The organism is Metabacillus idriensis, assembly GCF_050483325.1.
GTDB lineage: Bacteria > Bacillota > Bacilli > Bacillales > Bacillaceae > Bacillus_P > Bacillus_P idriensis_A.
The window spans coordinates 1-115,343 of the sequence record NZ_JBCMYF010000030.1 but is presented as its reverse complement, the minus strand read 5'-3'; the positions used below and the strand labels follow the sequence as shown (position 1 = coordinate 115,343).

Sequence of the window (115,343 nt, the reverse complement as noted above, 5' to 3'; positions counted from 1 at the left end):
TTTCTCATATGTCATCTCCAATTACTATTTCTATCAAATATCGGTCATGCTTATTCAACAATCCTGCAATGTTCCTCAATATGAAAAGGCAATCACACTAAAATTTGTATGCTGTTTTTTTGCTAAGGTTCAATCCATCAAAGAGAGAGAATAAATCTTCATTTAGTTTGATTTATTTCCAATTAGACAGGTATTAACCGGGTCTACTGCATTAGAGAAGATATCAGAATGAAATGCAACAAATTGCAAACGCGTCTCATTGCAATCTCTAAATAATATAGTCCAATTGTCGTTTTCAATCTTTACTAATTTTGTATTTTGTTGAATTATTTTTTGACCCAAAAGCGTACCGAATATTGAGGGATCGTCAATGCAGAACGGTAAGTGTATTTCCATTTGATTAATTCGTGTATGATTTTCTTCCGATACAACATCTCTTCTTTTTTGTAATTCTACTTTTACCTTCCAAGGTGTAGAGATAAAAGTTCTCCGTACATCTTCATTAACTTTCAAACCCAAATTTTTAGCTCTTTCAATAATCTGATCATAGTCTGTTGAATCCACTAAAAATCCAATATGATCAAAAATGTCTCTATTACCATAACCAAATGTAATATTTGTTTGCCCTTTTACCATTTCAATAATTCTAAACTTTATAGCTTTCTGCCTAAAATCGCTCCATTGTAAAGGAGGGTTGTATGCTTCAAATTTTTCATTATTCCTACCGACTCTTAAAGTCACCTTAAAATCTAATTTACCGTAAAACTTTTCCATCTCTTCCACTTTATCTGTCCACCAGTGATAATGAAATAAATACATTAATATCTCCTCTCAATAATTAATTCTTTTACATTCTTATCTATTAATTACAGCTTACGTGTTCTAAAAACTAATGGCTTCAGTGGTTTGGATGAATTACTATACTACTTTAGATGTATAGAGGGATTTAGCATATCACTTGTTAAATGAAAATTGCAGCAATTGCCACTGATTGTTGAACAAGCACTACTTCAACATTTTTAATGGAGTATCATCGAAAGGGAATTCTTTTCCTTTAATTTTTCTTTTCAATTCTTCTATTAAATGAATAGCTATTGCCAAATTAGATAGGAATGAGTAGCCCTTGACCTTGGAAATTATCAGGTTACATGTACCCATCCAGGGACTAAAATAACATCGTAGTATTGATAAATTTTATCAACCAGAAAGTAAGTTTCATGGTGCATAAAGCATTTTCAACTCAATCTAGATCATATAGAAATATTAGTATTTTGAAAAACAAATTTGTTTGATAGTAACAGAAATGAATGTTATTACAATAAATTTACCTCAAATCAATGAGAACTTAACAAATCCCTGTTACTTTGGTATAAGTGCTTAGGCACTGTTAATAAAATAATCAAAGTGAGGGATAACAACTATGAATAAATTAAAGAAAAAGATGGGACTAACTCTCGCTGCTGTTCTCACTGCAACTGCATTAACTACTGCATATGTGACGACAGAATCCTCAGCTGCACCATCAGAAGATGTAAACGTCATAAAAAATGATGAACCTACTTCAGATCGGATTGATCAATTGAAAGAGATAGCCATGCATTTTTACTGGCATGGAGGAGATATTCAAAAAGCAGAAAAAGAAATATTTAAGGGTATAACGCTCAAAGGTAAATTTGATGTTGTGGAAAACGCATTTAAAGAAGCTACAATTATTGATCCCCATAATAATCATTTAAAGATTTCACTTGCATCCACACAAATCATACAGAAAAAAATACCAGAGGCTCTCCAAACTTACAAGCAGGTACTAAATTTAGATCCTAACCATTTTAATGCGAATTTACTCTATGGAATCTATTCAAAAGTTAATGGTGACGAAAAATCCTATAAAACTTCAATTACTAATCTAAGACAAATCGATACATCAAGAACAAAAGAATATCTCCAAAAGTTTGAAACTACAGAAAAAATAATCGATACAAAATTAAACACTGCAGTTCCAGAACAGTTACCTCAAAAAGACCATGCGATTATTATCCTAGGATATGCTCTTGCGGATGATGGTACGATGAAACAAACACTGATTGATCGTTTAAAAACTGGTCTTGAAGTTGCAAAAAAATACCCTAACTCTAAAATAATCGTTTCAGGTGGAGTACCAAAACAGGGAGTAACTGAAGCGGATGCCATGAGCAAATGGTTAATCTCACAGGGAATCGAAAAAGAAAGAATCATCCTTGAAAATAAATCAACTGACACCGTTGAAAACGGACTATTCTCAACAGCCCTACTAGAAAAAGAGGGGTTAAAAGATGTCACACTTGTAACAAGTGCAAGCCACATGAGAAGAGCTTTGACTGTATTTAAAGAAGCGAGCGTCCTTGAAGATAAAATGAACGGAAAGAATAGTCAAAGAGACTTTACGAATATGGTTCAACTTGATTATCCATCAATTGAGGAAGCACAGAAGGTCACGAAAGACGAGTCGATGGTTATCTACCGTGACCTCATCAGAACTTCAGGAATCTGGCAATATCCTGAAATGCAAAGGTAAATGTATTTTTTATATCACATTATTAAAGGGAGTTGCCTAATTTTCTTGGGCACCCCTTTTTAATTGAATATTACAGACGCAATAAATTGACAGTAAATAGCCTGAGTTTAATGTCCAGCAAGCTACTACGCTTCAATTGACCAGGTGTTGATCTTCCTTCCCATTCTAGAATTTGAATAATTTGGCTCACACTTCGGTTTGGAAATTCACGTCTAAGAAGTATCGCTTATTCTAGAAGATGAGAAGGGATGGCTTCGCTACCTAACAAATGATATTAATGTTTAGAATATAGTATATTTTGTAGAGTGACAATAAAGTGTTTAAATTAATTGTTACAATTACAATAATATAGATTAAAACTTTCTCCTTGAAGACGGCCTTGCTAAAGCCAGCCCAAAAAAGAGGTCCATCTGTGACCAGAAAGGTTTTTCCTGACAAATTAAAAAGAGGTGATTTCACCTCTTTTCTTTGTTCGTTTCTTCATCAAAACTTATAACCAAATCAAACCATCATAACCGGTTGTTTTTGACTTTTTATAATCTGTATAAACCGTGGTTATTAAGGGTATAAAACAAGAAAATTGTCCGTTGACAAGACAGTACCTACATTAGTGTAATGAAAGTCCCTACACGTACCCCTCCCATTCAACTTTGCTTTTTCCCACTCTTTAAATAAAACGAGCCTGACTATTAATCAAGCTCGCCATTTGCTGAATTTCAATCAACTACCAGTTGATATGTTTTTCCGTTTGTTGGGGGTCATTTTCGTTCAAGTACTTTTGCAACTCTGGCAGATCGTCAGTATTGATAAGATCCACGCTAGATTTTAAGAGCTCGTCCCATATGGCTTTTCGGTTAGGGAGTGGCAAATCTGGTGTTGCCCAAAAACGGACGATCTGCCCGTTTTTATGTGCCGTTGTAACTATGTTGTTCAACTTCTCGCGCTCATTCTGCGGCATCTCGCCGTACCCCTGCCAAGTGAAATGCTTTGTCCAATTGTCGCTGATAACTGGCATGAAATTGTTGGAGACATCAGAACCGAGGTCGCTCATCCGGCCATCATAAGAGGCAAAGCGTACGCGCTGGTTTTCCATTAGTTCACGCGGGCGGTTGCCAGAAATTATTACGGTAACGTTGTTCGGCTTAACTCCATTATCCGTAAACTTTGTCAGCACTTTATTGTACTTTTTTAGCTGTTCATGAATGGCGAGATATGTTGCTTCATCTTCAGATTTGATATCAATCCATAGAAGAAAATCCTGGTCATATCCTTTATAAATTGTCCCTTTATTATTTTTGATACGTTCACTCAATGGTTTTAGGTATAGAGATTCCAGCGTACGTCCGGGTTTTACATCAATTTGATCATGAGCTACAAGCAACTCACCATCTTCGAGCCACACATCGGCTTCTACAGAGGTAAATCCATGATCAAGGGCATCAAATAGTGGACGGTCATGCTCATAATCGTTATGGGCGTGCGCTTTTGCTAGCGGCACTACAGTCGATTTCCCAGAATAATCTTCTTCTCGTTCGTCAGCTCCTGCAGGAACAGCGGGAAGAATCACTCCAATCAAAAACATAGCAATTATTAATACTGTAATGTTTCTCAAACTAAATCCTCTCCTTTTTTATTATGTTAAAATCTCTTCTTTTACTTCCTCACTTAATGTTTTACCTAATACTTTTAAAGAATTAGCACTTACATGGTCATATGCATCAAGAGCATGTACTTCAATTTCATATGTTGTATTAGGCTTTAAACCATCTATCGACAGGGATAATGGATTAGGTACTGGATCTTTGTAGAATTCCGAAAAGGCAAGAAATTGCTTGGCTGCTTCTCCTGTATCTGCGTTCCTTGCCACTACTTTATAGTCGTGAACTAAAAGAGTATCTTTTGCCTGAGTAAACATAATCGTTAAAGCAGTAGCCGTGGTATTTTCATGAACGATAGAAAGCATTGAATCTTTCGTAAAGAAAGGTGCCTTTTTGTCTCTGTCTTCTGTATATTTAAAGGTTTTCTTTTGCGCTGGATAGCTGATTTCAAATGGTTCCCCGGTCCAATCATTGTTATGAATATCGCGTCGCTTAACCATCACTTTATTGTTATAAACCTCTACAATCAGAGCCTGGTTGAGGATATCGGCGTCTTCAGGCACTTCCCCTTGGATCCTTCCATCATCAAGCCACATATAGGCACCTGTAGAAGTCCCTATAGAAGTAAAATCTTTTTGATGAATGATTCGAGGATTATCTAATGGATAATGGGTGTGACCGGAAAACGCAATAACTTGCGGATATTCTTTCAACGTATCATAAAAGAGGTCTCTATTTTTAGCGAAGCCCCATTGGCTTCCATAGATCGTCCCTGTGATGGGATAATGATGGAAAACAAAAATCGGTTTTTTCGAATCATCTGCTTTTGCTTGCTTTAACTGTTTACCTAACCATTCAATTTGCTTTACCGAAAAGGTTTCATCATCTGCACCATCTTCGCAACCAAGAACAATAAAATGATAACCTTGGATTGTCCTATGATAGTAAATCGATTCCATTCCCGTATTTTCTAGAAAACGTTTTTGAGAATCAGCTATCGATAATCCGTTATAGTATTCGTGATTTCCGATTGCAAGCAAAGAAACGGCACGTGATTTTTTTTTCGCATTATAAGCAGTCATAAACTTATCGTATTCTAGTGATAATCCATATTCTGTTAAATCTCCAACAACCACAAATGCATCTTGCTTAGGAGCCACTTGATTCAATTGTTCCATAGTAGAGACAAACTTTTCTAGGTTTTTATCATTGTGATCTACTACATGTATATCACTGATAACTGGAAAAACTAAATTGGGTTTACCGTGATGACCGCTATATTTTGATTCAGCCTCTACATTAAGGCCAGTTAGTGAGTTTACTAGAGATAAACCTAGAGTAGCCCCAGCAATCTTTGTTGTACCTTCCAGAAAGCTGCGTCGATTTATTGCCTTTTCAAAGAAATTATTTGATTGGTTGTTTTTCAATGTCTCTACTCCCTGTTCACAAGTAATTTTCTATATATTTTTTTGTAAATTTCAGTAAAAAGTCTAGCTCATGACGCAACTGAAGATCTTTTTCATGCAGAAAGGCTTTCGGTCTTCAGTAATTTTTTTCTATAGACAAAGGATGACAAATTGATGCTAATTTCATAGATTAAGACAAGCGGTACCAATACCAGTATGTCAGAAATTAAATCTGGAGGTGTAATTAACACAGACGTTATGAGTATAACAAAATATGCAATTTTCCTAGATTTCTTTAACATCTGTGGATTTAATATTCCTATAGCGGTTAAGAATAGAATGACAACAGGCAGTTCAAACAATATTCCAAAAGGAACGGTTAAGCTAATCAGAAAACTAAAGTACTTTTCGGACGTATAAAATTGCTGAAAACCTTCTCCTGCTAATTCTTGCATGAATGATAGAACAATAGGAAAAACAAGAAAATAGCCAAAGGAAATTCCTAGAATAAATAATAAAAATAGTGCTGGAATCAGCATAAAGGTTGCTTTTCTTTCATGCTCTTGAAGCGCAGGCAAAACAAATCGCCAAACATGGTATGCCGCTAAAGGGATGGTAAGAGCAATCGAACAGACGGCTGATATCTTGAAATAAATCCATAAAACATCTCCTGGTCCAAGTAAGGCGAGCTTAAATTCTAAGTCTTTACCCAGCCAACTATAAATTCGCTCCACAAAAGCAAACGACAAAGCGAAAAAGACCAAAAAACTTCCTAGAATATAGATAATTCTTTTTCTCAATTCTTCTAGGTGTTCTGTTAATGCAACTTCCGGATCTCTCATGTTTTTCACCTCTTTAATGAAAAAGAAAAGAGAAAAGAATCTCATTTTCTCTTTTCAATAATTAAAATTTTTCGTCTTCCTTTTTAGAGTCTGAAGATACTAAATCCTTTGTCGCATTTTTAAATTCTTTTAAGGTGTTACCGAAAGCACGTCCAACTTCAGGCAGTTTTGATGGACCAAAAATAATAAGTGCAATGACTAAAATAAGAATCAGCCCTGGGATACCGATGTTTTGTATCATTTCATTTTCGCTCCTTATCTTTAAAAAAATTAATCTTATCGAACTGAAACGCCTTCCCTGACATAGGAGATTTAGCCTTCCTTATAAACAAGTTTAATGAGGCTAGTATTGAGCTTATCTGGGGTGAATTAGGCGCATACACTTTTCTTTTTAAAATCCTGTAATAACAACAACAGCTGGTCGTGGCATTTTGTCATCGCTGCGATGCGGCCATTTGCTTGTAGGGTATGCAAGGTCTTCTGTTTCTTCACCTGGATGCTGGATAGAAAGGAATAGAGCTTTCTCATCAGGAGTAAAACAAGGCCCGGTTAATTCTGCCTCAACTGGGGCAGAAGCAAATTGGAAAGCTTCTCCTTCGTTTTTCCCTTCAGTAGGGATTACAAATAAACCGTTATTGCCGAATGGCTCCCAAATTTTTGTGTTAACACTTCCGCTTGAAATATCTGTAACTGTCCATAGGTTTCCATCTTCGTCGAATAACAGGTTATCTGGTGCACTAAATCCGCTTTGAATACCTCCAGCTGCAAAGATGGCAAACTGGAATTCCATTGACCCGTGATCGTTATCTTTTTCAAAGAAACGAGTAATATGACCATGAAAGTTCCCATGATTACTGTTATTTGTATGTGCAATAAAGATTGAACCATCAAACGGACTGATTTCTAAGTCTTCTGGGCGATCTGTAGGTGTTCCGCCTAAAAGGAGGGCTGCATCGTGGCAGTTTACAAGAACATCTGCCTGTGTTTGGAATTTTTCAAGCAGTTCAGCGTTCCCTTTAGCTGCTTTTTGAACTGCTTCAATCGTTAGAGCTACCCATCTTCCTTCTCCAAAATTAGCTGCATAAAGAGTTCCTTCTTCTAATAGTTTCGAATTTTCCTTTCCATTTTTTTGATTATATTTATTTTTACTAATAAATTTATAGACACAGGCATCTCTTTTATCATCGCCCATGTACACAACAACTCGGTTATCTTTTGAAAGACCCATGCATGTATTTTCATGATTAAAGCGGCCTAAAGCTGTGTGCTTGCGAACTTGATAGGCAGGATCAAATGGATCCACTTCGATTACCCAACCATAGTGTGTTTCGTCTAAGTTTGCCGATTCGGATGTGGATTCATAGTTTTCTTCACAGGATAAAACCGTGTTCCAAAGTGTCTTTCCGCCAGAACAGTTGGCAAATGTACCTTGAACTATTTCTGCTCCGTTAACAGCTTTTGATCCTTTTGCAGGTCCGGTTAAAGCGAAAGGAGTTAGTCCTGTTACGCGGCGGGCATATTCAGATGCCGTATCCATTTTCCATCCATTTCTGTCTTTATATACTTCGATAATCGAACCGCCTTGATTATAAAGCATCGTTTTTATCTGTTCGGAGTTGTATCCGCCCTTAATTGTTTGACCGAAAACAAACAAGTCTGAGATATATTCATGATTTACCCATAACAATCCTCGGTTCTTTTCATCTTCATATGGAAAATAAAGAGTAAAATCGTTATTGTATCCGAATGTATCTCCTTTTTGATTAATCTTGTCGCCATATGCAGCAATAACATCATATTTATAGCCCTTTGGAAGAACAAGATCATCCTTTTTTGTTGGTTCGATTGGCTGGAATTTTAATGGTCCTCTTTTTGGCCTTTTATATTCTGGATAGTGAAAAGGAGCTTTTGATTCAGCAGTTTTTACTAATCCATCAAGTCCTGTACTTGCTGCTGCTAGTGCAACAGTGCCAGTTCCTAGGTAAGTTAAAAATTTTTTTCGGTTCAATACTGGGGACATTTATTAGCACCTCTTTCTGTTAGTTATGCAAATCAAATGATAGAGAAAAATAATTAAGCTACATTTAAGGAATTGTAAAGATTTCTATTTTATTATTTTAAGGAATATAATCCTAGAATTAATCTAATAAGAAAGTTCCCATCTACTTATAATTCTCCCGAATTTTACAAAAATAATTTAAATTAAGGGTATAAATACGGGGTTATATAGTCACTTTTGATGGATTATTTAAGTTGAGAAACCTTTTAAAATGTAAAATCATTAAGTATTTTGTAAGATTTCTTGTCGAAATTTAAGGAAAGGTATTCTTCTTAAAGTTTATATATGATTTAAGTAAATTCTATTCTGCTCTTATTCTATTTGTGTTAACAATATGTCTGTACTGGATAATACACATCTAAGGAGTGGGAATATTGGAATTCAGGATTCTGTTAATGAGAGAAGCTGAAAAAGGATGAAGGAGACGAGGAAGAAAAACGAAGATGTGGAGAAAATGATCCATAACTTCTGCTCTAATCATTCAATAAATAAAGATTGCTGTCAGAAATGTCCGCTGGATAGGAATTTAGTAGAGAATATGATTAATAGAAATGAGAAGTTTGTTAGAAAGGGTATGGTAAACACACTTCTGAGGTAATAGTAACATCCAGTTGATAAACATTTTACTGCCTGAATAACTTAAAAACTTTTATAAATCAATACTTACAAATGAGGAGAATGGATGATGAAAAAAGTAATTTTTGCACTAGCTGCCGCTCTAACTATTGGAACTGTAACAACAGCGTTTGCATACCCTGATGCGCTGAATTCCGGTAAAGAAGGTGAACAGCTTGCAGGAAAATTCCAACAACTAACTCGCAATAATGTTTGGGAACAGAAAGAAAAAGTTGATCTGCAATTTAACACATATCATCCACAAGGAATGACGAAAGTCGGAGACTTGTACTACATGTCTTCTGTAGAAATCATTGAAAAAACGGTAAAATACGAACAGCCTCGTGATGGTTACGACCGCACACCTGGTAAAGGAATCGGTCATCTATTTGTATTTACCAAAGAAGGAAAGCTCTTAAAGGATATTAAGCTTGGTGAAGGTAATATATACCATCCTGGAGGAATCGCATATGATGGTAAGTCAATTTGGATATCAGTTGCTGAGTACCGCCCAAATAGCAAGTCAATCATTTATAAAGTAAATCCAGAAACGATGAATACCCAGGAAGTGTTCCGCACGAATGACCACATTGGAGGAATACTTCGTGATGGAAAACAAGGACCTCTAAAGGCTGTAAGCTGGGGTTCAAGAACGTTTTATGAGTTTAATGAAAAAGGAAAAGTGCTCCGTAAATCAAATAATTCTAGCCACTTTATTGATTATCAGGACTGCGAGAATGCAGGAAAAGACAACATGATATGCAGTGGTATAACTGAATTGCCACAGCAAGGAAGTTCCCATGCTAAATATGAATTGGGCGGACTAGCCTTATTGGATATAAAAACAATGGAAATGGTCCACGAACTGCCTATTACTCTATTTTCTGACAAGGGACATGTTGTAACACGCAATCCAGTATTTCTTGAAAATAAAAAACAGGGTTTAATAATGTACACTGTACCGGATGATGATCAATCCTCTATGCTAGTGTATGAAACAATTGTCAGTAAAAAATAAACTATAATAGGTAGAATACCTGCAAATGCAATTGAATATCCAAAAGGAAGACTTGTTGACACGGTTAAAAGCAAATAAAGAAGCAGTGTTAAGAGCTTACATCTCATGCAAGCTCTTAACACTGCTTCTAATAGGTCACATTAATAAAAAATCTTATTAAGCATCTTTGATAATTGGTTTTGGATCATTTAAATCATCCGTTTGTTATATACATTAGTGTTTCGGGAAATATATATGAGTTTGTCTATATCTAACTAAATTTGTTCAAATGTTTTATTTAACATTTTACTTATATCCTTCAATAAATTAAGTATATTTTTACCATTTGTGTATAAAAAATCATATGTTTTATGTAAAAATAAGGATTATTATTAGTTCTAAGATACAAATAGGAGAATCTAAAGATTCTCCAATAGTAACTATTTAGTCTAAAATTAGGTTCTATGTATATAGGATTAGCCTTCCAAAGAATAGACCGATCCTAATGACCGTATCTGCAACAGTCATTACGCTATCACTACTTATTTTCTCGTATAGTGCAGATACAGTAACGTTAAGTATACAAGATATTGTAGTCATCGGAGGGATGGTAACATCAATCTTAAACAGCTGTAACACCTTTCCGATTATTTATAAAAACTTTCATAAAAGATCAGCAACAACGGTCATTGGCTAGTACAATGAAAAGAGTGTTATCTAAATACTTTAAACAGACAACAAGCCATCATCAATATGAATTGATGATGGCTTGTTTATTACAGTTCTCTATAAGCACTTCGGTTTTTTTGAGGTAACGATCTTACAAACCTAATTTTTGGTGTTTAACCAACGATTTCGTCCTCAGGTTTGATGCCATGCACCAGGATTTTTACCTTCCACGTACTGTTTCAAAATGTACATGAGAGCACCCCAAGTAGTATTAATCATTGCATATGGAACATCAATTGATTGAAATCCTGAATGGTTGAAATTCACAACGGTCGCTCCGTTATCATTAACAGTAAGTTCGAATCGGATTTTTGTGCCTTTCCATGCTGGCATATCATGCTGAGCTGACCATTCTACTAGCTTGTCTTTTTCGAGTCGGTCGATATGCATGAGGAAGACTGCTTGGCGATTGTAAAATCCGAATTCAGCGATGGTTCCTTCCTGTGGTTCAGCTTTCGCATCAGTAGTCCACCAGCCTTTAAATCCTTCAGTTGTCGTGATTGCATTGTATACTTCTTCGGTAGTTGCGTTAATCGTTATTTGATGTGGCATGTTTACCATCTAGTACACTCCCTCTTTTTCAATGAATATCTTTTTTTTAATTACTCCGATATGTTTGGAATCAAGACAAGGCATTATTTAAGCTCTGAAATAATCGCCTTTCCAATCTTTTATCTCTTTTTTAATATCATTTGGGCTTAAATTTTCCAATACTGCTTTTTTGCAAAGGGCAACGAATTCGGCGTCACTTGCAAAACGCAGTGCAATAATTTGATGAAGTGTTATCTTTGAATCCAACGGTTGTCCTGTTAACACATAGTGACGAAAATTTTCTTCCGCTCTGATTGCTCTGTCTTGAGCTTTTAATGGGTAATTTCTGATTACAAAAAAGTTAATTGTAATGATATACACAAATGTAAGCAACATAAGAATAACAGGAAGGGTAATTCCCTCACTTATAACGTAAAAGATGTTTGCTACTAACATAGCCAATAATATTACAGGTAAAAAATAATGAAACGGCGGATGGTATCTGCGGTGATTAGCGTAATTTTGTTCTGACATGATAATCCTCCATATAGAATCGATAAATTTTTTTAAATCCATCTATTCATTTAAAGATATATTTTCTAAAGCTTCCTTCCAATGAACTTGTCCATCCATGGTTATGATTGTTAGCAGCTTCTTCACTTGGAAGATCGGTATGCGTAACAACTACTTCCGTGGAGTCACCTTGTTCCAAAAATTCTATGGTTACGGTTGTTGATGGGAATTCTTCACCATCGTTTACCCATTTCCAAGTGAACACTAATTTTTCATTTTTGACGATCTCAACATAATGACCGGCTAATTTGTGAATTCCTCCGTCTGGAGAGTGCATATTGAACTTATAGGTTCCGTTTACTTCTACGTTCATCTCTTCAATCGTCGTTCTAAACGCTTCTGGGCCCCACCATTTTTCAAGCTCTTCCGGTTTCGTCCAAGCATTGAATACTCTTTCTCTTTTCACAGGATACGTATGGTTTAACTTCAGTGTAAAATCATGTGTGCTATTCATGGTTATCATGTTTCGTTTCCTCCCTCTTCTTTTTCACTTTCCAATAGATATTTTTCTAAGCTTGTTAACTGAGAATTCCAGAACGAGCTTAAGTCGTTAAGCCACTTCATAGCAAAATCAATTCCTTTAGGCTCCAAATGATAATATTTGTATTTACCCACCTTTCTAAATGAGACTAGTCCCGCATTTTCAAGGACCTTAAGATGCTTAATGAATGCCGGAAGTGACATATCAAACGGCTCTGCCATCTTCTTAACGGTTTTCTCACTTTTAGACAGCTCTTTGATGATCGCTCTTCTCGTCGGGTCTGATAATACTGAAAATATTTGGCTAAGATCATTTTCTGATTTATAGTTAACCATATGGTTTACTATAAAATAAAAAAAATAGAAAGTCAATGTAGTAAAAAAATTAAAAATGACTTTTCCTATTTTCGGAGTAACAAAGATTTGTTAATAACACATAGTGCTAACATAAATCTATTGTAAAGAAACACCATTAACTTCACTGTTTTGAGAATCTTCCTTTCTATTGGGAAAGTAGTCATTTCCTGAGCCGTTAAGAATTGTTAGAAGGAAAAGATACCTTCAATATAACTATAATAAAGAGGTCAAAGAATGATATAAATCGGATGCTCTTTCTTTAAAGGAGTGTTTTTTAATTGATACTAATGAATTCTCTTTAGGATTATAAAACGTAAAAGACATAGAGAACTGTATATAGATTAGTAATCGAAAAAGCACCGGAATAGCATTGCTTTTCCCAATATTATGGTATGAAATTAAACGAAGCTTTCTTTAGCAATCGCCCCCGATAATTGAAAAACTTTTCTTATAAAAGACAAGGAGTATTAAATATGGATATTAAATTTGCTCTCCATGTTTTTCTATCTTCACTCGTTTAAATTACGTTGTCTAATGAAATTCTTAATCACGGAAATGATACCGATAATGAAATAGATTATTCCATTACACACGATGACTATACCTATGAAAGCAGCTCCAAAAGCTGCTCCTACACCGTCTCCACCCATACTGTGGTCAACCTTTACAAAAACAGATCCCGATATAAAAGCAATTATTGGTCCTAGAATTCCAATAATTAAACCAGACCCCCATAAAGGCATTTTTTCTTTCTTGTATAAAGTTATAGCTAAGATATTTAAAACTAATAGACTCAAGAATACTACGCTCAAAATTGATCCATCGCCACTCATATTATCATCTCCCTTCAGATATTTTCAGGATAAACCCTTCTTCAAGTAGGCTTATTGCTAGATTCCATAAGCTGCCCCTTCAAAACCTCAAATATTTACATATCCAATATAAAACATCCCAAGTGCTATACAAATTATTAAAACACTTGGTAATAGTCTTAAAAATAAAGAAACGTTCCTCTTTTTGAGCCACCAAGTAAGCAATATTGCTATTGAGCCAGGTACAGCCGCAATAAGGAAAGGTAATCCCCACATCATATTTATGTCTCCCATTAACGAAGTATTAGTTCTAATTTAATAAGGACAAACTTCAATTCTTTATTTCATTAAAGCGCCCGATTGCTGAAGATCCTTATGAAGAAAAGTACCCTTTACTTTAGTACAACCTTTCACAATCTGTAGTCTTTCTTCATTTAAACATAGTTCTCTCTAATTCGGTTTATATCTACTTTAGGTGGAAAGCCAAACATTCGGGAATATTCTCGACTGAATTGCGATTGACTTTCGTACCCCACCTTGAATGCGACATCAGCTACATCTGTTGACTCTGCTAATAACAAGCGCCTAGCTTCCTGCAATCTCAGTTGTTTTTGAAACTGAATGGGACTCATTGCCGTTACCTCTTTAAAATGTCGGTGTAGCGATGAAACACTCATACTCGCTATTTCGGCAAGCTTTTCAATTCGAAAAGACTCTTCATAATTATTGATGATATGGTCTATAACCTCTCTTATTCTAGAGGTATTGCTACCTTCTAATGCCATTTGTTCAAGCGCTTCGCCATGTGGACCTTGTAAAATCCAATAGATAATTTCTTTCTTAAATAATGGAGCAAGAACGGGGATATGCTTCTGATTTTCTAATAAAAAAGCTAGTCTTAGTACTGCATCCAACAAAGAAGGTTCTACTTCGCTAACAAACATAGCTAGTTTAGTGTTCTTTCCCTGTCCAAATTGAATATCTGTTTCATTTAATACTTCTAAAACTTGGCTCGGTGTAAATTCAAGTTTGAGAGCTAGATAGGGAGATTTTGTTGAGGCTTTGATCACTTGTCCTGTAACTGGCAAGTCAACGGATGCCACAACATAATTACCAGGACCGTACAAAAAGCGTTCCTCTCCCAATAATATCTCCTTCTCTCCTTGGAGGATCATGCAAAAAGACGGCTCGTTAACTCTAGAAATGGGTTCAGTAATAATGGATTCACGGATGAGAAATAAAGATGGAATAGGCGTAGGGTGAACACCGTCCTGTTTTGAAAAGCACTCAATAAGATTAGCAAGTTCATATTGCTGTTTATTGGTTTTCTCAGACATAACTTATTCTCCTTTTTCTTCATCTTCGGTTTATTATATCTAATATTCATTGAATGAGTAAGAGGTCTTGAGAGGATTAGGCAAAAACTTGATAGTAATGTGATAAAGGTTTCTTTATTATTTATGACATAATTAACTGTAAATAGTCCACGATAAACGTGGCAAATAAACAAAAGAGAGGAACAATCAAATGGAGTATGTGAAACTTGGTAATACAGGCTTAGACGTATCTCGATTTTGTCTTGGATGTATGGGTTTTGGCGACGCTAACAAATGGCTTCACCAATGGGTACTGAACGAAGAGGACTCTCGTCCCGTAATAAAAAAAGCCCTAGAGTTAGGGATTAATTTTTTTGATACAGCAAATGTGTACTCACTTGGTACAAGCGAGGAATATCTTGGACGAGCTTTGAAAGATTATGCGCATCGAGATGAAGTTATAATAGCAACTAAAGTACACGGACAAATGCATGAAGGTCCAAACGGATCTGGTCTTTCCCGAAAAGCAATTATGAGTGAAATCGATAAAAGTCTTAAGAGGTTGGAAACAGATTATGTAGACCTTTATATCATCCATCGCTGGGATTACAATACCCCTATTGAAGAGACAATGGAAGCCTTGCATGAAGTAGTGAAGTCAGGAAAAGCTAGATACATTGGTGCATCTGCGATGTTCGCTTGGCAGTTCCAGAAGGCATTACATGTTGCAGAAAAAAATGGTTGGACGAAGTTCGTGTCTATGCAGAATCACTTAAACCTAATCTACCGTGAAGAGGAACGAGAAATGTTACCGCTTTGTAAGGATGAGAAAATTGGTGTCACTCCATATAGCCCTCTTGCTTCAGGGAGACTAACACGGGACTGGTCGGTAAACACACATCGTTCTGAGACCGATCAAATTCAAAAATCAAAATACGATGCGACTGCCGATGCCGACCGATTAGTAGTTGAACGAGTAGCATCTATTGCAGAAAAACACGGTGTTCCTCGCACACACATTGCACTTGCTTGGTTATTACAGAAAGAGACAGTAACAGCTCCAATTATCGGGGCAACGAAAATATCACATCTTGAGGATGCTGTAGGTGCTTTATCAGTAAAGCTTTCACCTGAAGAGATTGCATTCTTTGAAGAGCCATATGTACCGCATCGAATAGTAGGTCATAGTTAATTTCGATATATTTAGAACAAAACCCAATTCTACATGGTAGGTAGATTGGTTTTTTTACAAGAAGATTTAGTCATACCAAAGGAGGAAAGCGATTTGGAACGCCTATGGACGAAGTCATTTATCCTTATGGTTATAGGGATGTTTTTCTTATTCACTGCATTTTATATGCTGTATCCAACTCTACCACTGTTTATTAAAGAGAGAGGTGGAAGTGAATCTCAAATAGGTCTAGCAATGGGAGCATTTATGCTGTCTTCTGTTATTTTTCGACCATTTGTTGGCGGACTCCTAGACCGTTTTGGTAGACGTCCCTTTATCATCTGGGGACTCCTATTCTTTGCTGTCGCCATGTACATGTACAATTGGATTGGCGGAATTGTGGTTTTAATGGCACTAAGAATCCTGCACGGGATGACCTGGGCCGTCTCTACGACCGCCATCATCACCGCGGTTACAGATTTGATTCCGTCCACCCGTCGCGGAGAGGGTATGGGATGGTCTGGGATGGCTATGACGTTAGCTATGGCAATCGGTCCCATGTTCGGTCTATGGGTTACTCAAAATTTGTCGTACCATTCTCTATTTCTAATTGCAGTTATCCTAACAGCCTTAGCACTAGTCTTAACGTTCGGTTCAAAAACGACTTTTACGCCTCAAACCGATAAAAGGAAAATTGAACTGTTCGAAAAAGCAGTCTTTCCCGTTACGGTATCCGTCTTTTTGCTGTTTATTGCTTATGGTGGTATTACTAGCTTTATACCACTGTTTGCCGACTCAATTAAGGTTAATTCAGGGACATTCTTTTTGGTTTATGCAGCCACCCTTGTCCTAATCCGCCCCCTTGCTGGGAAACTTTCCGACAGATATGGTGAGGCGTTTGTGATAATACCTGCAATGGTGATTACCATTTCTTCTTTAATTGTTTTGAGCCTCTCAACCAATTTATTCGGAGTGATCATTTCGGCCGTTATGTATGGTATTGGTTTCGGTTCCGCACAACCTGCTCTTCAAGCAGCAACCATCCGTCTTGTTAGCCTAGAACGTACAGGTGTAGCCAATGCTTCTTTTTCTACTGGTGCCGACCTTGGAATTGGATTAGGTGCGATCATGTTAGGTTGGATTTCCCAATACTCAAGTTATCAAGTATTGTTCACGGCTAGTGCAGTGTCAGTCTTGTTTTCATTACTAATGTTCACTTTTTTTGTGAAACGTACATTGAAAACAAACGAGCTTGACCCTCGAAACTCTGGCTCTCTGTCATCTAAGACAGGTTAACGTAGCCTATATTAGTCGTATTCAGTTGTTCGCCATTTAATATGTATTCTTGAGGTATCCATCATATAATTAAGAAAAAGGCCGATTTCCCATTTCTATATAACATAAATCGAGAAAGCCACTGCACAAATAATTGCTACGCCCCACAGTACTTTCCAAGCCACGGTGAACTGTGAATGCCGACGAAAAGGGTCACGCTTTTCTGGTCGAACCCAGAACCTCCAAATAGTGTTGATTGTACATAATGCCTAGGATGTTACCAAAGGGATCGACCACGGAAGCAGTGATGAACCCCTCGCCGCGCTCTGTGGGTGCCTCGTACTCTTTCGCACCCATAGACAGCAACTTCTTGAAAGTTGCTGTTACATCGTCGACGTGCCAGTACACTACAGCACCGGCCGGGCCGGTCGCTGAACCATCGGGCGCGTAGCTGCTATCGATCAGGCCCAATTCGTGCTGGTAATCGCCGAGGCGAAACTCGGCATATCCTGGACGTTCGAAGTATGGTTCAATGCCCAATAGCTCGGCGTACCACTTCTTTGCTGCTGCTAGATCATCTGTCCAAAAACTAACTGTGGTTAGTCCTCGTAATGTCTGTGAGTCGCTCATAATCGATTTCCTCCTTAATGTTGAGTAGTATGTCTTAATACTCAACTAAATAACATCTTCTGCTTATCTTCGATTTACTTACGATTAATACCTTCTCTTATTCAAGAAAATAACCCTTTTCATGCAAAACAAATGGCCCTTTTTATGCAAAACAAGCGCGCATCCTTATTCTGGAAATTCACCTGTTTGTTGAAGACCTTCTGTAGCATCCACGCTACAAGGATATTCCAGAAAAGCCCCCGATTGCTGAAAAGGAATTAACTGTCTTGTTTAATGATTTTACATAGGTAACCGACGATGTATTCTCTTCTAGTCAATTCTTGGAAGTCCTGGTTCTCGGACAATTCATCTAATCCTTTTGAAATCAAATTCCAAAGTTCTGTGTTTTCATATTCTTTATATGGATGCTCCATAAGATTAAAAGGCGATCCCTATGCTGCAATCGCCCTCGTTTGTTTAAGACTCGAATTCAAGATAAAAACATCTTTCATAAAGGATATAAAGAGAATGGATCAGTTCATTTTTCTATCGTTCATCACTTCAGCTAATTGTTGAGAGTTTAAATCTTTTTCCTTACGAAGTTTATCGATAATGTTGTCATAGTCTTCTTCACTTCGGTTTTGACTCAATTTATAGGCTGCTTGAACTTTTAGCACTTTTACTTTAAATCCAATAATGCCTTTAGTTTGATCTTTGGTTTTTGGAGAGAACTTCTCCCATAACGCTGCATTTTCACGGTGTTGTTCATACTTTTGCAATAGAGCCTTCAGGTCTTCATGCAATTCTTGTTCACTCATAATACTAGCCGTTCCATATACATGGACTGCCTGATAATTCCATGTGGGCACATTTTCAGACTTGTACCACGAGGATGAAATATAAGCATGAGGGCCTTGATACATCACAAGAACAGGATCATCGCCGAAAGTTTTCCACTGTGGATTGGCAGAAGCGAAATGTCCAGTGAGATAATAGTCATCCCCTTGTTTATGTAACTCCAAAGGTAAATGAGTCGCTATAGGTTTTCCTTCTTCTGTCGTTACGATCGTTCCAAAAGAGTTTCTCTGAATGAAGTCTTTGATTTCAACGAAGTCTGTGACTTTAAAATGCTTTGGAATATACATGCTCATTCACCTCGTTAATTATTATTGGAGTCTTTTAACCATTATTAAGTCCGTTTGTTCTTCGTCCCCCATATAAAAAGAGTGCGCTCCCGTTTGAACAAAACCCAAATTCTTATAGAAAGAAATGGCATTTTCATTTTTTTCCCATACGCCCAGCCAGATTTTCTTTTTATTCTGTTCCATAGCAACATCCATAGCTTTATTGAACAGGTACTTACCAAGTCCATTCTTTTGAAATTTATTAATAATATAAATCCGTTCGATCTCTAGGGAGTCATCATCCATTTCTTCAGACTGGGCATCCCCAGTATTAACCTTTAAATATCCAGCGATCTCCTCATTTATAGAAACAAAAAAGAAATGCGATGAAGGATTAGATAACTCATTTTCCACCTGCTTTATGTTAAAAGCTGCTTCCAAGTAAGCCTTCATATTTTCTGGAGAATTCTGATCCTCAAACGTCTCCTTAAATGTTTCGTAACCTAGTTCCTGAAGTTTTCGTGAATCTCCCACTGTACATTTGGTCATCTTAATATTCATTTAAACCTTTCGCTCCTCTCTATATTCAATAACTTCTCTTGTTTCCTTTTTTAACAAATTCCCAGTCTTTTTCTATATTTCTCCTTACTCTTTGAAGAAGGTCGAAAAGGCTTTCTATTCCTTCTTCGGATAACCCCTCTAAGGCGACGGTATTGGAATGGTCATTTTCTCTTTTAATAAAAGGAAAAATCTTTTTTCCTTTCCCGGTTGGGTAAAGCCTTTTAATTTTTTTGTTATGTTCGTCTTCTTTCTTCACAATAAAGCCATTCATTTCAAGTTTCTTAATTGAACGGGCTGCAGTGGTACGATCAACTTTTATTAGCTCAGCTACTTTCTCTTGAATGATGCCCGGACTTTCACAGATTCTCACAAGATATAGATACTGTCCTCTTGTGAGGTCATATTCTTTGAATTCTATATTACTTATTGAATCTAACGCCCTCGCTATTATTCCAATTTCACGTAGGATTTCCTTCATATTGACCCCCTAGCATTTTTATTGCAAATGCAACATTTATTATCGTATACTTAATCTAACTTAATTTTGTTGTATTTGCAACAAAAAAGATAGAGAGGTAGATTAATGTGAAACTTTTCTTTTATGTATTAGGAATCTTGCTATTAACTCTCGGCATTTCTTTCACGATACAATCTGATCTTGGGACTTCCCCTTTTGACGCCCTTTTGGTAGGACTGACTATCCACGTGGGTTTTACGGTAGGTACTTGGGAAATAATCATTGCTTTGATATTAATAGGCTGTAATTCGCTTTTAAAAAGACAAAAACCAGAAGTTTTGGGGTTGTTAACAGCATTTATAACGGGGATTAGTATCGATGTGTGGCTCTTTTTATTAGAAACTTTGCACACACCCGAGCTATTGTACAGCAAAGTTGTTTACTTTGGATTCGGCTTAATTGTTATAGGATTGGGTACTGCAATATATCTACACACAAATTTTGCACCAATTCCGGTTGACCGATTGACGTTAATTATCCATGAATTAACTAGAACAAATATGTTTTTTTCGAGATCAATTATTTACCTAATATTTTTAATAATGGCCGTGATTTTTAAAGGACCAATTGGCATTGGAACTTTATTAATCGTTTGCTTAAGTGGTCTAATCCTGAACTACTTTATGTCATTTACTAAAAAGGTACTGGAACAAGCGTCTTAAAGCCTAGTACGCCAACAAACTTTGAGAGGAAAAATGCATCAATATAGAGTGCTTTTTTCTGAGTTATCTCGAAACTGAGTCTTCAACTAACCTGCCTATTTCTTGAGTAAGCAAGGAGCGATAACTAATGCTGTAATCGCAACCAATTGATGATAGTTAAAAATTGAACCAGTATTAATTTGCTGCTTTGCCTCGATAAACAATCAAAGTAAAGACATTTAATATGATGGTGACGATGAGAAGTGCTGCTGAAACGAACACAGTAGCATACATCGTGTCTAAAAGTGCACCCCAATCCTCAACCGTTACTTTATGATAGGTATAAAAAATTTGAAAACATAGAGAAATACTACACGCACTGATGCTTATAGTGGATAGGGTTGCCCAATTTTCATTTTCCCGTTTTTTATGTCGCGTTAGATTAACAATAGGGAGTATCCACGCCATTAGCCCAAACAAGAGGCTTCCAATATTAAGTAAACCAAACATTTTACTAGTCCTCCACTGTATTTTATTAATTTTTATTCAACAATCCTGCCCTTTTCTGGAATAACTTACAATTTCAATAGGTAATCTTAAATTCCTTCTTTACTAAACCATATTGCTTTTTATCAGTAAACATGATTTTAATTACTTCAGTAAATTCAGATCTTCAACCTTAAAAAGAGCAGTCCTCACTGCTCTTTCCTAGATATTATAAACTCACGCTTTAAGCTTAAAGTACAACAAAATTAATATTTGTCATTGCATTGTAAAATCTAAATTAGTGACGAGTTTCTACTATTATAATATACGATTATTTTGTATGTTCTTCCTGGATTTTTCTGTACAAAGTCATACGCGAGATGCCTGCTTTTTCAGCAGCATCTGTTTGGGTGTGGCCCTGATCAATAAGATATAATGCGTATTGTATTTTCTCGTTATCTGCTTTCGGTCTTCCAGGGTACTTGCCACGTTTTCTGGCTGCAAGAATTCCTTCTTTAGTCCGCTCTGACGTTAAGTCGCGTTCAAATTGGGCAATACCTGCAAAAATAGTAAACAGCATCTTTCCATGAGCAGTCGTTGTGTCTAGCCAAGATTCCTTAACTTCTTAGCAAGCTCCATTGAGTATTTTCCTGGTCCAGCACCATTTTCCAGTACATATCCCGTCAGTAATTTTACGGAGCACCATTTAGATGATTTGCTTCAAGTAGCTCAAATTAAACCGATAGTTAACCATGTAGAATTGCATCCCAAGTTAGGTCGCTTTGAATTACGGAAGTATTGTCAAGAAAAACAAATTCAAATAGAGGCATGCTCTCCTATTAGAGCTTTTCCATTGCTCGCCAGGTATCTTTATATTTATTAGGTACAGGCCAATGAATAAGGTTAAGATCTAAATACTCTAGACCTAACTTTTTCATACTCCTGTCAAAAGCCTCTAAAGTTTCTTCATAGCCTTGCTCGTTGTTCCACACCTTAGTGGTAATAAAAAAAATCTTGTCTTGGGACAGGTGTCTCTTGAAGTGCTTCTCCTACAGCTTCTTCATTAAAGTAATAGGATGCTGTATCGATACTTCGATAACCGACTTCTAGTGCAGAGAGGACAGCATCTTTTTTTCCCCAGTTTTTCCTTCCATCTGAAAGACTCCAAGACCTATCCAAGGCATTATAATTCCGTTATGCAATTTAGTTAATTCGGTTGATTTCATTTCTTTCTCCGCTTTTTTATATAGTGTCTTTAAATCTTCAGTGTAATTAATAGATAATCTACTAAAAAATTCAAGACAATATATCTTTATCTTTTTCACTTACAGCTATATATTCTTCTTCTAACTTATCAAAGTACTCAAGTTTTGTTTTCACTTTTTCAAATGCATTATCAAGCTGCTCTTGTTGTTTGAGTAATTCCTTTCGATGTTCGATGAGAATTGATCTTCTCACATCAAAATTATCTCCTCCCTCAATTGTAAGAGTGATTATCTCTCTCAGGTCTGAAATTGACATTTCTGTAACGCGGAGGCATCGAATAAAATCTAACCAACCTAAGTCTTTTTCATGAAAAAGGCGATACCCATTTTTATCTCTTTGTACAAATGGTAATAATCCCTCTTTTTCATAGTACCTAATAGTTGAAGTAGGCAAATCCATCATCTCTGATACTTCTTTAATCGAGTAAATAGTCATTTTTCCCCTCCTTTACTGCATTAGGAAATTATTAAAGCAATCAATACGATAATTCATTATTAATAATAAACTTCGAAGTTGACTTTAAAGCAAGTATCTTCTCTTTCCTTTAAATGAAGACCATTTTACTAGTACAAATTAACAATTCAACTATATCCATTTTACTCTTTAAGCTCTTTTATTACTTTTGCAGGAACACCTGCAACTACACTATTATCAGGTACATCTTTTGTAACAACAGCCCCGGCTCCAACAATTACATTATTACCAATCGTTACACCTGGATTTATAACACAGTTTGCTCCAATCCATACATCGTTTCCGATTACAACCGGTTTTGTTATTGACAGTTTCTCTCTTCTTCCCTTAGCGGTCATAGGATGATTGACCGTAGAGATCACACTATTTGGACCTATCATGCAATAATCCCCGATAGTCACAGAGGTTACATCAAGAATTTTAACATTAAAATTTGTAAGAAAATCTTCTCCAACATGGATGTTAGTCCCAACATCACAATTAAAAGGTGGCTGCATGTACACATTTTCTCCAGTTGATCCAAACAATTTCTTAATTACTACCTTTTGTTCGTCTAAATTGGATGTGTCTATATCGTTAAACTTTTTACAAAGTTGAGTTGCCTGTTCTTTCATTGCTGCAATTTCTGAATCTAGAAAGCAAAATTCTTCTCCTGCCAAATATTTTTCCATTTCTGATTTCATGTGAATCTCCTCCTGCAAAAATCTCTTTATTAGCATACTTCTTAAAGTTCACTTTAATGCAAGAGTTAACTTTTCACTTAGAGTTATTATTCTAATCTCGTGTATTAAAGTCGACTTTAAACTTTATTCTTTAAATCTCCAATTAAAAATCTAATAAAAGGTGGAAAAAGATATATATTTATATCTTTTTAAGGAGTGTTTAAACAATGGAGAATACATTAACTCAAGGAAAACCATATAAACAAATAATAAGATTTACACTTCCATTATTAATAGGTAACCTATTTCAACAAATTTATAACATGGTTGATGCTTTTATTGTTAGTAGAACTTTGGGTGTAAATACATTTGCTGGAGTTAGTAGTACTGCAGGAATCATTCTCCTTATTATTGGTTCAGCTCAAGGATTAACTGTGGGACTTTCTATACTAATTTCACATAGTTTTGGAGCTGGGGAAGAAAAAAATGTACGGAACAACTATGCGAATAATATGATTATTTGTGTGGTTAGTGCTGGTTGTTATCCCTTCTTAATTTATCAATCTATAGCTGGATTTTGGAGATAACTCAAACGCCTGATGATATATGGGATTATTCTTACGATTACTTACAAATAATGTTTGTAGGTATCATTGATCCTATGATGTTCAATTTTTTTTCAAATACTATTCGAGCTTTGGGTGATAGTAAAACACCGCTTTATTACCTTCTGATCGCTTCGATACTAAATATTATTTTGGACTACGTCCTTATTAGTTATACACCCCTTGGGGTACGTAGTGCCGCACTGGCTACGGTGCTATCCCAAATAGTATCAGCAGTACTGTGTACAATAACAATAAGAAAAAAGTTTAAAATTATCTCTATTGAACGTTTTCATTTTAAAATTTCTAAATCCACCATATTAAAAAACCTTAAAATTGGCTTACCTATGGCTTTTCAATCATCTATAATTGCTTTAGGTGTTATTATTATCCAGGTTGCAACTAATACGATGGGAACCACAGCCGTTGCAGCATACGCATTAGGGGTTAAATAGACGCTATTGCTATTGAGCCCTTACAATCATTTAAAATGGCAATGACCACATTTACAGCACAAAAATATGGAGCAAGAAAATATAAAAGGGTTGTTGATGGTGTAAAACAATGTATTTTTATTACTATTAGTATATCTATCACTTTAGGAATACTTATGGTTTTTGGAGGTAGACAGTTATCATCCATATTCGTTGGTGTATAGCAGTCAGAACTATTGTCAATGTCACATTCTTTTTTATTATCCACGGTTCTCTTTATATTGTTCTGTCTATGTTATTTGTTTTCCGTTACACCTTACAAGGAATTGGTCAAACAGCCATTCCAACAATTGCTGGTGTAATGGAGCTATTAATACGTTTTTTAGCTGCCGTGTTTCTAGTTGCTAATTATGTATTAAGGGCGATATATTTCAAATCGATTAATAATAAAAGCTACATTTTCATGCGTTAACGTTTTGTTCTAGAATGAGTATTTTTTATAAAAAAACTCATCCCCTTCTTTTTAGGACCATAATTTTATTTAATTAAAACTTCACGCTGAATGCGTTTATATATATATTTTCACTTAAATTATTATCTATCCGATCTAATACAAATAAATGAAACACTCTAAAGTAAATAATAAGTAAACTAAAGAAACCACCTTCAATTTTGAAGGTGGTTTCTTTGGATTAAAGTAATTTTTAATTACCATTCTTGGAGTGTAGGGCTAACAATTACATCATTAATTAGTACATCTGGTGGCTGGTTAACCACGAATGCTATGGCTTCTGCAACATGCTCTACATCAATGGCTACTTCTTTCATGTAATCTAATGTGTCTTGTACATCATTATCAGTTACCTCGTCTTGCCAATTTGTTGATATTACACCAGGTGATACCATTGAAACTTGGATACCATGTTTGACAGATATTTCTTTACGCAAACTTTCTGTAATGGCTTTAATAGCATATTTTGTAGAGCTATACACACCATGGCCCTCACCAACTGCATGTCCAGCGATAGATCCTACATTAATAATTTGACCTTTACCTCGCTCTTTCATATGCGGTAGTACTGATGCTATACCATAAAGTGTGCCCTCTAGGTTTACTTCAATCATTTTTTTCCACTCATCTACTTTTGCATTATCCCACATAGAAAACAACATAAGACCTGCACAATTAATTAGTGTGTCCACATGACCAAACTCTTCAACTGCAAAGGTTAAAAGTTCTTGAACATTTTCTTCGTTAGTGACATCTGTTACTTTGTAAGAAGCTTTGCCAGAATTTGATTGAATGTCGCTTACAATTTTTTGTAGCTTATCTTCACTCCTTGCAGCTATGACTACTTTAGCTCCTCTTTCGGCGAGGTGTTTAGCTGTTACTTTTCCGATACCACTTGATGCACCAGTAATGACAACTACTTTATTTTCAATATAAGACACTGTCTAAAACCTCCTCTAAATTTGTTAAGTATATCTAGGTTTTTCTTATGGAATTTCTGAGTTCTTAAAATGATATGAGCACCCAAAAGAATGCATTGCGCATACTTTCGGGGTGCAAATTCCAACAATAACCAAAATATTAACTATTATAGTAACTTAATCAAATCGAGGTTTAAGGACGAGCTTTTTCTGCATGTCGAGCTGCCTTGATAGTTTCAGGTGTAGTGCGGTTATTTTCGGCTTCTTGCTTCGTTTTTTGGTCTCCACCAACGACATGATCTTCATCGTTCATTAGGGCATCATAACCTTGTTTAGCTACAAGTTCTTTGTCATTCTTGCTAGAAGAACCAATTTCTGTATCCCCCATTCCTGCATTATCATGAAAGTTCGTATCTGTTGCTCCAGGCAGTAAAGCTGTGACTGTAACTCCTGAATCACGAAGCTCTTCACGAAGAGACTCGGCGAATGAGAAACCAAATGCTTTAGATGGGCCATATACAGTTTCATATGGTGTAGGTGTCGTTGCAGAAAGTGATGAGACAATTAGTATTTTTCCTCTACCATTAGGAACCATATGATTTACTACGCGTTTTGCCATATGAACTGTACCTGTGATATTAATAGAAATTAGTCTCATCTCATCTTCAAGGCTGGTCTCGGCAAATGAACCGCCACCAATACCAATTCCAACGTTGAGGATTGCAGCATCGACAGGACGATCTAAATCATTAACAAATGTCCAAAAGCTCTCAACACCTTCGTAAGTCGCAGCATCTGCCTTATGAGGGTACGCCTCGACTCCATATTCTTGAATAACCTCAGCAGCTTCAAAGATTCGGTCGCTTGAACCGGTTATGGCAATATCATAACCGTCTTTTGCAAATAGCTTTGCAATCTCAAGGCCTAGACCAGATGATGCTCCAGTAATCATTACAAGTGAACGTTTTTTTGACATATAAAATTCTCCTTTGACTTTAGAATTGAACTTTACTATAAACGTTAAAGTCGACTTTAAAGCAAAGAATAAGCATTACGGGTGATAAAATTCCACTATTACATTCTTTAAAATGTTAACCCGTGATATCTTTTGAAATTCCCTTTAAATATTTGCTAATCTCCAAATAATTTTAACATTAAAAACATTCAGATAATAATAATTAAACTTTTGCTTGTTAAGTCTGTACTTTCATTGGTGCCATGCTGCTAAGAATAAACTCCTTAAACACTGTTAAAACATACTAGATAATTGTGTATAGGATAAGTAAACAAATAACACTAAACATAAAGTAAATGCAGTATTACTAAGCCAATTATTGCTATTTTCTTTATCTATACGTTTAGAGTTTAATAAAACGAATAATGTAATAACAAGAAATGGCATAAAAGCAGCTCCAAGTACTCCATACAAAATAATGAGACTTATAGGTTCTCCTACAAAAAGTAGAATCATAGAAGGAAATGTAAGTAAGAAGAGATAGAAACGGTATGCTTTCGTTTTTTCTAATGCTACAAATGATTTCTTGTTTTTCTTTGAAGTAGTACGAACAAAATCAGCAAATAGGTAGGGTAAACCATTCCACGGACCTAATAGAGATGTAAAAGAAGCAGACCAAAACCCAATTAAAAATAGCCATCGTGTTACTTCTCCATATTCTGCACCTAGTAAGTCAGATAACTGAATGAGACCTTGTTCTCCTGTGAGTTTAATTCCTGTCCCATATAAAAATTCGGCGCCTATAACTAGAACAGATAAGGAAAAGATAGCAGTCATAAAATAACCTACCTTAGAGTCGAATCGCATAAAGGGAATCCAAGACTTCCCGTTCCACCCTTTCTCTTTTAACCAATAGCCATAAGACACCATTGCAATAGTTCCACCAACCCCTCCTATTAAGCCGAGAACATTGAATAAGGAACCCTCTGGAACCCTAGGCACTAAACCGACAAATATATCTGTCAAATTCGGTGTAGTTATTAACGCTGTACCTACAACCGTTACGAACATAACGCCAACTAATACAGTCATTACACGTTCAAAAAAAGCATACCGCCCGAGTAAAACTAGGACAAATCCAAGAATTGAATGAATCATCGCCCAAGCCCAAAAAGGTAGGATCGGGAACATTGCCCTCATAGCTAGTGCACAGGAAGAAGCTATGGCTGCACCATATACAAACCCGAAGATTACTGAATAAACGCCGAAGTAACCTGTTACCCATCGGCCGAGAGAATGCCAACCTTCTAAAATTGTTTTCCCAGTAGCTAGTTGCCAACGTCCCATGCTTTCATTAAGGAAGTATTTAAAAATCGCTCCTAATACAATTGCCCATATGAATGTCGTTCCAAATGCAGCTCCAGCTACAAGAGCTGCAATAAGATCACCTGCCCCAACTCCTGTAGCTGCAGTAATTAATCCCGGTCCTACTCTTGATAAGAATCCTGAGGGTTTAGTTACTTCCATCTCAACATGTTTTTCCTGTAATATACCGCCCAATTGCTCGTCCTCCTTCTATTTGATACTTCACATTTATTGTTCGATAGTGGTTTGTCTTATCTACAGATTGATTGCACCATATATAAGTGAAGCTAAAACGACTAAGCCAGGGTGCACTTTCATCTTTTCCATTAGCAGGTAACTGCCTATTCCGAGGAATAAGATATGCCCCATGCTTATTTCAAAGTAGGATCCATTAAAAGATTGAACAGCCATCACCCCTAGCAGCACAGCTATCGTTGGTTTTACGTAAAGAGTCATTCGTTTGGCTTGGGGAGAAGTTCGATATTTGTATAAGATGCCCATAAGAGCGATCATTAGTAATAGAGATGGTGCAACTGTTGCAAATACTGCTAAGAATGCTCCAAGGTATCCACCTTCTTGAAATCCAATATATCCTGCCATCTTTGGAGCGATCGGTCCAGGCAAGGCATTTCCCATTGCTAAGGCTTCATTAAATTCTTGAGTAGTCATCCATTTAAACTGTTCTACTACTTCTTGTTGAATGAGCGGAATGGTCGCAGGTCCACCGCCATATCCCAAAATATTAGTAATGAAAAATACCCAAAATATATACAAATAGATCATCATGCTTGCATTCCCTTGCTTTTTTCCATTTTTTGAGCAGGATTAGCCGGTTTTAATACAGCAGTGAATAAAAGCACTGCGATGACAATTCCAGGATGAATATTAAAGTATTCTATTAGGAGTAATCCCCCTATAATGTGGGATATAGTTAAAGGCCACCCTAATCCTTTAACAGAACTTTTCACAAAATCCCAAGTCAAAACGCCCAGCATAACTGCTACAACCGGCACGACAGCTTTGGTCATACCTTGAACCCATTTTAAATCTTTGAAAGCTGTTAATGTGCTAAGTAATATAATCATTAAAACAACAGTAGGCAGGATGGTGGCAATAATAGCATTTAGCATGCCACCTATGCCTCCAATACGATATCCAATATACCCCGCCATTTTTGTGGCAATTGGCCCGGGCAAGGTGTTTCCAATTGCTAATATATCTCCGAATTCCTCGTTGTTCATCCACTTAAATCTTTCTACAACTTCTTTTTGAACAAGGGGAATCGTAGTAGGACCACCACCATACCCAAGCATGCTACTGCGAAAAAATGCAATAAAAATGTCTAATTGTTTCATAGAATCATTCCTCTACCGTTTATTACCAACTGGCAATGGCACCATCTGTTCTTGATTCCGTGCCCCCCATCAGTACTCCCGTTTCAAGATTCCTCCATATAATTTGACCGCGACCAAACGCATCTGAATCAACGGCAACACTTATGTTATGACCTTTCCTAACTAATTCTTCGGCAATGTGCGAAGGGAATGCCTTTTCCACCTGCACTGTTTTCTCAGTTATCCACTGCCATCTAGGTGCATCTAAAGCAGCTTGTGGATGTAAATGGAAATCGATGGTATTCATAATGACTTGGACATGTCCTTGAGGCTGCATATAGCCACCCATCACACCAAATGGACCAACAGGGTTATTATCTTTTGTTAAAAATCCAGGAATGATCGTATGGAATGTTTTCTTACCACCCTCAAGACAATTGTAGTGACTCGAATCAAGGACAAAATCATAGCCGCGGTTTTGTAAGGCAATACCAGTTCCTGGTACGACAATCCCTGAACCGAACCCTTTATAATTACTTTGTATAAACGAAACCATATTACCCTCTCCGTCTGCTGTTGCGAGATACACTGTTCCTCCTCGTGGTGGTGTGCCTGGAGCTGGTGTACATGCTTGACTTCCAATTAGCGCTTGACGCTGTTGTCCGTATGAAGTTCCTAATAACTCCTCAACAGTTACTCCCATATACTTAGGGTCTGTAATGTATTGTTTACCGCAAGCATACGCAAGTTTCATCGCTTCAATTTGTTTGTGGTATGTGTCTGTTGAATCTTTGGATTTAAATTCAAATCCTTGTAGTATATTTAAAGTCATAAGAGCTATAATGCCTTGTCCGTTTGGAGGGATTTCCCAAACATCATAACCGCGATAATTTACCTTAATAGGAGCAACCCATTCCGGTTTAAACATTGCTAAATCCTCTTTTGTTAGATAGCCTCCGTAAGACGCAGAAGATTCCGCGATCTGTTCTGCAATCGCCCCTCTGTAAAAGCTTTCACCTTCTGTTCTTGCGATTTCTTCTAATGTGTCAGCGTGATCAAGAGAAGACCATAATTCACCTACTTCTGGTGCTCTGCCTTTAGGCGCAAATGTTTCAAACCAAGCTGAGAATTCCTTACCTGTAAATTCAGATTTGAATTCTTCGTATGTCTTTTTCCAGACTCTTCCAAGAGTAGGGGAGATAGGAAAGCCGTTTGTTGCATACTCAATCGCCGGTTTCAACACTTCTAAAAGTGGTAACTGTCCGAAGCGCTTTGATAATTCTACCCATGCAGCAGGAGCGCCTGGGACGGTCACAGGTATCCATCCGTACTGTGGCATTTTTTCATGTCCAGATTCCTTCACTTTCTCAATCGAAATACTCATAGGTGCTGGTCCGCTTGAATTTAACCCATGTAATTTCCCCTTTGTCCAAACAAGAGCAAATGCATCTCCTCCAATTCCATTTGAAGTAGGTTCTACCACCGTAAGACAAGCAGCAGTTGCAATGGCAGCATCAATCGCATTTCCCCCTTTTTTTAAAATATCTAGCCCTGCTTGTGCAGCTAAAGGTTGAGAAGTGGCGACCATTCCATTTTTTGCATATACAACATTTCGTTTTGATGGATAAGGTGAGTAATGTGGATCTAACGCTAAATGTCTCATAAATATTCTCCCTTCTTATTTTAATTTGAACTTGTAAAATCATAAAAAAATAATTACAAACGAAATCCTTGCAGCTCTCGATGAGATAATAATTATAGAAATCTATTATTCTGACTTTTATTATAATTTAATTGAAATATATTTAACTTCCAAAATACTCTTCAATTCCATAGTGTCCACCTTCACGGCCTAGTCCACTCTGTTTAAATCCACCAAATGGTGCTTGAGACACTGAAGGGAGCCCGTGTACTAGAAACGACTCCTACTCAAGGGCATGAATAGAATCATGAATAATCTCAATCATTTGGTCAATTTCTGTTTTATTTATAATTAATGGAGGTGAGAACACAAGAGTATCTTGACCATCAAAAGTGACTGATCTGCAAATAAGTCCGCGCTTTGCAGCTTCTGAAACAATCATAGGAGCTACAGGTGTTGTAAACCTTTCCTGTGTATTTTGATTTTTTACAATTTCAATACCCCCCATTAAACCAAGCCCTCTTACCTCACCAACAATGCTCCTTTCATTTTGCAGCCATTTAAAACCTTTCAGCATTTCTAATCCCATTTTTTCTGCGTTCTCAATTAGATTTTCCTGTTCAATAAATTCAAGATTTTTTAATGCAACAGCACAGGCCATAGGGTGTCCACTATAGGTATAACCATGCAAGAGTGTACCAGTCGAAAGTTCAATGAACTCTTGATAAATTTCTTCTGTTAGCATAACGCCGCCTAGCTGAGCATAGCCGCTGGTAACTCCTTTGGCAAAGCACATCATATCAGGTACTACTCCGTAGTGTTCGATGCCAAAATATTTTCCTGTTCGGCCAAATCCGGTAATTACTTCATCAGTTATAAATAAAATCCCATACTCATCACATATTTTTCGGACTTCTTTAAAATAGTTTGCCGGAGCTACATGAACACCTCCTGCCCCTTGTACAGGCTCCGCGATAAAAGCGGCAATCGTTTCAGGACCCTCTGCTTTTATAACGTCACGCAGTGACTGAGATGAAAAGTTTCCCGCATAGCAGAAATCCGGCGATAATGAATTAGTAAAATCTCTAAAAGGCTTTAGACCGGTCGCACTAGTCGCTCCCATCGCTACTCCATGATACGATTTAGCTCTTGAAATGATCTTTTTCCGACTAGGTTGTCCTTTTAAGATCCAATAATGACGAGTAAGTTTATAAGCCGTATCATTAGCCTCTGAACCACCTGAAGTGAAGAAAGTTGCACTTAGGTCTCCTGGAGCGATTTGAGCGAGTTTAGCCGCTAGTCTAATAGCCGGCTCATTACTAAAAGTGGCAAAAGAAGAACTAAAAGCTAATTTTGACATTTGTTCCATCGCCACTCTGCCAATATCTTCTCTCCCATGACCAACATTCACATTCCAAAGAGAAGACATACCATCGATCACCCTCCTCCCACTCACATCATGAAGATGAATTCCTTTTCCTTCAGTAAAAATAAAATCTGGTCCTTGCTCTTGCTGTTGCTTAATAGGAGAAGTAGGATGGAAAAAATGCTTTTTATCCAATTCCGCTAATTCTTGCATTAAAGTCATATCTTTAATCATTAAGATGCAACACCTTTCGTTTTATGAAATAAATAAAGGAGAAACCATGTTCACGTTTTGCTGGAATGAATTTTTATCATGAGAATCCATTGATTACTAAACCCATTTTTGAAATCTAAATTTCTCTGGGGAATCTAAACATACAGAATTAAATCTTTCCTTAGAAGGTAGCTAATTAATTCCCAAGTACTTTTTAAAGACCAAAATTGGAAATAAATTAACAAGAAAAAAACTAAACCTTCATATTGTATATAAAGCGCTTTCATTTTTTTATAAAAACAAAATATCTAGTATTTAATTTTTATCGATATGATAGTTACGACTTAATCTAAAAAAGGGTAAAGTACCAATTTCGAAAAAGTATAAAGAGGGGCGATTATAAAGTTGAAAATATAAGTGTCTAGTTCAATTACGACTTTGTTCATTGAACTATCATGAAGTTTATTACATCAATTTTTTTATTCCTTTGATTCTTTAAAATACACTAAATATCATCATTTGGATCATGTAATTTAAAGAAGTTGAAACATGGTCCCCTTCCTTTAAGATCACTTCGTAAATATATAAGCAAGTTATGTGCCAACTTTTATATGCTGTTAGAATTAATAAATTCATTATTTTATTAATTCAAAACGAATCAAAAAGTAATAATATCGATTCAAAATGAATTATTAATTCATTTTGAATCGATATTGTATTTTTTCAAACGACGAACCACTGTAGCTTGACTTAATCCAAGAGATTTAGCCATTTCATAAGTTGTTTTTGATTGACGGGAAGCATTCACCAGCCAGTTTTTTTCTACCTCTTCTATAGCCTCTTGCAATGTCAATCCTTGATCCTTAAAAGTATTTAGAGCAGCCCACTCCAATTCCTTATCATTACGCTGCTTAAATTTGTATACAAATGGAAGATTTTCAGCATAGATTGTATTAGTAACTGAAGTGATTACTAGCCGTTCAATAAGATTCTCAAGCTCTCTGACATTTCCAGGCCATTCATATTCTAAACATGCATCAATTGTAGATGAATGAAAAAATTTATTTGTTTGATACTTTTCGTTAAACTTTGATAAAAAATATTCCATTAGTTGATGACTGTCCTCTTTCCTCTTCCTTAAAGGTGGAATGTTGATCGGAACCACATTTAACCTATAGAAAAGATCTTCCCGGAACTTTCCCTGTCTCACCATGCTTTCCAAGTCTTGATTAGTAGCGGCCACTAATCGGAAATCTACTTTTTTGGTACTTCCCCCACCAATTTTGGTTACATTTTTTTCTTGTAAGACTTTTAATAGCTTAACTTGAATTTCAAGAGGCAGTTCCCCAACTTCATCAAGAAACAATGTTCCCCTATGCGACAATTCTATCATTCCTATTTTCCCTTTAGGGTTTGCTCCTGTAAAAGCACCAGCTTCATATCCGAACATTTCAGACTCAAATAAACTTGCTGGTATAGCTCCACAATTGACTTCAATAAATGGTTCTTTTTTTCTCTCACTTCCATTATGTAAAGCCCTAGCAAAGACGGTTTTTCCAACTCCAGATTCCCCCAGAAGAACAACTGTTGCATCACTTTTAGACACTCGCTTTATAAGTTCCCAAACTTTCTGCATAGCTTTGCTTTTTATGACTACGTCCTTAATCTCCCTTTCCTTTTCTCGCAGTTCTTCAATTTCCGATTCGTAAAATCTCATTTTTGACCGTAACTGTTCATAGTCCTCTTTCAACTTTTGGATTTCTGTTATATCATGAGAAAAGCTAATGACTCTAACAATGTTTTTTTCATCATCAAAAATGGGGGTACCAGTAGCCATGATTACCTTTCCTGTTGCCGTTTTTTGCATTACTTGAACTTCCTTTTTTTCATTTAATACTCTGGCAGTAACAGATGGATAAAAGATATTTTTCTTTTCCAGTTCAAAAACCGACTTCCCTACCAAAGTTGATGAAACTTCACCGTATATCTCTTCACTATTTTTAATTGCTCTTAAAACGATTCCTTGTCCATCTGTCACGACAATATTTTCATTTGATGCATTTAATATTCCTTCTAACTCTATTTTCAATTCAAACTTCTCTGACATCTAATCACTTCTCTTTCTTTTGATTCACCTTAAAGATAACATAATATTCAGGCTTCTATTCACTATAAAATTGGTTCGTGTATTGTAAAATTCTTAAAAGATCGCATCTACCCTATTTTGCAATAGTGGTACCGCCTACGGCACCCCTATCACCCTATATTCCTCCTGAAAGACTTAAAACGTCCCCGAGGTTTGATTATACAGAAAAAAGAAGCTGTGAATGCCAAGAACGTATATTTGTATGTCACTGATAAAGGGAAATTTCTAAGTAAACACATAAAGATTATGATATTAATGAACTCACTTAGGCTGATAAAACATTGGTTTGAGCACAAAAGTTTTTTATGCTGCAGGCGCGTCTTTAAAAAAGTTTTGTGCCTCTTGACCTGTTGCCTCGCCATCTTCTTCTCCATCAGGAAAGGTTCGGGTACCTGCCGGATGGAGATGTAGCCGGCTTGGGCTGTTTTACGATTCGGATTCAAAAGGGAAAAGCACAAAAAAAGCAGCCATGAATGGCTGCTTACCTTGTTGCCTATTATTCTTTTATCTCTTCATCTTCTGACCTTCAGGCTTTCGGCTCGTTCGGTGTGGCGCCTAACCGCAAATGGTACAGGAACATATGGAATGTAGGCGAATGACTTACAGACTGTTGTTATCTGTCCATTTAATATTAAAGCGACACATACAGAATCACAGATAGATTTTCCCCCTGTCTGATCAGCCTGTCGTGCTGTCGACAAAAAAGCTTTCAAAAAAGAAATAATGTATATGCTCCGTAGAAAATTATGTTAAATGTTATTTAAAATTTCAATTACTTTAGTTGGCTCTACACGTTTTGTATAGTCAGAATCGACTTCTGCAAACACGATTTTACCTGACTGATCGATTACAAATGTAGCTGGTTTTGGAAGTTCCCAATCATTATTTCCATTATGACCTGCAACGTCTAATCCAGCGTCCTTATATATTTCAATTAAATAATCTGGCATTTTAAATATCAAATTAAATCTTTCAGCAACTTTATTGCCTTCATCACTAAGAACAATGAATTCAAGCTCATTTTTTTCCTTTGTGGATAAAGATGCATCCGGTGTCTCAGGACTAATGGCTATTAATGTTGCACCAGAGTCTTTGATGGAATCTAATTCTCTTTGATAGGCTTTTAATTCAAGGTTGCAGTAAGGGCACCAGCCACCTCGATAAAATGTCAGAATCACCGGTCCTTTCGAAAGCTCTTCAGTAATGGACACCGTTTTTCCTGTTGCGTCAAGAAGTTTAAAATCCGGTACTTTATCTCCCTCTTTTAGTCCCTGTGCAACTCCTGAATCTTCTAATTCTTTTGTTGCTTGCGCCATTAACTTCTGCTTTTCCTCAGGAGCCTTTTGTTTAAATGCTTCTTTATAAGCTTTAATATCTTCAATTAATGTAGTCATACTTATCCTTACCTCCTAATTCTTTATCAATTTAACCTTAACAAGAAATTTCTCTTTTTTCCTCTAATTTGCTTTTGTAATTAATTCATGTATGACATTTTTTCAACTTTCACCTTGATTTAATGACTCATTTTCTCCGATTCAATACATCAATATAAAGATCAAATGTTTATTCTATCCATCCTTTCTCCTAACACTTTGTCATCAGCTGCACATGTTCCTGACCAGATATTTATTGTTCTAATTACTATCAGTGCGGCAGCATTATGTTTTTCTTTTCGTTAGGAATTTCATTCTTTTGATGGGTCTAATATTGTCTTATAGGCAAATTTTCTTTGCTTTTCCTGCGTGAAGATTCATGAAATACTGAACCATTCAATGGATGAATGTTCTTTTTTTGAAGCAATTATTTCGTTTAAGGCTACTTTCATTAATGGGTGTGGCTTTTTTTAAATTAGTAATTCCATGCCGGTGGTTATTTATTGAGTATTCCGAATTTAAGCTGGATAATAATGATATAAAAGCTGCAGGAGGTACAAAATGGTTTCGGTAGGAGATAAAATAACATTTCAAGGTAAAGTACACGAAATACTACATATCTATAAAAGCGGTTATATGGAAGTAAAAGAAGGACAATACATGGTAAAACTTATACATATTTCAGAGATAAAATCAAACTAATTTAAGAAACTGTGGATGCTATGTGTCAATTTACTCCATGCAGCATTCCAAAGTTTTTAACATCGCAGTACCAAAATGGATCAAAGAAAACAATCTTGATAATCAATGGTTACAAAATGGTTGTAAACTTCCTAACCATCACATTGAAAAACTTTTAAATGATCCAATCTATATACCAGATGGGACAACTATGCGAATTGTTCTGAGTATTGTTAAGAAGCAAAATGCAACAGCTAAGTTAATTGATTTCTGGGATGTTTATATCTTTCTATGCCCCTTAACGAAAAGATGTTAAACAACTCTTTTTTGCAATATCTAAATATGAAATCAACTTACAGTAGATCTTAAAATATCTTTATTCTATTTGCCATAAACCACTTTTGATTATTGAAGACAGGCAGTTAAGAATTCACCTGCTATTTGATATCAGTTGCTTAATATGTTTTAAATATACGTTTAGAAAGTCTCAGGCTGTATAAATAGGCCGTCTCCTTCAAGCCATTCAGCTATAAAAACATCTTTGTAGTCAGTAATATTGTGAGTATGTAATTGTGATTTTAACCAAGATTCATTAAATCCCAAATCAATTACTTCATCCCATAAAACTTCACCGTCTCTTATTATAGTCACTGGTACTGAAACTGCTTTTGAAGTCATATTAAAATCTTCCTGAGTTGTTTTTTGATACTTTGATTTTTTTAAAATACTAATGGAACCATTAGCCTCTAAATAACAAAAGGCAACCTCACGAAGTGAGAAAGTTTCACTCTGACGGAGTAAACTTTGCAACTGGTTAATATTCATCTTATTTTTCCTTAATTCTTCCCGGTCTACAATTCCATTTTTAACTAGTACAGAGGGTTTACCTTCCACGACTCCCCTGAATGTAAGGGATTTTTGACTTAGATATTCAATCAAAAAAAGTAATCCTCCCCAAATGGTCATCGAATAAACAATAGAAAATACACCTATCTTATCATCGTATAAAGCATTTCCTAATAATTCTCCTAAAACAATAGCCGCGATAAAAGTAAAAGGAGAAATCTGATTAATGATTTTTTTCCCTACAAACATCACGATAATAAATAGGAAAAAAAATCCAACTACAAGTTCAATTGTTAAGTACATCATGTTCATTTATTTAAACCTCTCGTTTATCTTATAAGAACTATTTTAAGTCAAATATAAACTAATTTTTTACTGTTCCTCGAAGGAGAATTTATTGGGATATGATCACCAAGTAAAGAAATTACCTTACGACCCTTTCAAGATATACCAATAAAAGGAATAAGAGGATAGGAACAACAAAGATGTCAAACCAAACCTCCCACCATTCTAAATGAAAGAAGCCATACGGCTCAGGAAGCAGAGTTGCCTATTCATACACGATTATCATTATTGTCCAAAGTGCCATATATTTACCTTCTTTAATGAAAATCGCTTCAAAAGGATACCAATTTAAAAATGATAGTGACGGGCGGAATCAATAAAGAATGATAAATAAGCCCTAACCAATCCACTCCTTTTTATCAAAATACCAGTACTACTAAACAGAAAGCTACTATTTGGACATTTACGATATCTTTTCAAGGATTTAATTATTGAATACAAGCTAAATGGATTTACCATTTCATTAAAACTTCATTATAACTAGCTCAAGGACTTAATGTCATTTAGGTACTATTCATTAAGTTTATAGTAATATTTTTGATTGAAAAGAGAGTTAGACAAAAGATAAATAATGATGTATATAGGAATAGAGTATGAGAAACTCCAGTTTAATGGATGGTATATTTTCATCCACCAAAGAAGTGGTTCACCTATATATGCAGTTGCAAACCCAAAAATAATAGCTTTAATAGCTGGTGAAACTGTAGGTTTGTATTGAATCAAACTCATAACAACAACTGGCATTAGAGCTAAATCATAAGGCAAATAAGCAATTGGAGAAGGCACAACTTCAAACCGATAAGACCACAAACCCAAATGAACCCCCATAGAATCAAGGATGATAGAAATAGTCATTACAAAAAAACCCGATGCAAGTAATCGGTACCTGCTTCTTTTATTATGGTAGAAGCACCAAAATATCCATGTGCCTACTGTAAGCAATACCCCAAACCACCAGCGCCAAGTAAAAACCACTTCTGCTTTCCATAATTCAGTACCTTGATTAATCAGATCTGAAAGTTTATACATTAATTGATCGGTTTTTTCAATAATTGTCAATGTCAGACCGTCCACCTTCTTTAACATTCATTTAAGAGAATTGGTATTTGCAACCAATTCTCTTAAGCCTTTTTTATAAATTAGGATTGAGTGGTGTTCCGTGGATGTAACCGGGTGCAGGTTTTAATTCCGGTGACTGACCTGCAGGCTGTGGATTTTCAACATAAGTGAATTCGCCTTTTCCATCAATAGATGGACCGCTTGCCCATCGGCCAAGTTTACTCTCGGTTCCTCTGGAGCAATTCAGGAATTGTTGGGATACGTCATGCAGTTCGTATTCCTTGTTAAAAGTAGAAGGCACAACAAAACCTTCTTTTTGCTGCAGCTCTTCAAAGGCAGCTGCCCATTGGTTTTGATGCATCGTGTCTCTTGCGATTAAAAATGAGAGTATGTCCCTAACACCAGGGTCATCTGTCATTTCATATAACCGGCACACCTGAAGCCTTCCTTGCGTTTCTGGAGTTAGGTTTGCTCTGAAGTCAGCAAGCAGATTTCCACTAGCAATGGTATATCGAGCAGACCATGGATACCCGACACTGTCATTGGGACTTGCTCCCAGACCATTCACAATAGCATGCTGTGGATTCATTTCCCCCATGATGCTTTTTATCACTGGGTCTTTGGCTGCTTCTTCCTGCTCTTCTACAGGTGCTTTGTCCAGAAGTTGAGCAATCATAGTCAAGCCTCTCAACATGTGCTATTTCCTCAGTCCCAATATCCAAAAGCATATCCCTTTATTTTTATTCTCCCCTGCAGTTCCATCCCTGAAAAAGGTATTGCATCATGACGGAAATCTCACCATATTGGCCGCCGAGCACTTCCTGCAGTTTTTTTGCATAAACAGGATCCGGTCTATCTGGTTTTGCGCGGAATTTGTAACTCCTTAACATGAGAGAACATAATAAAGCTCTCCTTTCGACATTAAGGTTAATTTCTGTATAAAGCATGAAAAGTATCCATTCATTTGCAACTTAAATCTCTTAGAATATTTTAGATGTAATTTACAAAGTAATATCTAGTAGTGTGTCAAAACTTTTTAACAACTATATTTTTACTCTTATCTCCTTTTCCTCCCTATATCTATCACTATCAAATCCGTTCGATAATGAAAAAACGAAGCCGGAGAGAGGATCGACCACAAAAATTTCAGCATCATGATGCTGGAATTAAATATGTATACCATTTGTATAACTTCCGTTTAATTTTTTTATAAATTTAAGGATTCATTTCCCATCGATTTGGGTACTACTCTTATATATCAACTTTTAGGAGGAATGCAAAATGGCTAACGAAAATGTGAACAATGTAGACGAGAAAGTAGCAAATATGGACTCTGAAAAAAAAGATCAAGTGTTACAGGACTTTGAGAAATTTAAGGAATATTTGTCAGACAAGGTCAATAAAGGTGAAAAACTTGGATTGGGTGAGGAACAACTAGCAAAAGCGGCTGAAAAAGTAGCCGGATATCTCGCTGAACATGAACAGCCAAGAAACTCCGAAGAAAAACTCCTTCAAGAATTGTGGAAGGTCGGAGATAAAGATGAACAGCATGCGCTCGCTCATCTGCTTGTACGGCTAGTAAGATAATAAAAATTCAGAAAGAGCACCGGGAATGTCTGTAACGGGTTCTCTTTTGGAGTACAAGAAGTTAAAAAACAGAGAGAAGCGCATATAAAATAGCAATCGAAAAAGCACTGCAAATCGCAGTGCTTTTAACATTTTTTATTGAATTCAATTAGACAGAGCTTTCTTACACGATCGCACCTGCTTATAGAATAAGAGATTTGAAAATCATTTCCAACCTTCAACGTTTGAAAATGACTCATAATCACACCCAGTATAATATTCAAACTCTTTTCCAGTTCTTCTTCTATATGCATCCGATGCTAACGAAAGCAATGATTCAAATGAGTCATCATTTGGCATATTTTTAGGTTCACTGAGGGTTGACTCGAAAAATTCCTTTCCTTTAGCAACCACCGAACATCTAAAATATAAGAATAAATCTGCAGAGAAGTAGTTTTTTTCTTCACCATATGAATATTCCCCTATGTTTTTTGCGTGTTCTTTTGTATCTAATAAATATAGTTTGTAAGCCACGGCTTCTTCAAATTGCTTTATGTCTCTTACACTCATTTTTGCCAGTTCATTAATCGAAGGTTCTATAATGTCTTCATCACATTCAGCATTAAAATTAAGAAGGGAAATAATTGACCAAAACGATTCATCTTTCATCATCTTTTTCGGTTTCTGAATTGTATTGAATTCTTCTATATCCCTTTCCGCTTCTTCCCTAATTTCTCTTTCGAAGTTTTCTCTATCATTTTCCCAACGCCATTCTAAAAAAACTTCTATACCATCTGAAGTATCCCACTTTTCACCGAAAGAATTACATTTTATTTTTCTTTCCTTTTTAGTCAGAGGAATATTTCCAATGTAAACAAGATCTTTAGGAACCTTGCCATCAACCCATACTAATGCACGATCATTATCGTAAAAAAATCGGTTTTGAATAAGAATTTCTCCTAATATTTTATTTTCAATTGATGGAATTTCTGTTCCTTTATAAGGTGTAGTAGCTAAAAGGTATGAATAATCATTTTTATCAAGGATTCTTATTGCTCCGTATTCACCATTTGGCAAATTTACGGCATAAACATCTCCAATAGTTACAATTTTTTTTATTTCACTTATTTGATTATCCATTTTGATTGCCCCTTGAAATCCTAAAAGAAGTATTTTGATAAAGTTCTATATTACATATTAACTGTCCATCTTCACCTGCTACATATGTTGAATAAGGTCCGATACTTTTAATCTTATATTCTATTTAGCCTTCCTCTAATCCTTTTTCGACAAAATTGGTAAGTCAGTTAACAAATGAATTAGCATATCAAAACGCAGCGTGATAGAAATTATTGTCATCTTGCTAAAACCTATGATAATTAGGGTGATAATTCGAACATAAAACACAGTAAACGTTAATATACCAACAAAAATCAGCTAGCTAATTGCATTGCTTTTTTCTGATTTGTTCTCTAAAAGAGTACCCAATTTTTATCACTTTAGTGATCCATCATATTCTCCCATTCTTTTTTACGCGCTCAGTGCGAATAGTCATAAGGCTCTTTTTATCATTCTTGATGTTTTCTAGGTATTTAACCAGATACGTTTCTGTAATTCTTACAGGTACATATCCTAATCGCTCGCGAATAATATTTTCCACAACAAACATTTTTTTAGTCAGATAGATATAATTTCTGCCTGTTTCCTTTTCTATTTCTTTGAATTGATTTGTATCTTCCTCTTCTCCTGCGCGATGGAACGTTTTCATATGGTGATACATATCACTTCTTTCTTTCCTGATGAACTTTAATAAATACAGAAGCTCATACGTTGAAAAGTCCATCAATTCTACAGTTCTCTTATCCATATAATGATCGGCTACAAATTCACGCGTTCGCACCTCTAGCCTTTCATTGTTCTGCATGGCCTTATTTGAATTCACTCTCATGTCACAGAACCCGCAGAAGTACTGAAATTCATTCATTTTTTTAATGTCACTTCCGCAGTACGGACATGTTTTCTTTGTCATATATGCTCTCCTCCTAAAGGGATTTGGGATTTGGAATTTGGAATTTGGATTAAGCTTCGGCAGCAAGATTTTAGTTACAGGCGCGATGCCCGTTAGAATTAATCATTGAAAAACAGTTGTTTTTTCTTCCTCTCGTCCAACTTTATTAAATTCTCAAGCTAAAAACTCTTTTAAAACAAAGGGGCAGCGCCCCTTTGTCTATCTTAAAGGTAGCCTTTTTCTTTCAAGCTTAAATGGTTCCCTTTGTGGGTGACGATAATGTGGTCAAGGAGCTGAATGCAGAGCGTCTTTCCTGCTTCAGCAATTCTCCTCGTAACCTCAATATCCTCTATACTTGGTGTTGGGTCGCCTGAGGGGTGCTGGTGACTGACGATAATAGAGGCCGCGTTGTTTAAAATAGCTGTATTGAATTTTATAGATTAACATTTGCCTATTTTCATTCTTCTCCCCTATTAACGAACGTACATTCGTGTATAATAAGATTAATATTTATTATTACTGGAGGGATTTTTTATGAACTCGATTGATTTAATAATCTTGAACTTTAATGAAGTTAGAAGACGAAGCATAAAAGTTTGGTCATCAATTCCAGACGAACAACTCTACTGGAAGCCTGATGAAAAAGCTATGAACTGTATTGAAATGGTCAGACACGTACTTGAAAGCGAACATTATTATCACCTGGCAATTAGAAACAAGGGAAGTTTGCCCGTTTTTGAATCTCCTTTTGAGAATAAGGCTTTCACTTCTATTAAAGCCGAACTAGAATTTGCAGAGCCATATCGAAAGCAGTTCATAGATACTGTTATGTCTTTTTCTGAAGAAGATTTAGAAAGGATAAAGATTGATCGTTCTGATTCTGGATACATTAGAAGTTTGGGAGATATGTTGTTACGAATTGCCTATCACGAATCTGTTCATACCGGTCAATTATTGGATTATTTAAGAACAGCAGGAATTCCAAGGATTCGTGTGTGGGATTAAGAAATTAAATGGACCAATCACATTAAGTTATAGAGAGGTTCGCTTAATCAATATACAAAAGGTCAATATTCTTCAGGGAAACTTTTTGCATGCCTAGTCGTATATAGACTAGGCAAATATTAGTGCATATGTAAACAATTGGCTGGGTTAAAGATTCAATGCGGTGTTTTTTATTTAAGGGAATAAACTGCAATAAGGTCTGTACGCTGTATCCGGACTATGTCATTAAATCTGTTAACAACTCTTATTTCATCCGTTTCTTCATTCCAGTGATGAACGTTACCGATAAAATGCATGATATGACCGCCTTGCAGATAAATAAACGACACCTCATGATGAAACTCCATTGATTCACTGATTAAAAATTGAATGCTTTTTCGTTTCTCATTAGGTATCATGATCAAGGTATTCCCTTCTTTCTAATCGTTTTATTAATCATTATACGAATGTTTGTTCTTATTTTCAATCATCTTTTTAGGCAATGAAGAATCAATTTGTCCGTGGGAACTATCTCTTTGAATTTAAAAGACAGGCTCGTATGCCTGTTTCAAAAGAGAAGGAAAAACCTATGTTTTTTCAACCATGCGTGCAGGTGGCACCATTTAATTAATCATTCATCCTCATACTGAATCTTCCCAAATTTCTCCCAGAATATAATCAGAAGCTTTTTGAGCCTGTGAAGCAGCCTTCAGAACTAAACGATTTTCTTTCTTTAAAACCCTAAGCCAGGAATCAATATAGCTCGCACTGTTATCTATCGTACTGTTGTCAATCCCAGCTGCACCGCACAGCATGGCCACGCCCATTTCAGCCACTAATTCTTCTTTTGAATAGACCTCAACTCCAAACGCAGTGCCTTTTATCGTGATGCCTGAACGTGCCAGGCGGCTGGATCAAGACCTAAAGTGTAAAAAGTCATAAAAAATAGAGGTTGATACATATTAGTCATGACTAATATGTATCAACCTCTTACTTCTTGTTCAACAAACGCGCCCTTTAGTTGAAGAACATTGTGTAAGTAAAATAAATACCTACTTATAAAATGGGACTAACTTTGTAGTAATCACACGAGTTTAAGAAAATAATGATCTATCTAATTAACTATTTCCAATTGGACTCCTGCAAATTCCCATTGGAATTCCCTTTTGATTAATACTTTTCTTTAGGTTTACTAAAGGTGACCCTTGATAAACTTGTTGAATGATGGTTTCTATCTTTACTCTTTCTTGTTGAGTAATATTTTTTTTCGTAAGCATTTTATTAAACCATTGACTGATTTCCATAGGTGAAATATTTCCAGCGATTGAAGAAAGACGATCAAACCCCTGTAATACTTTTTCCTCTAATTCCACTTCTCCACCAGCATAAAAATGAAAGTTGCTTCTGCTAATATCGTTTTTTAGTAGTCCAACTTTTTCTTTATTGCCAGCTTCTTTTAATCCAACTACTAATTCTATCTTACTTAACTGAATAATACTGTTTACTGATAAATTAAATCCAGTTCTTTTTGGATTGTTATATAAGATAGTAGGCTTATTACTAAGATTAATAATGGTTTTTGTATAAACTAATGCCTCTTCTTGTGTCGGTAGAACATACGGTGGATACCCAAGCAAAATACCTGATATTTTTGTAGTACGAACCTTTTTAGCTAATTCTTCTGCCTCTTTCTGTCTAATAGATGACACCCCAAATAAAATTTCCATATTATTAATAAGTTCTTCTTCCAATACTAAACTGTTTATTATTTCAATTTTCTCTTTAAGGTTCAGAGTATGCTGCTCACCAGTAGATCCAGAGACAAGAACAGACTTTACTCCTTGTTTATACAAATCTCTTATATGATCTATTGTCCCCTGAATATTTACAGATTCGTCTTCAAAAAATGCAGTTGGCACAGCAATATGAAATGTTTCTTTTAGCATAATGTTATCTCCTTTGTCCTTTTTTATCTCTACTTCAACTTACCTGCACTGTTTCTGGAAGATCGTTTCAAAGACCTTATTAAAGTAAAGCACCCGTCAGGTTTCTTCACAATCTTTGAACATGCAATTAGTTTTTCTCTGATACAAACCCTTTTTTTGAAACGGGAGCATTTTTGCCTAATATAACAGAAAAGACAACAATCACTGCTATTACAAGAGTGAAAAATGTGATGGATTCATCTAGAAATACTGTTGCAAATAGAATCATCAAAAATGGTTGTAAGTATTGAAGCTGACTCACTCTTGCTATTCCCCCCATAGCCATTCCGCTATACCAAGCAACATATGCTAGAAATTGACTAACAACTGCGAGATAAATAAAACTAACCCAAGCTTGTATTGGGGCATGGAGCATTTCAGTTGTAAGGTTTAACCCAACTGGAATAATGAAAAATGGAGCACCGATCATAATTGCCCAAGCAATCACTTGCCAGCTACCTAATTCTTTCGATAATCTCCCACCTTCTGCGTAACTAAGTCCAAGTATAATCACTGCTGCTAGTAAAGCTAAATCGGCAAATTGTAATTGACCGAATCCAAGATGAAGTGCATACATAATAACAGCTAATGAGCCGATTATACTTGAAATCCAGAATTTGAGAGATGGGATTTCACCTGCTCTAGACATAGCAAATCCGGCTGTTGCTAATGGTAACAGAGCTACTTCCACAGCTCCATGAGACACAGGCAAGGATTCCATTGCCCAAGAAGTGAGAAGAGGAAATCCTAAAACTGCACCAACAGCAACAATAAATAGACTTTTGAATTGGCGAGGAGAAGGTAGTTTTTCTTTTCGAACAATCAATACAACAGCTACTAAAATAGCAGCAACAACTGTTCTTCCTAAACCGACGACCGTGGTCCCAAAATACTCTACTGCAATACTTGTAGAAGGGAGCGTTAAGCTAAAACAAACAACACCTACTAATCCCAACAATAATCCAAATTTCTCTCTGGTTTCTCTCTGCATCTTATCCTACCTACCTTTTTACTTCGTATTATATCTGTACCATTTTCTGCTTTTCTTATGAAACAGTTCTGATATAATTAACATATTAATAGGTACACACAATAAAAATAAACCATTTTTTTACCCATCTGTACCGGTACAGATGAAGGAGGATAAATGTATGAGCTCAAAATATATCGAGATAATGGAAGAAATTAAGCTTCAGCTAGCAGATGGGACTCTTATTGCAGGGAGTAAACTCCCTTCTGTTCGTCAGCTATCTGAGCATTTTTCATGTAGCAAAAATACGGTTATTAAAGCATACGAAGAACTAGAAAAAGAGCATTTAATTTATTCTGTTCCTAAAAGTGGATACTTTGTTTTGAATGAATTTCAAAATGCGACGAATGAAAATGACGCGATTGATTTCTTGTCTGCTGGTCCAGATAAAAACGTTATGCCTTATGTTGAATTTCAACATTGTATGAATCAAGCAATTGAACAATATAAAGAAGAGCTTTTTTCATACTCTGATCAACAAGGGCTTTACTCATTACGAGTACAGTTAGTGAAATATTTGCAGAATCTACAGGTGTTCACTCAACCTGAAAGAGTAGTCGTTGTTTCTGGCTCTCAGCAAGCCCTTAATTTATTAGTTTCTATGCCGTTTCCAAATGGAAAAAACAATATTCTAATTGAGCAGCCTACTTATTTCGGATTCATTGAGTCCATCAATCTACAACAAGCTACTACTTTTGGAATTGAGTTATCGATGGCAGGCATTGACCTTGATCGCCTGGAATATATTTTTCGAAATAATGATATAAAATTTTTCTATATTATCCCGAGATTTCACAATCCTCTTGGACATTGTTACACGAATAGTGAAAAGAAAAAAATCGTTGAGTTAGCTGAAAAATACGATGTATATATAGTGGAAGATGATTTTCTAGGAGACCTTGACCCAAATGCAAAATCAGATCCTTTATTTTCTTTTAATCCTTCCGGGAGAGTGATTTATATTAAAAGCTTTTCGAAAATTTTCCTCCCAGGTTTAAGAATTGCTACAGTCGTTCTTCCTACATTAATGATTAACAATTTTTTACGATATAAATTTAGTTCGGATTTTAATAGTTCAGCACTTTCTCAAGGTGTACTAGAAATCTATCTAAAAAGTGGTATGTTTAATAGCCATCTCAAAAAAATAAAAAAGGTATACCATACTAGAATGCAAATCCTTCAAGAAGCCTGTGAATTATTGCTGCCGGCTAATACTCATTTTTCTAAACCGACTTCAGGATTTTATCTATCCATCAGTTTGCCTGAGAATGTGACAGCAAAACAGGTTGTTCATATGCTAAACGAGCAGCATATATATGTTGATGATGCCTCTAGAATGTTTCTGCCAGAATATAAAAAGGAAAATCTCCTTCGATTAAGCATCTCTCAAGTGAACGAGAGGCAAATTAAACTAGGGGTAGAGCGATTGGCTCACTGTATTGCTTTAATTGACAGTAGAAAAAATCATATTACTCCAAATAACTTTTTACTCTTTTAGTATGGGTAAGTTTGCATAGAGGGTAGTATTTGGATTATGTGGATTTCCAACATTAAGAAAATACAATCAAAACGGTTGTTCATGTGACTTAGAATTTAAGCAATCAATTGAGACATATTCTTTCCCAAAATCTACAAAATTTTTAATAAAATAAAACCCTCTCAAAACGATGATTTTTGAGAGGGTTCTTCAATTAACTTGCCTCCGAAGTATTGAAAACTGCTCCGTTAGTACCTTCTTGAATTAACGGGCAGTTAAGTACATTTCATCACAATCTTCTCTTTAAAATTTAAGCCAAATACCCAATTTTCCTTTTTATGTTATTCAACAATCTGGCCCTTATCTACAGTATCAGCCCAATAAGGTTGAAAAGATGCACCTTTTATCGTTGATTACATGAAGTCATAGATAGGCCTTTTAAGGGCTTGACTTGAGCCCTCTATTGGTACCTTAAGGCTGAAGCAGTTTTCCATCAGGCAACGAGCCTATCTATCATACCTACCGCGCTTTCGCTTACTGTCCTTGAAGTTTAGTCTGGAAGAAGTACATTTCCACACTAAACTTCAAGGTTGTTTCTTTCTCCTATTATTTAAGTCCATTTTTCCATACCTTTGAATACGTTGAATACTATAAAAAATCTGGTCATTTTTGTATCATTACATACGTCGAATACGGTAGAAAAACATACTAACCTAAAAGGTTTCCTTTCCATCAAGGAAACCCTGGCTAGTTCACCTAAAAAATTTACTGAAATGTCTGTTAAATACTTGATACAATCTGTTCAGCCGCCTGTCTCGCGCCAGAAATATTCCTGGCGATCGGTCCAATTTGAAGCTCTGCTAATGCACCTGTTACGTACAGACCCTCACCCCATTTAAGATAGTCCGTTACTATCGGATAACCGCAATCTGCACATTTCAGCTGTTCTCTTTTTATTAAGGGTATAATCCATTCACTTCCAGGGAGTGTCGGGTTAAAACCTGTTGCAAGTACAACAGACTGAGTAAAAATCTCCTTACCATCTTTAGTGATTAATACGATTCCTTCATCAATTTTCTTAAATGTAGTAATTTCGTCATCTACCCAGTCAAGAAGTCCACGTCTTTTCAAATGATGAAGTTTCATATGAAGGTCTTGAGTAATTGAGCCTCGATGTCTTGCTTCAATAATTTTTTTACGTCGGCTTGCATAATTTGGATCAGCTCTAAATGAACGTTGCTTCTTCGGGCCAAGCCAGCCTGGATCACTGTCAAACAATTTGATTCTAAATGGATGTCTTTTCACCACCTTAACGTCCCCAGGAAAAGCAGTTGCCATTTTATTCGCTAGATGAGCAGCTGTCATTCCTCCCCCCACAATTACAATTGGACCAGATAATGCTTCAATATTAAAATCATTCTCAAATACGTGATGGATATGAGATGAACCCTCTTTTAGCCTTATAGCCCAGTCGGGCCAATGCGGCTGCTCCCCAATTCCAATCGCAATGACAATATTTTTAGTCGTAATCATGTTTCCACTTCCGTAATCGACTTTCCACTCATCATCTGTTTTTTGAACCTCTTTAACACGCCCTTGAATCCAGCATTCTTTCATATTAAGGTCTTTAAATAAATGGTCACAATGCTGCTTAAATATAGACAATGATGGTCTTTTAAACCTTCCATAAAACGATTCACCGTGCATCTGTTTTGCAAACCGTTCGAGGCCAAACGGATTTACTTCAATATGGTGAACGGATGGAGATCTCAAAAAAGGCATTGATATCGCTTGGGTACACCTTTCCCAGTTTTCAAGGGGACCAGAGTTGGGATCTATGATGCGCAGCTTATCAAATGTCGTTTTATAGCTCTGCAGTAGAAAGGTTGCCATTGTAACGCCTTGAACGCCACCTCCAATAATTGTCCATTCATACATAAAAATTCACTCCAATCAAAAAAATCCCAAATATCTTTTACTTTCTCACTGAAATTCCCTGTGTATGGCTAAGGGAATTTTCCTACTATGGTAAATAGGTGATTATTCAACAGTTTAAAATACACCCACTTCTTATACATTTTTACCAACTGGCTTTTTTAACGCCCGGTATCTGCCCCTTGTGTGCATATTCACGAAATGCAATTCTTGAAAGTTGAAACTTCCTTAAATAGCCTCTTGGTCTGCCTGTCACTTCACATCTGTTCTTTAAACGAGTTGGTGACGAGTCTCTTGGAAGTTTTCTTAATCCTTCATAATCACCTTTTTCTTTTAATTCAATTCGAAGTTCTCGATATTTTTCCACCATTTCCTGACGCTTTTTTTCTTTTGCCACTTTTGATTTTTTTGCCATAAGTCCACCCTCTTAGTTAATGTTTTATTCATATTATTAAATCGTAATGATTACTATTTAAATACAATACTTATTCTAATACAAATAGAGCATTCCATAAAAGTTCTCTTTTCTGAATTGAGATATAAAGACATCAATTTAGGCTTTAAGAGACAAATAGAAATAATCTCATATTAGGTTTTAATTCATCCTGTAATTTATCTGTATAATCAAGCCATCTGCATCGCTCAATCTTCATGTCGAGTCGGCTGTTAATTTCATCCTCAATTTCTTTCATTAGTTCGTACATTTCATCTGCTGACATATGAAAATGAGTGGCTGCTTGATGATAAGGCGACTTCTCCACAAGAAGATTTAAAAACTCCTCCTTTGTTTCACATTGTGATGCCAGCCTGTCTTCCATACTTTCAATGTATTGATAAACGCTCTTTTTCTGAATCGGAAGACCTGAAATAATATCCCGAACAAAAATATTCATTAATTTTTCTTTCAATACTGGACCCTCCTAAATACTCCATGCTATAAAACGTAATTATTACGATTTAAAGTATACTATACAATTTATAAAGAATTAAAGCAAAATAATCATTCAATTGTCCTTACCTCATATTATTGGCACTTTTTCTAGTTCTCTGTAAAACTCAAGCAGTGTATGTATTCTTTTAAGGTCTTGCTTGACCTTAAAACTTTTCTTTTATAAAGACTTTCTCTTCATATGGCTTGCACTTGGCTTCTCCTTTTGCTATATCCAGGCCAAAGGCTCGATTCACTTTCCATCACTGCCCTTCTTTTAGCCCCCCAAAAAAATAGGTCAACCAGAAAAGTCTGATTGACTTTATGATACGATCGTCATCCGTAAGTCGAATAACGGATTTATCTCTCAATAGTCTCCTGTCTTATTTTCCATTTCTTCTACTTCAACCCAGCTTCCATATTCATTTTTTTCTAATTCTACAGATCTATAATAACTTCCAATCCCATCTTCATAGCAATGACCTGGCTTATCCCCTTCTGCTCCATCCCAATTATATCCCATTGAATAACAAGCATTTCTTTTTTCTTCATCTGCATAATATTCTGCTCTTTCTTGGGCTTCCCTTTGTGCAGCAGCCTCATCTGCAGCAATTTGTTCAGCTAACTTCTTGTCGTATTCTTCTTTAGATAACCTTTTGTTGTGTTCTGCTTCGACATGGCTTTTTGCTCTTAAAACGGGTTTCTCAGACTCTGAATTATTAGTAGATCCATAATTATCTGCTGGCAGAGGTTTTTCTGAATCTGGAACACACATGCCTAATGAAGAGTCCCAATAAAAATCAGCTTGCTCGGTGCATTTCGATATTTGATTTGATTGGTAATCACTGTCGCTGGATGACTCAGACAGAATAATGACTAGATAAAAACCTCCTCCTATAATTACAGTTAAGAACAATATTTTTTTGAGCAGTTTAATAGCTAAACTATTTCTTAACTCTTTTGCTTCTTCTTTTAATCCACTTGCTAAAACAGGTATAAGGAATGTTAGTATTAGAATAAAAACTATAAAAACTATGATTTTCATTATTTTTCTCCCTGATTAATGCATTTTACCTATACTTTAATATAAAAAACATTCTGGGAATAGACTTAATTTACCACATAGGCTAATAAATCATCCTGACTCTATATACATACAGATAATAACCTGATAACTTCACTAAGAATAATAAAAGAAGTGATTATTCTTAGGAGCATCGCTAGTCTTCCTATTATTTATTGGATATCTTTTTAAACCAGCATTTGTAATAAATAGTGTTGATTAGATCTCAAATGAATATTTTCGTATTGGATATGGATACACTTTGAGGAACTTTAGGTTAATAAAGAGTATTTCAAAAGAAGGAGAACCTTAATGATCAGTGTGAGGACAAAGGCACAAAGAAAAGATTCATATTTTTTATTTTTCTCTATTTCTAATCTTTTTATGTAATGGTAAAATTAGTTGTTTTGTAAAGATTTATAACTAGGAGGAAAGATGGAATGGCAGATTTACTAGCGTTGCTGTTTATATTGGGAGCCGTAGTTCTTTTTGTAACAGCAATCGTTTTTCTGATTAAAAAAAGATTCAAGAAAGCTTTTATGTTTGTTGGTCTAATGTTTTTGTCGTTTATTCTTTTTATTACATCCGTTATGTTTACCGATACAGAGACGGTTGCAGATGAAACAACAGAAGAAACTGAGTCTATTGAGTTAAAGGCGAAAGTGGATAAAGCCTCATTCAACAAGGCAGCTAACACAGTTTCTGCAGTCATTACCACAAACCTTCCGGAAGGGACGCTTGCTAGGCTGCACCTTCAGTCTGAAAAACAAAATGCTGCAGGAGATGGGGTAACACTTCTACTGGACCATGAAACAAAAGTAAAAGATGGAAAATTCATTGTGACGGAAGTTCCTCTTCAATATGATGACGTTCCACAGGAAAATACAACTTATACTTTTTCTATGGACATTCAGGTTGGCGGTGGGATAAATGAAGAAAAAAACATCCAAAATCTTTACTGGAATACATCTCTGAGCGAATACGACGACTATCATAATGTTAGTCTTGATGATGCGGACAGCGTTATTGTTAAAGAGAGATTTACACCAGATGAGGTAAAGAAATTGACAGCAGAACGGGATCGCATTGAGAAGGAAAAGGAAGCTCAAGAGCTAAAAGCTAAGAAAGACAGTGCATCTGAGGTTCGTTACGGAGAGCTTAAAAAGAATCCGGAAGCTTTTACAGGAGAGTTTGTAAAATTCCAGGGAGAAATCCTTCAGATCATCGAAGACGGAACACAGGCCGACATCCGCCTTGCTGTCACTAAAGACTCCTACGGCTATGACTTTAATGATGTTGTGTATGTAACGTATCAGGGAACGACCACTTATATTGAAGAAGACGTAATTACCGTCTACGGGACGATACTAGGCAGCCATACCTATGAATCAACTGCCGGCCATACCATTACATTACCGTTGATGGAAGCAGAAATATTTGAGTAGAAATATCATATAAAGAAATATTGCAATTAAAGCTTTTAAAGTGTCTCCATAGAAGGTAAACATTCTCTAATGCTGACTCAGCAGGATAGAAATCTGATTTTAAATGAGGTAGCCAAAAGGCTGCCTCTTTTATTAAAACAATCATTTAATAATCTATCATTAGAAAGGTCAAAATACTTTCTGATTAATTTGTGAGACTGCTTCCCTTCTAATTCAATCATTTTCTAAGGTTTTATTGTAAATGTTTAAACAAACTATTTAACAGGTATATATACCTGTTGAAATTAGATGATAAATATAGTTATAAAAAGGGGATTTCATCATGTTCAATACTTCAACAATGAATCAATACTTCAACAATGAATATTAGCACTCAAATATTAGACGATACATCTGTTTTAGCTGCACTAGAGTCACATTTAGCTATGATAGAATTTAATTTAAATAGAAAAGTAATTTGGGTAAATGGAAATTTTGCAAAGACTTTGGGATATACCGTTAGTGAAATGAAGAATATGAAACATAAACAATTTTGTACGCTAGAGCTTACAAACAGCAAAGAATATGAAGAATTATGGAGTAATCTCGAAAAGGGAAAAAAGTTTCAAGAAAAGATTCAAAGGGTTGGAAAAGCAGGAAATACACTTTGGCTGGAAGCTACCTATATTCCTATATTGAATGAAAAAGAGAAAGTAGATGCTGTTCTTAAAATCGCAACAGATATCACAGAACGCGAAAATGATACTGCAAGAATTATTTCTCGCTTAAAAGAAATGCCTATAGAACTAGTAAATATCATTTCCAACAATTCCAAAGAGAAAATACAAGCAGTAGAATCACTCAAAAAACAAACAAATTTAATGAATATAATCAAATGAATACTTATGGATTTTTTAGATGTTTTCGCAAATCAGGATATGTAAGGACACTCACAAGAAAATAATATATTCCTAAAATCACAAGAGAATCAATTATTTTCTCCGGAGAATTGTTAAAGGTATTCCATATCAACGAACCAAGTATCCAAGATAGCGGAAAAATCAGAAAATAAGACCTGAATTTATTTAACATTAATCTTTAAACCACTCCTATAAAATTTTTACTTTATTTTTGCAGATAAGCTCCGTTAACTTAACAACCACGGAACATTCATTTGAAATTCAAACTGAATTACTGGTCTAGGAAATGTACTTGGGACTAATGCTAAATCTTTATTGAACCCTATCTCCATATCATTACGACATAGAGTTAAGAACTCTTCAGTCTCCTCAGATGGTTTCCATAATTCTGGACCATCAATTATCCTGCCAACAATGTGATAAAAGCCTCCATATAGATGTGTTCCATCTTCGTTATTAATACATTCATAGACCTCACCTTCTTTACGTGGGTCAATACCGAATAAATTAAAGGTGTTCATAATATCTTTTGGGAAGGAATCACAAGCTAGTACGTAATTAAAACAATAATCACAGCCACAATCTTCAGTGATTAAATGATATTTTTGATAAAATTCTTTTGTCTTTATAACATCAATTTCAATTAACCAAGAACCCACCTTTATTTATCACGATCCCTTTCTATTCCAACTAATCGATGTTTTACTTCACAATTCCTTTTTTCACTATACTGCCCTTAATCTAAATACCAATTATTTCAAATATCCTCAGATTTTACAATCATTTTTCAAGACAAAATGGACGCAATATTAAATAATTGCGGCCGATAATTGAAGATTGAGCTGATTGAATTGCTAGCATTGAAATTCGAGTGTGCTCGGACTTCGTTCTGATGCTCTTTCACATATTCCCATAACCATGCCAATAATTATACTTTTAACAATTCATTTTTAACTTGTTCTGCACCTGTTTGTGAAAATCTTCTCTTGATACAAAACCTATTGCTTTTACATCATTGTGATAAATACGATTATCATGAGCCCGCTCAATTATGGCGGTTTCAATTAATTTAATATTGTGCTTTATTGTTTTTGTTTCCTCGGTTGGAACGATTAGTGAAGTTAATATATCCCCATCCTTCTTAAGAATGGATAGTTCAGCTTGCTGTTCTGTAAAAATTCACAAAGAAATAATAACTCTCCATTGCATTACCCTCCGAGTTTGATTCTACTTTAGAATACTTAAAAGTTATATTAAAAACTCCCTTATAAATCCCCTTTTATATACTCTTCTATTCCATATCCGAAGACAATAAATAAATCCGATGACATTGTGTAAACTAAGACAATGCATATTTCAAATAAAAGGGTGAAAAAACTTGTTGAATTTATTTAAACATAAAAGTAATTCAATTAATAAAATTATTAGAGATGCATCCAAGTCTCATGATTTCTATAATTTTTCTACTAAAAGCGACAACGATATAACAATTTTTTTCACCTACTATAAGAGCCTCGTTGATGATAATAAGATGAAGATGCACGTACTTCCTTATATACAATCTGCAACAATTGATTTAGGCGGAATTAAAGATTTAATGGATGTTATACCTATTGAAAATCAAGAGTTTTCTTCTAATGGCTCCGATTTAAAAAATAAACTCATTAAAGGTTATGTTTTTATTCGAATATCAACTGATCCTAAAAATGGAATATTGGTAAATGTTTCAAATGAAACAAAGGGCTATAGAGAATTTAACGATGCAGAAAATGAATACAGTGTAATTGGACCGAAAGTCGGTTTTGTAGAGAACATAGATACAAATGTAAGTTTATTAAGAAAACAAATTAGTTCAACTGATTTAGTTTTTGAAGAATTAACAGTAGGATCAATCTCAAAAACTAAAGTGATGATTGCATATATTTCTGGGGTGGCTAATCCACAATATGTCGAAACAATGAGACAACGCATACATGATCTAGATATGGATGTGATATTCGATAGTTCGTTTCTGGATCAGGTTATCTCGGATAATTCAAATACACCGTTTCCTTTATTTATGTCAACTGAAAGAGTTGATAGAACAACATATTTGCTGTTACTTGGTCAAATTATAGTAATTAGTGATGGTTCGCCATATGTAATAGCTGGACCAACCAATATTTTTCAATTTCTTGTTTCACCTGAAGATTACTATTCCTCTTGGTCTATAGGTACATTTTTGCGTATCGTTAGAATTATAGGGATTATGTTTTCCATTATCGCAACACCATTTTATGTAGCAGTTTTGACCCACCATTATGCAATCATCCCCAATGATTTGTTAAGTCCACTAATAGAATCGAGACAAAATGTCCCATTTCCACCATTGTTGGAAGCATTGTTTCTAGAAATTACTATTGAATTATTAAGAGAAGCAGGTGCAAGACTTCCAACCAAAGTAGGTCAAACATTAGGGATTGTTGGAGGGATTGTCATTGGTCAAGCCGCTGTAGAAGCTGCTCTAACAAGTAATATTTTGTTAATTATCGTATCTCTTTCTGCACTTGCTTCTTTTACCACACCAATTTTTAAAATGTCAAACACCATAAGGATGCTACGCTTCCCTTTAATTCTATTGGGGGCTCTTTGGGGTGGATACGGCATAACTTTAGGTGCCACTTTAATTTTATGTCATTTGATTCGGTTAAAGTCTTTGGGTTGTCCATACTTAGCGCCTCTCTATCCTTTTAGGCATAAAGATATGAATGACAGTTTTATTCGATCATCTTTAAGCATTACGAAAAATAGATATACTTTTTTAAGACCATTGAAATTAAAACGCTATACCGTAAGTAAGCATAAAGATGTGGAGGATGACTATAATAACGAATAAAATAATTCTTAAAAGGATGAGGCATCTTGAGATTATTTTTCCTAACTGGCATTGGTTTCTTGTTAATAGTTTGCGGTGGATGTACGAGAGTAAATGCTGTTGAGGATTTGAAACTTATTCAATATTTAGGATATGACTTAGAAGATGATGAAATAAGAGGAAGTGCAGCATATTCTGTTTATTATAATATACCAAAGGAAGCACCTATAGAGTTATTAACTGCTAATGCTATAACTTCTCATGGAATTTTCACCACTTTCACGAAACAATCATCATCCCCTATCGAGATTGGTAAAACAAGAGTTTTATTAATGGGAGAAGAATTTTCACAAAAAAATCTTTCTGACTTAATTGGTACACTCGTTCGGGATCCTATTATCGGTAACAACGCAAAAGTAGCTTATTCAAATCAAGAGGCAAGTGAAGTGTTAGACATAACGATGAAATACCCTCCATTTTATTTTTCAGATGTGATAGAACAAAACATGGAATCAGGAAATACTCCTAAAACAAATATTCATTTAGTGGTCAATCAATATTATGGAGAAGGACAAGATGTATTTTTACCACGCATAAAAACAAATGAAAAACAACAAATCCTGATGGATGGATTAGGAATTTATAAAGGTGACAAACTAACAATGCAGCTAGAGGATCAAGAATCATTTCTTTTTAAAATTATGAAAGATAAACAAATAAGTGGGACATATGAGTTTGTTACAGATGAAAATGAAAAGATTTTTTTCAAAGTTCAGTATGGTAACCGTAAATCAACATTTATTAGGCATCAAGATAAGATAAAAATTTCATATGATCTAGATTTATTTATTTTACTTAAGGATTATCCTAAATCCAATGACTTGGCAAATAAAAATGATGCAGCGTTATTTGCCAAAAAAATTGAATATGAGATTTCTACAAAGATCGAAAAGTTATTACAAGCATTTAAAGATAAAAAGGTAGATCCCTTAGGAATAGGCCTCCTTGTCAAAAGCGAACAAAGAGATTGGACCGAGAGTAATTTCTATGATGAAGAATATCCCAGTATAGACTTTGATATTAGGACTAACGTCAAATTTCTTCAGACAGGAGTAGGTAGGTAGTGCTAAATGCTGTAAAAGAACAATATATGGTTTCCACCTATCTGATTTTCTATTTAATTCATTCATCCCAAACTGGTGTTGGACTCCTAGGTTTTCAAAAAAACATTATTCAAAATGCTGGTTATGATGCGTGGATTTCTGTCATAATGGCTGGCTTGAGTTTACATTTAATTTTATGGATGATTCTTAGAATGGTTAGAAACCCTAGTAAAGATCTTACAGACATACACGTAATAAATTTCGGAAAATTTCTAGGAAATATCCTTTCAATTTTAACGATTGGATATTTTTTCCTTTTAGCACTTGTTGTCTTCCGTACATATATAGATGTAATCCAAGTTTGGGTTTTTCCAATGCTTAAAACATGGGAACTTAATATTGGTTTAGCAATAATGATAGCCTATATTATTTCCGGCGGTTTTAGAACAATTACAGGAATAAGTTTTTTTGGTGTTATCATTCCCTCTATTCTATTATTGATGATATTTTTTCCTTTACAATACGCAGAAATACGAAACATCATACCTGTTTTCAACCATTCTGTTGTAGATTTATTGAAATCATCTAAATCCTCTTCCATTATATTTATTGGATTTGAAGCGTTATTAGTATATTTCCCTTTAATAAAGGATTCCTCTAAAACTTCAAAATGGGCTCATGCCGCATTAGGTTATACTACCTTGTTGTATGCTCTGGTGACATTAGTTACGTTTCTATATTTTAGTCAGGGTCAACTTAGACATACCTTATGGCCCACCCTGGTTATGACGAAAATTGTGGAATTACCTTTTATTGAAAGAGCTGAATTTATTTTTATTTTTGCTTGGCTCTTAGTTATCCTTCCAGCAGTTTGTATTCCACTTTGGTGTTGTACGAGGATTTCAAAAAAAATTTTTAAAATAACACCTAGAAAATCATTATTTTTCTTTTTAGCCATTATTTATATTTGCTCATTATTTATTAATGATCGATTAAAAGTAGATGTATTAGGATCTATTACATCCGATATTGGCTTTTATTTTGTTTATGTTTACATCCCCATCTTATTTATTTTTTTCCTTTTTCGTAAAAATAGAATATCAAAAGGATAAGTGGATACATTATACACTGGAGTGCAGTGCTATTGGAAAAAATTAGATCAGAAATACCCCCTTGACCTCAACCTAGGTTGAGGTTGTATCCTTGCTAATGTACCACCAATTAAAAATAAACTGGAGGAATTCGAAGTGACCAAATATGCGTTTGTAACGGGTGCAAATAAAGGGATTGGATATGAGGTTGTTCGTCAATTAGCCGAGAAAAAATATCATGTTTTTCTAGGGGCTCGCAATGAGGAGCTTGGACAAAATGCAGTTAATTCGTTAGGATTTTCAAATGTAACACTAATACAAGTTGATATATCTGATTCGGAATCCATTCAAAACTCTCTAAAGAAAATCCAAGAAGTTACCAATCACTTAGATTTATTAATTAATAACGCTGGAATAGCACTAGATTTCAACGTTTTACCTAGTGAAGTAACATTAGAAACACTACAAGGTTCATTTGAAGTTAATTTCTTTGGAACTTTCCAAATGATTCAAGCCTTCTTACCATTAGTTAAAAAAGCTCAAGGTGGAAAAATTGTAAACTTAACTACGGATATGGCTTCACAAACAATGTTTGATAAAGGTGAAACTCATCCGATTAATATACTAGGTTATAATTCATCAAAAACTGCGGTAAATTCTCTGACATTAGCCTTTGGAAAAGAATTTGGTTCTGAAGGACCAGAAATCATAGGTGTTACACCGGGCTTTACTTCAACCGATTTAAATAATAATGCGCCAGGAGGCAAAACAACCGTTGAAGGTGCTCAAATCATTGTTCAATATGCTTTGAGTAATAAAACCTATAATGGTAAAATTCTAAACGAAAACGGCGTTATTCCTTGGTAAAAAGAAGTTGGAATATACCATCGGACAAGTCGCAAAAATGAATGATTTGACCATTTCTCAATTACATTATTATGACAAGCAAGGTTTATTACCATTTATTAAAAGGACCGAAAAAGGTGACCGTTTATTTGATCATGATTCTCTTTTGTTTTTAGAAATGATCTTATGTTTAAAGAATACTGGGATGCCTATAAAAAAAATCAAAGAATTTGTTGAATGGTCAATGGAAGGTGTTCATACTATTCCCCAGCGTATGGATATGATGAAGGAACAAGAAAAAAACGTACAACAGCAAATTCGTGATATGGAAAAGAATCTCTTTAAGATACAACAAAAAATTAAAAAGTATGAAAATGAAATAACAATATGATATTTATATGGGAAGGGCCAAATGAATTATACATTTGGTCTTTTCATTGTTTTTTGAAGAAGAACCCGTTACAATAAGCCAGCCTTTATCAAATCAAAGGCTGGCTCTTATATTCTCAAAAAAGTTACTAATTAATTTACTTCATTTATTGCCAGAAACCGTTCTTGTTTTTGCAGGCAGGTATTATCTAACCATAAAATCTTTCTCCGCTTTTACCACACCATTCACAATAATCGACAGCGTATGTATTCCTTCATAATGCTTTCTTGTTGTTAAGTCCTTAAAATGATGAGTTTTTGAGATGGTGTGGTTTTCTCCCTGTTTCATGATGGCTGTTTTCAGCATAAAAACCTTTCTGTTACGCTGTCCTCTGGATTTTACATAATCTATCGCGTATTCAACTCGCACAGGAATCGTGCTTTCTGATGAAAGGTCAAATGTCATATGAATGCTTTCTCCAATCTGGATTGCATCAGGATGAAGAGTCAGCCGGTCGATTGTTATCGATATGTCATCGGCATATCCAAATAAGGCTAGGGCTTCTCTGTTTCCTTTTTTCAGTAATGAGCGGCAGGCATGTTTGATGATCCAATCCGTATTCATATCCTTTCCGCTCCATTCTTTGGCAATTTTTAATACAATGTCAGAGTGGGTATAGGAAATATCATTTAAATGATTGGCAACACTTTTGCGGACATATAACGACTCATCATTTTTCAGGTTTTCTAAAATCGGCAATGTTTGCTGCGGATCTTCCTTTATTGATGGAACCGAAGTTCCCCAAGGAAGTCTTGGTCTGCTCCCTTCGCTTGCAAGTCTTCTTACATGCTCATTTGAATGAGTGGACCATGTCAGCATTTGTTCAAGCATATGTTTGGGATTCTTTAGTAAAAAAGGGCGGACTGCAAATTCTGATGTAGAAAATTCTGTGAAGTACGCTAACGCATGCATCGATTTTTCCCAATCCTGCAAACCATATTGTTCAACGTAATCCGGGAAAATGATGCCTCCAAGGCCATTAAACTGCGGTGCAATTTTATATAAAATCCGGAGAGCCTCCTCATAGTTATCTGGCAGGGTATTTTTAAAACTCTCTGTAATCTTTCTCATCCGCTGCTTTAACGCTAAATCCTCCCAGCCGTCTTCAAAAAAAAGGGTCCGGAACTGTTCGGAATCAAATAAAGGGTATTCCTGTTCTATTGCAGAAATCAATCTTTCAATAAAAGCTTCATTATAAATATTTTTAAGTGCTTCAGCCATCGCTTCAACCTTCTTTATATGGAGTTCTATCTAAGCTAACTATACACGAACGTATATTCGATTTCAATCATTCTTTAAGTGAAATACACCTGTAACTGAAATTCGATTACAGTCTTCCCCCGTTTTTAAAGCAGCATTCCGCCTGCAAGGATACATAAGCTTAGGACCCTCAGGCCGGTCAAAAATTTCATTCACTGAAACCGGGCACCTTCCGACCGAAATTCTAAATAATCGCGGTAAGGTTAAAGGTCTTGCTGAGCTGAGGCCATATGAAACGTCAATTGCTTCTATTACTTAAAAGATTTCCAGCGTATGTTTGAATTCGGAAAGAAAAGAGTGGCGTATGATAAAAAAACGGAAGAAACAAAAGGTATATATGCGGTTCAGTGATTCCCATGGAAATCCGCAAAGCCCACAATATTTCACCCAAAACCCCAATGAAAATTATTATAGAAGACGATAAGATTATTCTTTAAAAAAATTGAAATCCACAATGCCAGCATCATGACCGGAGATGTCTTCAGTCGGAATATGGGCTTTGGAAATGGAGCTGTTGTGTTAAGTCCGCAAGGTGCGGATCGACTGGCCGCAGCCTTAGAAACCTTTTTGAATAAGCAGACTGTATAAACCTTTTGTTATTTATGCAGCCACTCATAATCATAAAAAAAGACTGCAGTCGTTACACCGCAGTCTTTTTTATCCTCAAATTCATTATTTAATAATTCGATGACAATTAATTAATCTAGAAACGCTTGTCGCAATGCCTCTAGACCATCCTTGTAGATTCCATGGAACAGATTAATTGCCTCTTCATCACTAACTTCTACAGGAGTGAAACTACCAGACCACTCGACTACTGATGTTTTACTGTCAGTACCTTTTTTAACACGGATTGTTGATAAATAATCAGTAATCGGAAATGGTGCTTTCATAATTGAATAAGTGTAGTAGCGTTCTTTGTCATTAAATGCTTCTAAACGTTCTACAATTGCGTTGCCATCAGGGTTAGCCAAATGCCGTACACGTCCACCTTCAGTTACTTTACTGCTAGGGATATAGGGTAACCAATCTGGAAGTGAATCAAAACCTCCAATTAGTTTCCATACTTGTTCAGGTGAAGCAAAAATTTCAATAGATGTAACTGTATTTGCCATGTTTAATATTCTCCTTTTTATTTAACGTTGATTGGTAGTGGTGCATTAGGTGCTACTAATTTTTGTTCGCGCATTTCTTCCCAGAATGCTGCTGGAATCACTGTATTCAATGCAGCTTTATCTTCTGTAATTCGCTCAGGTTTACTAGCTCCAGGAATAACAGCTGCAACCGCTGGATTAGCCAGTGAAAACTGTAAAGCAGCAGCCTTGATACTGATTCCATGACGATCTGTAATATTTTTGATTTTACTCACTTTGTCAATAATTTCAGGTGATGCTTTTTGATATTCGAAGTGAGTACCTCCTGCAAGAATACCTGAACTATATGGTCCCCCAACTACAATACCCATATTGTGTTTTATAGATGCAGGCATTACTCGTTGTAATGCACGATCATGGTCTAATAATGAATAACGACCAGCTAGCAAGGAAATATCTGGTTTTGTATCTTCTAAATCAAGCATAAGTTCAATTGGTTCTACTCGGTTGACTCCAAGTCCCCAACCCTTAATTACGCCTTCTTCACGCAAACGTGTAAGCGTACGGAATGCTCCTGTTCTAGCAGTTTCAAACTGGGCAAGCCACTCATCACCATAGAAGTCTTGCGCTATATCGTGAATGTAAACAAAGTCCAGATGATCTGTTTGTAGACGGTTTAAACTCTGTTCGATAGAGCGAAGTGTTCCATCTTCGCTATAGTCAGGAACGATTTTATTCTTGCGACCAAATTCGAAAAGTCCGCCTTTTTCACCTAAATCACGTGCAGCTGGATTTTCCAGTTCGTCAGAAATTACTCGACCTACTTTTGTACTTAAAACATACTCATTACGATTTCTGTTCGATAGTGCTTTTCCAAGACGAATCTCTGCTAAGCCTGCTCCATAAAACGGAGCTGTATCAAAGTAACGAACGCCATGTTCCCAAGCAGCATCCACTGTCGCAATTGCTTCTGCCTCTGGGATATCACGGTACATATTGCCTAGTGGTGCTGTACCAAAACCAAGTTTGCCTTTTGCTAAAATATTTCTCATTTGTTATCCTCCCAAAAATTTTTTTAAAAAATGCTATGAAGTATTCTCAAACAGTCAAAAAAGCATACACTTCAGTTATTCACAAAATAACATAGATACTTTTTTGCTACTGTATTTCTCAATAGCCTTTTATACACGCTATTATAGTGTGTATTTAACATAATAAAAAGTACGTACTTAAAAGTGTTATAGGTACTAAAAAGTAATATAGACACTTCTAGGTATCATATTACTAATTTCCTCTTACGTATGTTATTATGAAACATAACCAATATAATAAAAAGTACGCACTTTAAAGTGATATAGATACTAAAAAGTTATAATTGAATTTATCGGCTTATTTTGCTTAAGACTAAAATTATTTAAGGAGATTTTATATGAAAAAATACAGTATTCCTGTGGAGGCAACTTTAGATGTTATCGGTGGGAAATGGAAAGTTGTTATCCTTTGTCATTTAAAAAATGACACAAAGAGAACAAGTGAATTAAAACGTTTAATGCCTGGCATTACACAAAAAATGTTAACGCAGCAATTACGTGAACTTGAAGAAGATGGTGTTATCCAAAGAAAAATATATAACCAAGTACCACCGAAAGTAGAATATTCTTTAACTGACTACGGTAGCTCATTAAATTCCATACTAGATTCTCTTTGCAATTGGGGGGAATTCCACCTTAAAAAAAATAGCAACACATGCATGCTCATTACAGCAAATGAATAATAAAACAGGCAAAAACGAACATATCACGTTCGTTTTTGCCTGTTTTATTCATTAGTTGAAGTTAAAAGTATGCAGGTTTTCACCAATACAATTAAAGGTGATTTTCTGCATAGAAATTGTCACTATAATTATCTTTAACACTATAATTATTATATAAGTTAAAGTTACTATTAATATCGTTTTCGTTTTAAATATTAAATTTATCTTTTATAATCTTATTGCTTTATACAATAATTTTTTTAACTGACTTTCTGGGAGCTCCTTCTTAGCTCCTACTTCCAACTTGACCCTCTGATTCATGATTTTTCAGCTCGCTTCGCAATTCTTCGGGATGAAAAATCACTTTTACCGAATGCAGTTCCCGATTGGTTATTTTACGAAAAGCTTCCGGACCATCCTTCAATGAAAGCCGATGTGAGATCATCGGACCGGATTGGATTTGCCCAGTGCTTAAAAAAAGACTGCAGTTGTTACACCGCAGTCTTTAAAATATTTAATTCATTTTTTTATCCTCAAATTCATTATTTAAAGCTGTTTTCGCAAAGATTGTTGTTTTCATGATAATATTGTCCGTTTCTTGCAGCGAGAGGAACTTGCTTACCGCGGGGAGGGTGGGAGCCTCCTCAGCTTCGCTTCAGGGGTCTCCCATTTCCCTCTACTTTCCCGCAGGAGTTAAGATCCTTCCGCTGCAATCCTCTTAGGGTCTTTAATATCTAATTTTAAAGCAATGAACGCCACATTCCCAACCAGCATCCACTGTCAAATAAAAAGACAGGAAGACCCTGTCTTTTTCAATCATGAAAATTAGTTCCATCTGTTACAGCTTTTACTACTCCCGCACGAACGACAAAGTCTCCAAAGTGCTCTTTCTCAGTCCGTTCTTTTGCGTAGCGCGATAGAAGAACGCGAAGTTCACTTAAGATCTCTTCTTCCCCGATGTTTTCACGGTACATCTTGCTCAGACGGCTGCCGTCAAATGCTGCGCCTAAATACATATTGTATTTGCCGGGCGCTTTGCCGATAAAACCAATTTCACCAAGGGCATGGCGCGCACAGCCGTTCGGACAGCCGGTCATGCGAATTGTGATTTCTTCGTTTTTGAGGCCGTTTTCATCGACAATTGCTTCAATTTTATCGATCAGCACCGGCAAGTAGCGTTCTGCTTCTGCCATTGCAAGACCGCATGTAGGCAGGGCTACACATGCAAGCGAGCTTCTGCGGAGAGCGGAGTATTGTTTTCCGTCAGTCAGACCGTATTTGGCAATCAAATCACTGATTCTTTTCTTTTGATGGCTTGAAACATTTGAAATGATTAAGTTTTGATTGGCCGTCAGGCGGATATCACCTTTATGCACTTTTGCAATCTCACGCAGACCTGTCATCAGCTTGTAGCCTTCAAAATCTGCTACACGTCCGCCTTCTACAAAAAGGGTAAAGTGCCACTTGCCGTCCATTCCTTTTACCCAGCCGTATCTGTCGCCGTTATTGTCGAAATGATAGCTCTTAGCTTCTTCAAGATTCCATCCCAGGCGGTTTTCTAGTTCTGCTTTCACGGCATTCAGCCCCAGACGGTCAACTGTGTACTTGAAACGGGCATTTTTGCGGACTGAACGATTTCCATAATCCCGCTGGATCGTGATGATTTTTTCAGCAACATCGACGATTTGATGAGGAGCACAGAAGCCAATCACTTTTGCAAGCTGAGGATACGTTGCTTTATCTCCATGGGACATTCCCATTCCTCCGCCGATTGCTACATTGAAACCTGTGAGCCTTCCTTCTTCAACGATCGCAATGAAGCCAAGATCCTGAGAAAAGACATCGATGTCATTTGAAGGCGGGACAGCAATCCCGATTTTAAATTTCCGGGGCAAGTAAAGCGCGCCGTACATCGGCTCAACTTCTTCAATGTCAGGTGTTCCGGCTACTTTTTCTTCATCAAGCCAAATTTCGTGATACGCTCTCGTGCGCGGCAGCAAATCATCGCTCAATTTTCTTGACAGCTCATACACTTCAGAATGAATGTGAGATTGAAATGGAATCGAATTGCACATCACGTTCCGATTTACATCTCCGCAGGCAGCAATGGTGTCAAGCATCGAAGCATGAATTTCCTGAATCGTCTGCTTCATGTTCCATTTTAAAATGCCATGCATCTGAAAGGTCTGGCGTGTCGTCAGCTTTAACGTGCCGTTTCCGTATTTTTGGGCAAGATCGTCCATGACAAGCCATTGTTCTGGTTTTGCTACACCGCCCGCCATGCGGACGCGGAGCATAAATTGATAAGCAGGTTCAAGCTTCTGCTTTTGACGCTCATTTCGAAGATCACGGTCATCCTGCAAATAACTGCCGTGATGCTTCATCAGCCGGTTATCGTCATCAGGAATTCCGGCACTGATCCGGTCCTGCATGACCTCCTTCAGTGTACCGCGCAAATAATTGCTTCTTTCCTTAATATCTTCTACATCACTTGGCGGGCCATCCGGTGCTGTTAATTGTTTGTTCACCATGCTGAAATACCCCTTTCCATCTAGAACTCAGTATACATCACGCTGATAGCGTTTTTGCTGCTGCATTTCTGCAAGATACTCTTCTGCCTTTTCACGGCTCATGCCGCCTTCTTTTTCAATAATCACAAGCAGAGTGTTATGGACATCATGTGCCATGTTCTTCTCATCGCCGCAAATGTAAACAACTGCTCCCTCTTGGATCCATTTATATAATTCTTTGCTCTGTTCAAGCATACGGTGCTGCACATACACTTTTTCATTCGTGTCGCGGGAAAAAGCAACATCCATTTTTGTCAGTTCTTCGTTTTCAAGCCATTTTTGCCATTCTGTCTGGTAAAGGAAGTCGGTTACGAAATGCTGATCACCGAAAAACAGCCACGTTTTTCCTTCTGCCCCTGTTTCTTCCCTTTCCTGAATGAAAGAACGGAAAGGGGCGATTCCAGTTCCAGGTCCAACCATGATAATCGGTGTTTCCGGATTTTGAGGGAGCTTAAAATTTTGGTTCCTCTGAATGTAAACCGGAAGCGTATCTCCCGGCTGAAGCCGCTCTGCACATAAAATTGAACAGACGCCGCTGCGATTGCGCCCATGTGTCTCATAGCGAACTGCGCCAATTGTCAAATGGACCTCATCAGGATTTGCCGACAAGCTGCTTGCAATTGAATAAAGACGGGCCGGCATTTTTCTTAGAATCGAAACGAACTCTTCTGCAGATACATTCCATGGTCCAAAATCGCTGACTAAATCAAGCAGATCCCGTCCTTCAATGTATGTTTTCAATTTTTCTTTTTGTTCAGGCAATGTCAGCTCCTGCAATTTTTCATTAGAAGAAAGCTTGGCTGCCTGCTCAAGCAGAGGTTTTGTTAAAACCGTAATTTCGTAATAGGAAATTAGTGCTTTTTTAAGCGGAAGGAGATCCCCGTTTTTATTAACGGCTATCTGTTGATCAGCATCCCAGTTCATCTGCTGAATCAGCATGTCAACTAGAGCAGGATCATTTTCCGGATATACACCAAGACTGTCGCCGGGCTCAAACGATAATCCGGATCCTTCTAGTGACAGTTCCAGATGATGTGTTTCTTTATTTGAACCGCGGCCATTTAAATTAATATTCTCAAGCACTTCTGCTTGAAATGGATTTGTTCTGGAATAAACGGATTCAGTTACCTGCGCGGCGGCTGCCTGTACAGATGTTTGCTGACTTCCTCCCTGCTCAATCTTTAAGCTGCCAAGAACTCCCTGAAGCCATTCAGCTGCTTGATCATCATAATCAAGGTCACAGTCTGATCGCGGATGTATCCGTGTGCCTCCAAGTTCTTCAAGCTTCTGATCAAAATCCTTTCCAGTCTGGCAGAAAAACTCATACGAGCTGTCACCTAGGGCCAAAACGGAAAAGCTGAGGTCATCAAGCTTTGGTGCGCGTCTGCCATGAAGAAATTCATGAAACGAGAGCGCATTATCCGGCGGTGTGCCTTCTCCATGTGTACTTACTACAATAAGCAGGTTTTTAACTTTCTTTAATTGATTCGGCTTAAAATCATTCATCGACGAGATCGTCACCTGCAAACCATGTTCTGAAAGGGTTTTGCCTGCATTTTCTGCAAGAGCTTGAGCATTGCCGGTTTGTGACCCGTATAAAATGGTCACTTCTTTAGAAACCGCTGCCTCGCTGCTTTGTACAGTCAATTCTGATGATTGAGTCTCGGGTGCTGTCTGAAGCGAATGGGACTGGGCTGCTGTCAAATACCCTGTCAGCCAGATCTTCTGAGTTTCTGACAGCGTTGGCAGAAGGCGGTTAAGGAGCTCTGCCTGCTCCTGACTGAACGGACTGTTCGTTACCTGAAGTTGCAACGTTTCCCACCTCACAAAGAAATTTAACACGATTTCTGCATCATTTTTAAGTAAACATCCAGTTTATTTTATAGAAAGAATGAATCATTTCGATTATCCCTATAAATTAAGTTGGTTTTTAGGGTAAACTGGTACATAACGGTTTACCTTTTTCTCCAATAAAAAAATACTATTTCTACTTTACCCGAAAACAGAAAATTAGTAAAATACATTTAATTTATTGTTATCATTAAGATTACTAATCATAAGGTGGGCTTATTTTGTATTATGACGCGCTAAAAACATTTGTGACCCTTGCAGAGATTAAAAACTTTACAAAAACGGCCGAAAATCTGCGTATGTCGCAGCCGAGCGTTAGCTTGCATATTAAAAATCTCGAAAAAGAATTTCAGACAACCTTATTTTTGCGTTCGCCAAAATTCCTGCAGATTACTCCGACAGGCGAGATTTTATATGATCGCGCAAAACGGATGATTACTCTTTACGAACAAACAAGACAGGATATCCTGGAGCATCAGAATTCAGTAAAAGGAGAACTGAAAATTGGCGCTAGTTTTACCATTGGCGAATATATCTTGCCTTCTTTGCTGCTTGACCTTCAGAACGAATACCCTGAGCTTGAGCTTCAGGTACTGATTGGAAACACTGAAGAAATTATTCAATCTGTCCGGATGCACCAAGTGGATATCGGTCTGATAGAAGGACAAACAAATGAAAAAGAGCTCTCTGTGCATCCGTTTATGCAGGATGAGCTATTTATTGTCTCCTCTAAAAATCATGAACTCGCTTCAAAAGAACAGGTGACATTCTCAGATCTTCAAAATCAGCCTTGGGTTACTAGAGAAGTAGGTTCAGGCACACGCGAATTTCTCAACCATGTGATCCGGACTAACGGATTAAAAGTGAAATCGCTCCTCACAATAAGCAGCAATCAAGGAATCAAGGAAACTCTCATCAACGGCATGGGTCTCTCATTTCTATCCCGAAGTGTCATTGAAAGAGACGTACAAAATCAAAACCTTTCTATTATTAATATGAAAAATCAAAGCTTCACACGAACATTGTCATACCTTTATTCACCTGTCATAGAGGATAAAAAGATTGTTAAAACCTTTATAAATGCCCTGCAGGAAAAATGGCCAAATCAAAAAGAATATAAAAACTGATCAATCAGGTTAATTGAAACAAGCTTCTCTTTTTATTGACCTGCCAAAAGAGAAGCTTGTTCCATTTTTAGTTAAGCAGGACAATCTCCCTGGCCTCTCCTGTTCTGCTTTCCTTGCTCTTGCTTATTTTTTTCCGGTCGGCCAAAACAACTTTAATATCCAAACCTGTCGTGAAATGGCGGGCCTTCAGCTTTTTGCCATGATTGTCGGTAAAAACTGTTTGATCTGTCAGCTTAATTGTACATGGGTAGCCAGCTGATTCCGCGGTCTTTTCATCCTTCAGCACCTCTTTAGAACAATCCACTTCAAAATACCCCTTTTTAATATCACTGATTCGTCCTTCAAAAGATTTCGTTCCCGAGCAACTAACTAAGAAGATGCTGATGAAGGTCATAAGAAGAATCATCTTTCTCATTATGAGGCCCCCTTTGTTCAATCTATTTAGTAGTATAGTTCTCGATTTTGCAGATGATTTCCTCTTTGATCCCATATTATTATCTAAACAACGAAACAGACACTTCTCCGCAGAAGTGTCTGTTCTATTTCCATATTTAATTCGTCTCTTTTTTCTTCACAAATAAAGCTGTGATCAAACTCAATACAGAGCTTAGCATCAAAGTAAGGGTGATATAAATCGTTAATAAAACAGTTTCTAAGTTCCTTTCACTGCCGTTTATCCATTCAAGTATAAATGGCGCAAGAAACACCGCAGCTGCGAGGACGGCGAGAGCAACTGGAGGTATCAGCCTTCTTGAGTATGACAGTTTCATTGTCCAGAAAATGGATGCTGCGATAACGATAATCGGCGCACCTATCCGGATCAAATTTGTAAGCAGTATGGAATCCAAAGGGTCCCCCTCCTCTTTATATAAATTTCAATTCGGTTCAACATGAACATGTACATTATACACATCATGCTTGTTCATTAAAATGTTTTCAACCTTTGTTGAGATATCATGTGCATCTCTGATATCCAAATTGGAATTGACGAGAATGACAATGTCTACAACTGTATTGTTGCCATAGTTTCTTGCTTTAATTTCTTTTACGCCTTTTACCCCGTACAGCGAAAGAGTCGTTTCTTTAAACGCCTGAATTTCCTGCTCATCAAATCCGTCCGTTAAATGATGAGACGCTTCTCTGAAAATATCCCATGCTGTTTTGCAGATCAGAAATCCTACAACTACAGCAGCGAGAGGATCCAGCCAAGGAAGTGAAAATTGCGATCCAATAATGCCGACAGCGATCCCGATGCTTACCCATGCGTCTGAAAGATTATCTTTTGCAGCTGCAATGACTGCCTGGCTTTTGATTTTCTCACCTAGTTTTTTATTATACCGGTATACGAAATACATAATGACGGCACAGAATACCCCTGTCCAGGCTGAAATGAGATCAGGAGATTCCTGTTTTCCTTCAAAAACAGACATGACCGCACCATATAGAACTTGAAGCCCTACTGCCATCATGATGAATGAGGCAAGAAGCGAAGCCACTGTTTCCGCTTTCCAATGCCCGTATGGATGATCCTGATCTGCCGGCTTTTGAGATAGTCTTAATCCTATTAATACGGCTATCGAAGCAACGATATCGGTCGCATTATTTAACCCATCCGCCTTTAAGGCTTCTGAATCGGCTGTATATCCAATCATTAGTTTTAAAGCAGATAAACACAGGTATGCGATGATGCTAATGATGGCCCCGCGCTCTCCCAGTTTTAAATCCGCATATTTTTGTTGTTCCATCTAAAAATCCTCCACTTTTTCATTCCTTGAACATCTTACCAAGTAAGGGCTGAGTGGGTCTACAGCAACCTTTTTTCACAATTCAACAATAGTAATGGCAGTGAAAAAAAGTTTACTTCAGCTAAAACTTCTGCCTGTAGAAAACCTTTTATTTCGTGATGCGAAAGAACTTCTGTTTACTAGGAAAATAGAATGTCAGTGATAACAAACTGAAGAATCCTGTAGAACTAATGCGTCATTTTTGTCATTACACAGAGGATTGTCGAGTTTTTTGCAGAAAATTCTGATTGCAGTAAAACTAATCAGAATGAGGTGACTGGATTGAAAAAGAGTGCATTTACGAAGATTTTAGGTACCGCTGTTTTAGCTTCAGTTCTTGTCTTCCCGCAGGCAGGAAACATGGAAGCCGCCAAGCCATCTGCAGGCGAAACACTTTCAACACAGGGGTTTATTGATTATGAGGAGCTTAAACAAAGACTGTCTTCAATTGAACAGAGCAGCAGCGGAAGAGTATCAGTAGATGTGGCAGGCTATACAAATCAGGGTCGTGAAATCTACACGGCCAGAGTCGGTGAGGGAGACAAAGTTCTGCTCGTTCAAAGTGAAATTCATGGAAATGAAAAAACTGGTACCGTTGCATTATTGAATACTCTCCAAAACATCGGTTCAAGCCATTCAGCTGAAGCTAAGAAAATCCGCGAAGAGATGACGATCGTCGCCATTCCCATGATGAATGCGGATGCTTCTGAATTAGACAGAAGAGGAAATGATTTAAGCTGGTCAGAAGTCGTGGAAAGATACCCGCAATTAAGTTCAGCCACGCCGTCCTGGAACTATTATACGAGGCTTCTTCAAGGTGATGATTATGCGTCAAACCCTGGTTTTGATGTCAACCGTGATTTTCACCCTGACTTAAACTACGTGCCAACTGCAGCAGATTTCCCCGGCGCTTCCAACAAACCGGGCTGGTACATAACACCTGAAGCTCAGACAGTTAGAGACGTGTATAAAGATCTGCAGGCAGAGTTCGGTAAAGTCGATGTATTCATGGATCTTCATCATCAAGGCTTTCCATATGTAGGCGACACTGGTGAAATCGCAACAATGTCCATCTCTGCCCAGTTTGTTCCAGACCCGAGCTCTGCTGAAGGAGCAAAATATGCTCAATTTGCAAATGATTACGATTATGATTTCTCAAGGCAGCTGAATGTTGCCGCCTATGATGCCCTTCAGGCAAAAGGTAATTCTGTCTTTACGAATATCTCGCTTTACCAGCAAGGTCTTGATCTGCCGGGAACAGCATTAGGTTCATTCGCTTTAAATGGAAGCGGAACTGTCCTATTTGAAGTAAAAGGACAAACCCAAAACTTTGGGCAAAAACAAAAAGGCATGCTTGTTAAAACAGTGGAAACTGGTTTAATGGGCATTATCAGCGGTGTAACTGATGAATCTGTATATACGCTGGATCCTGAAAAGTATGAAGCGATTCCAGAATCAACATATTAATCGATTGGAATTAGCTAATTCTCGGCTTTTCACAATTAATTCATGGGGTTCCGGAATTAATTCGCAGGGTTTCGGAATTAATTGAAGGAGTTCCGGAATTAATTCGCAGGGTTTCGGAATTAATTGGAGGAGTTCCAGAATTGATTCATGGGGTTTCGGGATTAATTCGCGGGGTTTCGGAATTAATTGGAGGGGTTCCAGAATTAATTCATGGGGTTTCAAAATTAATTGGAACTCTTTCCGAATTCATTCACGCCATTTCGAAAATCATTCATCGCAATCGAGGACAAAAAATGGTCCCTCCACAAGCTGGAAGGGACCATTTTTCATACAGACAGAACTTCATTTTCTTCAAAATCAAACTCTACTTCAAATCCTAAATCTTTCAGCATTTCATGGTCGCTTGTGCTCTCCTGCCCTTTAGTCGTTAAGTAATCTCCCACGAAAATCGAGTTCGCTGCGTAAAGCCCAAGCGGCTGGAGGGATCGAAGGTTCACTTCACGTCCCCCTGAAATGCGGATTTCTTTTGTCGGATTGATAAAACGGAAGAGCGCAAGTACCTTCAGGCAATAACGCGGATCAAGGTCGTCAGTCCCCTCAAGCGGTGTGCCGTCAATTGCATGAAGGAAGTTAACAGGTATCGAGTCTGCATCTAATGCTTTCAAGCTGTATGCCATATTGACGACATCTTTTTTCGTTTCTCTCATGCCGATAATGACACCTGAACATGGTGAGATTCCAGAAGCCTTGACGGCTTCGATCGTATCAACGCGGTTATCATATGTATGGGATGTAGTGATCGATTCATGATGTTCTTTTGATGTATTGATATTGTGATTGTAGCGGTCGACCCCCGCTTCTTTTAATCGCGTGGCCTGATCCCTCTTTAATAGACCAAGGCAAGCACATACTTTAAGGCCAAATTGGTCTTTTATGTCTTTTACTGCAGATACAACTGTATCCAGTTCTTTTTCAGATGGTCCCCTTCCGCTTGCTACGATGCAGTATGTGCCAACTTTCAAATGATACGCTCTCTCTGCACCAGCAAGAATGCTTTCCCTGTCCATCATGCGGTACTTTTCAATCGGCGCCGTAGAAATACTCGACTGGGAACAATATCCGCAATTCTCCGGACACAGACCTGACTTCGTATTGATGATCATGTTCAGCTTTACTTTTTTTCCGTAATAATGCTTCCGGATCCTAAACGCGCCTTGAAGTAAACTCAATAGTTCATCATCATCAGAGTTTAATATGCTCAGTGCTTCTTCATCAGTTAATTCTTTCCCATTTACTACTTCGTTTGCAAGTTTAAGCCAGTCCATGGTAATCCCTCCATCAATTCCTTCTCTATTATGGTAATGAATGGAGGTGATTTATGTCAACTTATTTTTATTTAAGTTAACAAAAACTGATTTGCAATCTATTATCCCTTATAAAGAAAAAAGAGGAAGATCCCCTCTTTTCTCAGCTTTCCAGTGTATTTTTGATATCGTATTCCTCTTTTTTCTCCTGAAGCCAGGCTGTGTACGCTGTTTGCATCTTTTGATCAAATAATGCTTCTTTAATCTCTTCTTTCTTATCGTCAAACACTGCATCTGCGGCAGCTTTTTTGTCTTCAAATTTGATTATGTGATAGCCGAATTCCGTTTTTACAGGATCACTGATTTCTCCTTTTTTCATGGCGAATGCAGTTTCTTCAAACTCAGCAATCATTTCACCCTTTGCAAAGTAGCCCAAGTCACCGCCGTTTTCACTGTTGGACGTATCTGTGGAATACTCATTTGCGAGCTCTTTAAAGTCTTCACCTTCATCAAGCTTTTCTTTCACTTCTTTTGCCTTTGCCTCGTCTTCTACTAAAATATGACTTGCTTTTACTTGCTCAGGCTCTGCAAAACTTTCTTTATTTTCTTCAAAATATGTCTTCATTTCGTCCTCTGAAATCTTTATTTCCGGCTCAAGAAGCTTTTCGATTTTTAAATTTGTTTCAAGATCTTTTTTCACATCTTTGGCGGTGCCCCCGCTAGTTTCAAGCTGCTGTGTAAATGCTTCTTCTCCTCCATATGACGCGATTACCCTCTGGTATTCTTCTTCTACAGCGTCATCTGAAATCGAAATGTCTTGTTTATCTGACTCCTGCTCAATAATTTCTTCTGTAATTAAGTAATCGACAAGCTGCGTTCCGCCCTGATCGATTAAGAGACTATATAGCTCGTCCTTGCTGATTTTTTCACCATTGACACTTGCTACTGGCTTCTCCGTGACATAGGGAATGCCCCATCCGATTCCAACACCTAAAAACCCAGTCATTAGAAAAGCGTAAGTTAGCCTATTCTTCAAAACATTCTTCATGAACAAATCTCCTTTTAACCTGAAATTTCTCTTTTGCTGAACATAGAAACAATGATATCGTCCAAATATGAATAAACTATGAACAAACCGAGAAGAAGCTATTAAATCAGACTGGTTTTTCACTTTTATTAGATCAGCAGTAAAATTGTATTGTGCTTTGTAGAGGCGGAATACTTATATGTATACTCTGCAAAAAGAGCTGAAAAATGCTATGTAAATTGCCCAGCTTGCCTAGTCCCATAGTAAAACCCTTGGAAACAAAAAAAGGATCAGAGTCCGCACTCTGATCCAATAATAAAGATGGTTACTCCGCATTAGTCCATTTAATCCGATACTTTAGAATTGCTCTCTATCAAAATAGACAAATTATTCCCTCTCCTTCTGCCAAGAGCCTTGTTGTTTACGAATCAATACGATTTGACCTAAATGGTATACGTTGTGCAAAATTTGACGACAGAGACCCCCAACATGTTCCTCGTTAAGCTGACTGTCATTCATTTGTGCCAGTGATTTACGCAAATTCCCACAAATAAGATGTGTTTCTGCCAAGACTGCTTTCCATTTTTCAGAATCTGCCGGGTCCCCGCTATCTCCAAATGTATTCTCTGCCAAAACTTCTTTCCATTTAGAATCTGCAGGTTCTCCGATATCTCCAAATGTGACCTTCTGATTAGGTGCATTCTTTTGGGGTGTTGTGTCATTGATTTGTTTAACAAGCAGGGCGTTGTAATAATTCAGATGGTTCACAGTCTGCCAAATTGTATTCCCTCCCCCGGGGGGCTGCCAGCTTGCATCTGTAGAATTTAAACCCTCAAGAGCAAATTCTAAAGGTAAAAACCAGGTCTCAGTATCCCAGCTAAAGTCAAATTCCATGCGAAAGATATCCATCACGTCCAGGTTCATTTACTTTCTCCCCCTCACATTTTTCACTTCGCATATTACATAAATGGTAATAGAATCAATTCATTTCCTCTCTTAATTTGACCAAATTATACCAGCATACTCCTCCATGTTTTGATTCAGACACGCCATGGCTGACAAATCCCAATTTTTCATAAAAAGAAACCAATTCCTGCTTGCATGTTAATGTCATTCCTGCTCTTTCATTTTCTTGTGCAAGCTCTTCCATTTTCTCTATTAAAATCTTTGCAATCCCTTGATTTCTAGCCTGTTTGGACACAGCTAACCCTAAAATGCTCTGATATCCTCCACTTTTCGGATTCTTTTTGGTTTCCTCAAAAAGATCATCTGTTATGTAAGGCTGATTAATAATAGGGCCATTAATATAACCGACTATCTTCCCTTTCTTTTCTGCCACAATAAAGGTATCAGCTATTAACTGAATCCTCTCCGCAAGTGCTTCTTTTGTCGCTGCTTCTTCTTTTGAAAAGCCTTCATTCTCAATAAATAACAGCTGCTCTAAATCTGCAGATTGAACTTTTCTTAATGAAATCATCTTGTCTATAATCCTTTCCTTGCTGGACTTCCAAGAGCTAAAGCAAATAAAGATGCCAGTATCGCCAAGATAGCTGTGAATTCTATTCGTTATTCGCCGGACTTTTTAATGTTGACTGCTCCACCAACAATTCTATTTAATGGAATAAAAAACATTTTCATTTTACACTAATTATCCACTATCCTGACTACAATATAAACAAAAAAGCACACCATTTTAATTGCTGAATAGTGTGCGAATATCTCTCCTATAGAACTTCAAGTTTATTTACTCGTATGAACAAACAATCGAAAGACTTTTCTGATCACCAAAATGATTAAAAATAAAGCAAAAAGGTTGATCAAAAGTCCCAAAATCCCTCCCAATAAACCTAAATGACCAAGCATACTTCCAAGCAACAGCCCGGCAATCCCTCCATAGAGCAATCCTCTCATGATCCCTCCCCTTGCAGGATTGGCCCTGCTGTTCCTAAAATTTGAACGGGGTGCATCAGGCTGATTGTAATTGCTGTTAGGATTATACCGGCGTTTGCCACCCTTAAACGATTTCGCGCTAACATACGATGTATGCTTCTCCATCATACTGTCTCCAACAGGTGTAAACACAAGCGATATCATTAAAACCAATGCAGTCAGACATTTAACCATTTTACAGAGTCTCCTTCAATTCAGATCAAGTATATTGTTTCCTTTTAAACTCATTCAATTCGGGGAAGAAAATCACCTAAAGAACAGCATATAAATCACAAAATAAAAATCAAACACAACAGGACTTTTTATTCATTCATACCATTTCTCGTATTCAACCTTGCGGATTCCTGCTATAATTATTCAATAATGAATAAATATTCAAATATGAATAATTTTTCTTATATTCATTCATTGAAAGGATGAATGTCAAATGACGGTCAGGGCGAGCTGGAACGAAAATGAACAAATTCTTCACTCTCTGAAGGATGATATTCTTGTGACAAATGTCGATGGAATTATTTTAAAAGTGAGTGAGTTTACCGGGAAAATCTACGGGGTTGAGTCTGATAGTTTAATTGGAAAATCCGTCTATGATCTGGAGGCACAAGGTCTGTTCACGCCAATTTTGACTCCGATTGTTGTAAAAGAGAAGAAAAAAATTACGTTTGTTCAAACAACGAATAAAGGTAAAAAGCTATTGGTCACAGGCATCCCTGTCTACAACGAAGCAGGCGAACTCTACAGAGTAGTCAGCTATTCACACGATATTACGGAACTTGCAGACTATAAAAATTTTCTTATCACAATGGAAGAAGAAATGGAACGGGTAAAAACCGAGCTTGATCTTTTGCGGAGCAGACAGCTTTATGATGCGGGGATCATTGCAAAAAGTGAAGCGATGCAAAACGTAATCAGCACCTCCATTCAGGTTTCTGAAGTCGATGTAAATGTCCTGATACTTGGAGAATCGGGAGTAGGAAAATCCCTGCTGGCAAAATTTATCCATACTAAAAGTGAACGAAAAAATGGACCATTCATTGAGGTCAATTGCGGCGCCATCCCTGATACCCTTGTTGAAGCAGAGCTGTTTGGCTATGAAGCCGGGGCATTTACGGGGGCTAATCGGAAAGGCAAAATCGGCCTGATTGAACTATCTGATGGAGGGACGCTTTTTTTAGATGAAATTGGCGAGCTGCCTCTTGCGCATCAGGTAAAAGTATTAAAAGTCATTCAGGAAAAGCAGTTTTACCGAGTTGGCGGAACAAAGCCGATTCACGTTGATTTCAGGCTCATTTCTGCTACAAATAAAGATTTACAGGAGGCTATCAAAGAAAAATTATTCAGGGAAGATCTGTACTTTAGATTGAACGTTGTACCGATTACCATCCCCCCGCTCAGACAGCGGACAGAAGATATTGTGCCGCTCATTCATTTACTTTTAAAACAATTTGAAGAGAAATACAAAAAGGAAAAGACTCTCGATGAAGCTGTCACACATCACCTTTTACACTACGACTGGAAAGGCAATGTCCGTGAATTAATTAATATCCTGGAACGGCTGGTTGTGATTTCTCCTTCTTCCCTGATAACGGTTGACCATCTGCCCGAATACATAAAAGCTGCCGTCCCCCCTTCTCATCTTCCTATAGATGACCATCAGTCCTTATCAGAAATGATGGATGCAGTGGAAAGGCAAATTCTATTAAAAGCCAGGAAAAAATATAAAACCACAGTACGCATGGCAGAGGCTCTTGGCATCAGTCAGCCGTCAATTGTTAGAAAAATGAAAAAACATCAGATTCTTTAACTCTCTTGGCACGGTTCTTGCAAGTGTTTAAGTATAAGCAGATTACTTATTAAACATGATGCAGGATTGATCAAGGAGGATGAAGATGGAGAAGAATTGGAGTTATTTAATGGCAGAAATGCCGGAATTATTAGCGCCGAGCATGGCGAAAGATCACCCGAATCTACCAGTAGTAAAGGCGGAAGGCTGCTGCTACTATGGGCTGGACGGCAAAAAATATCTGGATTTCACATCCGGAATTGCGACCGCCAACACAGGACACAGACATCCCAAAGTAGTACAAGCCATCAAAGATGCAGCAGACCAGCTGATGCATGGACCGTCAGGCGTCATCATGTATGAATCGATTTTAAAGCTTGCAAAGGAATTAAAGCTCGTTCTGCCTGAAAATCTCGATTGTTTTTTCTTCGCCAACAGCGGAACGGAAGCAATTGAAGGCGCGATAAAACTCGCAAAACACGTCACGAGAAGGCCGTATGTTGTCTCGTTTATCGGCTGCTTTCATGGCCGTTCACTTGGCGCATTAAGTGTAACTACCTCTAAAAGCAAATACCGTAAATTTCTGCAGCCGAACGGACTCGCATATCAAGTTCCTTATGCTGATGTATCAGGATGTCCACAAGGCGCTGATCCAGAGGTTTATTGCACGGAGAAACTAGAAAAGGATTTTGAAACCCTGTTTAATCATCAAGTCACTCCGGAAGAAGTCGCCTGCATGATCGTTGAGCCTGTTCTTGGCGAAGGCGGATATATCGTTCCTCCGAAAAGCTGGCTGAAAAAAATACGGGAAATCTGCAGCAAACACGGGATCCTTCTTATTTTTGATGAAGTCCAAACAGGCTTTGGCAGAACCGGCGAATGGTTTGCCGCACAGGCATTTGATGTTGTGCCGGATATTATGGCCATCGCCAAAGGCATTGCTTCAGGTCTGCCATTGAGTGCTACAGTAGCGTCTAAAGATTTAATGCAGCAATGGCCGCTTGGCAGTCACGGCACAACGTTCGGGGGCAACCCGATTGCATGCGCAGCCGCACTTGCAACCTTAGAAGTGCTGAAAGAAGAAAAACTCATTGAGAACTCCAAGAAGATGGGCAAATATGCAGTGGAAAAGCTGAAATTTTTGCAAAGAACCTCCCCTGTAATCGGCAGTGTGCGTGCAATCGGTCTGATGATCGGGATTGAAATAGTTGACCCTGTAACAGGTAAACCGGACGGGGAAGCACTAATGTCCATTTTAGACCGCTGTCTGGAAAAAGGCGTGCTGTTCTATTTATGCGGAAATCATGGCGAAGTCATACGGATGATCCCTCCGCTCACCATCAGCAAGGAAGAGATTGATCATGGTCTAAGCGTATTAGAAGAAGCTCTTTATGAGTACCAAAGCTCGCGTTCAGCAAAAGCATTGCAGAATTCTTAATCATTCTTCCAGTTCAATAATAAAAGGAGGCTTTTCATATGCAGCTGATCGATACGCTCGTGGTGTTAGTGTATTTTGCTGTTTTAATAGGTGTAGGGGTCATCGGTTCCAAAAAGGCAAAAACATCGGAAGATTTTAACCTTGCCGGCCGGAATCTTGGAATGTTCATGTATCTCGGCTGTCTTTCGGCTGTCATTCTCGGCGGCGCTGCAACAATCGGAACAGCTAAACTTGGTTATATTTATGGAATTTCAGGAATCTGGTTTGTGACCATGATCGGTCTTGGCATCATTATTCTCGGTACGATATTCATAAAAAAAATCGAATCATTAAAAATCACAACCATCAGTGAGCTGCTTGGAAAAAGATATACATCAGAAACACGCCTGCTAAGTGCAATCGTAGCTGCCATTTATACTTTAATGGTTGCAGTAACTCAAGTCATTGGAATGGGCGCAATCATCAACGTCCTTCTGGGCTGGAATATTACGACGTCCATGCTTGTTGGCGGCGGAATCGTTCTTTTCTACACCATCCTCGGCGGTATGTGGAGTGTAACGGTGACGGATATTATCCAGTTTGTTGTGATGACGATCGGAATCTTTTTCATTATGCTGCCGATGAGCATCTCAAAAGCGGATGGCTGGGGCAATCTCTTGACCCAGCTCCCTCAGACTCACTTCAGCTTTGCATCAATCGGCTATCAGCAAATCTTTCAATACTTCCTGCTTTATGCACTGGGCATGGTCGTATCACAGGATATTTGGCAGCGTGTCTTTACAGCAAAATCAAATAAAATTGCCCGAAACGGCTCCATTTTTGCCGGATTTTACAGCATCGCCTATGCTCTTGCAGGAAGCATCATCGGGATGTGTGCATTTATCGTCATCCCATCAATCAGCAATCCGCAAAATACATTCGCGGAAATGGCGATTGCCATTCTTCCCGCCGGAATTTTAGGACTTGTTCTTGCAAGTGTCTGCTCAGCTTTGATGTCTACAGCATCAGGAACACTGCTGGCGTCAGCTACACTAATTACAAATGATATTTTAAAGCAGTATTTCATGAAAAATATGACCGATAAACAGCTTTTGAGAGCATCCAGAATCACGACACTGATCGTTGGCTTAATTGCCATTACCTTCTCAATTTGGATTCAGGATGTCTTAGTGGCTTTAGATGTTGCTTACGCTATTTTGTCAGGTGCTATTTTTATCCCGCTCGTCATGACCTTCTTCTGGAAAAAAGCGACACCGAATGCAGGCTTCTATTCAATTTTGGTCAGCACGGTCGTAGTTCTTGCCGGCTTGTTTTTTGAAGGCCTTACATCGACAAACCCGATTATTTACGGTATGTCTTCAGGCTTTATCGTATTAGTCGGAATCTCTTACATGACGAACTATAGAAAGAAAACAAACAATGTAGAGTATTTGAAAGAGACGAAGCAATTATAATGTTACGATTAATCAAAAGAAGATCAGCCCCTCAAAAGGAGCTGATCTTTTTTCATTTCGCTGTCCGAACACTCATCCTCTTCTCCATCTTTCCTAAAACGATATCGGCAAGAATCGCCAAAATGGATGCGGGAATGGCACCGACAAAGATTCGAATGTCATTTCTGGAGTTGATTCCTGCGAAAATTTCACGTCCCAGCCCGTCACCGCCTACAAATGGCGCAAGGGTCGCAACCCCGATTGCGATGACTGCAGCAATTCTTAATCCAGCCATAATGAATGGCATGGCAAGCGGCAGCTGCACCTTTGTCAGAAGCTGCATGTAGGTCATGCCGATCCCGTGCCCGGCTTCGGTGAGAGATGAATCGACCTGCTCGAGCCCCACATAGGTATGACGGATGATCGGCAGAAGGGAATAAAGAAACAATCCAATGACAACTGTATAGAATCCAAGTCCGAAATACAGCATCAGCAGCGCCAGCAGTGCCAGACTGGGTACGATTTGGATAATGTTCGCCACGGATAAAATTACGGGCGCAAGCTTCTTGTACCTGCTGCACACAATGCCAAGGAGCGTTCCTGCGATCAATGCAAGCGTTACGCCGATGATGACCATAAGCAAGTGCTGTCCTGTATAGAGAAGCACCAAATCTATATTTTCACCCATATAAGTAAATAGTTCTTTAAGAAATGTCATTTCGTTCCCTCCGATTTGTTATTCAGGAGGCCTTTTTCCGTCAGGAATTCTCTTGCCACTTCCCGTTCGTTGCGGTTTTTTATATCAACCTCGTAGTTGAGCTCTGTGATGGTGTTCTCATCCATTTCCCCGACCAGTTCATTCATAATCGGCTTAAGCTCAGGATGTTTCTCCAATACCTCATTTCGTGCAACCATTGAGGCATCATATGGAGGGAAAAAGCGTTTGTCATCCTCTAATGTTTTTAAATCATATTGAATCAGTCTCGGGTCAGTTGAATAAGCAAGAACAACATCTACCCGGTCATTTGCAACGGCTTCATAAACTAAGTTGATATCCATTGAATACGATTGTTTGAAGTCAAACCCGTAATGCTTGATAAAGGCAGGATAACCATCCTGTTTCCGTTCCATCCAGGAGGAATCGACTCCAAATTTCATCTGTTCTTGATTTTTTTTCAAATCTGATACCTTTTCAAGCCCCATTTCTTTTGCCGTCTGCTCCTGAACAGTGAGAGCATAAGTATTTTCCCAGCCCAGCGGGTCAAACCAAGTAAAATCATAGTGCTTATCAAAGCCTTCCTGCGCCTGCTTCAAAACCTCTTTGCGGTCTGTTGTCTGCTTTACAGGGAAAAAGTTGCTGAATATGACTCCTGAATACATGAGTGCCATATCCAGGTCGTCTCTGCTCATCGATTTTAGAATCATCGGATTTGAGAGCAGATCAGGTGTAATATCTACGGATAAATCCGTCCGATCCTCAATCAGTTCTTTATAAATCGCGGCCATAATCTTTGTTTCGGTATAGGTGGCCGCGCCGATTTTAATGGTTTCTTTTGAGCTGCACCCTGATAAAATCGAGGCACATGCCATGAATGCTGCGAGTGCAGATATGATCATTGCTTTCCTCATTAAACGTCTCCTTGTGTTCCCTTATTTCTAAGCTGTAAGCCCGTTCCTTTTTTTACTGAAAAAGCCTAATACGACATCAACAATAACAGCGAGAATGATGGCACTTACCGTTCCAGTAAAGATAAGAAAATTATCGTTGTTTGACATGCCCGCTATAATCAAATCGCCAAGTCCGCCTGCTCCAATCAAAGCAGCAAGGGTCGTCCAGCTGATAATATAAACTGTCGTTAAGCGGATGCCGGATAAAATGTATGGAAATGCAAGCGGCAGCTCTATTTTAAATAGCCGCTGAAACGTCCCAAACCCCATTCCTCTTGCTGCTTCAACAATGCTCCCGTCAACTTCTCTGATTCCTGAGTAGGTATTGCGGAGAAGCGGAAGCAATGAATATAAAAAGAGAGCGAAAATGGCCGGCTTCATCCCGATGCCCATCAGCGGAATCAGCATGGCAAGCAGCGCAATGGTCGGAATCGTCTGAAATACATTCACAAGTCCGAATACGAAGCTGTTTAATGGTCCTTCTTTTACTCTTGTCAGCAAAATACCCGTTGTAATTGCTACAAGGCAGCCAAATAAGACGGCAAGTCCAACAATTGTAAGATGTTCCCCTGACCTTGCCAGAATATCGGGGTACCGTTCCTGCAGAAAAGAAAAATAGTCCTGAATGAGTTTCATTTAAACCACCTCATCAGCATAAGGGAAGACTTCAGCCATTAAACGCACCATGCTTCCTCTCGTAATCACCCCGGCAAACTTGCCGTTATCTCCAACAACAGGTACATACGGAAGGTTGTACTGACTCATTAAGTCAAGAGCGATTGTAAAGGGGCTGTCAGATGGAACCGTATGTGCGAATGGAAGCATGACATCTTTCAGCGTCTTGGTTTCATCCCGATATTGGCCTAATAAATTCAGGATTGGCGCATATCCAAGCAAGTTGCGTTCACGGTCAATCACAATCAGGGAATCAACCCGTCTTTGCTCCATAATTTTAAGTGCAGCGGCAAGACCTCTCTCAGGGTAAGCTGTGGCAGGGTTATCAATCATGACTTCATTTACAGTTGGAATGTCATCAAGATCCATAGAAAAACTTGATTCATTGTGCTCTTTTAAACGTTTTTTTCCGATGAACTCTTTTACAAAATCATTTGCCGGATGACGTAAGATTGAGTCTGGCGATCCGACCTGGATAACCTCTCCATCCTTCATTAAGATGATGTTATCTGCTATTTTAATAGCTTCGTCCATGTCATGAGTGACAAACACGATAGTCTTTTTTAACTCTTCCTGAACATTCACAAGCTCTGCCTGCAGCTGATCACGGCTGATCGGATCAAGTGCGCTGAACGGCTCGTCCATCAAAATGACGTCCGGCTCCGCTGCCAGTGCCCTAATAACCCCCACTCGCTGCTGCTGTCCCCCGCTCAGCTCGCTTGGATAACGGCTGCGATATGTCTCAGGATCTAAATTAACCATTGAAAGCAGCTCCCTCACTTTCCTTTCAGTCCGTTCCTCTTCCCATTTCAATAAACGCGGTACGACTGCGACATTATCAGCAATGGTCATATGCGGAAAAAGCCCGATGCTTTGAATGACATAACCTATTTTTCTGCGTAGCTCTACAGGATTTATTTTGGAAATATCCTCGTTATTTATGTATACTGTGCCTTCAGTCGGCGTGATCAAACGGTTAATGAGCTTCATGGTTGTTGATTTACCGCATCCGCTTGGACCGATTACCACATGAATTTTCCCTGCTTCAAGTTCAAGATTGATATCCTTTAATGCTTTAAAACCATCAGGATATTTTTTTGTAATATTTCTAAGCTGAATCATTACATTTCTCCTTCTCTGTTTGGACTCAAATTGTTTTTTTCCACTTTTGCTTATTCCCTTTTGAAGAATACTCAAACATTCAGTTTATTTTTTGTCAGTTCCGTTCATTCCATACATTTCCTTCTTTATAAATCACCGAAGGTCAATCAGAGAAACTATTAATTCTAATTCTTTTTCTATCCAGTCAATCATCAAACTCAGCTGAAGTTTGATCTTATTGGGGTATGGTCTCATGGTTGACGGTTTCATTTGGGGCAGGAAGCGAGTTGAGCGGTGAGGTTACTGTCCGGACGATCGTTTGCGAGTTGTAGGAGAAGAAATTAGAGAGGCGAAGTTTTCAAGGATCGCACGATCAGCTGATTTTCGACCAGAGAAAGATAAGAACAAAAACAGCAGCCCCCTGCTTCCTTCCGGGCAATCAGCTGACAAGTGCGCTGATTCCTTCAAAAAACAGGGGGCTGTGATTTACATTATTATTCCTGATAGTGTGGATGCTTGGCAAAAAAGAATGGAAACGAATTTCCTCAATGGGAATATTCTTTTTAAGAAAACGCCTGAATGGATCTGCTGTTTCTTTTAAGCAGGAACACTTGCTGTTTTTCTTTTGCCGAGGATGATACCGAGTAAAAGTCCGATAACTGCCGGAATAAGCCAGCCAATTCCCTCTTGATAAAGAGGCATTGCGCCTAGAACAGGGCTCCACGCTTCAGCCAAAAATGTTTTATTCAGCGTATCAAGAAAGCTGAAAAGTCCGACGAGAGCGACAGTAGTAACATAGACATAAGAACTGTTTTCAATATATTGATGGATGAGCGCAAGGAAGATCAGCACAATCGCAATCGGATAAATCATGCCCAGAATTGGTACGGACACGGTTAAAATTTGAGTTAATCCCAGATTTGCAACAGCTGTGCTTGTCAGACAAAGAATCAGTACCCATGCTTTATAAGGAACTTTCGGTACTGCACTTGCGAAAAACTGGCTGCATGAAATGACAAGGCCAATAGAAACGCAGAAGCAAGCAAGGGTAAATACAATTCCCAAAATGAGTGTTCCGCTTTGCCCGAACAAATACCCCATTATGTTAGTTAATATCTGTGCGCCGTTTTCTGATTTTCCAAGAGATGCACTGGCAGCACCTAAATAACCCAGGATGATATAGATGACAGTAAGTAAAATGCCTGCTCCTATACCAGCTGAGATCATATAACGCGAGAGCTTTTTGTCATTTTTAACTCCCTGTGCACGAATTGTATTTGCGATCACAATTCCAAAGGCAAGAGCAGCTAGGGCATCCATCGTTAAGTATCCATCCAAGAAACCTTGGAAGACAGGACTCGTTTTATAATTTCCTGTTGGAAGTTCAAAAGACCCAATAGGAGTGATCAGGCTTTTCACCAGAATAATCACAATTAGTGTAAGCACAATCGGCGTCAGCAGTTTACCGAACAAATCAACAAGCTTAGATGGCGACATGCTCAGCCAGTATACTAAACCAAAAAAGACAAGCGTGTAGATGAATAACGCAACAGGACTGCCTGCAAGGCCGGCAGGAAGAAATGGAGCTGCACCCATTTCATAGGCAAGACTTCCTGCTCTGGGTATAGCTAGTCCCGGTCCGATAGAAATATAAATGATAAATGGAAAGATAAGTGCAAATAACGGGTGTACACGGGAATTCAGCGCATGAAAACTGCCTGCTTTCGCAATCGCCACAACTCCAAGAATTGGCAGTCCTACAGCAGATACAATGAACCCTGCAAGAGATGGCCACATGTTATCTCCAGCAGCCTGTCCGAGAAAGACCGGAAAAATTAAATTTCCTGCCCCAAAAAACATTGAAAAAAGCATTAAACTAATAAAAATAAGCTGCTTCCCAGTAAATTCCTTCGTCATGTTAAAACTCCTTTGATGTAGTAGTTCCCATAAGGAAAAAGTCATAAAAAATAATAGTTCAAAGTATATCAGCTAATAAATTGATTGACTAGTTCATTTTTTCAGTACACTTTAGAGCGGAAAATACAAACCTATATTTATCAGCATTGTATGCGTTTACTTTTCTCAAATAAAATTTCTTCCAACAGAAGATTTTTTTTCTGTTCAGCAAAACATCCACCGGTTCTCTTTTGTGAAGCGGAAATTGTTACTGGCGAAAACCTTCATCAATAGCCTTTATTAACTTTTATTCAGGTTACATTATTTTCCTTTTCCCAATAAAAACTATACTCGCAAAGAGTGTTGTTTTGATGATAGATGATGACCGTTCCTTTCCCCTTCACCATCAGTGCTGCCATTTTTACAGTTAAAACTTTTAAAAGTGGTGTCGTTCTCCTTAGTGCTGCCATCTTTGACAGTTCAAAGCTAAAATAGTGGCGTCATTCTCCTTAGTGCCGCCATCTTTGACAGTTCTAAGCTAAAATAGTGGCGTCATTCTCCTTAGTGCTGCCACTTTTAACGATACAAGGTGATGGTGTAAGGTTCCAAAAAAAGGGGCTGTCCAATAAGTCAGTCATAAATGACTTTATGGACAGCCCCTTTTAGGGATTATTCAAATTCAATGGTCAATTCCTGAGCTTCAGCTGCTGCTTTCTTTTTATCATTCAAAAGATCACTCGTCAAAACCTTAATACTTTTGACCTCTTTGTCTGAATGATTCAGGATAAAACCAACATTTCCCTTCTTAGAGCTGTTTGCAGCAAGTTCGCCATTTAACTCCTCGAGATAAATATCAGATTCCCAGTCTTTGTGCTCGCCAGTATTTGTTTCAAGAACAGCGATTGGAGAAAAATAAACGGGCTGATCTGAAGTATTTTTGATTTCAATATTCGCTTTTACAATGTCAAATGTTTCTTCATGTGTAAACGTATGAAAGAAATCAATCATGCTGTAAGCCGGTGTATGTTCAATGATTTTAACATCGCGGACAAGCAGTTCAACATCGCCGACTTTGTAAGTTTTGTTGACATTCTTAATTGCCTTCAGTTCTGCTGCTCCTTTGTCATCTGTATAAGACTGACCGACTTCAAGGAGCTTGCGGTCATCGGTAATTTGAGGATTTGGAACGTAGACATCATTTGAGGTTTGTTTAGCTGAAGCAGTTTCAGAAACCTTTTCTTTCTTCTCTTTTGCTTCATCTTCAGGTGTTGAAGACGCTTGAGCTGAGCACGCTGAAAGTATAAGCGTTAATGATAGGAGCATCCATAGTTGTTTCATTGGTAATCCCCTTTCTCCTGGAGTGAATGATTAGGCAGTAACAGATCTGACAAACAATTCTTTGTCAGATCCATACTGTCCATGAGTTAACCTTATTTCTTTTTGTTTTTCTCTAAAATGTCAAAGATAATTTCTGCATGGTCTGTATTGTCTTTTTGGCCTGCAAACATTTCTGATCCTGGTCCGTATGCAAATACAGGAACATCTTCACCTGTATGCCCGCCGGTAGTCCAGCCTGTGTTTGTACGTTTGTTAAAAATAGCTTCGATGGCATTATCCACTCGTAAAATCCCTTTATCTTTATCTGCTTTTCCTTCTTCAACAGCCTTTTTAACAGAATTAATTTCTTCTGCTGTCAGCTCTAAATCGATGTTTTGCTTTAATGTTTTTTCTGCGTCTGCACCTTTAGTGACAATTTCATTAGCCATGAAATCAGGTGTGCGTTTAGCTGCTTTAATCGGCTCGCCGAACCAGTTGTAGACACCGTCAGCTCCGATAGAATATCCGCCTGTAGAATGGTCAGCTGTAGCAACTACTAATGTATGCTTGTCCTTTTTAGCAAACTCGATTGCTGCTTTGTATGCTTTTTCAAAGTCCTGCATTTCACTCATGGCAGCAACGATATCATTGTCGTGTCCTGCCCAGTCTACCTGGCTTCCTTCAACCATAAGGAAGAATCCGTCTTTGTCCTTGTTTAATCTCTTCAATGCTGAACTTGTCATGTCTTGAAGTGAAGGGGTCTCGCTGTTGCGGTCGATCATTTTCGGCATACCGCCTTCAGCAAACAATCCAAGCACCTGTTCATTCTTATCTTTCAATAAATCTTCCTTATTAGTCACATAGCTGTATCCGTCTTTTTTGAATTCTTCTGTAAGATTGCGGTCACCGCGGATGAAGTTGCTTGAGCCGCCGCCAAGCATGACATCTACTTTGTGCTTGCCGTTAATCATCTCATCATAATAATCATCCGCTAAGGAGTTCATGTTTTTGCGGCTCATATCATGTGCCCCAAACGATGCCGGAGTGGCATGTGTGATTTCAGATGTTGCAACAAGCCCTGTTGCTTTCCCTTTTTCTTTAGCAGATTCTAAAACGGTTTTAAGTTCTGTTCCATCGTTGTCTACTGCTATAGCTGCATTAAACGTTTTGTATCCTGTTGACATCGCCGTTGCTGCTGATGCTGAATCTGTCACATTCTCTGCAGGATCTTCCGGATATGTCATTTGATTGCCTACTAGATACTTATCAAATTCAGTACGCTCAGCCACAGGAGTTTTAGGATCATCCTGTAAATAGCGGTAAGCAGACGTATAAGATACACCCATTCCATCACCGATCAGAAAAATAACATTTTTAATTTCGCCCGGTTTTTTTGATGCTGCTTCAGCATGATTCGCCTGTGCTTCAGGAAAACTTCCAATCAAGCTGCCAGCCACAACTGCAGAAAGAACTGCAACAGGGATTACTTTTTTACCTAGTTTTCTTTTAAACAATGAAACGACCTCCCGATAGCATGGTTTGATTTAATCTCAGTTACCAGTCTATTGGATTTTCATTAAGGAAGTTTATAGCAAATGTAAAGTCTGGATGTCCGTCATTTACGGAAAATTTACAATAAAAACAAAGAAATCAATTGCAGCTTTAACAAAAAAAACTGTTTTTACTTACATACTTCTTTGTACCATGTTTCTATTCTTCAAAAATGCAAGGATCACAAGTCCCCCTCCTGATACCACGCATATCAGCAGCCCTACAGATAGAAACAAAGCAGGAATGCCAAATTGCGATGCGCAAAAAGTACCGTATATTATTCCCAGCGGAGCTGCCGCTTTTGTTAACAAAAACCTGATAGAAAGGACTTGTCCAAGGATTGAATCCGGCACCAGCCGCTGATAAAGGGTTGTACTGTAGATGTTCCAAAAAGGCATGACCGTTCCGGCAATGACTTCTATAAAAATAGCTATCCATAAAACTTTGGCGACACCCAAGGCCAAAAATGTGCACCCGCCTAGAAAAACGGCTGATGTCATGACTAGATAGAAAGATTGTTTTGGCTCTCTTATTTTTGCAGCCCCATAGCTCCCCAGAATGTAACCTAGTGGAAACGCAGCTGCGAAGAGTCCATATTCAAATGAAGAGCCGCCGATTATTTCAACTACGTAGGGTATATACATCGTCTGCGCGGCAAATACGCCAAAACTAGTAACGGTGATAAAACACCCTAAAACAAGGAGAATTTGATGCTTGCGGTAAATATGTATTCCTTCTCTAAATTGACTAAGCCAGGAATTCTGTTTCAATTTTGCAATCGACGGCTCCTTGATTTTTATAATCATGAGATATGAAATAAAAAACATCATTGAAGTAAATAAAAGCGCCTCTTGAATATGAACAGCAGTTAAGATCAAACCTGAAGCGGGAAGCGCAATCAATCTCATCAGCTGAACCCCGCCTGAGAGTTTCGCATTCACTTTAACGAATTCCTCATTTTTAATGAGCTTAGGCACCAGTGCTGCTGCAGCCGGGTCATAAAACGTGATGGAAGTTAAGAATGCAGTTAAATAAAGAAACCCAATCTCAGTATTATCAGTAATCAGCAGCAGCCATAATAGAAAATAAGCTGAGAATCTTATTGATTCTGAAGCCTTCATCATCGCTGTTCTTCGAAAACGGTCGATATAAGGACCTGCCAAGAATTGAATCAGCAGCTGGCCTGCTATATTCACAAGCCATAGTCCTCCCATCGCAATCTTCGAGCCTGTATCCGCGTAGACAATCCATGAAATGCAAAAGGTTCCGAATGTGCTTGCGAATGTTGAGAGCAGCTGATTATAAAAGAGGACAGAAACATCTTTCATCCCTTCAGCCCTGTTTAAAAAAAGTGTCAATATGAGTTTCAATCCCTTGTAAAGCATTTTCAGGCACTGAATAAAAAGCACCGGTTACGTTTACCATACCCGCTGTCCGCAATAGGGATAAATGGTGATGAACGGTAGTTTTGCCCATTCCAAGTAACGCTGTAAGCTCTTTAAGCGTTCTCTCTTTTTCGGTTAGGAGCTTCATGATCCTCAGGCGTTTTTCATCCCCAATCGCTTTCAGCCGCCTTACAAGCTGTGCAGGAGGCTCGTAAGGATCTGATGTTTCATTCAAACTGTCATCACTGACTGGATAATAGAAAACCTTTGTTTCTTCTAAATCAGCCTGTATCGTCCAAGGTCGATATATGTACTGCGGTATCAGCAATACTCTTGTAATACCTGCCTCAGCCCTGTAATCCACTCCTGCCGCATGAAGAACAATTTCTTTCGGACTCTGATTATTAAACCAATGTTCTTTTTGCTTTTGATCACGTTCAAGTATGCTGCAGATTTCTGATTCTTGTTTTTGTAAAAATTCTCTGTACCATCCGTTTGTAACCTTTATAAAATGGATTCTAAGATCTTTCAATTCACAGCTGCCGATAAAATGAATCATTTGCGGGAAAAAGGCGTGACCTCTACAGGCTATGATCATCTCATTTTCAGAGTTTTCATCCCCTTTGGAAGCCATTAAACGGTTTTCTTGTTGGGTTTGATCCAAGTAAGGAAGAATCAAATATTTCAGATGCTGATCAGGAAGATTCTCAATAAATTCATGAAACTCTTTTAAAGAAGTAAAATTCTGAACGTGCAAAAGCTGAAGCAGCATTTTCCAAGTATTGTGCTCCTGACAGTATTGCAGCTCTGCGCTAAGAGATTCAGAAAGACTCAATCGAATGGAATCCAAATCCTGCTTAGACATCTCAAGCTTTTCATGCAGCTTCGGATACGTAATCATGGCAATGCCAAGGACGCATTCATATAAGATCGAATGCTGCAGTTCAATTTCGTATGATTTTCTTTCAAAGGATGTATTTAATAGGTTCATATATATCATCTCCTTCCTTTTATTCTAAATATATAGAACATTAAATTCAATATTTTTAGAATATAATGTTATCTACTCAGCAGAAAATCTCCGCTTTACAAATTCAAAACACTAAAAAGCTCAGAGCGATATGTTCTCTGAGCACAAAAATGCATATGGAAAGTCATAGCAGCGTTAATTATTTTCATTTAGTGTAAATTTCTACAGTAAAATCCTTTTTGATTCACTCTCAAATCCAATGCCCCTTAAAGAAAACTAAATTGTTTTTCTCCCCGATTCATAATCTCGTTCAACAATCATATCTTGAAAAAGCAGTCGTACGTTTCATCCAAAATCAAGAATCGCTAATTTCTAGAAAGGAAAAACCGTTTCCCGCAGCGAATATAGTCTATAAATATTTTTTATTTCGTGAGTTTTTTACAACAATTGGTATCGGAAAGCCTGTTCTTATAGCTTTTATAAACTTTTTCGTCTTTTCAGGCACTGCTGGATCACCTGTGATTATGTTGAAAGTATGTTACACTTGAGTCAGGTCAAACTTGATCGGAGGAAATCATCATGCAAATCAGTGTCTTCTTAGATGATTACCGAACTTGCCCAAGCGGATATGTCTTGGCAGAAACAATTGATCAATGCATTAGCCTTTTGCGAAACAACTGTGTTGACCATCTTTCATTGGATCATGATCTCGTGAGCAAAACAAGAAATGGACTTATGCTCGTTGAATACATGGTTAAAAATCACCTTTATGCTAACCGCATCACAATTCATTCCGCAAATGCAGTAGGAAGCAAAGCGATGTACAGGCATTTAAAAAAAGCACAAGAAGATTTTGAAATGCCGAAATCGATTAAAGTCATCTTAAAACCAATGCCCCTTCATTCTATTGCTGCCGGCCGTTAATAAACGGTCTGGAAAAATTCATAAAGTGAATTTGTGAGGTATTACTTAAAAACTGATGCCTCTTTTTAATGCCATTCATAATCCTTTTTGCACCCTGAATTCCCCATCGAATGCATCAATAAAAGAAAGATTCCCTTCAAACTTTGGATAGACCGGTTTATAAACGAGCTGATAATAGCTTTCTGATTGATCCTTATATTCTTTTGTCCATTGCTGTTCAACATGGAAGACGGATGAAAATCGCTCTATAGCTATTTCTTCAGATATACCAGGATTCGGATTTACTGACTTAAGAAGATTCGGCTCCACTTCAGGTCCAAGGTAGTGCGTGATCTTTCCAGTAGTTCGGTTTACATTGATTCTGGCCTCCCCATATCTAACAGAGATACCATGGTGAATGAGATCAAATTGAAAAAGGACTCTTTCCTCATCACTTTCTATTTCCTGTTCCATCATGAAATAATGATGGGCATCAGGATAAATGGCAGTCAAAAACTGAACTGCTGTTCTTTCACATTCATCTTTGCTTAATAATTGATTTCCTGAAGTTTCATAAAAAGAAAAGAAACCTAATAATTTCCCTGTTTCTTTATCACGCTTTACTTTTATCGTATTTTCATTTCTTTTGTTAAAGTAAGTCATGAGGCTATCATCTGCCTCATCTGGTTCAGCCCCCTCTTTTCTATAAACGAATCCGATCGCATCTCCTAAATCCTGCTCACGAATTTTTATAAAGTCTGCATCTAAATTTGTTAATGCTTCCGGTGAGGCTATTGATTCTACCTTAGGCAAATTTTTATAAACTGGTTCTAGTTCTGGTCCTTCAAGTTCGGATTGCTCCTTCAAAACCTTTAGTTTGCCATCTGCAGGCACCTCATAAAAACGCAATTCAGGCTCATACACTAAGTGAGGAAGGTTATCTCCATTTTCATAGAGTTCTTCATTTAAACTGACTATCATCAGATTCATTTTTATGTCTTTCAGGAATTCATCTCTGACTTTTTCTTCAGGCTGCAGACATTCCGGAATAACAATGTGTTCAGCAGTCCCATCATAATGGAAATGCATGATTTCACCGTACTCATTAATATCTATGTAAAAACCTGTAAATGGCAAAGGCAAATCCAATTCTATCTGGATATATGAAATTCTAAGCTTTTCATCTGTTTTTTGCACACGCTCTTCCTTAAACTTACGAATGACACCAGGATAGTGAAGTTCAGTAAATTGTAATGCTAGCTTTATTAAGTCCTCTTGATTTAAGATAGCGTGATGCATTTCTTCAGTTGATCTGTCTTTTGTAAAATCAATCAGCTGCCCGTTTCCATCCAGCTCAATCCAGATCCCAATTTCTTCTTCATCTGGATGCTTCCAAGCAAAAACAGCTCTCGTTCCATCCTCAGAATAATCTTCTATCTCAAGCTTATATTCACTTGGAATCACACAAATCTGCCTTGCTTTCTTTTTTAATATATCCTTCGTCTGCATTTTCTTCTCCTTAATATGAGCGCGAGTCTCTTTACTTTAATTACGAAGAAAAAGCATGAAAAGTTTCATAGAATAAAAATATATTCCGTCCGCAGGCTTTTTGTTTCAGCATTGGGAAGAAAAAAAAGCCCTGTCTCAAATTTAGAGCAGGACTTTAAAATTCCATTGTATTATTTGAATAATTTTTCGATCGTGCTGTCAGGAAGAGCTTTTTCTCCGCCGACGATGAAGTATTCTTCTGCTAACTCAGCATAATCCTGGATAATTGCTTTAGTTGCTGGTGCTGGAGCAGATGGATCTGTTAAAACAATTCCATTTCCCCATCCTGCAGCCAATGCAGATGCTGAGAGTGCATCTGGGAAGTTTTTGCCCGTAGCGATAAATGGCGCATCCATCGCAAGTAATTCAATGTCATAGCCGAAGTCAATAATTTCCCTGTTTGTTTCATAGCGATCCGATCCGCTTAATCGGAGCGGGTCAGGCAGTGCATTTAAGACTTTATCTGAAACTGCTCCAGTTCCTCCTACAACAATTGCTCCCTCTGCATTTGAGGAATCTACAAAAGAACCGACAGATTCAGGCAAATCTGTTTTCTTAGTAAGAAGAATCGGCCACTGTGCTTGAGCTGATAGAGGCGCAACTGAAAGAGCATCTGCAAAGTTCTCTCCTGAAGCTACAACGATGCCATCTGTAATACCTACTTCTTTAGCAATTTTTACAGATGTTTCATAGCGGTCAATGCCGCTGATTCGCGTAACAGTTTGAATACCCATAGCTTTAAGCTCTTTTTCAACATTAGCTGAAATAACAGAAGCTCCGCCAATTAAGAAAACTTTACTTACTCCTAAGCCCATCAATTCTTCTTTCACACTTTCTGGCAAAGAATCCTTTTCTGTTAACAGTAAAGGCGCATCATATTTATAAGCGAGCGGTGTAGCGCTTAAAGCATCAGGAAAAGCACCGCCCGTTGCAATTACTGCTACCTCGGATGACTCCCAGCCCAGATAAGAAATGTCAGCTGATGTTTCATAACGGTCCAATCCATAAATACGTGTTGTTTCTGGAGCTGCTGCTGCACTAGCTTGTCCAAATGGAAGGCTAAGTACTAATAGTGCTGATAATGCAAGTGACTTTTTCATAAGATCCCCCTAAATGATATAATCTACCAAACTCCTAAATTATAATGAATTCAAGGTCATTTTGTAATCATTTTTTTACAAAATCCGGCAACAAAACAGAATATTTTTTTCGTCAATTATCGACAGAAACATCGAATTATTTTTTAATAAATAATTTAACTATTTCACTAAAATAAGAACGCTAACATTCTTTTTGATTAAAGGACCAAGTTTCTCAGAAAAAATAAAAGAGACTGCACACGCAGCCTCTTAAATCCTATCCTTCTCTTGATTGTCAGTCGTTCTTCTTCTGACCGCTTCTCGCCCGGTTTCTGTCTAATTCAGCCGCATATTCTTCTTGCGTCTTTCCCTGCTTTTGACTTTCTGACTGAATTTTTTTGAATTTGTTATCATTTAAGTTTGGCATGTTTGCACCTCCTTATAACAGGAATATTTTGTACTGCCGCACTCAAATTTATTCCAGTTCTAAGAAATACTAAAAAGCTCACTGAATTCTGCTGAAGCTAATAATAGGTACTTGTAAATTGACTTAAACCACGCAATTCTTCCCTTTTCAATTACTCGTTTTATAATAAACAACAGTCGTATCCAGATTTCCTTCAGCTGATTCTGCAAAGTAAGGGATCCTGCCGCATTCTGTATAACCAAGCGAGAGGTAAAGCTGATTGGATACATCGCCTTCTCTTGTATCGAGAACTATCAAAGATCTCTTTTCCTGTTTAGCACGTTCTTCAGCTTTTTGCATTAATAATTTGGCAATGCCTTTTCTGCGGTATGAGGGATGTGTGATCAGTTTTGCGATCTCTGCTCTATGGCGTCCGTTTTGTTTCGTGCATAAATGGAGCTGAACGCTTCCTGCAATTTCATGATTCACTTTTGCGATTAGAAAAATCACATGAGGTTTCAATACAGATTCCCAATATTCTTTTGCCTGTGAAAGGTTCAGAGGCGGAAGGAATCCTATTGATGCCCCTCCCTCTACAGTCTTAATTAAAAGATCTGAAAGCTGGTCAATATCCTCTTCTACCCTTTTTAATTCTGCGATTTCTATTTCGTTTGACAGCTTAAACTCCTCCATTCAGCTTTTATCTTATTTCAACATTTTGATTATCCTTCTATCAAAGAACCAATTCATCTATAATTTGCCCCACCAATGATTCATTTTGCGGCTTTCCGGGATCAGCATTGATCATGACAGCAATCCCGCTTTGCATTCTCGGATAAGCAATCAGTTTACTCTGAAAACCAACTCCCCATCCTTTTGAGACAAAAAATGGCCCTCTTTTATCGTTCATAAGAAACACACCGAGGCCTGCAGCCTGCTCACTTCCAAAACCTGTTAACATCAACCGAGCCAACTCTTGATCAAGGATCGAATTCGTTATCCCATTCCATGAATCCGTAACCGCGAGTGCTAAATTCGTTAGGTCAGATGGTGTTGACCATAAACCTGAGCCTGCGGGATACGGATAATAAGCCCGCTTTCCCTCGACAGTTTGTCCATACTTGCTATGCCCGGCAGCTGCAGTTAACTGTAGTGTCTTTGTTTGATCATAATAATTCCAAAATAATGTGTCTTTTAGCCCCAAAGGCGATATTACCTGCTTCTCCATTACAGCGGTAAATGACTCTCCAGTCACATCTTCTATCATTTGCTCAATCACACAATAACCTGCATCTGTATAGGAAAACTTACTTTGAGGTACGTAAGAAACTTGCAGAGGCTCAGGATTGTAACGGGTTTTCCCTTTAAATATATCAAGCATAGTCGGAAGAGCATCCTGTTCCTGATACATGTCAAAGCTTCCTGCTGGATCTATAAAGCCTCCTTGATGTGAAAGCAAATTTCGCAGCGTCACCTTTTTATGCCTTGTAAAGTGATTTTCAGGAATCTGCCATGAAGTTAAATACTTGTTCACATCTTCTTCTAACTCCAAAATCCCTGCCTGGACTAGACGCAGACTGCCAATAGCAGTCATCATTTTACTAATTGAGCAGGCATGAAACGGAGTGTTTGAAGTAACCATGTTTGAAGTGCCTGCTTCTAATACACCAAACTCCTTGCTGCCGGCTATTTTTCCTTCTTTGAAAATCGCCAGCCCCAATCCGGGAATATGCTGCTGATCCATACTTAATTTTATTTTATGCAGATAGGCGCTCATTTCACTTCTCATTTCTATATAGTTTGGTTTTACAGATAAATTCTACTCGAGTATGCCTCAGCCCTGCTGTGATAAAGCGGTAATTTTCTATGAATCTCCAGTTATATTTTTTATCCAGCAGGCTAAAACCCCAAGCGCCTGTTACTAATTTTAGTAGTTTTGGTATATTCCTTCGGTTATTTCCGCCGTTTTTTCCATATACTCTCCCATTATGCAGGCCATAAGACCCTTACAAAACACCATTTGTCAATCTTTTTGGTTGGCCTTACAATTCTACTAATCCCATCATGTTTCTGCAGTACACACCTCATCAAGAGATATACACTATCTTTTTATTTACTAATAGAATTCCCCCGCTCATTTTAGGAGGTGATGGCAAGTCTGATTCTAGTAGAAGACTACATAACTTCTTATTTTTACCTCATCATGAATTTTCACAATGGCCTTACCTATTATTTCCTTCACAGAATAGGAGAATGTTAATGAAAAAGCTAAAAATGAAGACGCTTATAGCTGGGTCAATTGCCGCTGCGGTGATGTCAGGTTCAATTTTTCAGGTAAATGCTCTTGGCGCTTCCACTAATAGGACCGTATTGGATAACCCCTCTGCTTCATTAGGCAATAATGGAACTGGGGAACACGCCATTACGCTTATTACTGGGGATGTTGTTAAAGTGACAACCCTTAAGAATGGGAAATATATCATCAATGTGGAGCAAACCCAAAAGAATGGGGATGGAGTCAGGGTCATGACCATTGGGGAGGAAACTTTCGTATTTCCAAACTCAACCATGCCTTACCTCGCAGCAGACAAACTGGATAAGGACTTATTTAATATTACTAAGCTGATTGAATATGGGTATGATGACAAGAACCTTGCATCCATGCCGGTCATTGTCGAATACAAAGAGTCAAAAGCTAAAGCAAACGCTAAAAAAGTGGCTCCTAAAGGATCGGAAAAAGTGCTGGACCTGGAAAGTATTAATGGTGCTGCCCTTTCAACTGATAAAAAGGAAGCGGAAACATTCTGGGAAGATGTCACAATTAATAGCGAAAAGAAAGAACCTGCAAAATCTCCACTCTTTGAATATGGTGTAGAAAAAATCTGGCTGGATGGCCGTGCAGAAACAGCCCTTCATCAAAGTGTCCCTCAAATCGGTTCACACACAGCATGGGAAGCAGGCTTTACAGGTAAAGGAGTAAAGGTTGCGGTGCTTGACACTGGAATTGACTCTGGCCACCCTGACATTGTTGATCAATTGGATGAAGCGGTTAGCTTTGTACCTGGCGAAGAAGTGAATGACGTAAACGGTCACGGAACACATGTTGCCTCCACTGTGCTCGGAACGGGTGCAGCGGATGGAAAATCCAAAGGCGTAGCTCCTGATGCACGCTTACTAGTAGGGAAAGTATTGAATGATCAAGGTTCTGGACAAGACTCCTGGATTATTGACGGGATGGAATGGGCTTCAGAGAATGCGAAGATTGTCAACATGAGTCTGGGAACCAGCGAGCCAGGAGATGGGACTGACCCAATGTCTCAAGCAGTAAATAGGCTTAGTGAAGAAAATGGCACCCTATTTGTAATCGCTGCAGGCAATAGAGGCGGCGAAGGCACCATCGGTTCACCAGGTGCTGCAGATTCAGCCCTCACCGTTGGAGCTGTAGATAAATTGGATCGCCTTGCTTATTTCTCTTCAAAAGGACCACGCTATGGAAATATGGAACTAAAACCTGACTTATCCGCTCCTGGAGTAGGAATCGCTGCAGCCCGATCCCAATTTGCATCTGGCAGCGGATATTACACTAGTAAAGATGGAACATCCATGGCTACACCTCATGTCGCCGGTGCCGCCGCCATTTTAGCAGAGAAGTTTCCTGACTGGGATGGTAAAGCCATTAAAGAGGCTTTGATGAACACAACTAAAAAGCTGGAGGATTACCAGCCTTTTCACGCAGGAACAGGACGTGCTGACGTCGCTGCCGCTTTGGAAACAAAGCTGAGAGCAACAGGTTCTTTATCATTCGGCTATTTCAAATGGCCACATGATCAAGCAGCTCCTGTTGATAAGGTCGTTACTTATACTAATGATAGTAACGATGACATAACAATAGAGTTGGAAGCAGCATTTACTGACGCTGAGGGTAAAGAAGCTCCAGCCGGGATGTTAAACCTTTCTTCAAAAACCGTCACAGTCCCTGCTAATGGCTCTGCAGACGTAAACGTTACGCTTGATCCGGCACTTGGTGAAACAGGCTCGCGTTATCAAGGATTTCTAACAGCAAATATAGGCGGTGAAAAGGCTGTTCACACAACCATGGCAATGGTCAAGGAAGAGGAAAGATATCCACTTACATTAAAAGCAACAGACCGTGACGGCTCCCCTGGACTTGCATATGCAGTATTATTCAGTGAGAATATGGAACCTGAGGTTTTTGCTGTTAATGGATCATTAGAGCTTCGCTTGCCGCCGGGCATCTATTCCGCGATGTCCCTGATGGATGTGGATGCGGAAACTGATCATGCTGGTGTTGCACTTGTAGGAAATCCGGAAGTGAAACTTAATGGTCCAAAAACAGTGGAACTTGATGCAAGTAAAGCTAAAGAAATAACTGCAGAGGTACCGAAAAAAGCTGAAGCAAATTACAGGCGTATGGAATATCACCAAACTCTTGGAGATATGCCGATGACAAGTCTCTATTTGCTGCCGGTTTGGATCGATAAGATGTACGCTGCTCCAACAAAAGAAGTCAAGACGGGATATTTTGAGCAGCTCACTCGCTGGCGTCTGACAAAACCGCTGCTGAGCATTCATTTTAAAGGCAAAGAACTAGATGAGATTCCATTTGCAGGAAGTACATTTTTAGACGGAAAATATAATCTCTCTGCCGTTTATGCCGGGGAAGGCAAAACAGCGGACTTCGATCGCCTTAAAGCAAAAGGTAAAGCCGTTGTGGTAGATCGAAATGAAGAGGTGTCCGTTTCCGATCAAGCTACTGCTGCAGCTGCTGCCGGTGCAAAACTATTAATTATTGTCAACAATGGGGATAAAGAATTCAGTCAATATGCTGGTACCGCTGATTATACCGACAACCCTCTTGCAGTTGCAGGGATCAGTAAAGCTGAAGGTGACAAGTTAGTAAAAGCGGTTCGTTCAGGAAATGTGAAGCTTCAAGTGGAAGGAACAGTAAATTCTCCTTACCTATATGATCTTATGGATGTCCATAAAGGTTTTATACCAAAGGATTTGAATTATGCACCTAAAAATAAAGATTTGGCAGCAATCGATACTCGATACAATTCCCATATTGAAACAGAAGGCGGAGAATTCAGGTATGACTTGCGCCCGCATACAAATGGAGCGGTTGGCTTCCTGCAAAGACTATCTTTACCAAAGGCAAGGACTGAATATGTTTCTGCAATAGCGGATACAAGCTGGTACCATCAAGCAAATGTGCTTGATGCAACATGGGAGATTCGTCAGCCATTAGTCAGTTATGCCACTGGTCAAAAATTAACAGAAAACTGGTTCTCCCCTGTAGTCCGTCCAAGTTTGGGACAAGGTTATTGGGAGCCCGAACGCCAAGGTAACTCTCTCATGATTAACGTTCCTGCATGGGCTGACGCGGGAACAGGAAATACCGGCGGAACCGACTATAATGTATCTGTTCAAAATCAGACAACAAAATTGTACAAGGGAGATACATTATTGAAAGAAGGAAAAGGCCAGGCCATCTATGCATTTGATGCAGCTCCTCCAGAACGCACTCAATTCAGATTTATAACAGATGCTAAGCGTGATGAAAACCGCTGGAATACATCGGTCCGCACTCATACGGAATGGACCTTCTGGTCAGAAGAGTCAGAGACCTGGAGATACAATCTTCCATTCCTTACTCTTGATTACAAGGTGGACACAGATGTAAATGGGGATGCTTTAGCAAACCGTCCAACAAATCTTGAACTTTCTGTAGGAAAAGTGGCGGATGCAATTGGATACGGCAATGTGGATGGTGCGGCAATTGAAGTATCATTCAATGAAGGAAAATCATGGAAGAAAGTGAAACTTACTAGAGATCACGACAAATTTACAGCAACAATCCAAAATCCAAAGAATGCTGAATCTGTTTCACTTCGAACAAGCGCGTGGGACAATGCAGGGAATAAAATCTCTCAAGAAATCATTAAAGCTTACGGATTACGTTAAACAAAGCAGGATTAACCGCCTATTCCGAAAACATATTTTCAATGTTTTCGGAATAGGCTAAATTGAAAAATTCAGCAATAAATGCGTTTAGTGCTGCAAGATTTCTTTTTAATGATTAGAAAGATCGCATGTGCATTTTGGTTGATCCGGGTTAAATAACGCTTTTCAAAATATGCATCAAATTCCAGCAGCCACATATCTGACCTATCCTTTCAAACAAACTGATTGTTTCTCCTGAATTTATCCACCAATGTCCCTGCATATCGATTCGCATTCGCCAAATCGTTTTTGGCCATATAATAATCATATAGTTTTACGGCATAAAACTCTTTAGTCATTACATAGCCCATTTTATAAAAGTGAGGAAACGCCTCACACTCAAGATAGCGGTAATAATTCTCCTCATCACCTGAAATTGAGTAGGTATGCATGGTAAAGAGATGATGAAACGTCGGATCTGAAAATTCCCTGCATAAATCTAATCCTTTTTCTACCATCTTTAGAAGTTGATCCTTTGGGGTCTTCCCTTCTTTAGTCATGGAATTTATATACCCTTCCAGAGACCCCACATACTTGGGATCCGTTGAAGCACGTGCATCCATCGATTTTTTATAATATTCTGCAGACATTTCGAAATAGCCATGCCGCAGATTCAGATAGCCGAGATTATGATGCAGCATCGCTTTTTGATGATCGAGTCCATAGTCACCTGTCATATCGATCAATCGATGATATTCACTGCTTAAAAAATCGTAATCCTCCGATTGTTCAAGCTGAATGAGCATAAGCATTTCCGTTTCAATGATACGGGAAAAACTGCGTATTTTTGTAAAAAATGACAGTGCCTTACTCGCATTAAAAAAAGCGAGAACCCGCGAATTAAGTGCACTGTAGGCCATTGCCAGATCATAATAGTATTCCTGATTGGATTCATACTCCATGCTTATCCGTCCGAGAAATGAAATCGCGCTGACATAGTCGTATTTTACCGTAAGCTGGAAAATCCCCTTTATGTGCAGGAGCATATTTTCCTCATAATCAGATAGACCATTCCAAACCTCCATCTCTTTTATAAGATTCTCGGCAGATTGGAACTCTCCAATAGATAAATAGTATCTTGTAAGCACAAGCGTATAAGAGCGGTTGAAGTCCTGGATATGTAACAGATGGATCCCATCGAGCTGATTCTTGATGCTATCCGCCTTTGTCTTCATTTTTTTTACAATTGCATCATGCCAATCCTTCAGTAATAATTCCACCCTCCTATAATTTGAAAGTTCATGTTCCATAGTAATCCCTAACCGCTGAGATAATAATAGTATCGTTTCATCTGAGACTTCGGTTAATCCCCGTTCAATTTTACTGATATGAGTACTGGAGCAAATTCCTTCCCCTAAATCCTTTTGCTTCAATTCTTGATGTTCCCGATAGAATTTAATTATCTTACCTTCCAGCATGGTCCCCATCCCCTATTTAGCTATCATCTAATTTTTCTTATCCTACCATAATTTACACTTTAAAATCTGCAGAATTTTCATTTTATTAGTGTGGTTTTTTATGAAAAAATGTGCTATGCAAAGTGAGCATCATAAGAAAAAAAATGATTCACCTGAGTCCAAACCAATACCGGCAAAATAGATTAAATAACGATGCTTCAGCTATAAATAGGTGCATAATGAGAACAAATAATTATTATTTATAGAACTGAAAAAATATCGTTACTCAATAGGTAATAAAATCATGATGGAAGTCCCTTTTTGCAGTTCACTATTAATTGAAATACTGCCATGGTGCAGCTGAATAATCTCTTTGACAATGGAAAGACCAAGCCCTGTCCCTTCCGTTTTTCGGGTTCTTGCTTTATCTGCACGATAGAACCTTTCAAACGCCTGTTTCTTTTCTTCCTCAGACATACCAATCCCATCGTCGCTGATGATGATGGCAACCTGATCTTCACGGCTGTTGGTTTCAATGTGGATGCTGCCTCCTTGCTCACTATACTTAACCGCATTACTAATAAGATTTTCCCAAACGGTTAGAAGCAAGGACGGATTTCCTTTTATTTTTTCTGCTTTTAAAGAGTGTGAGAGACTCATCTCTTTTTCTTCTAATTTCCACCTGTACCGGTTAATCGTGTCCAGCCATTGTTTATTGATTGACACCATTTCCTTGTCTTGAAGCGCAAGCGATTCATCCAAAACGGTTAATGCCAGCAGCTGTTTGGTTAATTCAGACAGTCTGGACGTTTCTTGCTGAATGATGGACTGATAGGAAATTTGTTCTTCTATTGTCACATCGGGCTTTTTCAATAACACTAGGTAGCTTTGAATCGTATGCAGCGGTGACTGAATGTCATGAGAAACATTGTTGACGAACTCTTTCCTTTTAGTCATCAGCTGTTTAATTTGCAGGCGCATCGCATCAAAACTTTCAGCTAATTGACCAATTTCATCTTTGCGCGAAATGTTAATCGGTTCATCAAACGATTCAGCAGCCATTTTTTTCGTCACATTGGTCAAGTGAGAAATGGGATGGATTAATTTCCTGGCAGCGATCATCATGCCAAAAATGCTTAAGAGCAGAAGACCGATCGCGAGACCGCCAAATAATAACCGAAGCTCTCCAAACAGCATTCCAATGTTCGGCCGAATAAAGAGAGCATATTTTGTACCATCCGCTTCCACCTGAACACCGACTGAATTTTTCAGCTCATTCGCAAAAAAACCAGTCACAAACGTTTCTCTCGGATAGTCTCTCATCCCATGATAAACTTCACCATCAAGAACGGATGAAATGACTTCTTTGGACAATGTTTTATCCCTGTACTCTCCCCCGTAAAAAAAACCGCTACCGCTTTGATCCTCAATATAAAGCTGATAGCCTGCAAAACCGAGCATTTTTAAAGCATGACTCATCTGATCAGTTTTCAAACCCCCTAAATATGCGGACATCTCAGATGCAATTGCTGCATTTTTCTTGTCATTTTCTTTTTTCAAAAACTGGTGATAATACGTATTCATCACAAAAAATGATGTGAAACTGCTGATGATCATTGTAATGAGAGTAAACCAAACGAATTTCAGATAAAGTGAATGGGTCATGTCAGCTCCTCCAGCTTATACCCGACTCCGCGGACTGTTGTAATTCGAATGTCTGGTGCCTTGCTTGCAAGTCTGCTGCGGATTCTTTTAATGTGAACATTGACGGTCTGGTCATCTCCTGCGTAGTCTATCCCCCACACACTTTCAATAATTTGTTCGCGTGTAAACACAGAATTTGGGTGTGATGCAAGCAGACGAAGGACTTCAAATTCTTTAAGCGGAAGCATCAGTGTCCCGCTTTCCGTCTGAACCTCATAGCTCCTGCGGTCAATTTTAATGGAACCAAGAATCAGAATCTCATCCTGGGGTTTCTGATATCTTCTTAAAATAGCTTGTATTCTATATAATAATTCTTTGAATTCAAATGGTTTTACGACATAATCATCTGAACCAGACTGAAATCCTTTTTCTTTGTCTTCTATGTGATGTCTTGCTGTTAATAAGATAACCGGTACATCGCCGAACCTCTTCATTTCTTTTGTTACTTCGAATCCATCCAAACCTGGCATCATAATGTCAATTACAGCTAAGTCAACCGCCGTTTCATTTATTAAGGAAAGAGCTTCCTTCCCTGAATAGGCAGGGATTGCGTCATACCCTGCACGGTTTAACTCAATCAGGATATATTTCACCATATCCTGATCATCGTCCACTACTAAAATTCGTTTCATGTACTCTTCCCCTTATAATTAAACCTATTGCCTTTAATATCGGCAGCTCTTTTCAAAAGGCTGTTTTCGCATAGATTGTTGTTTTTGTTTATATTGTGCAGAAAAGTAGAATCAAATGAATGCTATGATTCCACCATTTTGGTTTTTGCACGGAAGAGTGGCATCAACCGCATGCTTTGATTCCACTATTTTGATTTTTGCACGGAAAAGTGGCATCAGCCGCATGCTTTGATTCCACTATTTAACTTTTTGCATGGAAGAGTGGCATCAGCCTCATTATGATTCCACCATTTTGATTTTTGCACGGAACAGTGGAATCATCCGCATGCTATGATTCCACCATTTAAGTTTTTGCACGGAAGAGTGGCATCAACCGCATGCTTTGATTCCACCATTTAAGTTTTTGCACGGAAAGTGGCATCAGCCAATTCCCTCTATTCTCCAGAAGAAGTCAAGTTCCTTCCGCTGCACCACTTATGGTTATAACTTCTAGCCTAAAAGCAACAATCCTTAAGAAAAGAGCCTTTCAAAAATACTTATCTAATTGAAAACCATCCCGTCCCGCATTGTCACGACGCTGTCTGCATATACAAGCATTTCTTTGTCATGAGTAACCATCAATGTGGTAATTTGCATCGTTTTTGTTAATTGTTTGATTAACTTCATAATATCGTTTGATCTTTGAGAATCAAGACTTGCCGTAGGTTCATCTGCAAAAATAATTTTTGGTTTATGAATTAAAGCTCTCGCTACTGCTGCTCTCTGTTTTTCTCCTCCTGATAAAGATTGTGGATAGGCATCCTTGCGATGGTACAAATCTGTCAGTTTGAGAAACCGTTCGGCTTCGTTTCTCTGTTCCTGTTTCTTAAGCTTTGTTTCAGAGAGGCTCAGCATAAGCATAAGCTGTTCTTGGACCGTAAGAAAGGGGACCAGATGGGAGGATTGAAAGATATAGCCAAACTGATTGGCTCTTAATTTCCTAATCTGGTCCTGATTCATTTCCGTTACATTTTCCCCTTTAAAAAAGATACTGCCCTGTGTAGCGCGCTGCAGCCCGGCCGCAATTGTCAGAAGTGTGCTCTTCCCTGATCCTGACGCTCCTACTAACGCCGTTATTTCACCTTCATTAAGTGATAAACTGATCCCTTTTAATACCTGTTCTTCTACTTCTCCATTCATGAACGCTTTCTTCACATCATTCAGCTGGAAAATTGTCATTTTACCCTTCCCCCTGTTGTATGGCTTTTAATGGTTCGGCTTTTTTTATTTGAATACCTGATAAAGTAGCCCCTATGAACCCTACTGCAGCGAAAACGAGCGAAAGCTGAAGACTGGTTTCTGCCGGCAAATAAAAGGGCATGCCTTTCGGAGCAACTCTTTCTAAAGCATGACTTAATAGAACAGATAGACTGAGAGAAAGGAGTGTAATGATGATCATTTGACTCCATATCATGACAAATAATGATCTCGTTTTCATCCCAATGGCTTTAAGGATTCCGTACAATCCAATTTTTTGCACGTTCATCATGTAGAAAAAAATAGTGAACAGCATTCCGCTTATAACAATTAAAAACCATGAAATCATATTTAAGGACAGCTGCTCCGCGCTGTAGCTTGGTATAGTGCTGAGAAACTCATCATTTGTAAATGACTGAAGTCCTGAAAAGGATTGGATCTCATCATTTGGAAGAAAGATGACTTGCATTTCATTTTGCTTGAAGATTTCTTGATAATCTTCTTGATTGATAAAAGCTGCAGGAGCATGGCTGAATTTTTTATGATCTGCAAACCCCTTTACAATGAGCTCTCCTTCATATTGATTGTTTTTTACCTTATCTCCAATCATCACTCCATCTTCTTTTAAGGTGCGATCTAAAATAACTTCTCCTTTTTGGATTTCGTCAAAAAATGATGATTGTGCTGCTGTCACAAAGGCCACACTATGCTGCCTATCTTGAACATCGTTTATAAAACCCATTTGGATGGCAAGTGCAGCTGCATTTTTATTTTCCGAAAGGATCTTTTCCTCCATCTCTTTATCGATCTTAGAAGCGAGATAATTTTCATCCGCATCTGCATTCATATAAAAATGACCATCAGGCAAATTTTTTATCAATGAGGCATTATCTTGGGACAATCCATTTGAAAGCCCGGATATCATCAATGTCAGAAAGCTCACTAAAAAGATGATGGATCCTAAAATGATAAAACGGGCCTTGTTCTTTTTGATTTCCTTCCATGCCAGGTTCATATTTCTTCCTCCAATTCTTCTTGTTAAGTAAAGTATAGGAGATCAAGGTGAACACAAGATGAACGGGAGATTACAGAAGACATTATCCGGGAAAGCCCGCTTCTTCAGAGGCGGGTGTTAAAATTCGGCAATTTGTTCATACAAAAAAGAGAACTCAATCGTAAAATGAGTTCCCTTTTCAAACTTATTGATTGTTAACTGTCTTGTTTAGAAATTAAGTATCTTTCTTTAAACAGGGGACTCAATTCGCTCCAAACATCAAATTTATTGCCGTTTAAGTCATAGAAAACAAAGTTTCTTCCAGAGTGTCCTCTGTTTTCAATTTCTCCAGCTCTAATTTGTTTGCCAATAAAGTCTTTATGTATAGCTTCTAAAGCACTTAACCCGTTGACTTCAAAGGTTAATGAAAAACGTTCTTCGCCGTGAATATCAATAAAATTTGAGCTTTGACTTTCTTTAGATTTTACAAGAAATATGCTTTGATCAGCAAAGTTAAGTATTGCCTTATCTTCATCTTTATAACTCAATTCAGCCCCCAATTTGTTCACATACCATTCCGAAGAATGTTCTACATCTGAAACTGGAAGATAAGTTGTACCTACTCTTAATAATTTTTCAGTCAATCATTTCCCCTCCTGATCATTTTTTTATATGGAAAATTCTGATATAACGATTTTATCATAGGCAACATATGTAGAGAACAAACAACTTTCAACAATCATCATGCTCTCTCAAACTTTTTGATGCACTTTCAAACTTTTTCTGAATTTAAAAAAGCCAGAGCTCTTTTTCAGCTCTGGCTTTTTGCCGTTTTACTCTTTCCCTACAAGTCTGACAAGCATATGTGCCAATTGATGGCGCTGCTCCTTCTCGCCTGCTTTCCACAGCTCCTGTAACAATTTTTCCTCACGGTTTCTAGGTTCTTCATTATCAGCAAGGTAAGCGGCAACTTTTTCTGCTGTTTTGGCTAATTGTTCTTCACTTAATCCAAGTTTTTCACCAAGAGCAACCCGCTTTCCGAGGTATTGTTTGAAACTTTCAAAGCTCCCCAGAATATCTTCCATTTTTTCGTCGGGAATTGTGGCAATGCGGCTTTCTACTTTTTCTGTTTCAAGGCTTTCATTTTTATTAATAATATGATTTTGTTCTGACATTTGAATCCATTCCCTTCTATTATATCTTCGTTCTATTAGTATAAATACCCGCTTTTACCTTATCGAAACTCGGACAACTCTTTTCGTCTCATCTATGTTGCAAAACAATTATCCAACACCAAATTTCCGTATAAAACCCATTTTTTAACTAAATACTAAATTTTATTACGGACAATGGGGGAAAACATGCGAATTCAGCCGGGAATTGCTCCTATTCATATTTATTTCATGATGATCATGTCTTCCGGATTAGTCAATCACGTTCTTATCCTGCCGCTTATTCTTTCAGCTGCCGGCCGCGACCCATGGCTATGTGTTGTTGTTTCGATTGTGCCTTATATCATTTGGATCTTATTAATTGGAGCCGTTATCAAAAAGATCGGCAATCAAAATTTTTTAGAGTATTTAAAAACTCGTCTTGGACGTGTACCCGTATTTTTCTTAACCGTGATCTTCATTCTTTATTTTTATTTAAATGCGGCAATAACATTCAGAGATAACGTTACGTGGACAAAAACCAATTCCTTAATGAATACCCCGCTGCTTGTTCTATGTATTTTGTTAGGCTTAAAAACAGGAGAGGAACTCTCGGTGAAGGGCTGTAAAATCACGCTTCACGAACCCGTAAAGGACGGATTGCACTATACGGTCCAGTTGAAAACCAAGGCTTTCATTGATGAAAGGGCAGATGAACCTTCCCTTACCCGTTTAAAGAAAAAAATCCAACAGGAAATTAAAAACGATGTGCAGCGCACGTTTGAAAATGGACTGAAACTGGATTCAAATTTATACAACCCGACAGAGTCCACTTCCTGAAAATCTCCGTCGCTTGTAAAAAAATAGAAACTTCAGGGAGATTCTTTGTCAGACATACAGGTAGAAGTTGTCATTGTTAATGCAGGAAGCTAGAAATACAAATAGTAAAAATCCAAACAGTACCTTTATTACAGAAAAAAATAGAATCCAGGACTTTTATGCTGTCCTGGATTCTTTCATTCAGTCTATTTAACAACATCAGCAGCACATCTAAAGCCAATATTCCCAGAAGAACTATCTGGCTAATTTGAGCTTCTTGCTGCCTTAAGTGTCTTGTAGAATATAAGTTTTCTTGATCATATACATAATCAGAAACAAAACCTAATCATTTCTTCATTTATTTTAAGGGGAATACTCTTTCACAAAGCTTACTTTATTATTGAATAAATACAAGTGTCAGTTAGCTTGCTGCCATCTGAGGATAAATCATCATTTCTTAAGGTTCCTTCTAATTCAAAACCTAGTTTTACTGGAATCGAACGACTTTTATAGTTTGTTGATTCACATCTTATTTCAATCCTTCTAAATTTTAGTTGCTGAAAGCCAAGGTTAGTTAACTCACTTACTGCTTCTGTCATATATCCATTTCCGCTAAATGGCGAGTTAATCCAGTATCCAATTTCACATTTAGAAATCTTCCAATTAATTCTGTGAAGGCTGGCAGTTCCAATAAAATCCTTAGTACCTTTATGAAAGATAAGATAGCGAAAGCTTTCTCTTTTCAAAAAATCGATATAGGCGTTTCTCAGGAGAATTTCTGTTTCTTCAACAGTAGGAATTTCCTGGAATAAAGCCAGCCATTGCTTTAACTCATTAATTGAATCCTTAATAGCTTGGTTTACTGCTTTCCCTTCACAAGCTTGTTGTGGTGCTCGAAGAATTAATCTGTCTGTTTCTATTTGTAACGGAACATCTATTAAAATGGGATTCATATTATTCCCCTCTCTAAAACTTTAAATTAAGACCTAATGGAACTCATATATTAAAGGATCCATTGAAATTGCTAATAATATCATTCAACAAAAAAGCACATTAATCCTCCAGACCAAAGTACTTAAATTTGTTATTAAATTAAACTGTCCGATTGCTGAATAACTGTTTTTTCCATTTAGTCATAATCGTTCAAATATGGATTTAAATTCCATCATAAAACATCACAATAAATAGCATTTGGAATTCCATAAATAAGATTCATTAGACTTATTAAGAACCTTGCTAATTTGTATGTTAATTCTTATGCTATTTCAATAAAATTCAGTTATATCAAGAGACTAAAAGAGACCATCGATTAACGAGTGGTCTTCGATTTCATTTCCTAATAACGGATTTTGCACCTCAGGAACACCTTAGCATCTACCGCTCTTTTCGTTTCTCAAATTCTTTTCAAACTCATTCAACTTTGATCAATTTCCTCATAATTCCATACAAATTATTTAGAACATAGATTCATTAGATTAGCACTTAACCGGATACCAAATCCTTTCTCCGATAAACACTTAAAACGATGCCAATTAATACAGCATTCAACAAAACCGGCATCAAACCATAGCTGATAAAAGGCAGATTCATAGCTGTCATCGGGAAAAATCCTAGTACCATGCCAATATTTGATAATACTTGAATAGAATAAAGAGAAACCGCTCCGATCAGCAGGAGTTTTCCATACGAATCTTTAATAGCCGGAATAACTGCACCTATTCTTGCTGCAAAGAGTGAGAGCATTATTACAAGGAATACTGAGAAAAGCCAGCCAAATTGAGAAGTTAATGCGACAAATACAAAATTAGTGGCACCATCCGGCATGGATCGTTCAATTGAAGGGCTGCCGAACCATCCCGCTTCAGATAAGAGCTTCTGTAAATGGAGAATCATAAAACCTGAAGAATCAGAATACTTTTCTGGATTCAAAAAACCAAACATCCTGTGTTTAAATTCTAGAGATTGATATTTAAAGGATAAGATCAACGTAAGAGCGAGTCCAGCTGCTGCAGCACCATAAATAGTAAGAATTGTCCGCAGACTGAATTTACTATAACCGAGCATCGCAAATACCATAACCGAGTATAAATAGGCAGAGGAAATACTGGGTAAAGTGAAAAATAAATAAACTGGAAAAAGAAATACTAGTCCATAATGCCAAATCTTGAAATTCCCATGATTGAAAAAGGATGCCAACGCTAGAAAAAAGAAAGGCAGCGCCGTCAGGCTTTCAAGAGTAAAAGCACCAACAGTTAAAGCGTAGTTCCCGTTTATCGTACTATTTGGAAATGAGTGAATCAGCAGAAGGATAATGACCCCCGCAGCATAAAACATCCACCCGAATTTCTCAAGTTTCCGGTAATCAACCAGCATAATCGCAAACGCAGCTGCAGCTCCTATTAGAACAATATACACTTTATTTAGAACATTTCCATATTCCCCTGAAAATAAAGGCAGAAATCCCAATCCTAAACATGTTGCCAATAAGAATACAAGCAGCCAGTCAACTCTGGGACGATGCAGTTTATTCATCTGCAGTCCGAGTGATAAGGAGTTTCCCATATGATGAACGGCTTTTTCTTCTGCTTCCTCGACTGACAGCCCTTTTTTGATCCAATCCATTTTTGATTTTTCGATGTGATCATTAAGTTCAGCTTCCACAAACTGTTTGGCTTCTTTAGATTTGATTTGAGATGTTACCTCTTCCAAAAATGATCTTTTTGTTTGTTTCACTTTCGATCACCCCTCTAACATTTCCTTTAAAACCAGCAGTACATTTCCCTCTTTAGCTTCTGCTTTCTGCAAGAGCTTTTTCCCCTTGTTTTTAAGCTGATAGCGCTTTGAACCTGAATTATTCCACGCAGACCCGATCCATTCTTTTTGTTCCAGCTGATGCAGCAGAGTATATAGCGCACCTTCATTTCCTTCAAACCTTTGTACTCCCCTGCTTCTCAAAAATGCAGTCAATTCATGTCCTGTCTTTTCATAGACAAGCAGGTGAAGAACCGCAAGCAAAATGTCTTCATCTTTTTCCTTTTGCTTCTTTATTTTTTCCCTTACTTTATTCCGGTGCTTCTCTGTGAACGTTAATTCAGCAAATGCCGATTGATCCATTGATTTTTTTAACCTTTTCAGTCGATCTTCCATTTATAACTCCTCCAATCTCTCTTTAAGCAGAACTTTAGCCCGCCTTAATCTAGTCTTTACGGTATTCTCACTTACTCCAATGACAAGGGCGATTTCCTTGATTGGCAAGTCTGCATAGTAATAGAGGTAAATCACTTCACGGTATTTTACAGGCATCATCATGATGACAGATACCAGCTGAGTATCTTCTTCTTTTTGAATGACCATTTGTTCAATCGATTCATTTGCAGAACTGCTCCATTCAAGTTTGTCACCAGCCGTCTCGACATTCTTGTGATGCCAGCTTTTCAAAAAATCTTTGCATTGATTGATGGCAATACGCCAAAGCCAGGTTCTCAGCTTTGATTTTCCGCTGTATGTATGGAGAGATTTATAGCACTTAACAAATATATCCTGCGTTAAATCCTCCGCAGTCTCTTTATTTCTGACGTAAGAGTAGACAAGCTGCAGGATCTCCTGTCCGTAGCGAATCATCATTTCATCGATTAGTCCGTCTTTATCTTCCATTTCCAATGCTTGTGCAGCCCATTCTTCCACTTTTGCCCCTCCCTTTCATAGATTTAGACGACATTCCTATATGAAAAGTTTTACAGATTGATATTTTCATAAAAAAACGGCTAGGCCGCTGCCAAGCCGGAATAATCTTCATTAATCATGACACATGTTCTTGCATTCATTTATCAAATCAAACGATCTATGATATTTTAAGCAGTCACTATCATTTCTTTTTTCATAATAAATATTATTAGAGACTGGGACAAAAGGTTTTCAGCCAAAGAATAATCCGAACTATTATGTGAAATTC

The 115,343-nt window shown here is 37.7% G+C and carries 111 protein-coding genes and 6 pseudogenes (1 of these 117 running past the window's edge); 31 read left to right on the top strand and 86 right to left on the bottom strand.

Going from position 1 to position 115,343, the window contains the following annotated elements:
- On the bottom strand, positions 1–8 hold the beginning of the coding sequence (locus ABEQ24_RS17005) for a hypothetical protein (protein ID WP_430007899.1). The gene continues 460 nt to the left of window position 1, outside the view; the window shows 8 of its 468 coding nt (coding positions 1–8); its start codon is at positions 6–8; its stop codon lies off the left edge, out of view.
- A gap of 154 nt (positions 9–162) precedes the next feature.
- Positions 163–819 (bottom strand): hypothetical protein, encoded by a 657-nt coding sequence (locus ABEQ24_RS17000; RefSeq protein ID WP_430007898.1) that lies wholly within the window; start codon positions 817–819, stop codon positions 163–165.
- 601 nt (positions 820–1,420) lie between these two features.
- Between ABEQ24_RS17000 and ABEQ24_RS16995 the strand changes: the two genes are divergently transcribed.
- Positions 1,421–2,554, top strand: coding sequence for an ElyC/SanA/YdcF family protein (locus tag ABEQ24_RS16995; RefSeq protein WP_430007897.1), 1,134 nt, complete (start codon positions 1,421–1,423; stop codon positions 2,552–2,554).
- Between the two features lie 118 nt (positions 2,555–2,672).
- On the opposite strand, the pseudogene ABEQ24_RS16990 reads toward ABEQ24_RS16995, so the two are convergent.
- The 6 genes and pseudogenes from ABEQ24_RS16990 to ABEQ24_RS16965 form a co-directional block, all read right to left on the bottom strand.
- Positions 2,673–2,810: pseudogene (locus ABEQ24_RS16990) on the bottom strand (transposase); the annotation flags it as partial.
- A gap of 468 nt (positions 2,811–3,278) precedes the next feature.
- The gene (locus ABEQ24_RS16985; RefSeq protein WP_430007896.1) at positions 3,279–4,166 is read right to left on the bottom strand and encodes a phosphatidylinositol-specific phospholipase C/glycerophosphodiester phosphodiesterase family protein; all 888 of its coding nucleotides are present in this window, start codon (positions 4,164–4,166) and stop codon (positions 3,279–3,281) included.
- A 21-nt stretch (positions 4,167–4,187) separates the two neighbouring features.
- Complete coding sequence (locus ABEQ24_RS16980) at positions 4,188–5,579, bottom strand: metallophosphoesterase (RefSeq protein WP_430007895.1); 1,392 nt, start codon at positions 5,577–5,579, stop codon at positions 4,188–4,190.
- A 92-nt stretch (positions 5,580–5,671) separates the two neighbouring features.
- On the bottom strand, positions 5,672–6,400 hold the full coding sequence (gene tatC / locus ABEQ24_RS16975; protein WP_430007894.1) for a twin-arginine translocase subunit TatC: 729 nt from the start codon (positions 6,398–6,400) through the stop codon (positions 5,672–5,674).
- A gap of 61 nt (positions 6,401–6,461) precedes the next feature.
- A complete protein-coding gene (tatA, locus tag ABEQ24_RS16970) occupies positions 6,462–6,641 on the bottom strand; it encodes a twin-arginine translocase TatA/TatE family subunit (protein WP_070874554.1) in 180 nt (59 codons plus the stop codon).
- 150 nt (positions 6,642–6,791) lie between these two features.
- Positions 6,792–8,420: a PhoX family protein gene (locus ABEQ24_RS16965; protein WP_430007893.1), complete on the bottom strand. Its 1,629-nt coding sequence runs from the start codon at positions 8,418–8,420 to the stop codon at positions 6,792–6,794.
- Positions 8,421–9,144: 724 nt separating this feature from the next.
- On the opposite strand from ABEQ24_RS16965, the gene ABEQ24_RS16960 reads away from it, so the two are divergent.
- Positions 9,145–10,092, top strand: coding sequence for a DUF6454 family protein (locus ABEQ24_RS16960; protein WP_430007892.1), 948 nt, complete (start codon positions 9,145–9,147; stop codon positions 10,090–10,092).
- Positions 10,093–10,932: 840 nt separating this feature from the next.
- On the opposite strand, the gene ABEQ24_RS16955 is transcribed toward ABEQ24_RS16960, so the two are convergent.
- From ABEQ24_RS16955 to ABEQ24_RS16930, 6 genes are all read right to left on the bottom strand, one after another.
- Positions 10,933–11,361: an SRPBCC family protein gene (locus ABEQ24_RS16955; RefSeq protein ID WP_430007891.1), complete on the bottom strand. Its 429-nt coding sequence runs from the start codon at positions 11,359–11,361 to the stop codon at positions 10,933–10,935.
- 78 nt (positions 11,362–11,439) lie between these two features.
- Positions 11,440–11,865 carry a DUF6526 family protein gene (locus tag ABEQ24_RS16950; RefSeq protein ID WP_430007890.1) on the bottom strand — a complete coding sequence of 142 codons (426 nt, stop codon included), beginning with the start codon at positions 11,863–11,865 and terminating at the stop codon, positions 11,440–11,442.
- Between the two features lie 46 nt (positions 11,866–11,911).
- Positions 11,912–12,367 (bottom strand): SRPBCC family protein, encoded by a 456-nt coding sequence (locus ABEQ24_RS16945; protein WP_430007889.1) that lies wholly within the window; start codon positions 12,365–12,367, stop codon positions 11,912–11,914.
- Complete coding sequence (locus ABEQ24_RS16940; RefSeq protein WP_430007888.1) at positions 12,364–12,720, bottom strand: ArsR/SmtB family transcription factor; 357 nt, start codon at positions 12,718–12,720, stop codon at positions 12,364–12,366. Before ABEQ24_RS16940 ends, ABEQ24_RS16945 begins: the two co-directional genes overlap by 4 nt.
- Before the next feature lie 530 nt (positions 12,721–13,250).
- Entirely contained in the window at positions 13,251–13,574 is a 324-nt protein-coding gene (locus tag ABEQ24_RS16935) for an ABC transporter permease (RefSeq protein ID WP_430007887.1), read from the bottom strand.
- A 413-nt stretch (positions 13,575–13,987) separates the two neighbouring features.
- The gene (locus ABEQ24_RS16930) at positions 13,988–14,890 is read right to left on the bottom strand and encodes an AraC family transcriptional regulator N-terminal domain-containing protein (protein ID WP_430007886.1); all 903 of its coding nucleotides are present in this window, start codon (positions 14,888–14,890) and stop codon (positions 13,988–13,990) included.
- A 190-nt stretch (positions 14,891–15,080) separates the two neighbouring features.
- On the opposite strand from ABEQ24_RS16930, the gene ABEQ24_RS16925 reads away from it, so the two are divergent.
- Both ABEQ24_RS16925 and ABEQ24_RS16920 read left to right on the top strand, forming a co-directional pair.
- Positions 15,081–16,061 carry an aldo/keto reductase gene (locus tag ABEQ24_RS16925; RefSeq protein WP_430007885.1) on the top strand — a complete coding sequence of 327 codons (981 nt, stop codon included), beginning with the start codon at positions 15,081–15,083 and terminating at the stop codon, positions 16,059–16,061.
- 93 nt (positions 16,062–16,154) lie between these two features.
- The gene (locus ABEQ24_RS16920; protein ID WP_430007884.1) at positions 16,155–17,336 is read left to right on the top strand and encodes an MFS transporter; all 1,182 of its coding nucleotides are present in this window, start codon (positions 16,155–16,157) and stop codon (positions 17,334–17,336) included.
- Between the two features lie 192 nt (positions 17,337–17,528).
- Here ABEQ24_RS16920 and ABEQ24_RS16915 read toward each other — a convergent pair whose 3' ends face one another.
- The 4 genes from ABEQ24_RS16915 to ABEQ24_RS16900 form a co-directional block, all read right to left on the bottom strand.
- On the bottom strand, positions 17,529–17,945 hold the full coding sequence (locus tag ABEQ24_RS16915) for a VOC family protein (protein ID WP_430007883.1): 417 nt from the start codon (positions 17,943–17,945) through the stop codon (positions 17,529–17,531).
- Positions 17,946–18,457: 512 nt separating this feature from the next.
- Entirely contained in the window at positions 18,458–19,069 is a 612-nt protein-coding gene (locus ABEQ24_RS16910) for an FMN-binding negative transcriptional regulator (RefSeq protein WP_430007882.1), read from the bottom strand.
- 21 nt (positions 19,070–19,090) lie between these two features.
- Positions 19,091–19,609 carry a GNAT family N-acetyltransferase gene (locus ABEQ24_RS16905; protein ID WP_430007881.1) on the bottom strand — a complete coding sequence of 173 codons (519 nt, stop codon included), beginning with the start codon at positions 19,607–19,609 and terminating at the stop codon, positions 19,091–19,093.
- A gap of 25 nt (positions 19,610–19,634) precedes the next feature.
- On the bottom strand, positions 19,635–20,087 hold the full coding sequence (locus ABEQ24_RS16900) for a MarR family winged helix-turn-helix transcriptional regulator (RefSeq protein WP_430007880.1): 453 nt from the start codon (positions 20,085–20,087) through the stop codon (positions 19,635–19,637).
- 107 nt (positions 20,088–20,194) lie between these two features.
- Between ABEQ24_RS16900 and ABEQ24_RS16895 the strand changes: the two genes are divergently transcribed.
- Complete coding sequence (locus ABEQ24_RS16895; protein WP_430007879.1) at positions 20,195–20,788, top strand: YczE/YyaS/YitT family protein; 594 nt, start codon at positions 20,195–20,197, stop codon at positions 20,786–20,788.
- Between the two features lie 174 nt (positions 20,789–20,962).
- Here ABEQ24_RS16895 and ABEQ24_RS16890 read toward each other — a convergent pair whose 3' ends face one another.
- From ABEQ24_RS16890 to ABEQ24_RS16870, 5 genes and pseudogenes are all read right to left on the bottom strand, one after another.
- Complete coding sequence (locus tag ABEQ24_RS16890; RefSeq protein WP_430007878.1) at positions 20,963–21,277, bottom strand: hypothetical protein; 315 nt, start codon at positions 21,275–21,277, stop codon at positions 20,963–20,965.
- Positions 21,278–21,584: 307 nt separating this feature from the next.
- Positions 21,585–21,875: pseudogene (locus ABEQ24_RS16885) on the bottom strand (recombinase family protein); the annotation flags it as partial.
- A 220-nt stretch (positions 21,876–22,095) separates the two neighbouring features.
- Positions 22,096–22,479 (bottom strand): annotated as a pseudogene (locus ABEQ24_RS16880) (aldo/keto reductase); the annotation flags it as partial.
- A 70-nt stretch (positions 22,480–22,549) separates the two neighbouring features.
- On the bottom strand, positions 22,550–22,954 hold the full coding sequence (locus ABEQ24_RS16875) for a MerR family transcriptional regulator (RefSeq protein ID WP_430007877.1): 405 nt from the start codon (positions 22,952–22,954) through the stop codon (positions 22,550–22,552).
- Positions 22,955–23,115: 161 nt separating this feature from the next.
- The gene (locus ABEQ24_RS16870) at positions 23,116–23,676 is read right to left on the bottom strand and encodes a sugar O-acetyltransferase (RefSeq protein WP_430007876.1); all 561 of its coding nucleotides are present in this window, start codon (positions 23,674–23,676) and stop codon (positions 23,116–23,118) included.
- 206 nt (positions 23,677–23,882) lie between these two features.
- Between ABEQ24_RS16870 and ABEQ24_RS16865 the strand changes: the two genes are divergently transcribed.
- The 3 genes from ABEQ24_RS16865 to ABEQ24_RS16855 are packed head-to-tail and all read left to right on the top strand — an operon-like array spanning position 23,883 to position 24,918.
- Positions 23,883–24,242: an MATE family efflux transporter gene (locus ABEQ24_RS16865; RefSeq protein WP_430007875.1), complete on the top strand. Its 360-nt coding sequence runs from the start codon at positions 23,883–23,885 to the stop codon at positions 24,240–24,242.
- Positions 24,233–24,715, top strand: coding sequence for a polysaccharide biosynthesis C-terminal domain-containing protein (locus tag ABEQ24_RS16860; protein WP_430007874.1), 483 nt, complete (start codon positions 24,233–24,235; stop codon positions 24,713–24,715). Before ABEQ24_RS16865 ends, ABEQ24_RS16860 begins: the two co-directional genes overlap by 10 nt.
- On the top strand, positions 24,712–24,918 hold the full coding sequence (locus ABEQ24_RS16855) for an MATE family efflux transporter (RefSeq protein ID WP_430007962.1): 207 nt from the start codon (positions 24,712–24,714) through the stop codon (positions 24,916–24,918). Before ABEQ24_RS16860 ends, ABEQ24_RS16855 begins: the two co-directional genes overlap by 4 nt.
- Positions 24,919–25,402: 484 nt before the next feature.
- Here ABEQ24_RS16855 and ABEQ24_RS16850 read toward each other — a convergent pair whose 3' ends face one another.
- The 9 genes and pseudogenes from ABEQ24_RS16850 to ABEQ24_RS16810 all read right to left on the bottom strand — a co-directional run bounded on the left by ABEQ24_RS16850 (position 25,403) and on the right by ABEQ24_RS16810 (position 35,107).
- Positions 25,403–26,146 carry an SDR family oxidoreductase gene (locus tag ABEQ24_RS16850; RefSeq protein WP_430007873.1) on the bottom strand — a complete coding sequence of 248 codons (744 nt, stop codon included), beginning with the start codon at positions 26,144–26,146 and terminating at the stop codon, positions 25,403–25,405.
- Between the two features lie 172 nt (positions 26,147–26,318).
- A complete protein-coding gene (locus tag ABEQ24_RS16845) occupies positions 26,319–27,101 on the bottom strand; it encodes an SDR family NAD(P)-dependent oxidoreductase (protein ID WP_430007872.1) in 783 nt (260 codons plus the stop codon).
- A 273-nt stretch (positions 27,102–27,374) separates the two neighbouring features.
- A complete protein-coding gene (locus tag ABEQ24_RS16840) occupies positions 27,375–28,640 on the bottom strand; it encodes an Nramp family divalent metal transporter (protein WP_430007871.1) in 1,266 nt (421 codons plus the stop codon).
- A 60-nt stretch (positions 28,641–28,700) separates the two neighbouring features.
- Positions 28,701–29,228, bottom strand: a complete 528-nt coding sequence (locus ABEQ24_RS16835; protein WP_430007961.1) for a chromate transporter — start codon at positions 29,226–29,228, stop codon at positions 28,701–28,703.
- Positions 29,228–29,800 carry a chromate transporter gene (locus tag ABEQ24_RS16830; protein WP_430007870.1) on the bottom strand — a complete coding sequence of 191 codons (573 nt, stop codon included), beginning with the start codon at positions 29,798–29,800 and terminating at the stop codon, positions 29,228–29,230. The genes ABEQ24_RS16835 and ABEQ24_RS16830 overlap by 1 nt, the downstream gene beginning before the upstream one ends.
- A 22-nt stretch (positions 29,801–29,822) precedes the next feature.
- Positions 29,823–31,442 (bottom strand): gamma-glutamyltransferase, encoded by a 1,620-nt coding sequence (ggt, locus tag ABEQ24_RS16825; protein WP_430007869.1) that lies wholly within the window; start codon positions 31,440–31,442, stop codon positions 29,823–29,825.
- Between the two features lie 120 nt (positions 31,443–31,562).
- Positions 31,563–31,686, bottom strand: a pseudogene (locus tag ABEQ24_RS16820) (aldehyde dehydrogenase family protein); the annotation flags it as partial.
- 18 nt (positions 31,687–31,704) lie between these two features.
- A complete protein-coding gene (locus tag ABEQ24_RS16815) occupies positions 31,705–33,021 on the bottom strand; it encodes an aspartate aminotransferase family protein (protein ID WP_430007868.1) in 1,317 nt (438 codons plus the stop codon).
- A gap of 676 nt (positions 33,022–33,697) precedes the next feature.
- Positions 33,698–35,107 (bottom strand): sigma-54 interaction domain-containing protein, encoded by a 1,410-nt coding sequence (locus ABEQ24_RS16810; protein ID WP_430007867.1) that lies wholly within the window; start codon positions 35,105–35,107, stop codon positions 33,698–33,700.
- A gap of 512 nt (positions 35,108–35,619) precedes the next feature.
- Between ABEQ24_RS16810 and ABEQ24_RS16805 the strand changes: the two genes are divergently transcribed.
- Positions 35,620–35,745, top strand: a complete 126-nt coding sequence (locus ABEQ24_RS16805) for a hypothetical protein (protein ID WP_430007866.1) — start codon at positions 35,620–35,622, stop codon at positions 35,743–35,745.
- 150 nt (positions 35,746–35,895) lie between these two features.
- Here the strand turns inward: ABEQ24_RS16805 and ABEQ24_RS16800 are convergent, their stop codons facing one another.
- The gene (locus ABEQ24_RS16800; RefSeq protein ID WP_430007865.1) at positions 35,896–36,540 is read right to left on the bottom strand and encodes a peroxiredoxin-like family protein; all 645 of its coding nucleotides are present in this window, start codon (positions 36,538–36,540) and stop codon (positions 35,896–35,898) included.
- Positions 36,541–37,080: 540 nt separating this feature from the next.
- Here ABEQ24_RS16800 and ABEQ24_RS16795 point away from each other — a divergent pair.
- Positions 37,081–37,221: a hypothetical protein gene (locus ABEQ24_RS16795; protein WP_430007864.1), complete on the top strand. Its 141-nt coding sequence runs from the start codon at positions 37,081–37,083 to the stop codon at positions 37,219–37,221.
- A gap of 456 nt (positions 37,222–37,677) precedes the next feature.
- Here ABEQ24_RS16795 and ABEQ24_RS16790 read toward each other — a convergent pair whose 3' ends face one another.
- The 3 genes and pseudogenes from ABEQ24_RS16790 to ABEQ24_RS16780 all read right to left on the bottom strand — a co-directional run bounded on the left by ABEQ24_RS16790 (position 37,678) and on the right by ABEQ24_RS16780 (position 40,350).
- A complete protein-coding gene (locus ABEQ24_RS16790) occupies positions 37,678–38,358 on the bottom strand; it encodes a DUF421 domain-containing protein (protein WP_430007863.1) in 681 nt (226 codons plus the stop codon).
- Between the two features lie 543 nt (positions 38,359–38,901).
- Positions 38,902–39,450 carry a CBO0543 family protein gene (locus ABEQ24_RS16785; RefSeq protein ID WP_430007862.1) on the bottom strand — a complete coding sequence of 183 codons (549 nt, stop codon included), beginning with the start codon at positions 39,448–39,450 and terminating at the stop codon, positions 38,902–38,904.
- Positions 39,451–39,523: 73 nt separating this feature from the next.
- Positions 39,524–40,350 (bottom strand): annotated as a pseudogene (locus ABEQ24_RS16780) (manganese catalase family protein).
- Positions 40,351–40,731: 381 nt separating this feature from the next.
- Here ABEQ24_RS16780 and ABEQ24_RS16775 point away from each other — a divergent pair.
- The gene (locus tag ABEQ24_RS16775; RefSeq protein WP_430007861.1) at positions 40,732–41,037 is read left to right on the top strand and encodes a DUF3243 domain-containing protein; all 306 of its coding nucleotides are present in this window, start codon (positions 40,732–40,734) and stop codon (positions 41,035–41,037) included.
- 204 nt (positions 41,038–41,241) lie between these two features.
- Here ABEQ24_RS16775 and ABEQ24_RS16770 read toward each other — a convergent pair whose 3' ends face one another.
- The 3 genes and pseudogenes from ABEQ24_RS16770 to ABEQ24_RS16760 all read right to left on the bottom strand — a co-directional run.
- On the bottom strand, positions 41,242–42,156 hold the full coding sequence (locus tag ABEQ24_RS16770) for a DUF4240 domain-containing protein (RefSeq protein WP_430007860.1): 915 nt from the start codon (positions 42,154–42,156) through the stop codon (positions 41,242–41,244).
- Between the two features lie 370 nt (positions 42,157–42,526).
- On the bottom strand, positions 42,527–43,045 hold the full coding sequence (locus ABEQ24_RS16765) for a hypothetical protein (RefSeq protein ID WP_430007859.1): 519 nt from the start codon (positions 43,043–43,045) through the stop codon (positions 42,527–42,529).
- Between the two features lie 203 nt (positions 43,046–43,248).
- Positions 43,249–43,455 (bottom strand): annotated as a pseudogene (locus ABEQ24_RS16760) (JAB domain-containing protein); the annotation flags it as partial.
- A gap of 103 nt (positions 43,456–43,558) precedes the next feature.
- Here ABEQ24_RS16760 and ABEQ24_RS16755 point away from each other — a divergent pair.
- A complete protein-coding gene (locus ABEQ24_RS16755) occupies positions 43,559–44,029 on the top strand; it encodes a DinB family protein (protein ID WP_430007858.1) in 471 nt (156 codons plus the stop codon).
- Between the two features lie 170 nt (positions 44,030–44,199).
- Here ABEQ24_RS16755 and ABEQ24_RS16750 read toward each other — a convergent pair whose 3' ends face one another.
- The 4 genes from ABEQ24_RS16750 to ABEQ24_RS16735 all read right to left on the bottom strand — a co-directional run bounded on the left by ABEQ24_RS16750 (position 44,200) and on the right by ABEQ24_RS16735 (position 46,984).
- The gene (locus ABEQ24_RS16750; protein WP_430007960.1) at positions 44,200–44,427 is read right to left on the bottom strand and encodes a YolD-like family protein; all 228 of its coding nucleotides are present in this window, start codon (positions 44,425–44,427) and stop codon (positions 44,200–44,202) included.
- A gap of 222 nt (positions 44,428–44,649) precedes the next feature.
- Positions 44,650–44,913 carry a zincin-like metallopeptidase domain-containing protein gene (locus tag ABEQ24_RS16745; RefSeq protein ID WP_430007959.1) on the bottom strand — a complete coding sequence of 88 codons (264 nt, stop codon included), beginning with the start codon at positions 44,911–44,913 and terminating at the stop codon, positions 44,650–44,652.
- Between the two features lie 213 nt (positions 44,914–45,126).
- Positions 45,127–45,954, bottom strand: a complete 828-nt coding sequence (locus ABEQ24_RS16740) for a dihydrodipicolinate synthase family protein (RefSeq protein WP_430007857.1) — start codon at positions 45,952–45,954, stop codon at positions 45,127–45,129.
- A 127-nt stretch (positions 45,955–46,081) separates the two neighbouring features.
- Positions 46,082–46,984: a DMT family transporter gene (locus tag ABEQ24_RS16735; protein ID WP_430007856.1), complete on the bottom strand. Its 903-nt coding sequence runs from the start codon at positions 46,982–46,984 to the stop codon at positions 46,082–46,084.
- Positions 46,985–47,144: 160 nt separating this feature from the next.
- Between ABEQ24_RS16735 and ABEQ24_RS16730 the strand changes: the two genes are divergently transcribed.
- Positions 47,145–48,521, top strand: coding sequence for a PLP-dependent aminotransferase family protein (locus ABEQ24_RS16730; RefSeq protein ID WP_430007855.1), 1,377 nt, complete (start codon positions 47,145–47,147; stop codon positions 48,519–48,521).
- Positions 48,522–49,280: 759 nt separating this feature from the next.
- Here the strand turns inward: ABEQ24_RS16730 and ABEQ24_RS16725 are convergent.
- From ABEQ24_RS16725 to ABEQ24_RS16710, 4 genes are all read right to left on the bottom strand, one after another.
- Positions 49,281–50,438, bottom strand: a complete 1,158-nt coding sequence (locus tag ABEQ24_RS16725) for an FAD/NAD(P)-binding protein (RefSeq protein WP_430007854.1) — start codon at positions 50,436–50,438, stop codon at positions 49,281–49,283.
- A 142-nt stretch (positions 50,439–50,580) separates the two neighbouring features.
- Positions 50,581–50,850 carry a 30S ribosomal protein S14 gene (gene rpsN, locus ABEQ24_RS16720; RefSeq protein WP_430007853.1) on the bottom strand — a complete coding sequence of 90 codons (270 nt, stop codon included), beginning with the start codon at positions 50,848–50,850 and terminating at the stop codon, positions 50,581–50,583.
- A gap of 145 nt (positions 50,851–50,995) precedes the next feature.
- The gene (locus ABEQ24_RS16715) at positions 50,996–51,343 is read right to left on the bottom strand and encodes a hypothetical protein (protein WP_430007852.1); all 348 of its coding nucleotides are present in this window, start codon (positions 51,341–51,343) and stop codon (positions 50,996–50,998) included.
- Positions 51,344–51,730: 387 nt separating this feature from the next.
- A complete protein-coding gene (locus ABEQ24_RS16710; protein ID WP_430007851.1) occupies positions 51,731–52,408 on the bottom strand; it encodes a hypothetical protein in 678 nt (225 codons plus the stop codon).
- A 458-nt stretch (positions 52,409–52,866) separates the two neighbouring features.
- Here ABEQ24_RS16710 and ABEQ24_RS16705 point away from each other — a divergent pair, with 458 nt between their 5' ends.
- Together ABEQ24_RS16705 and ABEQ24_RS16700 are read left to right on the top strand one after the other, a co-directional pair.
- Positions 52,867–53,871: a hypothetical protein gene (locus ABEQ24_RS16705; RefSeq protein WP_430007850.1), complete on the top strand. Its 1,005-nt coding sequence runs from the start codon at positions 52,867–52,869 to the stop codon at positions 53,869–53,871.
- A gap of 359 nt (positions 53,872–54,230) precedes the next feature.
- Positions 54,231–54,749 (top strand): PAS domain S-box protein, encoded by a 519-nt coding sequence (locus ABEQ24_RS16700; protein ID WP_430007849.1) that lies wholly within the window; start codon positions 54,231–54,233, stop codon positions 54,747–54,749.
- A 248-nt stretch (positions 54,750–54,997) separates the two neighbouring features.
- Here ABEQ24_RS16700 and ABEQ24_RS16695 read toward each other — a convergent pair whose 3' ends face one another.
- Positions 54,998–55,429 (bottom strand): hypothetical protein, encoded by a 432-nt coding sequence (locus ABEQ24_RS16695; protein ID WP_430007848.1) that lies wholly within the window; start codon positions 55,427–55,429, stop codon positions 54,998–55,000.
- 719 nt (positions 55,430–56,148) lie between these two features.
- Here ABEQ24_RS16695 and ABEQ24_RS16690 point away from each other — a divergent pair.
- The 5 genes from ABEQ24_RS16690 to ABEQ24_RS16670 all read left to right on the top strand — a co-directional run bounded on the left by ABEQ24_RS16690 (position 56,149) and on the right by ABEQ24_RS16670 (position 61,055).
- A complete protein-coding gene (locus ABEQ24_RS16690; RefSeq protein WP_430007847.1) occupies positions 56,149–57,645 on the top strand; it encodes a spore germination protein in 1,497 nt (498 codons plus the stop codon).
- A gap of 26 nt (positions 57,646–57,671) precedes the next feature.
- Positions 57,672–58,748: a Ger(x)C family spore germination protein gene (locus ABEQ24_RS16685; protein WP_430007846.1), complete on the top strand. Its 1,077-nt coding sequence runs from the start codon at positions 57,672–57,674 to the stop codon at positions 58,746–58,748.
- Entirely contained in the window at positions 58,748–59,839 is a 1,092-nt protein-coding gene (locus tag ABEQ24_RS16680; RefSeq protein ID WP_430007845.1) for a GerAB/ArcD/ProY family transporter, read from the top strand. The genes ABEQ24_RS16685 and ABEQ24_RS16680 overlap by 1 nt, the downstream gene beginning before the upstream one ends.
- A 135-nt stretch (positions 59,840–59,974) precedes the next feature.
- Entirely contained in the window at positions 59,975–60,685 is a 711-nt protein-coding gene (locus ABEQ24_RS16675; RefSeq protein ID WP_430007844.1) for an SDR family NAD(P)-dependent oxidoreductase, read from the top strand.
- A gap of 7 nt (positions 60,686–60,692) precedes the next feature.
- On the top strand, positions 60,693–61,055 hold the full coding sequence (locus ABEQ24_RS16670; RefSeq protein WP_430007843.1) for a MerR family transcriptional regulator: 363 nt from the start codon (positions 60,693–60,695) through the stop codon (positions 61,053–61,055).
- A 183-nt stretch (positions 61,056–61,238) separates the two neighbouring features.
- On the opposite strand, the gene ABEQ24_RS16665 is transcribed toward ABEQ24_RS16670, so the two are convergent.
- The gene (locus ABEQ24_RS16665; RefSeq protein ID WP_430007842.1) at positions 61,239–62,315 is read right to left on the bottom strand and encodes a DNA alkylation repair protein; all 1,077 of its coding nucleotides are present in this window, start codon (positions 62,313–62,315) and stop codon (positions 61,239–61,241) included.
- A 395-nt stretch (positions 62,316–62,710) separates the two neighbouring features.
- On the opposite strand from ABEQ24_RS16665, the gene ABEQ24_RS16660 reads away from it, so the two are divergent.
- The gene (locus tag ABEQ24_RS16660; protein WP_430007958.1) at positions 62,711–62,791 is read left to right on the top strand and encodes a hypothetical protein; all 81 of its coding nucleotides are present in this window, start codon (positions 62,711–62,713) and stop codon (positions 62,789–62,791) included.
- Between the two features lie 28 nt (positions 62,792–62,819).
- Positions 62,820–62,942 (top strand): hypothetical protein, encoded by a 123-nt coding sequence (locus tag ABEQ24_RS16655; RefSeq protein WP_430007841.1) that lies wholly within the window; start codon positions 62,820–62,822, stop codon positions 62,940–62,942.
- Positions 62,943–63,052: 110 nt separating this feature from the next.
- On the opposite strand, the gene ABEQ24_RS16650 is transcribed toward ABEQ24_RS16655, so the two are convergent.
- Together ABEQ24_RS16650 and ABEQ24_RS16645 are read right to left on the bottom strand one after the other, a co-directional pair.
- On the bottom strand, positions 63,053–63,469 hold the full coding sequence (locus ABEQ24_RS16650; protein ID WP_430007840.1) for an SRPBCC family protein: 417 nt from the start codon (positions 63,467–63,469) through the stop codon (positions 63,053–63,055).
- A gap of 17 nt (positions 63,470–63,486) precedes the next feature.
- Positions 63,487–64,500 carry an aldo/keto reductase gene (locus ABEQ24_RS16645; RefSeq protein WP_430007839.1) on the bottom strand — a complete coding sequence of 338 codons (1,014 nt, stop codon included), beginning with the start codon at positions 64,498–64,500 and terminating at the stop codon, positions 63,487–63,489.
- Between the two features lie 377 nt (positions 64,501–64,877).
- Here ABEQ24_RS16645 and ABEQ24_RS16640 point away from each other — a divergent pair, with 377 nt between their 5' ends.
- Positions 64,878–65,222: a winged helix-turn-helix transcriptional regulator gene (locus tag ABEQ24_RS16640; protein WP_430007838.1), complete on the top strand. Its 345-nt coding sequence runs from the start codon at positions 64,878–64,880 to the stop codon at positions 65,220–65,222.
- 791 nt (positions 65,223–66,013) lie between these two features.
- Here the strand turns inward: ABEQ24_RS16640 and cysI are convergent.
- Together cysI and ABEQ24_RS16630 are read right to left on the bottom strand one after the other, a co-directional pair.
- Positions 66,014–67,732, bottom strand: a complete 1,719-nt coding sequence (gene cysI / locus ABEQ24_RS16635; RefSeq protein ID WP_430007837.1) for an assimilatory sulfite reductase (NADPH) hemoprotein subunit — start codon at positions 67,730–67,732, stop codon at positions 66,014–66,016.
- Between the two features lie 27 nt (positions 67,733–67,759).
- The gene (locus tag ABEQ24_RS16630; RefSeq protein ID WP_430007836.1) at positions 67,760–69,583 is read right to left on the bottom strand and encodes an assimilatory sulfite reductase (NADPH) flavoprotein subunit; all 1,824 of its coding nucleotides are present in this window, start codon (positions 69,581–69,583) and stop codon (positions 67,760–67,762) included.
- A gap of 260 nt (positions 69,584–69,843) precedes the next feature.
- Here ABEQ24_RS16630 and ABEQ24_RS16625 point away from each other — a divergent pair, with 260 nt between their 5' ends.
- Entirely contained in the window at positions 69,844–70,749 is a 906-nt protein-coding gene (locus ABEQ24_RS16625) for a LysR family transcriptional regulator (protein WP_430007835.1), read from the top strand.
- A 67-nt stretch (positions 70,750–70,816) separates the two neighbouring features.
- On the opposite strand, the gene ABEQ24_RS16620 is transcribed toward ABEQ24_RS16625, so the two are convergent.
- From ABEQ24_RS16620 to ABEQ24_RS16610, 3 genes are all read right to left on the bottom strand, one after another.
- Positions 70,817–71,164 (bottom strand): hypothetical protein, encoded by a 348-nt coding sequence (locus ABEQ24_RS16620; protein ID WP_430007834.1) that lies wholly within the window; start codon positions 71,162–71,164, stop codon positions 70,817–70,819.
- Positions 71,165–71,300: 136 nt separating this feature from the next.
- A complete protein-coding gene (locus ABEQ24_RS16615) occupies positions 71,301–71,597 on the bottom strand; it encodes a hypothetical protein (protein WP_430007833.1) in 297 nt (98 codons plus the stop codon).
- A gap of 27 nt (positions 71,598–71,624) precedes the next feature.
- Complete coding sequence (locus ABEQ24_RS16610) at positions 71,625–72,494, bottom strand: cation diffusion facilitator family transporter (RefSeq protein WP_430007832.1); 870 nt, start codon at positions 72,492–72,494, stop codon at positions 71,625–71,627.
- 321 nt (positions 72,495–72,815) lie between these two features.
- On the opposite strand from ABEQ24_RS16610, the gene ABEQ24_RS16605 reads away from it, so the two are divergent.
- Positions 72,816–74,000 carry a M14 family zinc carboxypeptidase gene (locus tag ABEQ24_RS16605; protein WP_430007831.1) on the top strand — a complete coding sequence of 395 codons (1,185 nt, stop codon included), beginning with the start codon at positions 72,816–72,818 and terminating at the stop codon, positions 73,998–74,000.
- Positions 74,001–74,326: 326 nt separating this feature from the next.
- On the opposite strand, the gene bioB is transcribed toward ABEQ24_RS16605, so the two are convergent.
- The 5 genes from bioB to ABEQ24_RS16580 form a co-directional block, all read right to left on the bottom strand.
- The gene (gene bioB, locus ABEQ24_RS16600) at positions 74,327–75,325 is read right to left on the bottom strand and encodes a biotin synthase BioB (protein WP_430007830.1); all 999 of its coding nucleotides are present in this window, start codon (positions 75,323–75,325) and stop codon (positions 74,327–74,329) included.
- 142 nt (positions 75,326–75,467) lie between these two features.
- Positions 75,468–76,352 (bottom strand): peptidylprolyl isomerase, encoded by an 885-nt coding sequence (locus ABEQ24_RS16595; RefSeq protein ID WP_430007829.1) that lies wholly within the window; start codon positions 76,350–76,352, stop codon positions 75,468–75,470.
- 366 nt (positions 76,353–76,718) lie between these two features.
- A complete protein-coding gene (locus tag ABEQ24_RS16590) occupies positions 76,719–77,255 on the bottom strand; it encodes a DinB family protein (RefSeq protein ID WP_430007828.1) in 537 nt (178 codons plus the stop codon).
- Between the two features lie 55 nt (positions 77,256–77,310).
- A complete protein-coding gene (locus tag ABEQ24_RS16585; RefSeq protein ID WP_430007827.1) occupies positions 77,311–77,808 on the bottom strand; it encodes a GNAT family N-acetyltransferase in 498 nt (165 codons plus the stop codon).
- A gap of 263 nt (positions 77,809–78,071) precedes the next feature.
- A complete protein-coding gene (locus ABEQ24_RS16580) occupies positions 78,072–78,455 on the bottom strand; it encodes a hypothetical protein (RefSeq protein ID WP_430007826.1) in 384 nt (127 codons plus the stop codon).
- A gap of 253 nt (positions 78,456–78,708) precedes the next feature.
- Between ABEQ24_RS16580 and ABEQ24_RS16575 the strand changes: the two genes are divergently transcribed.
- The 3 genes from ABEQ24_RS16575 to ABEQ24_RS16565 all read left to right on the top strand — a co-directional run bounded on the left by ABEQ24_RS16575 (position 78,709) and on the right by ABEQ24_RS16565 (position 82,956).
- Positions 78,709–80,085 (top strand): sigma-54 interaction domain-containing protein, encoded by a 1,377-nt coding sequence (locus tag ABEQ24_RS16575; protein WP_430007825.1) that lies wholly within the window; start codon positions 78,709–78,711, stop codon positions 80,083–80,085.
- Positions 80,086–80,170: 85 nt separating this feature from the next.
- A complete protein-coding gene (locus ABEQ24_RS16570) occupies positions 80,171–81,502 on the top strand; it encodes an aspartate aminotransferase family protein (protein ID WP_430007824.1) in 1,332 nt (443 codons plus the stop codon).
- Between the two features lie 38 nt (positions 81,503–81,540).
- Positions 81,541–82,956: a sodium:solute symporter gene (locus tag ABEQ24_RS16565; RefSeq protein ID WP_430007823.1), complete on the top strand. Its 1,416-nt coding sequence runs from the start codon at positions 81,541–81,543 to the stop codon at positions 82,954–82,956.
- A 52-nt stretch (positions 82,957–83,008) separates the two neighbouring features.
- On the opposite strand, the gene ABEQ24_RS16560 is transcribed toward ABEQ24_RS16565, so the two are convergent.
- From ABEQ24_RS16560 to ABEQ24_RS16520, 9 genes are all read right to left on the bottom strand, one after another.
- On the bottom strand, positions 83,009–83,653 hold the full coding sequence (locus tag ABEQ24_RS16560; RefSeq protein ID WP_430007822.1) for an ABC transporter permease: 645 nt from the start codon (positions 83,651–83,653) through the stop codon (positions 83,009–83,011).
- Complete coding sequence (locus ABEQ24_RS16555; protein WP_430007821.1) at positions 83,650–84,564, bottom strand: glycine betaine ABC transporter substrate-binding protein; 915 nt, start codon at positions 84,562–84,564, stop codon at positions 83,650–83,652. The genes ABEQ24_RS16560 and ABEQ24_RS16555 overlap by 4 nt, the downstream gene beginning before the upstream one ends.
- Positions 84,565–84,591: 27 nt before the next feature.
- Entirely contained in the window at positions 84,592–85,239 is a 648-nt protein-coding gene (locus ABEQ24_RS16550) for an ABC transporter permease (protein ID WP_430007820.1), read from the bottom strand.
- Positions 85,240–86,400, bottom strand: coding sequence for an ABC transporter ATP-binding protein (locus tag ABEQ24_RS16545; RefSeq protein WP_430007819.1), 1,161 nt, complete (start codon positions 86,398–86,400; stop codon positions 85,240–85,242).
- 576 nt (positions 86,401–86,976) lie between these two features.
- Positions 86,977–88,296, bottom strand: coding sequence for a branched-chain amino acid transport system II carrier protein (brnQ, locus tag ABEQ24_RS16540; RefSeq protein ID WP_430007818.1), 1,320 nt, complete (start codon positions 88,294–88,296; stop codon positions 86,977–86,979).
- Between the two features lie 648 nt (positions 88,297–88,944).
- Complete coding sequence (locus ABEQ24_RS16535; protein WP_430007817.1) at positions 88,945–89,613, bottom strand: DUF4352 domain-containing protein; 669 nt, start codon at positions 89,611–89,613, stop codon at positions 88,945–88,947.
- Positions 89,614–89,705: 92 nt separating this feature from the next.
- On the bottom strand, positions 89,706–91,106 hold the full coding sequence (locus tag ABEQ24_RS16530) for an alkaline phosphatase (RefSeq protein ID WP_430007816.1): 1,401 nt from the start codon (positions 91,104–91,106) through the stop codon (positions 89,706–89,708).
- Positions 91,107–91,277: 171 nt separating this feature from the next.
- On the bottom strand, positions 91,278–92,471 hold the full coding sequence (locus ABEQ24_RS16525) for an MFS transporter (RefSeq protein ID WP_430007815.1): 1,194 nt from the start codon (positions 92,469–92,471) through the stop codon (positions 91,278–91,280).
- Between the two features lie 4 nt (positions 92,472–92,475).
- Positions 92,476–93,519 carry an ArsR/SmtB family transcription factor gene (locus ABEQ24_RS16520; RefSeq protein ID WP_430007814.1) on the bottom strand — a complete coding sequence of 348 codons (1,044 nt, stop codon included), beginning with the start codon at positions 93,517–93,519 and terminating at the stop codon, positions 92,476–92,478.
- A gap of 558 nt (positions 93,520–94,077) precedes the next feature.
- Between ABEQ24_RS16520 and ABEQ24_RS16515 the strand changes: the two genes are divergently transcribed.
- Entirely contained in the window at positions 94,078–94,422 is a 345-nt protein-coding gene (locus tag ABEQ24_RS16515) for a cyclic-phosphate processing receiver domain-containing protein (protein ID WP_430007813.1), read from the top strand.
- Positions 94,423–94,497: 75 nt separating this feature from the next.
- Here ABEQ24_RS16515 and ABEQ24_RS16510 read toward each other — a convergent pair whose 3' ends face one another.
- The 5 genes from ABEQ24_RS16510 to ABEQ24_RS16490 all read right to left on the bottom strand — a co-directional run bounded on the left by ABEQ24_RS16510 (position 94,498) and on the right by ABEQ24_RS16490 (position 99,211).
- Entirely contained in the window at positions 94,498–95,910 is a 1,413-nt protein-coding gene (locus ABEQ24_RS16510) for a YcdB/YcdC domain-containing protein (protein ID WP_430007812.1), read from the bottom strand.
- Between the two features lie 170 nt (positions 95,911–96,080).
- Positions 96,081–97,049 carry a cell wall-binding repeat-containing protein gene (locus tag ABEQ24_RS16505; protein WP_430007811.1) on the bottom strand — a complete coding sequence of 323 codons (969 nt, stop codon included), beginning with the start codon at positions 97,047–97,049 and terminating at the stop codon, positions 96,081–96,083.
- A 274-nt stretch (positions 97,050–97,323) separates the two neighbouring features.
- Positions 97,324–97,455: a hypothetical protein gene (locus tag ABEQ24_RS16500; RefSeq protein ID WP_263597095.1), complete on the bottom strand. Its 132-nt coding sequence runs from the start codon at positions 97,453–97,455 to the stop codon at positions 97,324–97,326.
- Between the two features lie 147 nt (positions 97,456–97,602).
- Positions 97,603–98,127, bottom strand: coding sequence for an N-acetyltransferase family protein (locus tag ABEQ24_RS16495; RefSeq protein ID WP_430007810.1), 525 nt, complete (start codon positions 98,125–98,127; stop codon positions 97,603–97,605).
- 40 nt (positions 98,128–98,167) lie between these two features.
- Positions 98,168–99,211 (bottom strand): serine hydrolase domain-containing protein, encoded by a 1,044-nt coding sequence (locus tag ABEQ24_RS16490; protein WP_430007809.1) that lies wholly within the window; start codon positions 99,209–99,211, stop codon positions 98,168–98,170.
- A 482-nt stretch (positions 99,212–99,693) separates the two neighbouring features.
- Here ABEQ24_RS16490 and ABEQ24_RS16485 point away from each other — a divergent pair, with 482 nt between their 5' ends.
- Entirely contained in the window at positions 99,694–103,419 is a 3,726-nt protein-coding gene (locus ABEQ24_RS16485; protein WP_430007808.1) for a S8 family serine peptidase, read from the top strand.
- Between the two features lie 212 nt (positions 103,420–103,631).
- Here ABEQ24_RS16485 and ABEQ24_RS16480 read toward each other — a convergent pair whose 3' ends face one another.
- The 7 genes from ABEQ24_RS16480 to ABEQ24_RS16450 all read right to left on the bottom strand — a co-directional run bounded on the left by ABEQ24_RS16480 (position 103,632) and on the right by ABEQ24_RS16450 (position 110,596).
- Positions 103,632–104,876: a helix-turn-helix domain-containing protein gene (locus tag ABEQ24_RS16480; RefSeq protein ID WP_430007807.1), complete on the bottom strand. Its 1,245-nt coding sequence runs from the start codon at positions 104,874–104,876 to the stop codon at positions 103,632–103,634.
- A gap of 261 nt (positions 104,877–105,137) precedes the next feature.
- On the bottom strand, positions 105,138–106,520 hold the full coding sequence (locus ABEQ24_RS16475) for an ATP-binding protein (RefSeq protein ID WP_430007806.1): 1,383 nt from the start codon (positions 106,518–106,520) through the stop codon (positions 105,138–105,140).
- Entirely contained in the window at positions 106,517–107,191 is a 675-nt protein-coding gene (locus tag ABEQ24_RS16470) for a response regulator transcription factor (protein ID WP_430007805.1), read from the bottom strand. Before ABEQ24_RS16470 ends, ABEQ24_RS16475 begins: the two co-directional genes overlap by 4 nt.
- A 540-nt stretch (positions 107,192–107,731) precedes the next feature.
- Complete coding sequence (locus ABEQ24_RS16465; RefSeq protein WP_430007804.1) at positions 107,732–108,409, bottom strand: ABC transporter ATP-binding protein; 678 nt, start codon at positions 108,407–108,409, stop codon at positions 107,732–107,734.
- A 1-nt stretch (position 108,410) separates the two neighbouring features.
- The gene (locus tag ABEQ24_RS16460) at positions 108,411–109,442 is read right to left on the bottom strand and encodes an FtsX-like permease family protein (protein WP_430007803.1); all 1,032 of its coding nucleotides are present in this window, start codon (positions 109,440–109,442) and stop codon (positions 108,411–108,413) included.
- A 194-nt stretch (positions 109,443–109,636) separates the two neighbouring features.
- The gene (locus tag ABEQ24_RS16455; RefSeq protein WP_430007802.1) at positions 109,637–110,065 is read right to left on the bottom strand and encodes a VOC family protein; all 429 of its coding nucleotides are present in this window, start codon (positions 110,063–110,065) and stop codon (positions 109,637–109,639) included.
- Between the two features lie 189 nt (positions 110,066–110,254).
- Positions 110,255–110,596, bottom strand: a complete 342-nt coding sequence (locus ABEQ24_RS16450) for a DUF3243 domain-containing protein (RefSeq protein WP_430007801.1) — start codon at positions 110,594–110,596, stop codon at positions 110,255–110,257.
- A 186-nt stretch (positions 110,597–110,782) separates the two neighbouring features.
- Between ABEQ24_RS16450 and ABEQ24_RS16445 the strand changes: the two genes are divergently transcribed.
- Positions 110,783–111,412: a GerAB/ArcD/ProY family transporter gene (locus ABEQ24_RS16445; RefSeq protein WP_430007800.1), complete on the top strand. Its 630-nt coding sequence runs from the start codon at positions 110,783–110,785 to the stop codon at positions 111,410–111,412.
- 368 nt (positions 111,413–111,780) lie between these two features.
- On the opposite strand, the gene ABEQ24_RS16440 is transcribed toward ABEQ24_RS16445, so the two are convergent.
- The 4 genes from ABEQ24_RS16440 to ABEQ24_RS16425 all read right to left on the bottom strand — a co-directional run bounded on the left by ABEQ24_RS16440 (position 111,781) and on the right by ABEQ24_RS16425 (position 115,075).
- Positions 111,781–112,344, bottom strand: coding sequence for a GNAT family N-acetyltransferase (locus ABEQ24_RS16440; protein WP_430007799.1), 564 nt, complete (start codon positions 112,342–112,344; stop codon positions 111,781–111,783).
- 529 nt (positions 112,345–112,873) lie between these two features.
- Positions 112,874–114,124 (bottom strand): FtsW/RodA/SpoVE family cell cycle protein, encoded by a 1,251-nt coding sequence (locus ABEQ24_RS16435; protein WP_430007798.1) that lies wholly within the window; start codon positions 114,122–114,124, stop codon positions 112,874–112,876.
- Positions 114,125–114,130: 6 nt separating this feature from the next.
- Positions 114,131–114,538, bottom strand: coding sequence for a PadR family transcriptional regulator (locus ABEQ24_RS16430; protein WP_430007797.1), 408 nt, complete (start codon positions 114,536–114,538; stop codon positions 114,131–114,133).
- A complete protein-coding gene (locus ABEQ24_RS16425; RefSeq protein WP_430007796.1) occupies positions 114,539–115,075 on the bottom strand; it encodes a sigma-70 family RNA polymerase sigma factor in 537 nt (178 codons plus the stop codon).
- Positions 115,076–115,343: the final 268 nt, after the last annotated feature.

Coding starts and splice junctions, on each gene's coding strand:
- ABEQ24_RS16805 (WP_430007866.1), top strand. CDS start 35,620: ATGGCTGCTTACCTTGTTGCCTATTATTCTTTTATCTCTTCATCTTCT.
- ABEQ24_RS16495 (WP_430007810.1), bottom strand. CDS start 98,127: ATGGAGGAGTTTAAGCTGTCAAACGAAATAGAAATCGCAGAATTAAAA.
- ABEQ24_RS16730 (WP_430007855.1), top strand. CDS start 47,145: ATGAGCTCAAAATATATCGAGATAATGGAAGAAATTAAGCTTCAGCTA.
- ABEQ24_RS16465 (WP_430007804.1), bottom strand. CDS start 108,409: ATGACAATTTTCCAGCTGAATGATGTGAAGAAAGCGTTCATGAATGGA.
- ABEQ24_RS16665 (WP_430007842.1), bottom strand. CDS start 62,315: ATGGCTGAAGCACTTAAAAATATTTATAATGAAGCTTTTATTGAAAGA.
- ABEQ24_RS16645 (WP_430007839.1), bottom strand. CDS start 64,500: ATGAGAAATATTTTAGCAAAAGGCAAACTTGGTTTTGGTACAGCACCA.
- ABEQ24_RS16525 (WP_430007815.1), bottom strand. CDS start 92,471: ATGAAAGATGTTTCTGTCCTCTTTTATAATCAGCTGCTCTCAACATTC.
- ABEQ24_RS16915 (WP_430007883.1), bottom strand. CDS start 17,945: ATGAGCGACTCACAGACATTACGAGGACTAACCACAGTTAGTTTTTGG.
- ABEQ24_RS16590 (WP_430007828.1), bottom strand. CDS start 77,255: ATGAACCTGGACGTGATGGATATCTTTCGCATGGAATTTGACTTTAGC.
- ABEQ24_RS16480 (WP_430007807.1), bottom strand. CDS start 104,876: ATGCTGGAAGGTAAGATAATTAAATTCTATCGGGAACATCAAGAATTG.
- ABEQ24_RS16570 (WP_430007824.1), top strand. CDS start 80,171: ATGGAGAAGAATTGGAGTTATTTAATGGCAGAAATGCCGGAATTATTA.
- ABEQ24_RS16790 (WP_430007863.1), bottom strand. CDS start 38,358: ATGAACATGATGTACTTAACAATTGAACTTGTAGTTGGATTTTTTTTC.
- ABEQ24_RS16555 (WP_430007821.1), bottom strand. CDS start 84,564: ATGAGGAAAGCAATGATCATATCTGCACTCGCAGCATTCATGGCATGT.
- ABEQ24_RS16795 (WP_430007864.1), top strand. CDS start 37,081: ATGGTTTCGGTAGGAGATAAAATAACATTTCAAGGTAAAGTACACGAA.
- cysI (WP_430007837.1), bottom strand. CDS start 67,732: ATGGTGAACAAACAATTAACAGCACCGGATGGCCCGCCAAGTGATGTA.
- ABEQ24_RS16965 (WP_430007893.1), bottom strand. CDS start 8,420: ATGTCCCCAGTATTGAACCGAAAAAAATTTTTAACTTACCTAGGAACT.
- ABEQ24_RS16905 (WP_430007881.1), bottom strand. CDS start 19,609: ATGAATATTAAGATGACCAAATGTACAGTGGGAGATTCACGAAAACTT.
- ABEQ24_RS16490 (WP_430007809.1), bottom strand. CDS start 99,211: ATGAGCGCCTATCTGCATAAAATAAAATTAAGTATGGATCAGCAGCAT.
- ABEQ24_RS16430 (WP_430007797.1), bottom strand. CDS start 114,538: ATGGAAGATCGACTGAAAAGGTTAAAAAAATCAATGGATCAATCGGCA.
- ABEQ24_RS16960 (WP_430007892.1), top strand. CDS start 9,145: ATGAAAAAAGTAATTTTTGCACTAGCTGCCGCTCTAACTATTGGAACT.
- ABEQ24_RS16865 (WP_430007875.1), top strand. CDS start 23,883: ATGGAGAATACATTAACTCAAGGAAAACCATATAAACAAATAATAAGA.
- ABEQ24_RS16610 (WP_430007832.1), bottom strand. CDS start 72,494: ATGGAACAACAAAAATATGCGGATTTAAAACTGGGAGAGCGCGGGGCC.
- ABEQ24_RS16950 (WP_430007890.1), bottom strand. CDS start 11,865: ATGTCAGAACAAAATTACGCTAATCACCGCAGATACCATCCGCCGTTT.
- ABEQ24_RS16580 (WP_430007826.1), bottom strand. CDS start 78,455: ATGGTTAAATGTCTGACTGCATTGGTTTTAATGATATCGCTTGTGTTT.
- ABEQ24_RS16520 (WP_430007814.1), bottom strand. CDS start 93,519: ATGAACCTATTAAATACATCCTTTGAAAGAAAATCATACGAAATTGAA.
- ABEQ24_RS16900 (WP_430007880.1), bottom strand. CDS start 20,087: ATGAAGGAAATCCTACGTGAAATTGGAATAATAGCGAGGGCGTTAGAT.
- ABEQ24_RS16595 (WP_430007829.1), bottom strand. CDS start 76,352: ATGAAGAATGTTTTGAAGAATAGGCTAACTTACGCTTTTCTAATGACT.
- tatC (WP_430007894.1), bottom strand. CDS start 6,400: ATGAGAGATCCGGAAGTTGCATTAACAGAACACCTAGAAGAATTGAGA.
- ABEQ24_RS16830 (WP_430007870.1), bottom strand. CDS start 29,800: ATGAAACAATTAGACATTTTTATTGCATTTTTTCGCAGTAGCATGCTT.
- ABEQ24_RS16470 (WP_430007805.1), bottom strand. CDS start 107,191: ATGAAACGAATTTTAGTAGTGGACGATGATCAGGATATGGTGAAATAT.
- ABEQ24_RS16735 (WP_430007856.1), bottom strand. CDS start 46,984: ATGCAGAGAGAAACCAGAGAGAAATTTGGATTATTGTTGGGATTAGTA.
- ABEQ24_RS16765 (WP_430007859.1), bottom strand. CDS start 43,045: ATGACAAAGAAAACATGTCCGTACTGCGGAAGTGACATTAAAAAAATG.
- bioB (WP_430007830.1), bottom strand. CDS start 75,325: ATGGACTGGCTTAAACTTGCAAACGAAGTAGTAAATGGGAAAGAATTA.
- rpsN (WP_430007853.1), bottom strand. CDS start 50,850: ATGGCAAAAAAATCAAAAGTGGCAAAAGAAAAAAAGCGTCAGGAAATG.
- ABEQ24_RS16930 (WP_430007886.1), bottom strand. CDS start 14,890: ATGTCTGAGAAAACCAATAAACAGCAATATGAACTTGCTAATCTTATT.
- ABEQ24_RS16705 (WP_430007850.1), top strand. CDS start 52,867: ATGGCAGATTTACTAGCGTTGCTGTTTATATTGGGAGCCGTAGTTCTT.
- ABEQ24_RS16700 (WP_430007849.1), top strand. CDS start 54,231: ATGAATATTAGCACTCAAATATTAGACGATACATCTGTTTTAGCTGCA.
- ABEQ24_RS16775 (WP_430007861.1), top strand. CDS start 40,732: ATGGCTAACGAAAATGTGAACAATGTAGACGAGAAAGTAGCAAATATG.
- ABEQ24_RS16565 (WP_430007823.1), top strand. CDS start 81,541: ATGCAGCTGATCGATACGCTCGTGGTGTTAGTGTATTTTGCTGTTTTA.
- brnQ (WP_430007818.1), bottom strand. CDS start 88,296: ATGACGAAGGAATTTACTGGGAAGCAGCTTATTTTTATTAGTTTAATG.
- ABEQ24_RS16955 (WP_430007891.1), bottom strand. CDS start 11,361: ATGGTAAACATGCCACATCAAATAACGATTAACGCAACTACCGAAGAA.
- ABEQ24_RS16450 (WP_430007801.1), bottom strand. CDS start 110,596: ATGTCAGAACAAAATCATATTATTAATAAAAATGAAAGCCTTGAAACA.
- ABEQ24_RS16575 (WP_430007825.1), top strand. CDS start 78,709: ATGACGGTCAGGGCGAGCTGGAACGAAAATGAACAAATTCTTCACTCT.
- ABEQ24_RS16995 (WP_430007897.1), top strand. CDS start 1,421: ATGAATAAATTAAAGAAAAAGATGGGACTAACTCTCGCTGCTGTTCTC.
- ABEQ24_RS16910 (WP_430007882.1), bottom strand. CDS start 19,069: ATGTATATTCCAAAGCATTTTAAAGTCACAGACTTCGTTGAAATCAAA.
- ABEQ24_RS16515 (WP_430007813.1), top strand. CDS start 94,078: ATGCAAATCAGTGTCTTCTTAGATGATTACCGAACTTGCCCAAGCGGA.
- ABEQ24_RS16460 (WP_430007803.1), bottom strand. CDS start 109,442: ATGAACCTGGCATGGAAGGAAATCAAAAAGAACAAGGCCCGTTTTATC.
- ggt (WP_430007869.1), bottom strand. CDS start 31,442: ATGAGACATTTAGCGTTAGATCCACATTACTCACCTTATCCATCAAAA.
- ABEQ24_RS16585 (WP_430007827.1), bottom strand. CDS start 77,808: ATGATTTCATTAAGAAAAGTTCAATCTGCAGATTTAGAGCAGCTGTTA.
- ABEQ24_RS16535 (WP_430007817.1), bottom strand. CDS start 89,613: ATGAAACAACTATGGATGCTCCTATCATTAACGCTTATACTTTCAGCG.
- ABEQ24_RS16770 (WP_430007860.1), bottom strand. CDS start 42,156: ATGGATAATCAAATAAGTGAAATAAAAAAAATTGTAACTATTGGAGAT.
- ABEQ24_RS16660 (WP_430007958.1), top strand. CDS start 62,711: ATGGAAATCCGCAAAGCCCACAATATTTCACCCAAAACCCCAATGAAA.
- ABEQ24_RS16870 (WP_430007876.1), bottom strand. CDS start 23,676: ATGAAATCAGAAATGGAAAAATATTTGGCAGGAGAAGAATTTTGCTTT.
- ABEQ24_RS16815 (WP_430007868.1), bottom strand. CDS start 33,021: ATGATTAAAGATATGACTTTAATGCAAGAATTAGCGGAATTGGATAAA.
- ABEQ24_RS16485 (WP_430007808.1), top strand. CDS start 99,694: ATGAAAAAGCTAAAAATGAAGACGCTTATAGCTGGGTCAATTGCCGCT.
- ABEQ24_RS16440 (WP_430007799.1), bottom strand. CDS start 112,344: ATGAATCCCATTTTAATAGATGTTCCGTTACAAATAGAAACAGACAGA.
- ABEQ24_RS16500 (WP_263597095.1), bottom strand. CDS start 97,455: ATGCCAAACTTAAATGATAACAAATTCAAAAAAATTCAGTCAGAAAGT.
- ABEQ24_RS16755 (WP_430007858.1), top strand. CDS start 43,559: ATGAACTCGATTGATTTAATAATCTTGAACTTTAATGAAGTTAGAAGA.
- ABEQ24_RS16810 (WP_430007867.1), bottom strand. CDS start 35,107: ATGTCAGAGAAGTTTGAATTGAAAATAGAGTTAGAAGGAATATTAAAT.
- ABEQ24_RS16740 (WP_430007857.1), bottom strand. CDS start 45,954: ATGCTAAAAGAAACATTTCATATTGCTGTGCCAACTGCATTTTTTGAA.
- ABEQ24_RS16940 (WP_430007888.1), bottom strand. CDS start 12,720: ATGGTTAACTATAAATCAGAAAATGATCTTAGCCAAATATTTTCAGTA.
- ABEQ24_RS16875 (WP_430007877.1), bottom strand. CDS start 22,954: ATGACTATTTACTCGATTAAAGAAGTATCAGAGATGATGGATTTGCCT.
- ABEQ24_RS16550 (WP_430007820.1), bottom strand. CDS start 85,239: ATGAAACTCATTCAGGACTATTTTTCTTTTCTGCAGGAACGGTACCCC.
- tatA (WP_070874554.1), bottom strand. CDS start 6,641: ATGATACAAAACATCGGTATCCCAGGGCTGATTCTTATTTTAGTCATT.
- ABEQ24_RS16835 (WP_430007961.1), bottom strand. CDS start 29,228: ATGATCTATTTGTATATATTTTGGGTATTTTTCATTACTAATATTTTG.
- ABEQ24_RS16890 (WP_430007878.1), bottom strand. CDS start 21,277: ATGTTTGGTTTACTTAATATTGGAAGCCTCTTGTTTGGGCTAATGGCG.
- ABEQ24_RS16750 (WP_430007960.1), bottom strand. CDS start 44,427: ATGATACCTAATGAGAAACGAAAAAGCATTCAATTTTTAATCAGTGAA.
- ABEQ24_RS16655 (WP_430007841.1), top strand. CDS start 62,820: ATGACCGGAGATGTCTTCAGTCGGAATATGGGCTTTGGAAATGGAGCT.
- ABEQ24_RS16505 (WP_430007811.1), bottom strand. CDS start 97,049: ATGAAAAAGTCACTTGCATTATCAGCACTATTAGTACTTAGCCTTCCA.
- ABEQ24_RS16800 (WP_430007865.1), bottom strand. CDS start 36,540: ATGACTACATTAATTGAAGATATTAAAGCTTATAAAGAAGCATTTAAA.
- ABEQ24_RS16545 (WP_430007819.1), bottom strand. CDS start 86,400: ATGATTCAGCTTAGAAATATTACAAAAAAATATCCTGATGGTTTTAAA.
- ABEQ24_RS16650 (WP_430007840.1), bottom strand. CDS start 63,469: ATGGCAAATACAGTTACATCTATTGAAATTTTTGCTTCACCTGAACAA.
- ABEQ24_RS16510 (WP_430007812.1), bottom strand. CDS start 95,910: ATGCAGACGAAGGATATATTAAAAAAGAAAGCAAGGCAGATTTGTGTG.
- ABEQ24_RS16560 (WP_430007822.1), bottom strand. CDS start 83,653: ATGACATTTCTTAAAGAACTATTTACTTATATGGGTGAAAATATAGAT.
- ABEQ24_RS17000 (WP_430007898.1), bottom strand. CDS start 819: ATGTATTTATTTCATTATCACTGGTGGACAGATAAAGTGGAAGAGATG.
- ABEQ24_RS16620 (WP_430007834.1), bottom strand. CDS start 71,164: ATGAGAAAGATGATTCTTCTTATGACCTTCATCAGCATCTTCTTAGTT.
- ABEQ24_RS16725 (WP_430007854.1), bottom strand. CDS start 50,438: ATGTATGAATGGACAATTATTGGAGGTGGCGTTCAAGGCGTTACAATG.
- ABEQ24_RS16475 (WP_430007806.1), bottom strand. CDS start 106,520: ATGACCCATTCACTTTATCTGAAATTCGTTTGGTTTACTCTCATTACA.
- ABEQ24_RS16945 (WP_430007889.1), bottom strand. CDS start 12,367: ATGATAACCATGAATAGCACACATGATTTTACACTGAAGTTAAACCAT.
- ABEQ24_RS16925 (WP_430007885.1), top strand. CDS start 15,081: ATGGAGTATGTGAAACTTGGTAATACAGGCTTAGACGTATCTCGATTT.
- ABEQ24_RS16935 (WP_430007887.1), bottom strand. CDS start 13,574: ATGAGTGGCGATGGATCAATTTTGAGCGTAGTATTCTTGAGTCTATTA.
- ABEQ24_RS16845 (WP_430007872.1), bottom strand. CDS start 27,101: ATGTCAAAAAAACGTTCACTTGTAATGATTACTGGAGCATCATCTGGT.
- ABEQ24_RS16710 (WP_430007851.1), bottom strand. CDS start 52,408: ATGAAAATCATAGTTTTTATAGTTTTTATTCTAATACTAACATTCCTT.
- ABEQ24_RS16640 (WP_430007838.1), top strand. CDS start 64,878: ATGAAAAAATACAGTATTCCTGTGGAGGCAACTTTAGATGTTATCGGT.
- ABEQ24_RS16445 (WP_430007800.1), top strand. CDS start 110,783: ATGCGAATTCAGCCGGGAATTGCTCCTATTCATATTTATTTCATGATG.